Raw genomic sequence first — 115343 nt, 5'->3', positions numbered from 1 at the left:
CTTTACCGGATCATCTGCGCATTCTCGGATCGCCACCCCAAGAGAGATAGCCAAGGCTTGGATGGTCAATGCATCGTCGAACGTCACTGTGCCGTCGCTGGGCAAGCCTTCGATGATGTAGCCGAGCGTCTTGGCAGCCAAGTCCTGCTGCTCTTCGTCGCCAATCTGCGCTTGGATGGACAGATATTCAAAAATTCCGGTGACTGTGTTGGTGTCGATCAACTGAACGACTGGACGTTGATTCTCGGGCATCTCATTCTCCTTCCAAAAGCGGCGTTCGACTCAGGACTTTCCGCATGTTGACCAGACGATGTGAGGACCATGGCAATATTCTTTCACTGCGCGCCGATCCCCCTAAGAGTTGGGAGCATTATCGAACCCGGGAATTGGGGGCGGGTCATCAAGCTGTGGCAGACGAGCAACGGACAAGTTCAGGTCCAGGCGTTGAACGAAGTCGCATTCGAACTGGCTAGACGCCTGTTCGCACCAGAGAAACCGAGCAGGCTCAACTGCGTGTTCGCCGCCCGAACTTTGGCTGAGGCGCAGACTTATAGGAGCGCCCACGCGTCCACCAATCTCATCTATGAAATCGAAACCATAGATCCGAGTCCGGCAATCCATCTCGGTGACTATTCGGTCGCGATTGAGCCTCACAGTGGTCGCTATTTTGAACCGGCGATGCAGCGAGCTCAGTCGTACTGGACCGAGACCTCACCTGCCTCTCCAGAGGTTCTGATTGGTGGTGCAGTCCGGGTCTTGGCACGCCATGATTGATACGACCTGACATCTTCACTTCCTTTCCAGGTTGAGGCATTGTGCCGGCATGGCCGATATCGTCTACCGCCTTGCCTATGTTGTCATCTGCTGCGCCGGCATGGTCTGCTTCTGGCTGCTCTGCCGCTGGCTGATCTACGGCATCTCCGATGGCTTCGGCATCGGATTCGGCGCAGGGTTCGGTGTTGGCATGGTTCTCATGTACGCCATCACCCTTGTCGACAAACGAGACGCTCAACGCCGCTCCAAGAGCTGACGCGTGAGCGTGGGGGCAGCCTGAGCGCCTATCTGGGCAGCTGTACCAGCTTCTGCGCCGATCCTAGCGTTCTGGCCTTGCAGGGCCTGCAGGAAGGATAGCCTTTCCAGCTGATCGACAGCATCAGGGCCTCGCGAGGTCAGGATGTCGGCTGCCGCACCTCGGCGAGCTGCCATCGCCGCTTCGTTCTGAACCTGATTGAGCTTCCCGCCGGCCGAGGCTAGGGCGTCACCAAAGTTCATGTTGAGCACGCCACGCACAACGCCGTTCCCGTCTCCCCGCTGACCGCCCCAGCGCTGCTGCGCCGCCGTGCGGGCTGCCGTAACGCTGTTGCCCGTCACCGCGTGGCCAGTGTCAGCGAAGGTTGCTTCCCGCTCGATCGCGGACAGGAAACGGTCGGCTTCGTCGCGGCCAAGAAGGGCCTGAAGCTTGAAGCGGTTAGCGTCCTTCTGGAACATCGCCCGGGCGGCGCCACCATCGTTGCGAGCGTTCATCATGATTTCATCGAGACCGGCTCGAGCGCCGTGGAGGTAGGCATCTCGTTCTCCTGGCCCAAGCGCCCTCATCTCGGCCGCAACCTCACCTGGGTGAACACTGCGCTGAAATACCGAACGACCGTTATCCAGTGCGTCGATCACCGCTGATGGCCCCGCAAAGGCATCCAGAGCCGCGCGGTACGAGTCCGGCGCGTCATTGATGAGGTGGTTCCTCATCGTGCTCAACATCCGCACCTCGTTGTTGCGTCCGGCACGCTGAGCAACTCCTATCTGATCATCCAGCGAGCGCTTCACCAAATCGAGGCCCCGAACGTCGAGCTGATCAGGATTGATCGGCATCCGTTCATTCTCGGCTAGGCGCTGTGCGTTTCTGAGCGCCTGCCGGCCGGCTGGGGTCTGCAGGATATTTCGGATCGTCTGCGTAGGCTGAAAGGGCTCAGCGTAAGCCTGCTGGTAGAGCGGGCGGGCAGCGTCGGCTCGCTCCTGCACGTATGCTGCTCGATCGGCAATGATGTCGCCGCTCGGGCCAAGCGAAGCGTCAGCATCTGTCCGGATGCGTTGGCCTGCTCCGGCCGCGCGTTCTGCGAGAGCTGCACGGGCGACAGTCTGACCCCGTCCGGGCATTGAAGCGATAGCGCTCAAGTCGCCTTGCATATTCGGGCCTAGATCAGCCGGCATGCCTTCGGGACCGAGCTCAGCCAATCTAGCCCTGGCGGATGCTGCATCAATGCCATCGGCCGTGAGCGACGTGGCGAGGTTGCGGCCTACACTGTCGCCTCGGCTTCGAACCCAGTTGAGAACGCCGCGAGTTCCCGCACCGATGGCCGATCCGACCGCTGGACCAGCGCCACCGAAGAGCATACCCAAGCCAGCGCCCTGGGCAATCTTTGTCCAGTCTCCCTCGGAGCGAACAGCGGCATCAGTGCCACCGATAACGCCACCTGAGGCTAGGCCAGCAATAGACCTCCCAGCCAAAGTTTCTCCTGCGACGCCAAGTGCGCGAGCACCCAAGGCAGTGCTTGCAACAGGGGCCATCGCAGCGACGCCACCGGTGATGTTGCCAGCGATGCGGGCAACAGGGTGCTGCTCTTGAGCATCCGTCACGATCTGATCGGCGCGCTCAAGGTTCGAATCGTAGCTGTCGCCGTTGATCAACGAACCCAAGCCGGCGGCAGCGCGCTTGATCCCGCCCATGATGGCAGGACCGACGATCGGGAAGCCTTCAACGCCGCCAGAGGTGAAGGCACCGAATGCGCCGCTTGCACCACTCTGTTCATCTCGATCGAGAAGTCGCTGGCTTTCCTCCCAGTTGAGGTGGCGGCCCACCGGCTCCATTTCGAAGCCTGGGGGCAGCTCCGGGGTGCTGTCACCACCTGCAGGGGCATGGCCCATGAGCTCGCCGGTTTCGCCCTGTGCGGGCTTGGGAGCGGGCGCTGCGCCGGTGTCGAGCACGAAGCCGGGCGGAAGAGCGGGAAGGTTGTCGGCCATTAGCGTACGGGCTCCCATTTGCCGTTGCGGAGTTCGAGGGTTTCTCCGGTCTGAGGATTGCGAGCGCGAGGCGCGCGCGTCTGAGGCGACGGGTTGCCACGCTGCGGATTGCCATTGGCATACTGCTTGAACCGAGCGTACGGGTTCGCAAGTGCCCGGATCTGCTTTTCAGCTTCCTGCCAGGTGATACCGCCAGCATCCTTTGGCAGGTATGCCCGAGAGGCGATGTCGGCAGCCTTGATGCGGTTTTCCTGGACCCGCTGGAAGGTGTCGACGATAAGCGCGTTGCCCTCTGGCGAGTTGCCAAGGCTGGGCAAGCTCTTCAGGAACTGGCGAGCATCGAAGTCAGACGTAGCGCCTGAGCCAGCAGGCCGCATAGCAGGAGCCAAGCGGGAGACGATGGCGTCATAGGCCTGGGACTCGCCAAGACCCTCGACGGAGAAGCCCAAGGCCTCGGCATAAGGGCCGAGAGCGTTCATGACCTGCGCGCCCTTGCCGGTGCCGATCTGCCTACCGAGATTTGCCAGCGTCTGCAGATCCTCCATCATCTGTGGAGAGCCGGCGCCGGCCTCGACGATATCATTGAGGCGCTTCGCCGCGGCCTTGTCGGATTCCTCGGCAAACTTGCTGCTGTTGTCGCCCGTGTTGATTACGGTCGCGCCCGCCTTCTTGTTCTGGGTCTGCCAGTCAGCGAACGTGCCCTTGAAGCCTTGGCTTTGAGCGTAGTTGTACTCTCGGATATCGTTGGTCGGCTTCTCGCCCGAGCCCTTGTAGATCGGCTGGTGCGTTACCGGATCGAGCAGCACATCATCAGGGCCGACTTTAAGCGGATCCTGAGGCTTGCTAAAGCCGCCGAGCGACATCACTTCGCCGGTCTGCTGATTGGCGCGCGCAAGGGTGCCGTCGGGCAGCGTGATGAACTGCCAGGGCTCCGAGGCCTTCTGACCCTGAACGTTGGCCTTCCAGAGTTCTAGACCAACCTCGTTGAGCTGTGGATCGCGCAGGAGGCGCTGGATGAGGTTTACATCAACGCCACCACGCTGAACGGGCGTCACTCCCGGTGCGAGAATGGAGCCGGCGCTCGATGCCATCTGAGCAGGCCGAGGAAGCGGAGAACCTGTGTTGACCTGCGAGGCAGCAATCGGCACGTCGCCGCCGGCAGTCGCCACACTGGAAGGCGCTGCGTCAGGAGCTGCATCAAGCCGGCGGGCCGGATCATTGGCGCGCATCGGGCCAGCCCAGCCGGGCAAGGGAATGCCGATCGAAGGATCAAGGCTTGCCACCTGTGTGCCGTTGCCTTGGGTGTTGGCGTGGTTGACCGGTGAAGGCAGGTTCGCTGCAGCTTGTGCCGCCGTCTGAGCTTGAGGAGCGCCGCCCGCGTCCCTGAAATCCTGCGCGAAATAGTTTGTGGTCATCGCACGTCGGCGAGCAGCTTCGCCTCCTGGCTGATCGTAACCTGCAAACCGCCAAGCGCCTGCCATGAGATCGGCAGCCTCTTCTGGAGATTGCGCAGCATTGAGCCGGGTGATCAGGCTCGGATCTTCGCTCAAGAAGTATTCGGCCTGCGTCTGAGGCGAGCCGTTGCCCTCCTCGCCGCGGCTGCGTGCGAAATTCCGCAGGTTCTGAAGACGCTCGGCACGCCAAGAGAGGATGCCGCCAGAGGTGCCAGCCTGACCGGACTGCGAAGGATCTGCCCAGGACGAGGCAGCTTTCTGCGGGCTCCATCCGCTTTCAGCGCGGCCAGTAGCTGCGACAGCGGCCAAAGCGTAAGGGTTTTGGATCTTCGTCCGGATCGTGTCGATGAAAGGCTGATACGTGCTGCCCTGCGCGGGACCGCGATCGACAGGGCCAACGGGTGCCGTCATAGGTGCGGCCGCGGCTTGCTGTCTGTTGCCGCCCATGAGACCGGAGAGGAAAGACTGCTGCGGCTGCGGCTGACCGGCAGAGGGGCCCACTTCGTCGGCTAGGCGGGCGAGAGCCTTGTCCCGGCCCTTTTTCTGAATGACGCCACCGATTGAATCACTAAGCTTATCGAGCCATGAGAAATCAGGCTGCGGGATAGGGGCCATCGGAACGTTGAGTGAAGCAATCTGGGCCATCAGTGCACCTCCGCAAAATCGCCAGGATGGAAGACACCGGAGAATTCACGGCCGGAGGCTTTCAGCTTCTCGGCTGCGGCCTTCAGGCAGAACTCGTTGACGCTGAGACCCTCGCGGGCTGTGGCGTCGAAGAGCGCTTCACGGAAGGTCGCCGTTACCCGGCCGCCGTTGAGCATGAGGTTGACGATCGGGTCTTTTTCCCGACGTTGTCTGTTCGCGATAGTGGTCATCCGCCATCTCCTGATCTCAGTTTCGACAGGAAGAAGACCACGGACAGCGAGGCTTTGAAATTGGAAGCGTCCGGTAGTGGTTCGCGCTTTACGGCAGGAAAATATTCGTCAACGGCTCCATCAATTGCAGGAGCACCGGTCTGACCTCGGGCGGATGAAGAACGGCTTGGGCAGCGGAATAGACGCCGAGACCGAAGGCTCCGATTGATGAAATAACAATCACAGCGGTGACGAAGGAAATGAATATTGCCCAATTGTAGGTCTTGCTGGACCCGCTAGCATTCGACATCGCGAATACCGTCTGCGCGATGTAACCTCCCGCACAAGACAGCACACCCAGTCCAGTGCCAACAGCAAATGCAAGAAGCGCCGAGAGGAAGAACGGCCGATCAAACTGAGCAGTGCTTGACAACAGCGCAACAAGAGCGACCGCTGCGCCCCCATTGATGATGATGCAGGATTTTACGCATTCGCGGCCGTACTCGATCGCCTGGGCCGAATTCTGTAGCTGAAACTCTCTGTCTGACATTAGGGACTCTGCGCGGCGATCAATTGGTTGAGTGGAACCTACGGTGGCCGATCTCAAATTGGAACTCCAAGATGATCGAAATACCGTTTTACTCGGGCGTGGGTACGCTTGCCCTCGCGCAATAGTTCTAGCGCCGCAACATCACCATGAACGACCATTTCCAGCGCTGGCGCTGAAATCTCCAGAGGAGCGCCAGGCTTGGACTGCCTGCCGATCCCAAACTCCTTGCACCAACTGCGGATGGTTTTCTCATCCCGATTGGCTCGATGTACCGCCATCTTCAGGTTGATGATATCGTCACGACGCATCAGGATCGGAAACAAGCCGGGGTCAGCCTGAGGCTTTACGTCCTCAAACAGGGTCTTGGCTTGCTTGGCTGCCGATCGATGCAATATCCGGTTCCTTATTGCGGCTTCGCTTCCATGCATATCTCGACGCACAGCAGAACGCACTCGTTGCAGATAAAGACCCCGCGTCCCGCAATCAGCTTGCGAACGCTGTGCTGATCCTTCGAGCAGAAGGAGCAGTAGAGCAGGTTTTTGTCGGCAAGCGCCTTCTCCGCCGCCGACGTTCTCGCGTTAGATTGCCGGAGGGCTTCTTCCATCTCGATCAGCTGCTTCTGCATCCTCCGCGAGCCAGGCATCATGCCGCACCTCGTGGATTGTCGCCGGTCCACTCGTCCCACGCTGCCCGGGCCATTTCGGCGTGCACCGCATAGGTGAAGGTCGCAAGTGCTTCTTTAATCTGCAGCTCGGCCATCCCGTTCACCTGATATCGGGCGTAGAGCCGCCGGCACGTCATCTGCCAAAAGCGGTCTGCAGCTGATCCTGTCCGCTTCTCCAGGATCCTGGCGGTCTCGCGAATAAGACCTACCTCTCGCTCGACAGGGAAGTGGTATACGGCCGAGACTGGCGACGAGGCGCGCGCTAGCTGTTGGTCGAGGATGTCGAACATATCTGTTTGTTCTCCTTTCATGCCACCCGGTCCTTCAAGGTGTCGCCTATCCCATGGGGCTCTGCCCCTTGGAGCCCTGCCGGGGCATGATGCCCCAGACCCCCGACCATGCCCGCTGCGCGCGCCTGGCGTACTTGAATGCGTGGCGGCGTTGGCGGCAGATCTGCTTGTGAGACAAGTGTGTCGCCAGTTGTTATTAATAGGAGTGGCGACAGACCTGTCTCATTCTGCTTGCGGTACCATGTGGCACGAGATATCCCGGCAGCGGCCCAAGGCTTGAGCTTTGCTAGAGAGTGGGCCTCATAGGATTTACGATCCTTCCGCTTTTCGGCTGATCGCTTTTGTTCCTGGCGCGCTCGATCAAGCTCCCGTTTGCGCTCTCTTGCGATTTCTTTTCGCTCGCTCGCGGTCACGTCGCATGAGCCAATCGTCTTCAGACCCAAAGTCGTGCGCTCCGCCAACGTCACATTCATCAGGGCCGCCACCGCATCAGCCGACAGCATCTTTTTGCGTTTCACCGTCTCTTCGAGGATTGGCTTGCCTACCTCGAGCCACCGATCGACGGCCCAAGGGGCGAAGCGCGCGCACCAGTCTTTCAGATCTTGCTCAGGCGCTGAATGAGCGACTGCCCTGATGTAGCCAAGGCAGAGGTCCACATCGTCGGTACCATTGGGATCCGGAATGATCCCGCCATGCCGATCCTTTATCACCAACTCGATTTCGCGCAGACGCACAAGCGAGAGCGACAACTTCCAGGTCCTCGGCCGGTTGACGGTTCCTAGAATGCAGTTGCCGAGCATCGTTTGGCCGGAAGACATCGCCTTACGCCTAGATCGATGCTTTATTTCCACCTGATCACGTGAGGCCTGCTTCATCCGTGAGCCCTCCGATAGGTGCGCATCTTGCTAGCAAGCGCGCAGGCCTCGGAGGCTTGAAGAGAGGTCAGGCCGAACCGGGTCTTGATCTGGGGAATGACATCCTGCCGGGGCTCCTGGTCAGCGATCCACTGAGCTGCAGCTGTGACGGCTTCGTCTACGTGTGCGGGGTTTGGCACCATCAGAGCGCCTCCCCTGTTGTGTCCTCGATGACGTGAGGGAACGAAAGCAACCGATAATGCGCGTGGTTTCCCGGGAAAGGACCACCGTGCGGGATATGCCGCGTCTCGATCAAGAAACCGGCTTTCCGGAGCTTGAAGATGTATGCCGACAGCCGAGGAGCATGAACCATCAACGAACTGATACCGGCAGCGCCTGCATCTATCAGGCGGCGAAGGGTTTGGGCATCACGCCCGCGCACGACAACGGGGGTTCCACCCGGCTCATGCGTTGCTTTGATCTGATAAGCCATGCTGCGTCCCTTTCAGTAGGACCGATCGAACACAGCGACGTGGACAGGCGCGGGAGGAGCGACTATCTTTCGGGTGTCCTGATCTGTGGAAATGACATCGACCCGGTGAGCGCCCGCCAGCGCTGCCGGGTTTTCACTATCCGCCACTATTTTGGTGAGCCCAATCACTCGGCAGCTTCCAAAAAGAAGTTGATGAGGCGGTTGCGCTCAGCCACCCAGCGACCTCCAACCTTTTTGGCAGGAAGCTCGCCGCTGTCGAGCATGTAGAAAGTTGCGCGCTTGGAGCGCCCAATCAGCTTGGCAATTTCCTCGGCTCCCCAGACCAAGCTCAGCTTCTCATTGACTTCCGGCATCGTCGTTCCTTTCGCCAAATGGCATTAACCAGCATCAGCACCGTGCTAATGTTACAAATGTTTAGCACCGTGCTGATCTTGACGTCAATCGGGATTTAGCACAGTGCTATAGGAATATTTGGAACGAGGTTGTGATGGCTAAGACTGAACGGGGCTCGGAGCAGGCGATGATCCGCCTCCCAGAGGGAATGAGAGATAAACTCAAGGCCGCGGCGGAGGTCACCGGACGCTCCATGAATGCTGAAATAGTCGACCGCCTTGAACAGTCATTCCGATCGCCGCTTGTGCTCCCAGAGGACTTGATTGATCGGATCACCGTGTACGCAAAGCGGCACAACCGGACAGTTACGGACGAGGTTCTGCGCCTGCTAGAGCGTGAATACCCACAGCAATGGAACGTCGACGACAGAATGGAATATTTGGGCACCCTCTTGGCGGTCTTGCAGGGGGGCACATCAGACACTCGGATCAATCAGTTCATCATCGACGTGCGAGACACCGTTGAGGGAGTGATAGGTGGGCGCGTTGTTGGGGTGAGTGACAAAGCTCGCGCAGAGATCGAGACTATGTGGACCCAATACAAAGAGCATCTGGCTGAAGAAGAGTATGAGCATCAAGTCAACGACCTAGATGAGGAAGAGGACCGAATGCTCGAACTTGTCGGCACCACTGAGAAACTAGCAGAACCGCTTCCAGATCCGAGGAATGACCTCTTCAAGCTCAACGATGTGCTGCCGAGCAGGCTTCTTGCAGAACTGACAAGACGGCTGACGAACGGCGACAACAGCGGTGCCGCTGACTTGCTCGCGGGTATAGAGCCGAATGATCTGGCGAAATGGAATAAGGAAGCCAAACTCAGCTGGTTTGAGAGGGAGCGTCTCCGGGAGCTGCAAGCAGAACCGTCAGATCTGCCCTTTATTCACGGCCCGGATCTTGACGACGACTTGAAGGATTAAGCCATGTCAGTACGGAAACGGGAATGGACGACACCCAAGGGCGTCGAGAAGTCTGCCTGGGTCGTTGATTACGTGGACACCACGGGCAAGCGCCGACTGAAGACCTTCGCCAAGAAGAAGGAAGCAGACCAGTTCGCAGCAACAGCCACCGTCGAGGTGCGAGAGGGCACGCACGTGGCGGACAGTGCCACGGTCACGATTGAGGAAGCTGGAAAGTTCTGGATGAAGTCGGGCGATGCTGCAGGGCTCGAACGTACATCCATGGATCAGCGCCGGCAGCATCTTGAGCTGCATATCGTTCCCCTCGCCGGCTCCGTGAAGCTCACAAAGGTCACGGCGCCGTGGGTGCGCTCATTCCAAGATGATCTGAGAGAGAATGGCCGATCGGCCGCAATGGTCAAACGGGTGACCGTGAGCCTTGGCAGCATCCTCGCTGACGCGCAAGGACGAGGCCTTGTAGTGCGAAACGCTGTGCACGAGCTATCCAAGGCCAGATCAGGCACCAAAGCCTCTGAGCGCCGCGCCAAGGCGAAACTGCGCATCGGCGTCGATATCCCCACCAATGCCGAGGTCAAGTCGATCCTCGACGCTGCAGAGGGCAGATATCGCCCGCTGCTCGTGACGATGACTTTTACCGGGATCCGCTCGAGCGAGGCACGCGGCTTGCGCTGGGAGGATGTGGACCTGAAAAAGGGTTTGCTTCACGTTCGGCAGCGGGCCGACCGATACGGCGAGGTGGGCATGCCAAAGTCAGAGGCTGGACAGCGGACGGTCCCTTTGCCGCCGATGGTCATCAACACGCTGAAGGAATGGAAGCTAGCCTGCCCTGCCAGTGATGCCGGTCTCGTATTCCCCAACCAGGCGGGCAACATCGAGTTTCACCAGAACATGCTTCACCGCGGGCTCTGGGCTACAGAGATAGCGGCTGGGCTGTCAGTCGATACGGGGAAGACGGACAAGGACGGGGAAGCCGTTATCCAGCCCAAGTACACCGGCTTTCACGCGCTGCGCCACTGGTACGCGAGCTGGTGCATCAACAGGAAGGCAGACGGCGGGCTTGAGCTCACCGCGAAGGCAGTTCAGATGCGCATGGGACACAGCTCCATTCAGGTTACGTTTGACACCTACGGGCACCTGTTTCCGAGCGCTGATGAAGGGGCTGAAATGGCTGCAGCCGAGCGCGCCCTGTTCGCGGTTTAGCTAGCCTCGGGATTTTGGTCCGCAACATGGACGCAACACACCGCCAATAAGCTCAATGAAAACAGCGATTATTAGAACACTCTGACTCCGTTAATCTTGGTTCGAGTCCAGGTTCCCCAGCCAAATCTCTCTTAATTCTTTCATCTTCCATTCGTTACGGATATTATTGCGATATCTATTGACGACCTGCGCCGCTTGCGACGATCAACCGAACACTAGCTCCGGCACCACCGCCTCCCAGATGTCTCGCTGAAGGTGCACCCGGAACTCTTCCTGATTGTCGGCCTTGCGCCAGCGCACGATGGCGCCGACCTCGCCTCGGAGGAAACTCAGCCCTTCTGGAGGTGACCAGCTTTTGGCCATGCGTCCGAGAGCTTGCCCTTGAGCATTCAGCATCTTCCAATTGGAAGCGTCGCGGACGATATGGAGTGGATCGCCCACCTTTGCCGCCGAGATTGCGGCAAGCGAGGGATGACCCTGCCCGAGGCGCCCGGCCCATGAAAGATCCACCGTTTTGAGGTTGGGCACTTGATACAGCGCAGTCGGAACGTCGACGGCATCGGAGATAGCCGGCGCGGTCCGGCGCAGCACATGCTCTTCGCCGTGCGGTACGAACGGATGCTGTCTTTCCGCAATAATGGCAAGGCTACGTCGGGCTCTGGTCATGGCGACATAGAAGAGGCGGCGCGGCGCATCGGGATCCTCATCCTTGGAGGGCCTGTCCCAACCGCCATTCAGGATAACGACATCGTCGAACTCCAGGCCTTTCGATCGATGCGCCGTCAACAACAGCAATGCCCGCTGATCGCTGCGCGCATCATACGCCCATTCAGCGAACCACTCGACGAGATCCGGCACGGGCATTGTCTTGTTCGCAAGCTCTTTCGCCAGTGCGGCGATGCCTTCGGCAATCAGGTCCGTCCAGCGGTTTGACGGTATAGCATTGAGCACGCCCACCAGATCACGGATGCTCAGCAAACGTGCCGCATCACGACGCAGGACGTCGATGAACTGCTGCATTTCGCGCAGACGCCAGATGCTGGGCAGGCTCTCATTCGCCATTTCGACCGGAATACCAAGCGTTTCGGCATAAGCGCGCACCGGAGCCAAGCGCCGCCAGTCGCGCGCGATAACCGCCGCACGCGACCAGTTCCACTCCGGATCAAGGCGGGATAGTCGGACGAGTTCATCGACAGCGGTCATCGCCTGAGCCACATCGCCGGATGGGCAGTCCAACACTTGCACACGCCCATGTGCCACCGGATCGAGCGCCGCCATCTCTCCACCCGGCGGCCCCTTGCTGCGCTTGCGATCGATGGCAATGTCGTGACCGGCCTTCATGCGAGTCGCGGCTGGCGCAATGACTGCGTTGGCGGCTGCAATGATATGCCCCGTCGAACGATAGTTTTCGATCAGGAACACGGGTCGTGCATTGTAATCGGCCTCGAACTGGCGGATGAAGCGAATGGATGCCCCGGCGAAGGCGTAGATGTTCTGATCGTCGTCACCCACCGCAAACAGGCTGAGCCGAAGCTCCTTGTCGTCCAGCGAGCGGCCAGCGACTGCGGAGATCAACGCATATTCCTCGGGGCCGATGTCCTGATACTCGTCCACGAGGATCCAGCGATAGCCCTCAATCAGCGTATCACGTTGTGCCTCGGCTTCCGGTTTGCTCAGTCCTTCGCCGTTCAACTGGCGGACCGCTTCCATAATGATCCCGTCGAAATCGTGGGACGTCTCGCTTGCGGTTCCGGCGAAGCTCGCGCCCACCAATCGCATCGCCAGGGCGTGGCAAGTGGATATGGTCACCGCGGTCGCGTCATCGCCGATCAGGTGTCTCAGCCGGATGCGTATTTCGGCGGCAGCATGGCGGTTGTAGGTCAGCACCAGGATGCCGCGGGGGTCCTCGCGGCGGACACGGATCAGATAGGCGATGCGGTGCACCAGAACGCGCGTCTTGCCCGAACCTGGCCCAGCAAGGACGAGCACGTTTGTCTGTTCGCGGTCGTCAGCGACGATCTCTTGCTGAACTGGATTCTTCAGAGCCTCAACGATCGCCTTCCAGGATTTGCCGGTGGTGCGACGCCTGATCTCACCGCCCTTGCCTGGCATCCAGCGGCGCAGAAAGGCGTCGCGCTCCAGGACAAAGTAATCCTCGGACAGCCGAAGCGCCTGATCCATCGCAACAAGGCCTCTTTCTGCATAGGCCGCCATCACGTGGGTCTGGATCGTCTGCTCGACGTAGTGCTCCTCCAGGGGGGCAAAATCCTTCACGGTGAACTGACCGCCGGAGGGATTCAAATGCACCGTCATTGCCTGCCGGAAAATCGTCAGCCCCTTGCCGAGCGTCAGCACCTCCTGCTCGTGGAGCCACAGAAGTGCGCGCTCCATCAGTCGTGTCATGTCCTGAATACCGCTGCCGCGCAGCAACGCGTCTCCCGTCAGGGTCGAAAGGAGATCACCCATCGTCGTTTCAACCTGGATGTCCTTGCCGCGGCTGCCTTTTGGCAACCTGCCCAGCAGGTGCCGTAGCAACAACTCCGCACCCTGCTGCCGCAGGTTTGCCGTCTGCTCCAGCGCCTGCCAGGACCGCTGCAGCGTAACCAGTAGTGTGTTGCGTGAAGCCTTGCGCAGCCGAAGATTGCCCTTGCCGCCGTCCTGATCGCGCCCGTCGCGGCCCATGCTGCGGAGCAGCTTTTCCACGATGTAGGGGCGCACTGCGCTATGCCCCTGATCGCGGAGCGCCTGACAGGCCTCGGCCATGTGCAGGGGAATGCCTTCGGTATCTTCGGCATCGGGGGCCGCCTCACGCATCAGGGCGATCAGCGCCGTTTCAAGTCTAGCTGCCTGCGCCAGGCGTTGCTGCGAATGACCATCGGCTACAACATGGACAAAAATCGTGACAATGACGTCGTTGCGAGCGATCCCGAGCGCCTCGAGATCGGCCAACGCCTTGTTCAGCATCCCCCCTGTCAGTCCGCTGACCCCAGCGAGTTCGTCGGTGGATATGCCCTTATCGGGCGGCGCGTTCATCAAGTGGCGCGTTATATCCAGAAGCTGCTTGCGACGGGTGCCGGTGATCGCGGCTCTGGCCAAGATGGCCTCGACCTCCTCCAGGTTGCGGATTCTGAGGGACGAGGGAAAGACCTGAACCTTGTTCTCCTCACGACTCAGCAGCGTGGCCTCTTCCAGCCAGGACACCGCGGTCTTCACCCTGGTGTCGTCGGTGTTGATGTCGCGCTCGAACTCCTGATCGCGTTCCGCCCGCACGACTTCGCCCGAGGTGGCCACAACCGTGCCGGTCTTTTTCATACGCTCGTCAAGCCGCCGCAGAGCCTTGAGGATGGCGCCGATTTCATGCCGGGCCAGACGCGAGCGAGCCGAAAGCGAGAACTGGCGCTCGACGTCCTCCTCAGCGAAGAGCAGCACGCAATTGGCATGGGCGCGGTCGCGGCCGGCTCGCCCGGCCTCCTGCAGATAGTCCTCCAATGATCCGGGAATATCGCCGTGGACCACCAGTCGGATATCAGGCTTGTCGATCCCCATGCCGAAAGCATTGGTCGCAGCGATAATCCCGAGGTCGCCGATACGAAATCGCTCCTGAATGTCGCGCTTCTCCTCGGACGTCAGACCAGCGTGGAACCGTTCCGCCGACAGCCCCTGCTGCTTGAGGAACTGGGCCACTCGCTGTGTCTCGCTGCGTGTGGCGCAATAGATTACGGCACCGGAGGCGCCATCCTGCGGCAACTTGGTCTCGATCACATCAAGGATGTCAGCGAGCTTGGTGCCGCGCTGAGTCGACCGAACCTCGAAGCTGAGATTGGTGCGCACTGCGCCACCGTCTAGCAACAAAAGCTCGCTTCCAAGTCGTGCCTTGAAATGCTCCCGGATGTCACGCACCACTTCGGGCTTGGCGGTGGCGGTCAAGCAGAGCACCTGCGCAGGCGCTTCATCGCCCGCGGATTCCTTGATGAAACGGCTGACATAGCGGTAGTCGGGCCGGAAGTCGTGGCCCCATTTCGAAACGCAATGCGCTTCGTCCAGTACCCAGAGCCCGATCTCACGCTGTGCCAGAACCGATCGGACCGAGTTGCTGCGCAATTGCTCGGGCGAAATGAGCAGCATTGCCGCCTCTCCCATTCGCACGCGGTCCAGCGCATCCTGCCGCTCGGGCATCGAGAGCATTCCATTGACGGTCACGGCGGAGGATATCCCTGCCCGCTCCATGCCCTGAACCTGATCGCCCATCAGCGCGACCAGCGGCGAGATCGCCACCGTCAGTGCTCCAGTCTTGTCGAACTTCGACAAAGCGGGGATCTGATAGCAGACCGATTTGCCCGTGCCTGTCGGCAAAATGCCGAGGACGCTCGCCCCGCGCATCGCCTCATCGACGATCCGCTCCTGCAGGGGGCGGCCCATATCATCCACCGGCTCAGCGCGGAAGGCATCGAACCCAAACCAGCGCGACAAAGCGCGGACCGGGTCGTTCTTCTCGCTGCACCAGGCGCAATCCGGGCTATTGCAATTGGTGTCGCGCAAGTGGCGCACGATCATTGCAGCCTCGCGGAACTGCGCACGTACCCAAGGCGGCATGACGGAATCGCCGCCGGCAACCAGGATCCAAGACAACGCGTAGGCCATCGACCAACCAAGTTGCGGGTTCGAAAGGCGGTTCAGCGTCTGTTCGATCCGCCTCTCGCAAGCGCGCCCAGCCAAAAGCCGGGAGATCGCTTCTCTTGCCAAAAGGGTATCGGGCGCGGGAGCGCCGCGAACCTCCCGGAAAACAGCATCGAAGCCGTCGTGGTTCTCCATTCTCGTGGTAAGGAAATGAAAGGCCGCGACGGCATCGGGTTGATCGGCGTTCTGCTGGGTCAAAGCCGCCAGTTGATTGCGCAGCACCTGAAACACCAGTCGCGCATCCAGTTCCGGGTCGTTGACATGGCCCGCCTGCAGGCGCCCGTCATGATAGTGCTTGACGAGATGGTGGTAGGGATTGCGCGGAAATGCGAGGGGATTAAGCCATAGAGTGTCTATCGGCGACCGAAGAATACTCGCAAGTCCGGGCCGCACCGCGAACAAGTGAGGCAGGTCATGGCGAAGTATGTTGTGCCCGAGCAGGTGCACCCCTTCGGTCGCTTCTGATTCCAGGCGGCCGAGTGCGGCCCCGAGATCGCGTTTCCTTGCCAGGATCGGGGGACGAGTGTCATCGCGCACCGCGGCAAAGGCGAAGATGCTGGCAGTTACAGGATCCACTTCCAGGTCGATGGAAAGGCAACGTTGCAGAAACGGTTGGAAAGGCTCAGCCATATACAACAGGGTTTATTCACGTGATGAAGCGATTGGCGATCATGGTCGTGCATTTGGCGAAAGGTCAACGTTTAAGTTGTGTCGCACAAGAAGTTGGCCCGATGGCCGCCTATCGAACTCATGTAGCCGGTAACCAGAGCGACCCTACCGGCATCCAAACGCAAAACAGCGCCGCAATGTCTCGGCGCTGTCGCAGTTCTGATTCGCTTTAAGAGCTAAGCTTTCGGGGCGTGAATGTCTGCGGCGATGGAATCGAGGATGATGCGCGCGGCGGGTTGCTCGCAGGGCAAAAGCACCTTCAGGAACGCCTGCCGCTCGGCCTCGAGCGCCCAAGCCCGGCCCGCCTTGTATTCAAGGGCGGCTTTGCGCATCTCGTTGAAGGTCTCGACCTTGTGCGAGGCGCGTTCGGCCATGCGACCCAGGGAATTGAAAGGCGGATGATTTCCGGAATCGAAATAGATCAGCGGCTTTTCGAACAGTTGGTATTCGCTAAGGAACGAGACGCCGTCCGTCAGCATCAGATCGGACGCTTCGAAAAGCTCGCCGTAGGTTCCCTCGCTAACCGCGCAGTTGGAAAGCGCCGACCAGGTGTCGACATACTGCTGATAACCGCCATTGGCCAAGGGGCTACCTTCCGACAGGCTGAACTTGAGCGACGGGTGCGGCTTGAACACGAACTGGATATCGGTGCTGGAGCGCGCCCACTCCAGCATTTCCTTGTAAATGCGATGGAAGACTCCGAAACCCGAATTGCCGTTGGCGGCGAGCAGGTAATGCGGGGCCCAGATGACGCGGAAGGTGCGCCCTTTGGGTTCCGGGATCGGCCACACGCCATGACCTCTGGCCGACAGCAGCTTGTCGAGCTTGGGGTAGCCGCTCAACACGAATTTTTCCGGATCGGAGTGAGCGAAGGAACCGTAATAGGATATCGTCAGTTCGGTTTCGCAGAACACCTTCCAGGCAAAACGGTGGTATTGCTGATCGTAATTGTTGTCGTAGGCCTCGTCGGACTCGTCCGTCATGTCAGGATTGGCCAGCGTTCCAACGCCATAGGGCACGACGCAGATGCGCGCGAAGGAGATTTCCAGCGTGCGTAGGCCGGGCGGCACGGGAGTTTCCCATTGCTGCTGGCGGAACACCACATCGGGCATGAGATTCCTGAAAATGTCGAGCGCATCATAGGCGTCCACATTCAGACGAAGATGCGGAATCTTGAGCGCCGTCAGTCCAAGATGGACATCGTCTTCACCGGCAAATTCGGCCCTGCCGAGCTCGCTCTTATCGATGGAAACCACGATTGGATAGAACCGCTCGTCCTCGACCATCGCCTGATAGATTTCGGCAAACGAATCCCACATCGGGATCGACTGAACGATGAAGACGCAGCGGATTTTCTCGGTGGAAGGTCCAAGTCTGCGAAGCGTCATATTGCTGACCTGCTTGACGGTATGCGCGCTGATGGCCAGCTGGTTCAGTCGGAGGTCGAGACGGGTTAGGACTTCTCTCGTCAGCGGAACCTTGTTCTGCGCGCTCTCTTCAATCGCCTTCTTGACGATGTCGGCTACCTGATTGGGCAGGTCCTGTAGCTGACCATGGAACGTCTGCAGCAGCTTGGCGATCTCGAACTGGACGGCGCCCTGCACTTCGATGCGTTCACCAAGCTGTTCCACCTGCGCTTTCAGCGCTGTGAGCTCGGCCAACGTTTCGGTGGACGTGGTGGTCGTTTCAGTCTGTGGCATGCCATTCGCCTTCACGTATCGCAACGGACATTCGGGCGAACAGCCGAGGCAGGTGGGTTATTTACATGCCACAACCTACGGCTGGAAGCTTTCGCCAGACTGGCCAGAAGGGCGACAAACTATGGCACACAGGTTCCGCGGTCCTTCGTCGACGCGGCCCACGGGCGAGCGACCGCATCGGCGCATTTATAAGATTTTTATATTGGCGGCTTTTTCCGCGTCTCGAACCTTAATGCGCTTCGGCCGCATATTGATGGCCGGGCGATCGCAAGATCTTGCCCGAGACACCAGGGACAAGTGCGCGGACCAACCGGCCGGCGCCGCGTCTCCATTTCGAAAACAATTCAAGGAGTGATGGTCGATGATCGACATCGTTCTGCTCGGCATCACGATCTTATTCTTCGTGCTGTGCCTCGCCTACACCAAAGTTTGCGACAGCCTCTAGCGGGAGAAACACAGTGATATTCGATTATGTCCTCAGCGGTGCCGTGACCGTGTTCCTCACCGTCTACCTCACCTATGCCCTCATCCGCCCTGAGCGATTCTGATCTCTCATAGCGCCGGGTATTGAAAGTTAATCAAGATGACCCTCAACGGATGGCTTCAGATCCTGCTTTACTGCGGGATCGTTCTCGCGCTCGTCAAACCGCTCGGCGGCTACATGACGCGTGTCTTTTCGGGCGAGCGCACGCTTCTCTCACCCGTCCTCGTTCCGATCGAACGGGGACTTTACGCATTGTCGGGCACCAGCGAGCGCGAAGAGCAGCACTGGACGACCTATGCGGTCTCGATGCTCGCCTTCAACCTTCTGGGGGCGCTGGTGCTCTACGCCCTGCTGCGCCTGCAGGCGGTGCTGCCTTACAACCCGGCCGGCATGGCCGCGGTCGGGCCCGAGCTCTCCTTCAACACCGCCGTCAGCTTCGTCAGTAACACCAACTGGCAGAACTACGGCGGCGAAAGCACGATGTCCTATCTGACGCAGATGGCCGGGCTGACGGTGCAGAACTTCGTCTCGGCAGCGACGGGCATTGCCATCGCGCTTGCCTTCATCCGGGCGTTTTCGCGCGCATCCGGCAAGGCAGTCGGCAATTTCTGGGTCGATATGGTGAGAGCGACCTTCTACATCCTCCTGCCGCTCTCAATCGTCATGACGCTTGTCTTCGTCGCACTCGGCGTGCCGCAGACGCTCGGCGCCTATGTCGAGGCGACCACGCTCGAAGGCGCCAAGCAGACGATCGCGGTCGGGCCCGTGGCCTCGCAGCTGGCAATCAAGATGCTCGGCACCAACGGCGGCGGCTTCTTCAACGCCAATTCCGCGCACCCGTTCGAAAATCCCGACGCGATTTCCAACCTGATCCAGATGGTGGCGATCTTCGCGATCGGTGCCGCGATGACCAACGTTTTCGGTCGCATGGTCGGCAACCAGAAGCAGGGTTGGGCGATCCTCGCCAGCATGTTCGTGCTCTTCCTGATAGGCGTCGGCGTCACCTATTGGGCTGAAGCGGCCGGCAATCCGCTGATGCATGCCTTCGGCCTTGAAGGCGGCAATATGGAAGGCAAGGAAGTACGCTTCGGCATCACGCTCTCCTCGCTCTTCGCTGTCATCACCACGGCGGCGTCGTGCGGCGCGGTCAATGCCATGCATGGCTCGTTCACGGCGCTCGGCGGCCTGATCCCGCTCATCAACATGCAGCTCGGAGAAGTGATCGTCGGCGGTGTCGGCGCGGGCTTCTACGGCATCCTGCTCTTCGTCATTATCGCCATCTTCGTGGCCGGGCTGATGGTCGGGCGCACGCCTGAATATCTCGGCAAGAAGATCGAGGCGAAGGAGATGAAGATGGCCGTGCTTGCCATCCTCTGCCTGCCGCTGACGATGCTAGTCTTCACCGCGATCGCAAGCGTGCTGCCTTCGGCCGTCGCCTCGGTTGGCACGGCTGGAGCGCACGGTTTCTCGGAAATCCTCTACGCCTATTCGTCCGCCGCCGCCAACAACGGCTCGGCCTTCGGCGGGCTGACGGGGAATACGCCCTGGTACAACGTGACGCTCGGGATCGCGATGCTGGCCGGCCGTTTCCTGGTCATCATTCCGGCTCTTGCTATCGCCGGCTCGCTGGCGGCCAAGAAGACGGTTCCGGCCTCCAACGGCACCTTCCCCACAGATGGCCCGCTGTTCGTCGGACTTCTGACGGGCACCATCGTCATCGTCGGCGGCCTGACCTTCTTCCCGGCGCTGGCGCTCGGTCCCGTCATCGAGCACCTGATGATGATCTCGGGCCAGACGTTCTGAGGACATGACCATGCTGATCCGCCACTTCAGGCGCCACAAGCTCCCTGCCCGTTCCGGTCTTCCGGGGCGGGCGGCGGGGCCGACGCCAGGCCGGTCGCTCAAGGCATCGGACGCCATCCTGATCATGCTGGCGGCGCTGCTCGTGGCGGCCGCCCTCTACAAACTGATTTTCGGCTGACCGGCCAACCGGTCGCCCCATCCCCGTCTCAAACGCTGGAGTTCTCTTATGAGCCAGGCAAAATCCGTGAGCATCCTCGATGCCCGCATTCTCATTCCGGCCTTCGGCGCGGCTTTCAAGAAGCTGAACCCGAAGGCGCTTGCCAAGAACCCCGTGATGTTCGTCGTCGCCACGGTTTCTGTTCTGACCACCGTCCTCTTCATCCGCGATCTCGTGACCGGCGGCAGCAATCTCGGCTTCTCGTTCCAGATCAACCTGTGGCTCTGGTTCACGGTGTTGTTTGCCAATTTCGCCGAAGCGGTCGCGGAAGGCCGCGGCAAGGCACAGGCCGATTCCCTGCGCAAGGCGCGCACCGAAACGCAGGCCAAGTTGCTGACCGCCAACAATGGCAGCGGCTACCGCATGGTGCCGGGCACCAGCCTGAAGGTGGGCGATCTCGTGCTGGTCGAGGCTGGAGACATCATCCCCTCCGACGGCGAAGTGATCGAAGGCGTGGCCTCGGTCAACGAGGCGGCGATCACCGGTGAGTCCGCGCCCGTCATCCGCGAATCGGGCGGCGACCGTTCGGCTGTGACTGGCGGCACGCAGGTGTTGTCCGACTGGATCCGCGTGCGCATCACGGCGGCTGCCGGCTCCACCTTCATCGACCGGATGATCGCGCTCGTTGAAGGTGCCGAGCGGCAGAAGACACCGAACGAGATCGCGCTCAACATCCTGCTTGCCGGCATGACGCTGATCTTCGTGCTCGCCACCGCGACGATCCCGAGCTTTGCCACCTATGCCGGCGGCTCGATCCCGATCATCGTGCTCGTCGCGCTGTTCGTGACGCTTATCCCGACGACGATCGGCGCGCTTCTCTCGGCAATCGGCATTGCCGGCATGGACCGCCTCGTGCGCTTCAACGTGCTTGCGATGTCGGGCCGCGCGGTGGAGGCTGCCGGCGACGTCGACATTCTGCTGCTGGACAAGACCGGCACGATCACGCTCGGCAATCGCCAGGCGACCGCCTTCCGCCCCGTGCGCGGGATCAGCGAGCAGGAACTGGCCGATGCGGCACAGCTCGCCTCGCTTGCCGACGAGACACCCGAGGGACGCTCGATCGTGGTGCTCGCCAAGGAGAAATACGCGATCCGCGGCCGCGACATGACGAGCCTGAAGGCGACCTTCGTGCCCTTCACCGCGCAGACCCGCATGAGCGGCGTCGATGTAGAGGGGTCTTCGATCCGTAAGGGTGCCGTCGATGCGGTGCTCTCTTACGTCGACGGCGGTTCCGCCATCGCCTCGGGCAATACGGCGATTGCGCTGCGCTCGAACTCCGACACGGTGCGCGAGTTGCAGGCGATTGCCGACGAGATCGCCAAGGCGGGCGGCACGCCGCTTGCCGTTGCCCGTGATGGTCGCCTGCTCGGCGTCATCCAGCTGAAGGATATCGTCAAGGGCGGCATCCGCGAGCGTTTCGCGGAACTGCGCCGCATGGGCATTCGCACCGTGATGGTGACCGGCGACAACCCGATGACGGCGGCGGCAATTGCCGCGGAAGCCGGCGTCGACGATTTCCTGGCGCAGGCGACGCCCGAGAACAAGCTGGCGCTGATCCGCGAGGAGCAGGCCAAGGGCAAGCTGGTCGCAATGTGCGGCGACGGCACCAACGACGCGCCGGCGCTGGCGCAATCGGACGTCGGCGTTGCCATGAACACCGGCACGGTGGCCGCCCGCGAGGCCGGCAACATGGTCGATCTCGATAGCGACCCGACGAAGCTCATCGAGATCGTCGAGATCGGCAAGCAGCTCCTGATGACACGCGGCGCGTTGACCACTTTCTCGATTGCCAACGACGTGGCCAAGTATTTCGCGATCATCCCGGCGATGTTCCTGACCTTCTATCCGCAGCTGACGGCGCTCAACGTCATGGGCCTATCGACGCCGCAGAGCGCCATTCTCTCGGCGATCATCTTCAACGCGTTGATCATCATCGCGCTGATCCCGCTGTCGCTGCGCGGCGTGCGCTACCGGCCGATCGGCGCCGGCGCGCTGCTTTCCCGCAACCTGTTGATCTACGGCCTGGGCGGCATCGTTGTTCCGTTCGTCGCCATCAAGGCTATCGACATGGCGATCACCGCCATCGGCCTCGTCTAAGGAGTTATGCCCATGCTCAAGCAACTTCGTCCCGCGATCGTGATGATCGTCGCCACCACCGCCATCACCGGCCTCGTCTATCCGCTCGCCATGACGGGCGCCGCGCAGGCGCTGTTTCCCGCCCAGGCGAACGGCAGCCTGATCGAGAAGGACGGCAAGATCATCGGCTCGTCGCTGATCGGCCAGGCCTTTACCGGCGAGCAGTATTTCCACGGTCGCCCGTCGGCCGCCGGCGACGGCTACAACGCGGCAAGCTCCAGCGGCTCCAACCTCGGCCCCACCAGCCAAAAGCTGATCGACCGGGTGAAGGCCGACTACGAGGCCGCCAAGGCCACCAATCCGAACGCGCCGGTGCCGGCAGACCTCGTCACCGCGTCGGGCAGCGGTCTCGACCCGCACATCTCGCCAGATGCCGCCTACTTCCAGGTGCCGCGTGTGGCCAAGGCCCGCGGTTTGGACGAGGCCAAGGTGAAGGCGCTGGTGGACGGCGCCGTGGAGGGCCGGGAGCTTGGCTTTCTCGGGGAGCCTGTGGTCAATGTTCTCAAGTTGAACCAGAGGCTTGATGCTTCTATGAGTGAGTGAAACGTCTCGGGAGTGGCCCCCTCATCCGACCCTTCGGGCCACCTTCTCCCCGTGGGGGAGAAGGGAACGAGCCGCAACGTCGCTGCTCCGCCTCTCCCCTTGGGGAGAGGGTGGCCGAGCGTAGCGGAGGCCAGGTGCAACTTGTTGCACCTGGGATGAGGGGGCCGCTTGCGCCGACCGCCAAGAAAGAACAACACCGCATGCCAGACGACAACCGCGAACAGGCCGGACGGCCCTCGCCCGAGGCGCTTCTTGAAAAAGCGCGGGCGGAGACGCGTGGGCGGTTGAAGATCTTTCTGGGGGCAGCGCCCGGCGTCGGCAAGACCTATGAGATGCTGGCCTCCGGGCGCGCGAAGATCGCCGATGGCGTCGATGTGGTTGTCGGTGTCGTCGAGACGCATGGTCGCAAGGAGACGCAGGCGATGCTCGCGGGCTTCGAGATCGTGCCGCGCGTGGCGGTCGACTACCGGGGCCGGCGGCTGGAGGAGATGGATATCGATGCCATCATCGCCCGTAAGCCCGACCTCGTGCTGGTCGACGAACTCGCCCACTCCAACGCCGAGGGCAGCCGGCATCCGAAGCGCTATCTCGACGTGAAGGAACTGCTGGACCGCGGCATCGACGTCTATTCGACGCTTAATATCCAGCATGTCGAGAGCCTGAACGACGTGGTCTCGCAGATCACCCGCATCCGGGTGCGCGAGACGGTGCCGGACAAGGTGATCGACATGGCCGACGACGTCGAGATCATCGATCTCACGCCTGACGACCTAATCAAGCGCCTCCACGACGGCAAGGTCTACATGGCCAATACCGCCGAGCGGGCGCTGACCAATTACTTCACGCCGGGCAACCTGACGGCGCTGCGCGAGCTGGCACTTCGGCGCACGGCGCAGCGGGTGGACGACCAGCTTTTGAACCACATGCAGGCGCATGCGATATCAGGCCCGTGGGCCGCGAGCGAGCGCGTGCTGGTATCCGTCGATCACCATCCGGCCTCGGCGTCGCTGGTGCGCTATGCCGCGCGCATGGCCTCGCGGCTGAGGGCGCCCTGGGCCGCCGTCTATGTCGAAACCAACCGCTCGATCAACCTCAGCGAGGCCGAACGCGACACGCTGGCCGCCAATCTCAGGCTGGCCGAACAGCTGGGCGGCGAGGCGATCACCGTTCCGGGGCGCGAGACCTCGGAAGAGCTGATCCGCTACGCCGCTTCCAACAACGTCACCCACATCGTGATCGGCGCGCCGAAGCAGCCGACTTGGCGCGAGTGGTTCTCTCCCTCCACCGCCGATCTTCTGATCCGCAAGGCGGGCGACATCAGCGTTCACGTCATTTCAGGCGACGAGCCGAAGGCTGGCGCGCAACGCGGCGTCAAGGCGGCGGCGGCGCGTCCAACCTTCGATCTCAGAGCCTATCTGCTGGCAATCGTCTATGTGGCGATCGCGCTCGTGGCCGGCATCGTGCTCGACCAGGTGCTCGACGTGCGCAATCTGGCCTTGGTGTTCCTGATGGCGGTGCTGACCTCGGCGGTGCTGCACGGGCTGCGGCCGGCGCTGTTTTCCTGCCTGCTCGGCGCGTTTGCCTTCAACTTCTTCTTCCTGCCGCCGCGCTACACGCTGACGATCAGCGATCCGGAGAGCGTGCTGGCGCTGTTCTTCTTCTTAGGCGTGGCGATCGTCGCCAGCAACCTGACGGCGACGGTGCAGCGGCAGGCATCCGCGGCGCGGCAGCGGGCGCGCACCACCGAGGATCTCTATCTGTTCTCGAAGAAACTGGCCGGCACCGGCACGCTTGACGACGTGCTCTGGGCGACGGCCTTCCAGCTGGCCTCGATGCTCCGGGTGCGGGTCGTGCTGCTCTTGCCCGAGAACGGGACCATTGCGGTGAGAGCCGGTTATCCGCCTGATGATACGCTCGATGACGCCGATATCGCGGCCGCGCGCTGGGCCTGGGAGCACAACCATGCCGCCGGGCGCGGCGCCGATACGCTGCCGGGCGCCAAGCGGCTCTATGTGCCGCTGCGCACCGGACGCGCCGCCGTCGGCGTGATCGGGCTCGACAGCGACCGCCGCGACGGGCCGCTTCTGACGCCGGAGCAGCAGAGATTGCTCGACGCGCTGGCGGATCAGGCCGCCCTTGCGATCGAGCGTATTCAGCTGGTCGCCGACGTCGACCAGGCGAAGCTGGCGGCCGAGGCAGACCGACTGCGCTCGGCGCTGCTGACCTCGATCTCGCACGACCTGAAGACGCCGCTTGCCGCCGTGCTCGGCGCCTCCACCACGCTGCGCGACTATTTCGCCTCGATGAGCGAGGAGGACCGCAAGGATCTGCTGTCGACCGTGGTGGACGAATCCGAGCGACTGAACCGCTTCATCGCCAACCTGCTCGACATGACCCGGATCGAATCCGGGGCGATGGAGCCGAATTCGGCGCTGCACGATGTCGGCGATATCGTCGGCAGCGCATTGCGCCGTGCGGCCAAGATCCTGTCGCATCACGGCGTGCATGTGACCATTCCGGCGGACCTGCCGACTGTGCGGGTCGATCCCGTTCTCTTCGAGCAGGTGCTGTTCAATCTCATCGACAACGCCGCGAAATACGCGCCAGAGGGCTCGACCGTCGAGATCAAGGGATGGGCCAACAATGGCATCGTGACCGGCGACGTGATGGTGCAGGTCGCCGACAGTGGGCCGGGCATTCCCGATGACGATCTCGACCGCGTGTTCGACACCTTCTACCGGGTGCGCAAGGGCGACCAGGTGCGGGCCGGCACCGGGCTTGGCCTCTCCATCTGCCGCGGCTTCGTCGAGGCGATGGGCGGCACCATCACTGCCGCCAACCGGCCCGACCGATCGGGTGCCGTCTTCACCATCAGGCTGCCTCGCCCGCAAGAGATCACGAATGACATCACGAAGCTGGAAGATATGAAATGACCGGTTCGCCCGTGAAGATCCTCGTCATCGACGACGAGCCCCCCATCCGCAAGCTGCTGCGCGTCGGGCTGACGGCGCAAGGTTATGAGGTGCATGAGGCGCCGGATGCGGCGACCGCGCGCGCGCTTGCAGGCGAGGTCAGTCCCGATCTCATTGTGCTCGACCTCGGCCTTCCCGACACGCCGGGCCACGCGCTGCTCGGCGAATGGCGCGAACAGGGGCTGGCCACCCCGGTCGTCATCCTCTCCAGCCGCACCGATGAGGGCGGGATCGTCAAGGCGCTGGAGACGGGCGCGGACGATTATGTGACCAAGCCGTTCGGCATGAACGAGCTCGGCGCCCGCATCCGCGTGGCGCTGCGCCACCGGCTGCAGCAGCAGGGCGAAAAGGCGGTGTTTCGCACCGGCGGACTGTCGATCGACCTCGTCAAGCGGATCGTCAAGGTGGACGAGCGCGAGATCAAGCTGTCGCCGAAGGAATACGATATCCTGCGTGTGCTGGCGCAATATTCCGGCAAGGTGCTGACACATCAGTTCATGCTGAAGCAGATCTGGGGACCGGCAGCGGATGTGCAGTATCTGCGCGTCTATGTGCGCCAGCTCAGGCAGAAGATCGAGGCCACGCCCGACCAGCCGCAATACATCACTACCGAAACCGGCGTCGGCTACCGGCTGCGCGAGGCGGACCTGCCTGCAACCGAAAGTGCTTCACCGGAGGGCCGATGAGGGATAGAGCAGTGATCGGTTGATATAGAAGAATGGACCGCATCATGACCGATACCGTTACCGACCGCTTCCTGCGCTATGTCGTCATCGACACGCAATCCGACCCGCAATCGCCAAGCCAGCCCTCCACCGAGAAGCAGAAGAACCTCGGGCGCGTGCTGGTCGAGGAATTGCTGGCGATCGGCCTTTCGGACGCGCATCTGGACGAGCACGGCTATATCTACGCGACTATTCCCGCCAATACCGATAAGCAGGTGCCCGTCATCTGCTTCTGCTCGCATATGGACACGGCGCCCGATTTCAGCGGCACCAACGTCAAGCCGCAGATCCTGCGCAATTATGAGGGCGGCGATATCCGCCTGACCGGCGATCAACAGCAGGTGATCCGGGTGAGCGAGCATCCGGAGCTGAAGAACCAGATCGGCAACGACATCATCACCACCGACGGAACGACGCTGCTTGGCGCCGACGACAAGGCGGGGATCGCCGAGATCATGACGGCGGCGCAGTTCCTCGTCGCCAATCCCGATATCAAGCATGGCACGATCAAGATCCTGTTCACGCCGGACGAGGAGATCGGCCGCGGCGTCGACAAGGTGGACCTGAAGAAGCTCGGCGCCGATTTCGCCTACACGATGGATGGTTCGACGGCGGGGCATATCGAGGACGAGACGTTTTCGGCGGACGGCGTCGAGATCACCATCCAGGGCGTTGCGATCCATCCCGGTTTCGCCAAGGGGAAGATGGAAAATGCCATAAAGATAGCCGGCGCGATCATCGACCGGCTGCCGAGGGATATCGGCCCCGAGACGACATCGGGCCGGCAGGGCTTCATCCATCCGACCGGCGTGACCGGCTCGATGGAAAAGGCCGAGATCGGGCTGATCATCCGCGATTTCGACAATGCGGGACTGACGACCAAGGAAGAGATGCTGGAAGCGATCGTAAAGGACGTGATGTCGGGCTATCCGGGCTCGACCTACACGTTCGAGGTCAAGCAGCAGTATCGCAACATGAAGGAAGTGGTCGATCGGTACCCGGATATCGTCGAGAATGCCATCGAGGGCATTCGCCGCGCCGGGATGGAGCCGAAACGCGGCAGCATTCGCGGCGGCACGGATGGCTCGCGCCTCTCCTTCATGGGCCTGCCCTGCCCCAACATCTTCGCAGGCGGCCATGCGTTTCATTCGCCGCTCGAATGGGTAAGCCGTCAAGATATGGAGCGGGCGGCCAAGACGATCGTGGAGATTGCCAGGGTTTGGGAGGAGCGGGCGTAAGCGCCCGCACACCAATCTCACCGCAATAAAAAATGCCGGACGTCACCGCCCGGCATTTTATTATCCCCGCAGACCCGGCGCTTCCTGGCCGGTGCGTTCGACATATTCGGTATAGCCGCCGCCGTACTGGTGGATGCCGTCGGGCGTCAGTTCCAGCACGCGGTTGGACAGCGCCGCCAGGAAGTGGCGGTCGTGGCTGACGAAAAGCATGGTGCCCTCGTATTGAGACAGCGCCTTGATCAGCATTTCCTTGGTGTCGAGATCCAGGTGGTTGGTCGGCTCGTCGAGGACGAGCAGGTTGGGCGGGTCGAACAGCATCTTGGCCATGACCAGACGTGCCTTTTCGCCACCCGAGAGAACCCGGCACTTCTTTTCGACGTCGTCGCCGGAAAAACCGAAGCAGCCGGCAAGCGCGCGAAGCGGGGCCTGACCGGCCAGCGGGAAACTATCTTCCAGCCATTCTAGAACCGTGCGTTCACCATCGAGCAGGTCCATGGCGTGCTGGGCGAAATAGCCGAGCTTGACGCTGGCGCCGAGCGCAACCGTGCCCTGGTCCGGCTCGGTCGAGCCCGTGACCAGCTTCAGCAGCGTCGACTTGCCGGCGCCGTTGATGCCCATGATGCACCAGCGCTCCTTGCGGCGAACCATGAAGTCGAGACCCTCATAAATCGTGCGGCTGCCGTACTTCTTGTGGACGTTTTTCAGGTTGATCACGTCTTCGCCGGAGCGCGGCGCGGGAAGGAATTCGAAGGCGACCGACTGGCGGCGCTTGGGCGGCTCGACGCGGTCGATCTTTTCCAGCTTCTTGACGCGGCTCTGCACCTGCGAAGCGTGTGAGGCGCGCGCCTTGAAGCGTTCGATGAACTTGATTTCCTTGGCAAGCATCGCCTGCTGGCGCTCGAACTGCGCCTGCTGCTGCTTCTCGTTCTGGGCGCGCTGCTGCTCGTAGAAGGCATAGTCGCCGGAATAGGAGGTGAGCTGGCCGCCATCGATCTCGATGATCTTGCCGACGATGCGGTTCATGAACTCGCGGTCGTGCGATGTCATCAAAAGCGCGCCGTCATAGTTCTTCAGGAACTCTTCCAGCCAGATCAGGCTTTCGAGATCCAAGTGGTTGCTCGGCTCGTCGAGCAGCATGACATCAGGGCGCATCAAGAGGATGCGGGCGAGCGCCACGCGCATCTTCCAGCCGCCGGAGAGGCCGCCGACGTCGCCGTCCATCATTTCCTGGGTGAAGCTCAGGCCATCGAGCACCTCGCGGGCGCGGCCCTCGAGCGCGTAGCCATCCAGCTCCTCGTAGCGCGCCTGCACCTCGCCATAGCGCTCGATGATGCGGTCCATCTCGTCGAGCTTGTCGGGATCGACCATCTCGGCTTCGAGTTCGCGCAGCTCGGCGGCAACGACGCTGACGGGGCCGGCGCCTTCCATGACCTCGGCCACGGCGCTGCGGCCCGACATTTCGCCGACATCCTGGTTGAAGTAGCCAATCGTGACGCCCTTTTCACCGGCGACGTTGCCCTCATCGGGCTGCTCCTCGCCGGTGATCATGCGGAAGAGCGTCGTCTTGCCGGCGCCATTGGGGCCGACGAGGCCGATCTTCTCGCCCTTGTTGAGCGCCGCCGAGGCCTCGATGAAGAGGATGCGGTGGCTGTTCTGCTTGCTGATATTTTCGATGCGGATCATGGGAAGCGTGGTCCAAAACAGGTTTTCGGCGCCCTTATGCCACGCAACACCTGAGATGTCGCCCGTTTTCCGCAGTGCACCAAATGTTCAGGTCCGACCGTTTCCCTGTGGTGACAGCCGCGCGGGACTTCCAAACATCAGACGGCACTGATACGTTCCATATTTGTTCCCGAGTCGCGCTTTTGCCGCGACGCGTATGCTAGAGGCTGAAGAATAGATGCAGGCGGCGGCCTATCTCGAGAAACTGAACGAGCGGCAGCGTCTTGCCGTGGAGCATGGGGTCGGTCAGGGACCGGATACGACGGGCGGTCCACTTCTGATCATCGCCGGCGCCGGATCGGGCAAGACCAACACGCTGGCGCACCGGGTGGCGCATCTGATCGTCAACGGCGCCGATCCGCGCCGCATCCTCTTGATGACTTTTTCGCGCAGGGCGGCGTCCGAAATGGCGCGGCGCGTCGAGCGCATCTGCCGGCAGGTGCTGGGTGCCAATTCCGCCGTCATGACCGACGCGCTGACCTGGGCCGGCACCTTTCACGGGATCGGCGCGCGGCTGCTCCGGATCTATGCCGAGCAGATCGGCCTCAATGTCGATTTCACCATTCACGACCGGGAAGACAGCGCCGACCTGATGAACCTCATCCGGCACGAGCTCGGTTTCTCCAAGACCGAAAGCCGGTTTCCGACCAAGGGAACGTGTCTCGCGATCTATTCGCGCACGGTCAATTCGGAGACGCCGCTCGCCGAGGTGTTGAAGACCTGGTATCCGTGGGTGGCAACCTGGGAAGAGCAGCTGCGCGAGCTGTTTGCCTGTTACGTCGAGGCCAAGCAGGCGCAGAACGTGCTCGATTACGACGACCTCTTGCTCTACTGGGCGCAGATGGTCAGCGACCCGGAATTGGCAGCCGATATCGGCGGGCGTTTCGACCATGTGATGGTGGACGAGTACCAGGATACCAACCGGCTGCAATCCTCCGTGCTGATGGCGCTGAAGCCCGGCGGGCGGGGACTGACCGTCGTCGGCGACGACGCGCAGTCCATCTACTCCTTCCGGGCGGCGACGATCCGCAACATTCTCGACTTCCCGAAAACCTTCGAGCCACCGGCCGACATCATCACGCTCGACCGCAACTATCGTTCGACGACGACGATCCTTGCCGCCGCCAACGGTGTGATCGAACTGGCGCGCGAGCGCTTTACCAAGAACCTCTGGACCGACCGGCAATCCGAAGAGCGGCCGAAGCTGCTCACCGTCAAGGACGAAAACGACCAGGCGAACTACATCGTCGAGCAGGTACTCGCCAACCGCGAAGTGGGGATGACGCTGAAGCAGCAAGCCGTGCTGTTTCGCACCTCCTCGCACAGCGGCCCGCTCGAAGTGGAGCTGACGCGGCGCAACATTCCCTTCGTCAAGTTCGGCGGGCTGAAATTCCTGGATTCGGCGCATGTGAAGGACATGCTGGCGATCCTGCGCTTCGCGCAGAACCCGCGCGACCGGGTCTCCGGCTTCCGCCTGTTGAAGATGCTGCCCGGGATCGGACCGCAGACGGCGGGCAAGATCCTCGACACGATCGCCGCCGACCCCGAGCCGCTGATGGCGCTCGCCGAAATCCCGCCGCCGGCCAAGACCGGCGAAAGCTGGCCGGCGCTGGTGCAGCTGCTGGAAGGATTGCGCAAGGCGAACGGGCCATGGCCCGCCGAGATCGCGCAGGCGCGCGAATGGTACGAACCGCATCTCGACCGCATCCACGAGGACGCAGACACCCGCAAGGCCGATCTCCTGCAGCTCGAGCAGATCGCCTCGGGCTATGCCAATCGCGAACGCTTCCTCACCGAACTGACGCTCGACCCGCCCGACGCCACCAGCGACCAGGCCGGCGTGCCGCTGCTCGACGAGGATTATCTCATCCTCTCCACCATCCATTCGGCCAAGGGGCAGGAATGGCGGGCGGTGTTCATGCTCAACGTCGTCGACGGCTGCATCCCCTCCGACCTCGCCGTCGGCACGACGCAGGAGATCGAGGAGGAGCGCCGTCTGCTCTATGTCGGCATGACGCGGGCCAAGGACAGCCTGACGCTGATCACCCCACAACGCTTCTTCACCAGCGGCCAGCACGGCCAGGGCGACCGACATGTCTATGCATCGCGCACACGGTTCATTCCGGTGACGCTGCTGCAGTATTTCGAGACGGCGGCATGGCCGGTTGTGGTCGCGACGCCTTCGGAGCGGAGCACGCAGCAGATAAGGGTGGATGTGGCGGCGCGGATGCGGACGATGTGGCGGTAGGGTGTGGGACCAACGGCACTGAGTTTTGCCGGGTAGCTTTTTCTTAAGATTCAGATTTAGCGTTTTTGGGTGGGATACCCCCCTCTGCCCTGCCGGGCATCTCCCCCACAGGTGGGGAGATTGGCTGGGCGTGCCCGCTCGTTCCGCTCTCATTGCTTGGCGCAGACCTTAATCGCGAGTCGATCTCCCCCCTTGTGGGGGAGATGTCCGGCAGGACAGAGGGGGGTGCCACGCGGCACAACGCCCAACGCTGTCCCCCTCAAACCTCAAACCGCATCCTCACATCCCCCGCCAACGTCTTCATCCGCTCCAGCGACGCATGGCCGATCAGCATGAAGGCGTGGGTCTTGTCGGACCAGTAGACGACGTTCATGCCCTTGCGGCTTTCGACGTCAGGCTCCCGTACACCATCGCCGGAGCGGACGATGCAGAGGGCTAGCGGTCCCGTCTCGGGGTCGAGGTAGGCGAGCTGGGCGAGTGGCTGGTCGTCATATTGCAGGAGCAGCGCCCGTTTGAAATCGACGCCCTGAAGCGCGATCGCCTCCGGAGAGAGGTGCAGGCCGAGCCTTGCTTCGACGGCCGATAGCTGACCTTCCTGCGACGCAAGCGAGGGCACCGGACCGGCCAGCGTTTCGGGCGTGTAAAGAGCGATGTAATCGGCGACCGTGGCGCGCCATTCGCTGTCTTCATCGGTGGCGGCGAGCTGTCGGCTCAAGCCAATGAAGGCGCGGTCGGCGATGACGCCGCCTACCAAGCAGGCGGCGAGTGCGCCGAGGAAGCGACGGCGGCTGGGGGTCGGCGTTGCCGCCGGTACGGCGGAGAGGCGCGAAAGGATGGCTTCGAGCTCGGCTTTCGGCGCCTGAGCGAGAAGCGGATCGAAGGCTTGTGCGAAGGGCAGGCTGGCGCGGGACAGGAACTCGAGGCGGGCGGCCAGCTCGGCGTCCGTTTCCAGGAGTGCTTCGAGACGCGCGGCTTCAGCGGGTGGCAGTTCGCCGTCGAGATAGGCGGTCAGTTCCTCGTCGGAGGGGATCGTGGTCTTGTCGGTCATCGTCCACCCTCCTCCTTCAGATTGCCGGCCAGGGTCGCGCGGGCGGCGGCGAGCCGGCTCATGACGGTGCCGATCGGAATATCGAGCACGGCGGCCACCTCCTTGTAGGACAGGCCCTCGACATAGGCCAAGAAGACCGCGGCACGTTGCGCATCGGGCAGCGCGCCAACAAGACGAAGCACCTGAGCGGCCATGACATGCGTCTCCGTTTCGCGCGCGCCATCGACGACGAGCGCCTGCTCGGCATCGACGAAGCCCTGCCCTTCGCGGACCCGCCGCGAGCGGATTTCATTGAGCCAGATCGAATGAAGAATGGCAAACAGCCAGCGGTCGAGCCGGGTGCCCACCTGAAACTGCGTGGCGCGCTCCAGAGCGCGCACGCAGGTCTGCTGCACCAGATCGTCGGCCACGTCGCGGCGATGCGAGAGCACGAGACCATAGCGCCAGAGCCGCGACAGATTTTCCGTCAGACCGCTCCTGATATCGGATTCGCTTGCGATGGCCGCCTCCGCCACGGGGTTTGCCGAAGACCGCGCCGGACGAACCGGCGCGGTCTTGTTGGCGTGACTATAGGCAGGAAATGTCGTGTAGGCGACGACCATCGGCATGTTCCTCGTCACATTATCGGGCGTTCCCGCGCGTTAAAGCGTGTCGCGATCCTTCGGATTCGCTCGCCATGCTTTAAGTCGTTGTTTTGTCGCATGTCGGTGCCGCAAAACCGCTGCACACTTTTGCGCGACATGCTTTAGATCTTCGACGGATCGGTGATCGCTTCGTTGAGATCGCGATATTCCTCGCAAGACGTGCCGCACAGCATCTTGATGGTGCCGAGCTGCTCCTTGGCGAGATCGATGCGGCCCTTGATGACATAGGCTTCGCCGAGATATTCGCGGACCTTGGCATATTGCGGATCGAGCTGGACCGACTTCAGATAGTAGGAAATGCCTTCATCCGTGCGTCCGAGCTTACGCGTTGCGTAGCCGCGATAGTTCAGCGCCTCGGCGGTGTTCTGGTCCTTCAGCGTGTCGAGCATGGCCAGCGCCTCGTCGTAACGGCCTGCCTTGGCCAGCGAATAGGCGTATTCGGTGCGGTTGTCGTCGGTGATATTGGCGCCCGACTGCTTGACGCATTTCTGCGTCTTCTTGTCATAGACCTCACCCTTCTTGCAGGTCGGCGTGGTGGCGCCGCCGCTATCGTCGCCGCCGGCGGCGAAAGCAGGCGCGGTGAACGCGAAGGCGGCGATCGCGCCGCTGATGAGGACGGATGCAATCCGGGAGGTTGCTGAGGTCATGATGTATCTCCTTCGGGACAAGACGGGTTGGTCTGGAAGACAGGGTTGCGGCGAATGAACACCGCAGCCGGCGGGTTTATTCGGCGGGCATCCCGATTTTTCCGATCACCGTTTCGTGAGAGCCAGCGGCGAATAAAGCCCGAGCTGGCGTGTTTGCTCCGCGTGCGCCGGGGGGACGAACAGGAGCATTTTCGTGAACGAGACCGTCAAACTACTCAGCCTCGCCACCGCGGCGCCACTGCATGTCATCACGCAGGAGGAGGCCGCGGAGACGTCGGCGCGGCTGTTTTCCAGCCGGCTGAAGGACTTCGCGCATCTTGTGCCGGTCTTCACCAATGCCGGCATCCGCACGCGACACGCCGCGCGGCCACTCTCATGGTTCACCGAGCCGCATGGCTGGGAAGACCGCATGCAGGCCTATCAGGACGAGGCGCGAAGCCTGTTTCGGCGGACCGTCACGGCGGCGCTCGATCAGGCTGACCTTAAGGGAGCCGATGTCGACTGCATCGTCACGGTCTCCTCCACCGGCATCGCGACGCCGAGCCTCGATGCGCAGCTGGCCTCCGAGATCGGGTTTCGGACGGATGTCGAGCGCCTGCCGGTGTTCGGCCTCGGCTGCGCGGCCGGCGTTTCCGGCTTTGCGATCGCGGCGCGGCTCGCCAAGGCGCGGCCCGGCGCGACCGTGCTCTTCGTCTCGATCGAGCTTTGCACGCTGGCGTTCCGGCTCGACGAGTTGACGCGGGCGAATATCATAGCAACCGCGCTGTTCGGCGACGGTGCGGCGGCCTGTATCTTGCGGGGTGGGCCGGAGGGGCTTGCCGCGGTCGAATCCACCGGAGAGCACCTGTTTCCCGATACGCTCGGGATCATGGGCTGGAAGATCGACGATGCCGGCTTTGGGATCGTGCTGGCGCAATCCTTGCCGCCCTTTGCGGAGAAGGAGTTGGGACCGGCGATCGACGGCATTCTCGGCCGCAACGGGCTGAGCCGGGATGATATCGACCGCTTCATCTGCCATCCTGGCGGGGCACGCGTTCTGACGGCGCTGGAGACAGCCTTGTCGATCCCGTCCTCGGCGCTTGAGCATGAGCGGGCGGTGCTTGAGGAATACGGCAACATGTCTTCGCCGACGGTGCTGTTCGTGCTTGAGCGGGTGCTGCGTGAGGGATTGCCGAAGCGGGCGGCGATGATTGCGATGGGACCGGGCTTTTCGGCCCGCTGCGTGACGTTGACGAGGGCCTGACGATGTGGCCCTCGATCATCATCCTCGGTTTCGTGACGCTGCAACGGCTGGCGGAGCTTGTCATCGCCCGCCGCAACACGCGCGCGTTGATGGCGCGCGGCGCCCGCGAGATCGGCGCCGACCACTACCCTGTCATGGTGGCGCTGCATGCGAGCTGGCTTGCCGGGCTCTGGCTGATGGCGCCGGGCCATCCGGTGCAGCCTCTATGGCTCGTGCTCTTCGTCGTGCTGCAGCTTGGTCGGCTCTGGGTGCTTGCGACGCTCAAGGGGCGGTGGACGACGCGGATCATCGTGCTGACAGGGGCGTCGCTGGTGCGCGAGGGACCGTACCGGCTGCTGTCGCATCCGAATTACGCGGTCGTGATCGGCGAGATCGCGGTGCTGCCGCTGGCGTTCAACATGCCGCTATTCGCCGCCATTTTCTCCATCTTGAACGGGCTGATGCTGTGGCTTCGCATTTCGGTGGAGAACCGTGCGCTGAAGGCGGCAATGTTTTTGAAATGAATGCGATTTTTCATTTGCACGCGGCTTGGCGGAGGGGCATTTTCCATGCCTAGACTATCGTGGGTTTCGTGGGAAAATGACGAAGAACGTAATCGTGCTTGGAGCCGGCATCGTCGGCGTATCGACGGCCATTCATCTGCAGCGGCGCGGACGCCAGGTGACATTGATCGATCGCAAGCCGCCGGGCAATGGCACATCCTTCGGGAACGCCGGATTGATCCAGCGCGAGGGCGTGGTGCCCTACGGTTTTCCGCAGCAGCTCGGCCTTCTCGTCCGCTACGCCTTCAACAACCGTATCGACGCGCATTATCACCTGAACGCGCTGCCGAAGCAGCTGTCGTTCCTGGCGCGCTACTGGTGGCACTCGAACACCAAGCGTCACCAGATGATCTCGAAGGCCTATGCGCCGCTGATCGCGCATTCAATCTCCGAGCACAACGACCTGATCGAAGCAGCAGGCGCCGAGCATCTGATCCGCAAGAACGGTTGGATCGAGGTGTTCCGCACCGGTGAGAAGCGCGACGCTGAGTTTGCCGAGGCCGAACGGCTGCAGCGGGAATTCGGCGTCGGCTTCGACAAGCTGGATACCGGCGATCTGGCGCGGCTGGAGCCGGACCTCAACCTCGGCTTCGTCGGCGCCCTGAAGTGGCGCGATCCGTGGTCGGTCATCAATCCGCAGGCGCTGACGGCAAGCTATCTGCGCTACTTCGAAAGCATCGGCGGCCGCTTCATCAAAGGGGATGCGAACTCCTTCGGCAAGTTCGGCGCCGGCTGGAAGATCGCGACCGATGAGGGTCCCGTCGAAGCCGATGAAGCGGTGATGGCGCTCGGGCCGTGGGCTGCGGTCGCGACGAAGCGGCTCGGCTACGCTTTCCCGCTCGGGGTCAAGCGCGGCTATCACATGCATTATTCCGCGAAGGGCAACGCGGTGCTCAACAACACCGTGGCCGACACGGAGCTCGGATACCTCATGGCGCCGATGGAAAACGGCATTCGGCTGACGACGGGCGCGGAGTTCGCGGCGATCGATGCACCAAAGACACCGGTGCAGCTCGACCGCGCCGAAACGGTGGCGCGCGGTGTGTTTCCGCTCGGCGAAAGGCTCGATCCCGAACCCTGGATGGGCGCCCGACCCTGCACGCCCGACATGATGCCCATCATCGGCAAGGCGCCGCGCCACGAGGGCCTGTGGTTCGCCTTCGGCCACGCGCATCACGGGCTGACGCTCGGGCCGGTGACCGGAAGGGCGCTGGCGGAGCAGATGACGGGCGAAAAGCCCTTCGTCGACATCTCCGCCTATTCGCCGCAGCGGTTTAATCCCTGAACGATCCGGCTAGTAAACACCCAATTCCTTGAGATCGCGGAGCGCCGTCTTGGCGATCTCTTCTATCGTCCCATCGATATCGACGGTGACGACGCCGGGTTCGCCGGTCGGGACCTCCAGCGTCGCGAGCTGGTTTTCAAGCAGGGAGAGCGGCATGAAGTGGCCCTTGCGGGCGCCCATGCGTGCGGTCAAAAGCTCCCTGGAGCCGTGCAGGTAGACGAAGAACAGGTTGCCGTCGACGGCGGCGCGCAGGCGGTCGCGGTAGCTCTTCTTCAGCGCCGAGCAGGAAACGACGATGCCCTCGTTACGGTCGAGTGCTGTCTTCATGGTCCGGCCGATGATATCGAGCCAGGGCATGCGATCCTCGTCGGTGAGCGGGGTGCCCTTCGACATCTTCTCGACGTTGGACGCCGGATGCAGCGCATCGCCTTCGGCGAATTCGACGGCAAGGGCTTTCGCTACGGCCTCGCCCACGGACGACTTGCCGCAGCCGCTGACCCCCATGACGATGACGGCATGGGGGCGCGTGTTTTGTGCTGACATTCCAGAAACTCTCCTCACCTCGGCATGATCCGCCGTGTCAGGAGACCCAAGATTACGACGCGATGGCCGCATTCTTGCGGGCGAGACGTGCCCTGATGGTGTCGACATCGGCGCGCGGCGTCGCCGCGAACAATGTCTTGGTATAGCTGTGCTGCGGGTCGTTGAAAACCTGATCCCGCGATCCGTATTCGACAGCTTCGCCGTAATACATGACCATGACGTCATCGGCCATGTAGCGGACGACCGAGAGGTCGTGGCTGATGAAGACGTAGGTCAGGTTCAGCTCGTCCTGCAGGTCGGCGAGCAGGTTCAGCACCTGTGCCTGCACCGACAGATCAAGTGCCGAGACCGGCTCGTCCAGCACCAGAAGCCGCGGCTTCAGCATCAGCGCGCGAGCAATCGCGATACGCTGGCGCTGGCCGCCGGAGAACATGTGCGGATAGCGGTTGAAGTGGACGTCCTGCAGGCCGACCTTCTTCAACATCGACATCGCCAGTTCGCGGCGTTCGGCAGCGGGCGTGTTGGTGTTGATGATCAGCGGTTCCATCAGGATATCGCCGATCTTCTTGCGCGGGTTCAGCGAACCATAGGGGTTCTGGAACACGATCTGCACCTTGCGGCGCATTTCGGGCGTCAGATCGCCGGCCGCGATATCCACCTTCTTGCCGTCGATGAAGAGTTCGCCGTCGCTTGCCGGATCGATCATGGTGATGATGCGGGCGAGCGTGGACTTGCCGCAGCCGCTTTCGCCGACGATGGCGAGCGTCTTGCCCTGTTCCACCTTGAAGTTCACGCCCTTGACGGCGTGCACGGTCTTTTCCTTCTTGAACAGGCCGCCCGGCAGAAAGTAGTTGCGGACGATGTTCTTGCCTTCGAGGACTGGCGTCATTGGGCCGCTCCCTCACTCGTCTGTTTGAAGATCTCGCCGATGGTCGGCAGGCGGTCACCGGTGGCGTTGTCGGGCAGAGCCGCGAGCAGCGCGCGGGTGTAATCGCTCTTCGGTGCTTCGAACAGCGACAGCACGTCGGCCTCTTCCATCTTGCGGCCTTTATACTGCACGATCACGCGATCGGCGGTCTCGGCGACCACACCCATATTGTGGGTGATCATGATGAGGCCCATGCCGTGTTCCGTCTGCAGGCGCATCAGGAGATCGAGGATCTGCTTCTGGATCGTGACGTCGAGCGCTGTGGTCGGCTCGTCGGCGATCAGGAGCTTCGGGTTGCAGGCGATCGCAATCGCGATCATCACGCGCTGGCACTGGCCACCCGACATCTGGTGCGGGAAGTGGCCGAGACGCTCGGCGGGGTTCGGAATGCCGACGGCTTCGAAGAGCTCGATGGCGCGCTTGCGACGCTCCGCCTTGCCGAGGCCGAGGTGAATGCGCAGCACTTCCTCGATCTGGAAGCCGACCGTGAAGCACGGGTTGAGGCTGGCGATCGGCTCCTGGAAGATCATCGACATGTCCTTGCCGATGATCTTGCGGCGTTCACTGCCCGACATGCCGAGCAGGTTGCGACCGTCAAAGACCAGCTTGTCGGCCGTGACCTTGGCGGTCCAGGGCAGAAGGCCCATGGCTGCAAGCATGGAGACGGACTTGCCGGAGCCGGATTCGCCGACGATGGCGAGGACTTCGCCGGCCGAGACCTTCATCGACACGCCATCGACGGCGCGGAAGGTGCCGGTCGAGGTCTGGAACTCGACGACGAGATTTTCGATTTCGAGAAGTGCCATATCAGGACCTCTTCAGTTTGGGATCGAGCGCATCACGCAGACCGTCGCCCATCAAGTTGATGGCGAGAACGGTGATGAGGATGCACAGGCCCGGGAAAGTGACGAGCGACGGCGAGCTCTGGAAGAACTCGCGGGCGTCGGCGAGCATCGTGCCCCACTCGGATGTCGGCGGCTGGGCGCCCATGCCGAGGAAGCCGAGGGCCGCCGCGTCGAGGATCGCCGCCGAGAAGGCGAGCGTTGCCTGAACGATGAGCGGTGCAAGGCAGTTCGGCAGGATCGTCTTGAACATCAGGCGAAGCGTGCCGGCGCCGGCGACGCGGGATGCCACGACATATTCCTTCTCGCGCTCGCTGATGACGGCGGCGCGGGTCAGGCGGACGAAGTGCGGCTGGTTGACGATCGAGATCGCGATCATGGCGTTCAACAGGCCGGGGCCGAGAACGGCGACCAGGACCAGGGCCAGAAGCAGCGACGGGAAGGCCAGGATGATATCCATGACGCGCATGATGATCGTATCGGTGCGGCCGCGGAAGTAACCGGCGATGAGGCCGAGCAGCACGCCGGCGACAGCCGACAGCGAGGCGACGACGAGGCCGATGAACAGCGAGAAGCGCGTGCCGAAGATCAGTCGCGAAAGCATGTCGCGGCCGACGGCATCGGTGCCGAGCAGATAGGCGCTGTTGCCGCCTTCCGACCATGCCGGCGGCAGGCGCTGGAAGCCCGAGGGTACGTTCGGATCATGCGGGGCGACGACGGATGCGAAGATCGCCAGCAGGAGAACGAAGACGAAGACGACGAGGCCGATGACCGCGCCCTTGTTGCGGGAGAAGTAGTACCAGAACTCCGAGAGACCGGAGGGCTGGGCAGACGTGGTGTTTGTCGTGCTCATGGGCCGCTCCTAGTGTCTGATGCGTGGGTTGATGAGACCGTACATGAGATCGACGATCAGATTGACGAGCATGATGATGGCAGCGATCAGGAGCAGACCGCCCTGGACCACGGTGTAATCGCGCTTGAAGACCGCATCGACCATCCACTTGCCGATACCCGGCCAGGAGAAGATGGTTTCCGTCAGGATGGCACCGCCAAGCAGAACGCCGACCTGCAGGCCGATCGAGGTGACAACAGGGATCATGGCGTTGCGCAGCGCATGCACGCCGACGACACGCAGGGGCGCGAGGCCCTTGGAGCGGGCGGTGCGGACATAATCCTCGCCGAGAACCTCGAGCATGGCCGAACGGGTCTGGCGGGCGATGACGGCCAGCGGAATGGTGCCGAGAACGATGGTCGGCAGGATCAGCGACTGGAAGGCCGACTTGAAGGCGCCGGCCTGACCGGACAGCAGACTGTCGATCAGCATGAAGCCGGTGACCGGTTTGAAGAAGTACATCAGCGAGATACGGCCAGAAACGGGTGTCCAGTGCAACGTATTCGAGAAGAGAACGATGAGGAGCAGGCCCCACCAGAAGATCGGCATGGAATAGCCGACAAGGGCCACGCCCATGACCCCCTGGTCGAACCACGTCCCCCTCTTCACCGCGGCGAAGATGCCGGCGGGAATGCCGAGGATGATGGCGAACAGGATGGCACAGAGCGACAGCTCCAGCGTTGCCGGAAACAGCGACATGAATTCCTGCAGGACCGGGCGCTTGGTGACGATCGACGAACCGAGATCGCCCTGCACGAGATTACCGAGGTAATCGATGTACTGGACGTAGACGGGCCGGTCGAGGCCGAGGTCGTGCATGATTTCAGCATGGCGTTCCGGCGCCATGACACGCTCGCCCGACATCAGCATGACCGGGTCTCCGGGCAGCAGGCGGATGAACGCGAAGGCGATGATGGAAACACCGAGGAAGGTGGGGATCAGGACCGCTAGGCGCCCGATGAAAAAACGAAACATATCATATGTCCATATTAGTCCGGCGGTCAGGTATCAAACCTGACCGCCGGCCAAGCCCGATCTTGTCGGGCATCTTTGCATAGTTTTGGTTATTCGGCGATATCAACGCCGTCGAAGCGGTGAACACCGACCGGATCCTGCACATAGCCGGAAACCTTGGCGTTCATCGGAACGAATTCCGTCGAATGGTCGATGGTTGCCCAGGGAGCTTCCTTCTTGAAGACAACCTGTGCCTCTTCGTAGAGCTTCGTGCGCTCAGCAACGTCGGAGGTCTTCTTGGCCTTCTTCACGAGGGCGTCGAATTCCTTGTTGCACCACTGCGCGCGGTTGTTGCCGCCGACGGCTTCGCAGCCGAGCAGCGTGTCGAGGAAGTTGTCCGGATCACCGTTGTCGCCCGTCCAGCCGAGGATGGCGGCGCCATCGCGCTTAACGTCCTTGGAGAGCTTCAGGTATTCGGCCCATTCGTGGGTGACGATTTCGACCTTGACGCCAACCTTTGCGAGGTCAGCCTGCATCAGCTCGGCGGCGCGACGTGCGTTCAGCATGTACGGACGCGAAACCGGCATCGCCCAGATCTTCATCGAGAGATCCTTGACGCCAGCGGCTTCAAGCATCTTCTTGGCTTCGTCGGGGCTGTAGGCATCGTCCTTGACGGCGTCGTTGTAGGACCACATCGTCGGCGGGATCGGGTTCTTGGCAACCTGGCCAGCGCCCTGGAAGACGGCATCGACGATCGCCTGCTTGTTGATCGCCATGTTGAGCGCCTTGCGCACTTCAGGCTTGTCGAACGGCGCCTGCTGCGTGTTGTAGGCGAGGTAGGAAACGTTCAGGCCCGGCTGTTCCAGAACCTTGAGGCTGGAATCAGCCTTCAGGTCCTTGACGTCGGCAGCGTTCGGGTAAGGCATGATGTGGCATTCGCCGGCCTTGAGCTTCTGAGCGCGAACCGAGGCGTCAGGGGTGATCGCGAAAACGAGATCGTCGATCTTTTCCTTGCCCTTGAAGTAGGTTTCGTTGGCCTTGTAGCGGATGACGGCATCCGGCTGGTAGGCGACGAAGGTGAACGGACCGGTGCCGAGCGGCATCTGGTTCATCTGCTCCATCTTGCCATCGGCCTGCAGCTTGTCGGCATATTCCTTGGAAACGACCGATGCGAAGTCCATCGCGAGGTCGGCGAGGAACGGTGCTTCCGGATGGTTCAACGTGAACTTGACGGTCAGGTCATCGACCTTTTCGACCGACTTGATCAGATCGGGGAAGCCCATGCCGGCAGCGTATTCGTAGGAAACGCCGGCGACATACTTGGCCCAGGGGCTATCAGCCTTCAGCTGGCGGTCGAACGAGAAGACAACGTCGTCAGCGTTCAGGTCGCGGGTCGGCGTGAAGAACTCGGTGGTCTGGAACTTGACGCCCGGATGCAGCTTGAAGGTATAAGTCAGGCCATCATCGGAAACGGTCCAGCTGTCGGCAAGGCCCGGCTCTACTTCGGTCTTGCCATGCTTGAACTCGACCAGGCGGCTGTAAACGGTACGCGAGGAAGCGTCGAAAGTGGTGCCTGCCGTGTAGATCGCGGGATCGAAGCCTTCCGGCGATCCTTCCGAGCAATATACCAGCGTCTTGGACCAAGCGGTCGACGCCATGGCAGAAGCCAAAACAGTCGCTGCCAGAAGGACAGAGATCTTTTTCATGATTTCGTTTCCCAGGTTTGTTCTTTTATACGTTTGTCTGATCGCAGAGCACTCCCCCCGATCGTGCGCCGATGGAACGACATTTGATTGTCTAAATCAACGACCGGGCCGGAAAATTTTTCCAGCCGGACAACTTTAGTAATTTTACGCCGAAAATGGGCCGCATTTAGCAATATTCACGCTGGATAACCCTTCTTTTGGTCACATTTAATGTTGCGCATATCAACGGTAGTGCAAATACCGAGCTCTTGGGCACACGCCTGCGATGGGAATCCAGAAACGAAACAACCGCAGCCACGATCCGTGACTGCGGTTGCGAAGAATGACGCGGCTCTACCTCAGGCAGCCGGCGCGACGGCGCGGGGCTTGGGCTGATGATGATCGCCCTCAAGGCCGAGCAGGAAGTTGATCTGCGGACGGGCCTTGACCAGATCGTCGATCGAATACTGAGTCAGCACGTCGAAAAAGGCGTTCAGCGCCTTTCGCAGTGCAGAGTTCAGGCCGCAGCTATCGACCAGCGGGCAATCGACTTCGCCGTCATCCTCGAAGCACTCGGCCATTGCGAAGCTGTCTTCGGTGACGCGGACGACGTCGAAAAGGCTGATCTTGTCCGCCGGCTTGCCCAGACGCACACCGCCGTTGCGGCCACGCACGGTCTCGACGAGGCCAGCCTTGTTCAGCGGCTGCAGGATCTTGAACAGGAAAAGTTCCGAAACGCCGTATGCCTTGGCGATTTCCGGAATCCGGCTGAGACTGCCTTCATTGGCAGCGCAGTACATCAACATGCGAACAGCATAGTTGGTCTGCTTGGTCAAACGCATGCCGATCTCCAGATTCGTTCTCGTTAGGCACCGTATATAATGCCTTTGATAGTTTTGAACAATTCCAAAATAGAAAAAGATGAAAAAATGAATCACGTTATAGAGAAGAGCGACGCGTGACCTTGAACGAGAACGGGCCCCTCGCGGGGCCCGTTTCCAAAGCGCAGCATTTACAAATACTTACTTCATGACCGGCATGGAGAATTCAGCGCCATCCTTGATGCCCGAAGGCCAGCGGGCGGTGATCGTCTTTGTCTTCGTCCAGAACTTGATCGAGTCCGTGCCGTGCTGGTTGAGGTCGCCGAAGGACGATGCCTTCCAGCCGCCGAAGGAGTGATAGGCAAGCGGGGTCGGGATCGGAACGTTGATGCCGATCATGCCGATGTTGATGCGGCTTGCGAAGTCGCGGGCGGCGTCGCCGTCGCGGGTGAAGATCGCAACGCCGTTGCCGTATTCATGCTTCATCGGCAGGTCGATCGCTTCTTCGTAGTTCTTGGCGCGAACGACGGAGAGAACCGGTCCGAAGATTTCCTGCTTGTAGATATCCATGTCAGGCGTGACGTGATCGAACAGCGTGCCGCCGACGAAGTAGCCGCCCTCATAGCCCTGCAGCTTGAAGCCGCGGCCATCGACGACGAGCTTGCCGCCCTCTTCCACACCCTTGTCGATCAGGCTGCTGATGCGGGCCTGGGCTTCCTTGGTGACAACAGGGCCGAGATCGGCCTTCTCGTCGGTGTACGGACCAATGCGCAGCGCCTCGATCTTCGGCGTCAGCTTCTCGACGAGGCGGTTGGCGGTTTCCTCGCCGACCGGGACGGCAACGGAGATCGCCATGCAGCGCTCGCCGGCGGAACCATAGCCAGCGCCGATCAGGGCGTTGACGGCCTGGTCCATGTCGGCGTCGGGCATGATGATCATGTGGTTCTTGGCGCCGCCGAAGCACTGGGCGCGCTTGCCGTTCATGGCAGCGGTGCCATAGACGTAGCGAGCGATCGGGGTCGAGCCGACGAAGGAAACGGCACCGATATCCGGGTCCGTCAGGATCGCGTCGACGGCTTCCTTGTCACCGTTGACGACGTTGAGGATGCCTGCCGGAAGACCGGCTTCGATCATCAGTTCGGCGAGGCGCATCGGCACGGACGGATCGCGCTCGGAAGGCTTCAGGATGAAGGCGTTGCCGCAGGCGATGGCGGGCGCGAACATCCACATCGGGATCATGGCCGGGAAGTTGAACGGGGTGATGCCGGCGCCGATGCCGACAGCCTGGCGCATCGAGTACATGTCGATCGCGGGACCTGCGCCCTCGGTGAACTCGCCCTTCTGCAGGTGCGGAATGCCGCAGACGAATTCGCAGACTTCGAGACCGCGGATGATGTCACCCTTGGAGTCTTCGACCGTCTTGCCGTGTTCCTTGGAGAGCATGACGGCAAGCTCGTCCATGTGCTTGTTCAGGAGCTCGACGAACTTGAAGAAGACGCGGGCGCGACGCTGCGGGTTGGTGGCTGCCCACTTCGGCTGCGCGGCCTTGGCGTTTTCGACGGCGGCGCGCATCTCCTCGACGCTGGCGAGCGCTACGGTTGCCTGAACTTCGCCCGTTGCCGGGTTGTACACATTGCTCGCGCGGCCGCTCGAGCCGACGACGTGCCTGCCGCCGATGAAATGACCAATCTCATGCATGGGTGTGACTCCTCTGGGTTTCACAGTCTTTATTGAATGAGCCAGCATCGCACTTCAATTTGCACAAATCAATGAACAGGTTTAAGCAACCGTTGTGCAAAAATTAAAGCCGGAGGTCGATTTGGACTGGGATGATGTGCGTATGTTCCTGGCCGTGGCCCGGACGGGACAGATCCTCTCCGCCTCCAAACGGCTGGGCGTCAACCACGCCACGCTGAGCCGGCGAGTGACGACGCTGGAGGAGCGGCTGAAGACGCGGCTGCTCGTGCGCCGCACCAATGGCTGCGACCTGACGGCGGAGGGCGAGATGTTTCTGCATGCCGCCGAGCGCATGGAGACCGAGATGCTGAGGGCGCAGGCAAGCCTCGGCCATCTCGACAGCAGCATAGCGGGAACGGTTCGGATCGGCGCGCCCGATGGCTTCGGCGTCGCGTTTCTGGCACCTCGGCTCGGCCGGCTGATCAAGCGGCATCCGGAGCTCCGGATACAGCTGGTGCCTGTGCCCCGCTCCTTCTCGCTGTCGCAGCGCGAGGCGGATATCGCAATCACGCTCGAGCGGCCGGAACAGGGGCGGCTTGTCTCGTCGAAGCTGACCGATTACACGCTCGGGCTCTACGCCTCGAAGGATTATCTCCAGGCGAGCGGCACCCCTGACGATATCGAGGCGTTGAAGGAGCATCCCCGGATCGGCTATGTCGAGGATCTGATCTTCACCGCATCGCTGAATTTCTCATCGGCGGTGATGCGCAGCTGGGACGCCGGCTTCGAGATTTCGACCGCAACAGGCCAGACGGAAGCCGTTCGCTCCGGTGCCGGCATCGGCATCCTGCACGATTACATTGCCCGGCAATATCCCGAACTGATCCGCATCCTGCCCGATGTTTCGATCGAGCGCGCCTACTGGACGACGTATCATGAAAGCGCACGCGACCTTCTGCGCGTGCGCACCGTCGTCGATTTCCTGCAGGAACTGGTGTCGGCCGACAGGCAGATGTTCCTTTAGATTAGCTCCGCACGGCCTGATCCCAAGCATGCTTGGGTGGCTCGTCGTTTTCATCCGGGTTCGGATTGGGCAGTTCGTCCGGCAAGCTGTCGGGCTCCGGCTCGTGGATCGGAGGCTGCGGCGCCCAATCGGGTCCCGGCATCGGCGGCGTGCCGGGCAAGGGTTCGTTTGGCACGGACATGATCCCCTCCTTTCTTGGATATCTGTTTCTGAAGATGTGCCGGCTTAGCGCCGGGCGGCTTCGGCTGAACGCATCGGCATGGCATCGATGATGGTGAAAAGCTCGGCGGCCGATATTGGCTCGCCGAGGGTGAGCTTCACCGTTCCATCCTTGCCGACAAGGAAGGCCATGAATTCTCCCGGCGGCGAGGCGGCCAGATCACGGGCGAGCGCCTTGGCGTCCAGATCCTCGACGGCGCCGAAAAGCGGGCGGACGGTATCGCCGGCGACCTTCAGCACGACGACGTCGCGTTCTTCGAGGCCCGGCCTGTCCGCCATCAGCTGGTTTTCCTGCCGGGCTGTTCGGGCATTGTCCTTGTCGGGAAAGATCACAATGACGCGGCTCTCCCAGCGGAACTGCGCAAGGCTTGCGACAACCGACTTGTCGGCTTGGGTTTCCAACATACGCACCTTCCTTTTAAAGAAGGAAAACGTGTGCTGATGCCCGGAGTTCCATGATCGGCCGGAAGGATCGGGATAGCCTGGCGCCTACCCGCGCCAGGAGCGGCGCATTTGCCATAGGCTGCCGAAGAGCAGGAAGAAGAGCGGCACGCTGCCATAGGACAGATGAAATCCTGTAAGCGGAACCGAAGCGAGACCGCCCTCGTCCACGGTGACCGGAAGGTGAACCCATCCAATCAAATAGACGGCGCGGGAGACTGCAATGGCGGCCATGATCAAACCCGCGAGATCGATGAAACGCATGTGCTCGCGCACGGCCAGCGCGAAAACCCCGAAGAAGGCGGCGGCATAGGTTGCCAGCATAAGATAGGTGGCGCCGCCAAGCAGGCTGAAGTCGTGCAGCAGGATATCGTCGCTCGTATCCGGGAGGCCAGTGTCGAGGACTGGAAGTATGACTGCCAGAACCGCGCACACGAGCAACATGCCGCGCTCCAGGAGTTCGCCGCCATCGACCCATCGATCGCCGATGCGAAATGCACGTCGTTCCATGATGCTGTCCCCATGATACCGTCCGGCTACCGCTCAACACGATGTAGCGCCCGACGGAACATTCGCCCTCAGGTTGCCAATATATCCTATATGGGGAGAGGTAAAACTACCTCCGGCATTGGCCCGTCCCTGGGGTTCGGGCGATACGGTTAATGAACCGCTAAGCGAGGAGGCAAGCGGCAGGACCGGCGAAGAGCCGCCGGTCCCGCAATAACAACCGGATTATTCCAGGCCCAGCGAAGCAAGCGGCAGCTGCAAGGCAGCGGCGATACGCTTGATCTTGGCGGAATCCGTGTCTTCGCCGCGTTCGATTTCCTCGATTTCAGCGACGAGCAGACCACACGTCACGGCGAGATCGTCAACGCTATAGCCAATGGTCTCGCGTGCCGTTCTCAGAACCGCGGCTGCGTTGACCGGAGGGATTGGCTGGGCGTTGGATTTATCCAGATTGCTGAGCGAAATGGACATATAAGTCTCCTTCTAAAATCACTCTGAATTAACCCCCGGCGGGAAAATGGCATTCTCGTTCACATTTTGCAACGCAATATGACGCAGGGGGCGCGGGGCATGGCGATGATATTGATTAGCAACACCTTTTATACAAGGGTGACTCACGAAAAATACCTGTCCGGCGCGGCGACAGGCCTTTGATAGGCCATATCAGGCACAGCTTGGAGAGGCGGACGACTCGTCAAAACGCTCGATTTTGCCTGCGCGGAGCATGTTGCAGAGCGTCATTTGCAGGCGTAAAATCATGCCATCGGCGCCTGCGGTGAAGTCGCCTCCATGCGACCATTGTTCGATCCCGGCAAGCGCCCCTTTGGAGCGCGTATGGCCATGTTCACGAGGGATAGCAGAAACGCTGACCGGGATATCGAGAGCTATAGCCCGCTGTGCCGATCGCATGGCGGCGCGGAGGTTCTGGCGCTTCTGCCCGACCCGATGACCGCGCGGCTCTGCCTCGATCTTGCCGAGGATGCAGCGCATGCCATACACGGCTCAATGGCCGCCGCGCACATCGGATCGGAGCCGATGACGCTGGTCTTCTCGCCCGAGGAGATCGATTTGATACAGTTGCGCGATCACGCCGAGGGCTCGTCGCGGCAGCGTTTCGAGCAGGTGGGCCGGGCATTCGCCACCTGGCGCCGGCGCCACGCGCAGCGACGCACAGTTTTTCTCGACGATTGCCGCGGCGATGTCTCGCGCTGCGTCGCCACCGAATGCGCGGCGAGCGAACTCGTGGTGACATCGAGGCACGGCAACGCCGACGCGCGCGACGCCTTTCGCAGCGTCGTGTTCAGCCAGCATAAACTGGTCTTGATGCCGCCCGCCAGAGACTACTACCAAGGCAATCTGTTTGGCCATGTGGTGATCGGCTGGAGACAACAGGGACACGCCGAAGACACCCTTATCGCCGCCAAACGCTGGCTTGTCGCCGCGAAACGGATCACGCTCGTCTGCATCGACGACAACGACGGCAAGGCCAAGACGAGCGCTGAGGCCCTGCTTGCCCGCCTTGCGCTTCAAGGCCAAGTGGTGGCGATATCGTCGAATGGCCGTTCGATCGGCGAGGCGATCGTGGACTTTGCGAAGGCCGAGCAAGCAACCTGCCTGCTGATCGGCGCCTTCAAGCGGGGCTATCTTCTGGAACTGCTCTTCGGCCGGATCACCCGATACGTGCTTTCGCACGCGACCATGCCTGTCATGATGAAGCATTGAGGCGATGTCTTGTGGGAGACGAAGCCGGATACTTATCTTATTATAGTGGAGAGAATGGTACGGTTGGGGGGTCTCGAACCTCCGACCTCAGGTGCCACAAACCTGCGCTCTAACCAACTGAGCTACAACCGCACAAACGTCGCTTGGCGCGACGGGGGTGACATACGGGGACTTGAAATTTAATTCAAGCCCTATCTGTCCTTAATATACAAAAAGGCTGGACGAACGGTCCAGCCTTTTCGTTTGTCTGTCATAAAAATCAGGCAGCCTTGAAAGAAGCCATGACCTTTTCAGCGGCTTCCTTCGAAGGCTTGGCAACCTTTTCAGCTACCAGCTTGGAGGTTTCCTGCATGGCCTTGGCCTGTTCGATCGTCAGTTCCGCCTGCTTGCGCAGGAAAGAGGTCTGCAGTTCGAAGAATTCGGCGACGGACTTGACCGAGAGGAGCGCATCCATGTGGGTCAGCGAGTTCTCGGCATTGGTGCGCAGGGCGCCGATTGCCTGATGGCCGATTTCGGCAGCGCCGGCCTGGGCCGTCTGAACGGTGGATTCGAGCGTCTTGCTGGCTTCTTCGCCGGCTGCCTTCATCTTGGCATAGGCGTCGCGCGACTGCTGCGAACCCTTTTCGGCGAAATCGCGAAACGAGTCAGCGAACTTCGCGGGGTCAAAAGAGGAGATAGAAAATACGTCTTCCATTTTCGCCATTGGTGTTTGCTCCTTTTGTCTCGGCATCGTGAAAGCCTCGTTTGTTTGGTAAGCATCATATAGCGCATCTTATTGTGCAGTGCAACATGATTGTGCGGCGCAACCGACGTTAACCTTTTCGGCCGAAAGCCATTGGTCGCGCTGGACCGGTTTGCGCCCTGTCGTTATTAATAGACCGTTAATTTGCCAGGCCCGAAGACTAAAGGTCCGCTGATGCCCGCAGTCCAATATCCGTTCATCGACATCGCCGTGCATCCGCGTGTGCGGGAGCACTTTGCCCGCGGAGAAGCGCTGGTGCTTTTCTCGGCGGACCTTGCGCGGGCGCTCTGGGCGAACGGCGCGGGTGCGGAGCTTTTCGGCCATGCGGCCGTCTATGATCTCCTGGATCAGGGCGTCAATCGTGGCGATATTACCTATCGCCAGCTGGAGGTCACCGCCCGCCAACTTTCAAGGACCGGCGACACCAGGAATTTCATGATCCGCATCGCGCAGGGTTTCCAGCGCGTGGCCGTGCAGGCCTCGGTTGAACTGATTGACGTTTCCGGTGAAGCGGCGGTGCTGGTCTCGTTGCCGGTCGCAACGCGGGCGCTGTCGACGGAGCAGTCGGCCGCGCAGATGCTGAAGGGGCTCGACGATCCGGATACGCATATGGCCGTCATCGGCGGCGAGGGCGAGATCGTTGCCGCCTCCCCCGGCTTTTCATCCCTCGGCGTAACGCAACCGACGGCCAAGGCGCTGGCGACCATGGCCGGCGCGCATCCGCACGGGCTGATCAAGCGACCGGTCGCGACAGGCAAGGGTTATCTGCCGGCCGCCGTCGGGCGAATCAGCAGCGAGCCCGCGCTTTACCTGCTTTTCGCGGTCGAGACCGTGCTCGGACGTCTGGACCCGACGGACGCGCCGGACTTATCCACAAGCCCCGTTAACCATACTGCTGTCGCCCCGGCCGCGACATTCGCCGACGCGATCGACGCCGTTGCCGAGATCGAGGATATCGAGGACGCGCCGGACGAGAGAATTGCCGACGATACCGACATCGCAGAGGCTTCAGCGGTTGCCGCCGAGGCCTTCGAGGCGGAGACCGTGCCGGCTGGAGACGAAGCTTTCGAGGCAGGTGTGATCGAGCCTGATATGGCGCCCGTCTTGAATGACGAGACGCACGGGTTCGGCGATGTCGAGACGCTGGCGGATTCCGATCCGGAGCCCGAGGCATTGCTTGCCACGGATGATGCTGATGATGATATCGATGATGACGAAGCGCCTGCGACTGCCGAGGAGCCGGTAGCGGCTGAGGATAATGAGGCCGACGAGGCATTCCATCCGGGCGAGACGGTTGCCGATGATGACATCGCGGCTTTCGAGCCGGATGATGTGAGTGCTGAGCCGGTCGCTGCGGCCGAACTGGCCGATGGTGAGCTTGCGAGCGACGATGGCGTGGCCGATGAAGCGCCGGCACAGGCGCCCGAGACCCATATCGCCGATCTGGATGATGAGGCCGAAGTCGCGCCCGCCGTTGCCGAGATCGCGCCCGAGGCTGCGCAGGCAACGACCGAGAACGGTCGCTTTGTCTTCAAGCCGAATAGCCGGGCGACGCGTTTCGTCTGGAAGATCGACGCCGAAGGTCATTTCAGCGAGGTTTCCGGCGAATTCGCGGAAGCGGTTGGTCCGCATGCGGCAGACATCATCGGCATCGCCTTCAGCGATGTGTCGGCGCTGTTCAACCTCGATCCCGAGGGCAAGATCTCAGAGGCGCTGGCGCGCCGCGATACATGGTCGGGCAAGACCATTCACTGGCCGATCGAAGGCACAAGCCTCGCCGTGCCGGTCGACCTGGCGGCGCTGCCGACCTATACGCGCAGCCGCGAATTCGACGGCTTCCGCGGCTTCGGCGTCGTGCGTCTCTCCGATGCGGCGGAAGATCCGCTGGCGCTCGGCCTCACATTCGGCCCTGATGGCATTGCTTACGGCGACGCTGCGCTGGATCAGCAAGACGACGAGACCGTGGCGGATGAGCTCGCGGAAGAGACACTTGCCGAGGACAACATCGACGAAGCGCCCGTTTCCGCGGAAACGACGGACGCTGCCAATGCGGCGACGGACGATTTCCTGGCCGAGGAAGAGCACGCCGCTGAGGACGATACGCCCGCTCCGGCGCCAATGCAGAGCGTGGAAACACCGCGCGCCGAACCGCCGGTTTTGCGCATCGTCGAAACGCCGAACCGCCGACTGACCGACAAGATCGTGCAACTGCATGGCGTCGGCCCCGGCCTGACGAACGCCGAGCAGGCGAATTTTCGCGAGATCGCCAAGCGCCTCGAAGCGTTTGGCGTGAATACGCCGGATGAGGATGGCAGCGCGTCGGCGGAGACTAAGCCAGCGGCTGACGAGGCGCAGACGGCGACCGAGGAGGCACCTCGAACAGACCTTACAGACGACAAGGCATCGCTGGTTGATGAGGTCGTTGCCGAAGATGATGGCGCCGATGAAGACAGCGCCGAGCTCTCGGGATCGGATAAAGCTGAGCAGCCGGTATCCAGCGACACTGCAGACAGCGACGCTGTACTCAGCGATGCAGAAGCCCCGTCCGCTTCCGAGCATTCGGCGGACGAGCCGCTGGACGATACGCCTGTTGCAGCCAATGACGACAGCGACGATGTGACCGAAGGTCTCGAGGAAACGGTCAGCCAGATGGATATCCTGGCGAGCTTCATTCCGCCCCGGGTGAAGATGACCGACGGTTTTTCGGCTGGGATGATCGATCAACTGCCTGTCGCCGTGCTCATTCACGCCGGCGATCAGCTCATCCATGCCAACCCCGAGTTCATGCGCCTGACGGGCTACCGCTCGCTGCAGGATCTGGCCGATGTCGGCGGCATCGATGCGCTGCTGCAGCGCGACGACATTGCCGACGCCAGCGCGCGCCATGACGGCATGATGCTGGTCACCATGGAAGACGACCTCGTGCCGGTGTCGGCGCGGCTGCAGTCGATCCGCTGGGAAGACAGCACGGCATTGATGCTGGCCCTGATGCCTGTTGTCAGCGAGCGGCCGGCGCCTGCCCCGGAAGTCGCTCCTGCTATCGACGGACGCGCCGCCGACCGCATGGTCGAGAAGGTCGCCAAGCTGCAGGTGGAAGTCGAGGAACTGCGCTCGATCCTGGAAACCGCGACCGATGGCGTCGTGGTGATCGGCGCCGAGGGCGACATTCGGTCGATGAACCGTTCCGCCAGCGCGCTCTTCAACTATGACGAGGACGACACGCGCGGCAAACCCTTCGTGATGCTCTTCGCGCATGAGAGCCAGAAGGCGGTGCTCGACTATATCAACGGCATTTCCAGCCATGGTGTCGCCAGCGTGCTCAACGACGGGCGCGAGGTGATCGGCCGTGAAGCATCGGGCGGTTTCGTGCCGCTGTTCATGACGCTCGGACGGCTGACCTCCTCCAGCGGCTACTGCGCCGTGATCCGCGACATTACCCAGTGGAAGCGCACCGAGGACGAGTTGCGCGGCGCCAAGAGTGCCGCGGAAACGGCCAACGCCCACAAGACCGATTTCCTTGCACGCGTCAGCCACGAGATCCGCACGCCGCTCAATGCCATCATCGGCTTTTCCGACATGATGGCCGGCGAGCGCTTCGGGCCGATCGGCCATCCGCGTTACGTCGAATATGCCAACGACATCGGCCGATCGGGCCGGCATGTGCTCGATATCGTCAACGACCTGCTCGATATTTCCAAGATCGAAGCCGGCGAGATGGATCTGGATTTCGACTCGATCAATCTCAACGAAGCCATCTCGGAGGCCGTGGCGCTGCTGCAGCCGCAGGCAAACAGCCAGCGGGTGATCATCCGCACGGCGCTTTCGCATGCGGTTCCCGATGTGGTCGCCGACCTGCGCTCGATCAAGCAGATCGCGCTCAACATCCTCTCCAACGCCATCCGCTTCACGCCATCGGGCGGGCAGATCGTCGTGTCGACTTCTTACGAGACGAATGGCAGCGTCGTGCTTCGCATTCGTGACACGGGTGTGGGCATGACCCGCAGCGAGCTCGACCAGGCGATGAAGCCGTTCCGGCAGGTCTCGACGCAATCGCGCCATCGCGGTGAAGGCACGGGCCTCGGCCTGCCGCTCACCAAAGCGATGGTCGATGCCAACCGGGCGATCTTCGCGATCAGCTCGACGCCCAATGAAGGGACGCTCGTCGAGATCGCGTTTCCGTCGCAGCGGGTTCTGGCCAGCTAAGAAAAAAGGCAGCCAAGAGGCTGCCTGAGAGTTTGGGTGCTGTTCAACAAGGACTAGGCGATTAACATCATGTTGCGGGAGCAAAGGCTCCAAGCTGCCTCGTTCATATGCAGCCCCAAGTTACATTTACCTTTGACAAGGCTTTCTTAACGAAAGGTTGCCGAGGCCACGAAGCTCTGTCCGGTCATATATTGTAGTTTCGCTATCATTTTAACTATTCAGACGCGCAGCTCTTCGATTCTGGAAAATAAATCAAGGGCTTCAGGATTGGCGAGCGCTTCCTTGTTCTTCACCGGCCGTCCATGCACGATCTCGCGAACGGCGAGTTCGACGATCTTGCCCGACTTGGTGCGCGGAATATCGGCCACCGCGATGACCTTTGCGGGCACGTGACGTGGCGAGGCGCCGCTGCGGACTCGCGCTTTGATTGACTTGACCAGCTCATCGGTCAACGCAACGCCTGGCACCAAGCGAACGAAGAGAACGACCCTGACATCGTCATCCCAATCCTGACCGATGCAGAGCGCCTCGGCGACCTCTGGCATCTGCTCGACCTGATTGTAGATCTCCGCCGTGCCGATGCGCACGCCACCCGGATTGAGCGTCGCGTCCGAGCGGCCGTGAATGATGATGCCGTCATGCTCCGTCCATTCGGCGAAATCGCCGTGGCACCAGATGTTGTCGAAGCGCCCGAAATAGGCGGCGCGGTATTTGGCGCCGTCGCTGTCGTTCCAGAACATGACCGGCATGGATGGGAAGGCCTTGGTGCAGACGAGCTCGCCCTTTTCGCCGCGCACGGGATGGCCGTCGTCGTCCCAGACATCCACGGCAAGGCCGAGCCCGGGGCCCTGGATTTCGCCGCGCCAGACCGGCTGCATGGGATTACCCAGCACGAAGCAGGAGACGATGTCGGTGCCGCCGGAGATGGAGGCGAGCTGAATGTCCTCCTTGATACCCTCATAGACGAAGGTGAAGCCTTCGGGCGATAGCGGCGATCCGGTCGAGGTCATCAGGCGAAGGCTGGCGAGATAATGCGAGGTGCGCGGCATCAGGCCGCTCTTGCGGACAGCATCGATATATTTCGCCGAGGTGCCGAAGACCGCGAACTTCTCGGCTTGTGCGTAGTCGAAGAGCACATTGCCATCGGGTGCGAAGGGCGAGCCGTCGAAGAGGCAGAGCGTGGCGCCGACGGCGAGCCCCGATACCAGCCAGTTCCACATCATCCAGCCGCAGGTCGTGAAATAGAAGAGCTTTTCGCCGGCGCCGAGGCCGCAATGCAGCCGATGCTCCTTGAGGTGCTGCAGCAGCGTGCCGCCGGCCGAATGCACGATGCATTTGGGCACGCCCGTCGTGCCCGAGGAGAACAGGATGTAAAGAGGGTGCGAGAACGGCAGGCGCTGGAACTCCACCGGGCGAACCGGATGGGCGGCGATGAAGGTCTCCAGCGTTCGAGCACCGGATACGGCCCGCGCGACATCGTCGGCGTCACCCGCATAGTGCACGATGACGGTGGGAACGCCGAGTTTCGCTGCGACCGCGACCACCTTCTCCTTGATAGGCTGCAGCTTGCCGCCATACCAATAGGCATCGCAGGTGACGAAGAGCTTCGGCTCGATCTGGCCGAAGCGATCGAGCACGCCCTGTTCGCCGAAATCGGGAGAACAGGACGACCAGATCGCGCCGATCGAAGCGGCGGCGAGCATGAAGGCGACTGTTTCCGGCACGTTCGGCATCATTGCCGCCACGCGGTCTCCTGATGCGATGCCCTCGGCGCGCATGGCCTGCTGCAGTTTCGAGACCTGTTCGCGCAACCGGTCCCAGCTCCAGCGGTCCTCTGCCTTGTCCTCTCCGCGAAAGATGATCGCCTCGCCGGCCCCTTCGCCCGAGAGCAGGTTTTCGGCGAAGTTCAGCGTCGCGTCGGGAAAGAAGCGGGCGTCGAGCATGATCTCGTCATCGACAAGCACCCGTTCGCCGCACTCACCCTTGACGCCACAGAACTCCCAGACCGCCGTCCAGAATTTGGCGCGGTCGGCGACCGACCAGGCATGCAACTCGCCATAAGTGGATAGGGCGAGGTCAAAGTCCCGGTTGCACTTCTGCATGAATGCGAAGATCGGGCTCGCTTCGACCGAGGCTCGCGAAGGGATCCAGAGTGGCTTATCGTCACGCATGCAGAACTCCTCTTGTTAGCCCCTATATAACACGCCATGAAGACGGATAAAGATGGCGGCCGATCGGGTCGCCCGGCTATATATTTGCAACCGCCCGGCATTTGATATATCCGGAATTTCAGTACATTAACGGGCAGATGTCGAAAGACTGGCGAAACGCATGGGTACGTCCCGACCACCGCCGCGGCGGATAAAAATCAGGCCCGTCTCTCGTTGGCTGCCGGGTGTCGCCCGCGTCGCAACGATCTCGCTGCTGGTCTTTCTTGCCGTCTTCGTTTCGCTTCGGGTGGCTGGCCCCTATGTGATCTCGACCGGGCTCGTGCGCTCCGGCATCGAGGACAGGCTGTCGCGATGGACGGGCTACAATGCCGAGATTTCCGGCCGACCTGTCATCGAGTTCTGGCCGACGCCACGCATCACCATCAACAAGATCGCGGTGCGCCAGAAGGACGTCAACAACAAGCTGCTCGGCACGATCGAAAGCATCTCGGCCGAGTTCAGCCTGATCGATGCCTTCAGGGGCAAGGCGAGCTTCCACGAATTCCATATCCTGCGTCCCAACCTGCTTTTGACGCGCGAGCGCGATGGCACGATCGACTGGACGAATGACGGCCAGCTGGCACAGGCGATCGCCGGCGCGCAGGAACAGAACGGCGAGGAAACGCTCGACACGACGCTGGATGCCGATATAGGCACCATCACCGTCGAAGACGGCACCTTGAACGTGACCGATGTGGCCAGCGGCAAGACCTACCGCTTCGACAGCGTGAGCGCCGATATCGGCTGGCCGCGCCTGTCGAGCCCGATCAACGCGGTTCTGATCGCTCGAATGAACGATCTCGACATCAAGCTGGACTTCTCCTCGCGCAGCCCGCTGCTGACGTTCGGCGGCAAGAACGCACCGCTGAGGGCAGCAATTGCCTCCAAGCTGGTGAACGCAAAGTTCGATGGCGTCGCCAACATCGCGCACCTTTTCAGCCTGCAGGGCAGCATGTCTCTCGGCATTCCGGATCTTCCCGCGCTGCTGACATGGGCCGGGCGGGCGCTGCCGGATGCCGCGACGCTAAAGGCGTTTTCCATCGACAGCGACGTGGTCTCTGCGGCAAACGGCTTCCGTTTCGACAATGTCAGCCTTGGCATGAACGGCTCGAACGCCAACGGCGCCATGGATGTGAGCTTCGTGCCCGGCAAGCGCGCCAAGCTCGGCGGCACGCTGGCTTTCGATCAGATCAACTTCAAATCCCTGTTCGATGCCTTCGTGGTGCGCCTCGTGGCCGGCGAAGACCATGGGCCGCCAGACGGCGGAGCCTTGCAGCAGCTCGATATCGACCTGCGCCTGTCGGCCAAGCAGGCCGATCTCGCCCCGTTCAAGCTCGCCAATGTCGGCGCCAGCATTATCGTTTCCAGCAATGAGGCGCGGTTCGACGTCGGCGACAGCCAGTTCGAGGGTGGCGCGCTGACTGCTCATATCGAGACCAAGCGCGGCGACTTCGATGGCGGCGGGAAGCTGCAAATGTCGATCCGGGGCGCGGATTTCGCCAGCCTGATCGAGCGCCTCAACCTCAAGGGTCCGCTGCCGCTCGCAACCGGCTCGCTCGACCTCTCCGTCAGCACCGCGCTGCCGATCTGGAAGGCGGGGCCGGCTGATGTGACCGGCAATATTCATTTTCGCACGCAATCAGGCTCGCTGCCCGGGTTCGATTCCGAGGCGGTGCGCAGCGAAGCGGCGAAGGCGGAATTCTTTGCGCTGAGCGCCGTCTCACATCGCGCCTTCGCGTTCGATCGCCTGGATATCGCGGCCGATCTCGACGACGGGGCCGCGCAGATCAAGCGCGGCCGGATCGAAGGGCCACAAGAAACGATCACGCTGTCGGGCGTCATTCCCTACAAGTCGAGCGGGCTCGCGCTATCAGGCAAGATCATTGCCACCGATCCCGCCAACGACGCGGCTTTTCCCGTGCTGCCGTTCTTCGTCGGCGGCTCCTGGCCGGATCCGGTCCTTTCGGCGTTGCCGGGCAACCAGCAGCCGGGCAACCAGCAGCCGCCGCAGGAAGGCGCCACGAAATAATCACGGCGCGTTCGCCGCCGCCCGCTCATCCCTCTCACGCTGAAGCTCGCGCCGCTTGGTGATGACCGATGCGCAGATGACGCCGACCGCGACGATGGCAATCAGCAGCGTGCAAACCGCGTTGATCTCAGGCGTGACGCCGAGGCGCACCTGGCTGTAGATCTTCATCGGCAACGTGGTGGCGCCCGGCCCTGAGGTGAAGCTGGCGATGACGAGATCGTCCAGCGACAGGGTGAAGGCGAGGATCCAGCCAGATGCGACGGCGGGCGCGATTATCGGCAGCGTGATCTCGAAGAAGGTACGCACCGGCGGCGAGCCCAGATCGAGCGCGGCTTCCTCGATCGACCGATCGAATGTCAAGAGACGCGACTGCACGACGACGGCGACGAAGCACATGGTGAGCGTCGTATGCGCCAGCGTGATGGTCCAGAAGCCGCGGTCGAAGCCTATTGCCACGAAAAGCAGCAGCAGCGACAGGCCGGTGATGACCTCGGGCATGACCAGCGGCGCGTAGACCATGCCGGAAAAGAGCATGCGGCCGCGGAAGCGCGTGTAGCGCACCAGCGTAATGGCGGCGAGCGTGCCGAGGATGGTGGCCGCCGTGGCCGAGAGCACACCAACGCGCAGTGTCACCCAGGCGGCGTCAAGCAGCGCCTGGTTCTGGAAGAGCGACACGTACCACTTGGTCGAGAAGCCACCCCAGACGGTGACGAGCTTCGATTCGTTGAACGAGAAGACGACCAGAAGCACGATCGGCAGATAGAGGAAGGCGAAGCCGAGTGTCACGGAAGCGACGTTGAAGCGGGTCCATTTCATCATGGCCTATCTCCCCTGCTCGTCGGCTTTGGCCTGCGCATTCTGGAAGAACACAATCGGGATCACCAGGATGAGAAGCAAGATGGTGGCCACGGCCGAGGAGACCGGCCAGTCGCGATTGGCGTTGAACTCGTTCCACAGTGTCTTGCCGATCATCAGCGTCTGCGATCCACCGAGCAGATCGGGAATGACGAACTCGCCGACGGCGGGGATGAAGACCAGCATGCAGCCGGCGACGACGCCGGGAAGCGACAGCGGGAAGGTCACACGCCAGAAGGCCGTTATCGGCGGGCAGCCGAGATCCTGCGCCGCCTCGATCAGCGTGCCGTCCATCTTCTCCAGGGCGGAATAGAGCGGCAGGACCATGAAGGGCAGATAGGAATAGACGATGCCGATATAGACGGCGACGTTGGTGTTGAGGATGATCAACGGGCTGTCGATAATATGCAGCGACTGCAGCAGCTGGTTGAGAAGCCCCTCCGGTTTCAGGATGGCAATCCAGGCGTAGACGCGGATCAGGAAGCTCGTCCAGAACGGCAGGATGACCAGCATCAGCAGCGTCGGGCGGATGCTGCGCGGGGCGTTGGCCATGCCGTAGGCGATCGGATAGGCGATCAGCAGCGTCAGCAACGTGGAGATGCCGGCGATGATGACGCTGGATAGATAGGCGTTGAAATAGAGCGGATCGTCGATCAGGTAGCTGTAATTGTCGAAGGAGAAGCTCGACACCTTCTCCCAGAAATCGGCCCAGCCATCGGCCAGCGAAAACACCGGCTCGTATGGCGGCATTGCGATTGCCGTCGTCGACAGCGAGATGCGGAAGACGATGAAGAACGGCGCCAGGAAAAAGAGCAGCAGCCAAACATAGGGGACGATGATGACGAGGCGGTTGTAGACGGGTGATCCGAGCTTGCCCATGGCGTCAATCCTTCAACAGAACGCCGGCGTCCTCGGCGAAGGTGACCCAGACTTCCTGATCGTAGACGAAAGGATCATCGACCGCGCGCTGCGCGTTCAGCGACGACGCCTTGACCACCTTGCCGCTCTTGAGCTTCACGTGGAAGACCGTCATGTCGCCGAGATAGGCGATGTCCCAGAGTTCGCCCGAGGCGGCATTGACGCCGGGGTTGGCCGGCGGCGTACGCGTCACCTTCAGCTTTTCGGGACGGATGGCGAAGCCGGCGGCACTTCCGACCGGCAGCGGCTCGGCGCCCGACAGCTTGATGGTCAGGCTCTCGTCGATTGAGATCTCGACGCTGTTGGCATTGGAGGCAGTGATCTTGCCATCGAAGATGTTCACGTCGCCAATAAAGTCGGCCACGAAGCGGGAATTCGGGGCTTCGTAGATTTCGGCAGGGGTCGCCACCTGGATAACCTTGCCGTGGCTCATGACCGCGATGCGATCGGCCATGGTCATCGCCTCTTCCTGGTCGTGGGTGACGACGACGAAGGTGAGACCGAGGTTCTGCTGCAGGTCCATCAGCTCGAACTGGGTTTCCTCGCGCAGCTTCTTGTCGAGCGCGCCAAGCGGTTCGTCGAGCAAAAGCACTTTCGGGCGCTTGGCAAGCGAGCGGGCGAGCGCCACGCGCTGGCGCTGGCCGCCGGAAAGCTGGTTCGGCTTGCGGGAGGCGAATTTCTCCAGCTTTACCATCTTCAGCATCTGCAGCACGCGTTCGCCGATCTCGTCCTTGCCCATGCCGTCCTGGCGCAGGCCGAAGGCGATGTTCTTTTCGACCGTCATGTGCGGGAAGAGCGCGTAGGACTGGAACATCATGTTGACCGGGCGCTTATAGGGCGGCGTTCCGGCAAGGTCGGTACCATCCAAAATGATCTCGCCCGAGGTCGGCTGCTCGAAACCAGCAAGCATGCGCAGCAGCGTGGACTTGCCGCAGCCCGATGCGCCGAGCAGCGCGAAGAACTCGCGGTGATAGATATCGAGAGACAGATCGTCGACGGCGGTGAAATCACCAAAACGCTTGGTGACGTTCTTGAAGGATATGAAAGGCTTAGCTGCCGGATCTGTCCACGGCGCAAATGAACGGCGGGTATTGCCAAGTGACTTCATCGTGTTCCCCGAAAAATCATTCTCAAAAGCCGCCGTCCCCACGATCGGCATATAAAAAGGCCCGGTCGTTGCCGCCCGGGCCTGATGCTCTTACTGGCCGGTGACGATCTTCGTCCAGAGCCGCGTCGCCGTGCGCTGGGTTTTCGGATCCCACGGAGAGATGGTGAAGAGCTTGCCCATGATATCCTCGGTCGGATAGATCGCCGGGTCCTCCAGAACATCCTTGCTCACGAACTGCTGCGAGGCCTTGTTGCCGTTGGCGTAGAAGACGTAGTCGCTGGCCTTGGCGATGACTTCGGGCTTCATCATGTAGTTGATGAATTCGTGAGCCTCGGCGACATGCGGAGCATCGGCCGGGATCGCCATCATGTCGAACCACATCTGGGCGCCCTGCGACGGGATCGAGTAATTCACCTCGACACCATTCTTGGCTTCGACGGCACGGTCGCGCGCCTGCAGCACGTCACCCGAATAGCCGAAGGCGATGCAGATGTCGCCGTTAGCGAGCGCGTTGATGTATTCCGACGAGTGGAACTTGCGGATGAAGGGGCGAACCGAGGTCATCAGTTCCTCGACCTTCTTGAAATCCTCCGGATTCTTCGAATTCGGATCGAGACCAAGATAGTGCAGCGCGGTGGACAGCACATCCTTCGGCGTGTCGAGGACGTAGATGCCACAATCCTTGAACTTGGCGGCGACCTTCGGATCGAAGATCACTTCCAGGCCCGGCTTGACGTCGGGGCCGAGGATTTCGGCGACCTTCTTGACGTTGTAGCCGATGCCATCGGTGCCCCACATGTAGTCCACGGCATATTCGTTGCCGGGATCGTAGCTCGCGGTGCGCTGCTGGATCACGTCCCACATGTTGGTGATGTTCGGCAGCTTCGACTTGTCGAGCTTCTGGAACACGCCGGCCTGAATCTGGCGCTGCAGGAAGTCGGCCGTCGGAACGACAACGTCATAGCCGGTGCCGCCGGCCAGAAGCTTGGTTTCCACCGTCTCGTTGCTGTCGAAGGTGTCGTATACGACCTTGATGCCGGTTTCCTTGGTGAAATCTTCGAGGATGGAACTGTCGATATAATCGGACCAGTTGTAGACGTTGACGACGCGATCCGCGGCAACGGATGGCGTGATCGAAAGCCCAGTCACGAGAGCCGTGGCCGCGAGCTTTGCGAGAATTGACCTCATGCTATCTCCTGCTTTTTGTTTGGGCACCGTTTGCGCGGATGCTTCCCTCTGGTTTTGGTTGCAGACTAGAAAGGATTTATGGAGCCTACAAGCGCAAAATCCTGCACTCTCAATGATTTCGCTGTGACTGGACACCGGGACTAAAAGTCGAAGTTGCCAAGGCCCGAGACCATCTCATCGAGCCCCAACGGGCGTGTGACAGGCGGCTCGGCGCGCGAGAGACATCCGCGCCTTTCGCAGAGCCGACAGCCGGAGCCTGCCGTGATCGCCTTTTGCGCGGAAACCGCCCGGCCGTAGACCGTCCCCTCGCCCGCCGAAGCATCACAACCGACGAGAAGCGCCGTGCGGCGGACGCGCTCGCCGAACGGCGCGTTCGGCCCCTCCAGCGTCCGGGATATGGTGAGGTATCGGGCATTGTCCGGCATCTCGACCATCTCGGCCAGGATCTGCCCGGGTTGGAGCAGCGCGACATGGACGTTGAGCTTGGGACAGTCGCCACCGAAGCGCAGATGCGGGAAGCCCTGCGATCCTGACCGACGCAGCCGATGGCCGGCGCCGTCGATCTCCATGGTGAAGAAGGAGACCGCCGACGCGCCGGGGCGCTGCAGCATGGTCAGCCGGGTTGCGGCTTGCGCAAAGGATACGTTGAAGCGGACGCGCAAGATATCGATGTCGTAGGACGCAGCTTGGGCCGCGGCGAGGAAGGGCGCGTAGGGCATGGTCAGCGCCAGCGCCGCATAGCGCGCGAGTTCGAAGCGGGCGATGCGCCTCGCCTCCTCAGTGGAGAGCATCAGGCCTTCGAGCTCGGCAAGGATCGCCTCGCGCAGCGCCAGTGTGGCGACTTCGATTGCGATCTCCTGCGCCTGATCCGCCGGCGACAGGCGCTCGGAAATGAAGAGCCGCATGGAGTGACGGTCGAAACGGCGGCGGAGATCCGGCATGACGTGGATCGGGAGGACCCGTACGCCGATGCCGCGCTCGGCGCGCAGCCACTCCTTGAATGTCGAGATGATATCGCGGGGGTCAGAGAGCGCATGCAGGAACGCTTCAGCCGCCGTCTCGATGCGCGGGAAATAGGCCGAGCGGCGCTCCAGCACGTCGCGCACCTCATCGGCCGGCAGCCGCGCGCCCGACAGCGGCAACTGCCCCTCGCCGGCGCTGAGCAAAGTGAGATCGGACAGCCGCACCGCCTGCTCACGGTAGGCACGGTAGAGCTTGATGACGCCGCTTGCCGCATTGGGTGCCGCTTCCGCGACTTCGACCAGTTCCTGGTCGCCCGGCAGCTCGCCGGATAGCAGCGGATCGGCGAAGACTTCCTTCAGCTGAGTGAGACTGCCGCCGCTTTCGGAGCGCAACTCTTCCAGGTCGACCTTGTAGACCGCGGCGAGCTTCAGCAGCAGCTGCACGGTCAGCGGGCGCTGGTTGCGCTCGATCAGGTTGAGATAGGACGGCGAGATTTCCAGCGCCTCGGCCATCGCCGCCTGCGTCACACCGAGACCGTTTCGGATACGGCGGACCTTGGGACCGGCAAACATCTTGCGCTCAGCCATGTGACAATCCTTTACAGAATATCCGGGTCGCGGAATTTACAAAACTTGACAAATTTACTGCCGAAACTTGTCACGTTCTTTGCATCGCGACCCCTATTCCATCGCACTTCTCCAGTTAACTCTGGCCATTTCCTGCTGATTTGTAAATCCTGTCAATCAGCCAGATGGCCATGATGTTATGCAAGGAGGAAGACATGACAGAGTTTGACAAGCTTCACCGTAATATCCCCGCCAACCGCTTCGCCGGCATCGAGCGTCCCTATTCGGCCGATGATGTGAAAAGACTGCGCGGATCGGTCGAGCTTCGTTACTCGCTGGCCGAAATGGGCGCCAACCGGCTCTGGCAACTGCTGCATCAGGACGACTTCGTCAACGCGCTCGGCGCGCTTTCGGGCAACCAGGCCATGCAGATGGTCCGCGCCGGGCTGAAGGCGATCTATCTCTCGGGCTGGCAGGTCGCGGCCGATTCCAACACGGCATCGGCGATGTATCCCGATCAGTCGCTCTACCCCGCCAATGCCGGGCCGGAGCTTGCCAAGCGGATCAATAGAACGCTGCAGCGCGCCGACCAGATCGAGACTTCGGAAGACAAGGGGCTTTCGGTCGAGACATGGTTCGCGCCGATCGTTGCCGATGCCGAAGCCGGGTTCGGCGGGCCGCTCAACGCCTTCGAGATCATGAAGGCCTATATCGAGGCCGGTGTCGCGGGGGTTCATTTCGAGGATCAGTTGGCGTCGGAAAAGAAGTGCGGCCATCTCGGCGGCAAGGTTCTGATCCCGACCGCCGCCCATATCCGCAATCTCGACGCCGCGCGCCTTGCCGCCGACGTCATGGGGGTGTCGACACTCGTCATCGCCCGCACCGATGCGGAAGCAGCCAAGCTCCTGACCTCCGATATCGACGAGCGCGACCAGCCTTTCGTCGACTACGATGCCGGCCGCACGGTCGAGGGCTTCTATCAGGTGCGCAACGGGCTGGAGCCCTGCATCGCACGCGCCGTCGCCTACGCGCCGCATTGCGATCTGATCTGGTGCGAGACCTCGAAGCCGGATCTGGAGCAGGCGCGGCGGTTTGCCGAGGGTGTGCACAAGGTGCATCCGGGCAAGCTGCTCGCCTACAACTGCTCGCCGTCGTTCAACTGGAAAAAGAACCTCGACGACGCGACGATCGCCAAGTTCCAGCGCGAGCTTGGTGCCATGGGCTACAAGTTCCAGTTCATCACACTGGCCGGTTTCCACCAGCTGAACTTCGGCATGTACGAGCTCGCCCGCGGCTACAAGAACCGGCAGATGGCTGCCTATTCCGAGCTGCAGCAGGCGGAGTTCGCCGCTGAAGTGAATGGCTACACGGCGACCAAGCACCAGCGCGAAGTCGGCACCGGCTATTTCGACGCCGTGTCGATGGCAATCACCGGCGGGCGATCCTCGACCACGGCGATGGGAGAATCGACCGAGCACGCACAGTTCAAGCCAGCAGCCGAGTAACACGATCAGAGGAGGAGAAAGCCATGCCTACGCTCGCACGCGTCAAGGAACGCGCAGAGGAACAATCCACCAGCATGACACCGGATCAGCAGGGCATGATCCGCATGCTCGCCAATGATCTGCACCGGCTGAACCAGTCGGTCATGAAGGCGGTCGATGCAGGTGTTTCGGTCGAGATCGTCCGCTCGGCCCGCCATCACGGCGGCGATGGAAACTGGGGTGACTTGCTGATCCCCGTCATTGTTGCCGGCCGGAACTGACTAGCCCCCAATCCGCCCTGCAACGCGGCGCCTCAGCTTCGGCTGGGGCGCTTTCCCGCGAAGAGATCGCGGTAGCTCTTCAACAGCTTGGTCATGCGATCGGCGACGGTACGGATCTCCTGGCGATGCCGGTCTTCGTTGTTCATGACGATCCACTGCTGGTGGCGCAGGTCCGGTAGCTCCGGGCCAAGGCGCTGCAGGTCTGGATCAAGATCGCCGACGAAGCAGGGCAGCACCGCCTTGCCGGCGCCGGCGCGAACGAGATCGACCAGCGAGCGCGGGCGATTGACGGTGGCGACGATGGCGCCTGCGGCATTGCGGTGCGGCCAGCGCAGATAGTTGGAGATCGCATCCTCTTCCGCAACGGCGAGCCATCGCTCTTCCTGTTCACCGGCATTGCGCCTGGCATAGACGGCGTAGGCCACCTCCCCCAGCAGCCGCGCGGCGAGATTGTTTTCCTCCGGCTCGAAGGCGCGGATGCCGATGTCGATCTCGCGGTAGTTCAGGTTGGCGCGCGCCTCGCCTATCGTCATCGACACCGCGAAATGGTCGCCGGGCATGCGGATGGCGCCGAAGTTCTCGGCCATCAGCCAGGCGACCCAGGTGCCGGCTGCGATCCGCACCGTCGCTCCGACGCTGCTTGCCTGGCGCCAGGCATCCACCTTGCGGGCGGCGGCCTCCATGTCCTTCAGATGATCGAGCAGGGACTGGCCATCCGGCGTCAAGCGGTAGCCGGTCTGGCTGCGGGAAAAGAGTGTCCGGCCGATCTCCTGCTCGAGATCGAGCATCCGCCGACCGATCGTGGCTGGGCTCAGCCCGCTTGCAGCCGCCGCCCCCGTCAGCCCGCCGAGACGCGCGACCTGCAGGAAGAGCTGAAATGAATCCCATTGCGTGCTTTTCATGAGTGAAAAACATAGTGGGATTTCTTGCGTTTATGAAGCGAATTTTGGCGAATACCCTGTGTCCATCTTCAATTCAGAAAGGACACGGTCATGATCGAGCTGTTAGCCTTCATCGAGCTCGCCAAACTCAACGCTAGGAATTCCGACCCGTATCGTGCGCGGGCCGAGGAGGCCTTCTACCAGGGCTACGGACAATCGAAGCTCGAGCGCTTCGCCGCTCGCCTTCTCGCCATGCTGCCCATGAAAAAGGGCCACCCAGAGGGCAGCCCTTCGATGATCAAAGCTGATGGAGAACCGATCAGGCCGCGTTTCGCATGCGGCCCTGCTGGGGGGCAGAAGACGCATCAATGCGGAACTGCTGTATCAGCGACATGAGCGCATCGGCTTCGCTCGCCAGCTGGCGGCTCTGCTCGGTGGTCTCCTCGACCATGGCCGCGTTCTTCTGCGTCATCTGATCCATCGCGTTGACGGAGCTGTTGACTTCCTGCAGGGCTGCCGACTGGTCGGCGCTGGCGGTGGCAATGGTTTCGACGTGCTTGCTGATCGCGATGATCTCGCTGCTGATTGAGGCCAGAACCGAGCCGGTCTTCTGGACCAGTCCGGAGCCTGCCGCGACTTCGCGGGTCGAGGTTTCGATCAGGCTCTTGATCTCGCGCGCGGCATCGGCCGAGCGCTGGGCGAGCTCGCGCACTTCCATGGCAACGACCGCGAAGCCCTTGCCGGCTTCACCGGCGCGTGCCGCCTCGATACCGGCGTTCAGCGCCAAGAGGTTGGTCTGGAAGGCGATGTCGTCGATCACCTCGATGATCTGCTCGATCTGCTTGGACGCCGTTTCGATACGATCCATCGCGGCAACGGTATCGCCGACCACGACAGTCGAGCTGTCCGCCGTCTTCTTGGTGACGATGACGGCGCTGTTTGCCTCGCGGGCGCGTTCGGCAGACGAGCGGACGGTGACGGTGATTTCTTCCACGGCAGCAGCGGTTTCCTCCAGGCTCGCAGCCTGGGCTTCGGTGCGCTTGGAGAGCTCATCGGCCGAGTGCAGCATGGAGCCGGAATTGCGGTGGATCGTCGCCGCGTTGTCGCGGATGCGTGAGAGCGTATCCTGCAGGCGTTCGAGCGAGGCGTTGAAATCCACGCGCAGCTGCTCAAGCCGACCGACGAAGGGTGTGTGGATCATTTCCGACACATCGCCGCTCGACAGGCGGCCGAGACCAGCGGCGAGCTGATTGACGGCAAACTGGATCTGATCGTCGAGCGTACGCTTTTCGGCGTCGTTGCGGCTGCGCTCCGCATCGCTCAGCGCGCGCTGTTCGGCTGCCTGTGTTTCCAGCGTCAGACGAGCGCGGGCGCCGTCCTGGAACAAAGCAAGCGCCTTGCCGATCGCGCCGAACTCGTTCTCTTGCTCGGTGCAGGGGATCTTCGTGTCCAGATTACCCGAGGAGATCGTGTTGATGGCGCCCGTCAGCGTTTCGAGTGGCCGGATCGTCGCGCGGATCGCGACATAGGCGATGATGCCGACGATCAGCAGCACCGCGAGGCCGACGCCGACCACCAGGGTGAGGAGCTGCTGCAGGCTGCTGTAATAGACTTCCATCGGAATACCGATGAAGAGCACGCCAACGGTGGTGCCCGCTACACTCTTGACCGGGAAATAGCCGGTCATGAACTTCTTGCCGAAGAGATTGGCCGCGCCGTAATAGGCATCGCCCTTGGCGAGGGCCGCCTGCGCCGGATGATCGACGGCGAGCTTGGTGCCCACGGCGCGCTCACCGTTTTCCTTCTTCACGTTCGTCGACACGCGAACGAAATCGCCACCTTGACGCTCGAACACCGTGGCGTAGCCCGCGATGGAGGCCGCGGTTCGATCGACGAGGGCGTGGTCGCCGAGCGACGACGGCAGCTTCTCTTCACTGACGGCCACAAGCTTGTTGTCACGGACATCGACCTTCGCGGACGGATCGCCGGCTGCATAGAGCACCGCCATGGCACGGCTGGCATCCTTGGCATCGTTGACCGCGCTGGTCATGACGTACGCGCTAAGATTGTAGTAAGTTGCAGAAACAATCGCCACTGTACTAAAGACCAGAAGAGCAAGCGTAATCGCGACGATTTGCCGAACAATAGACGCTGAGAAAAAGCGAAGCATACAAAGACCCCTGAGGAACAATCGGGGCCGAAATTAGTGGGAAAGTTTTAAGATAAATCGCAACGAAACTGCCGAATGTCATGTTTGTGATAGCAAGAATGCATGGGTAATTTCCTGCAGACTCGTCCATTGAAGCAAATGCAAATGGCCCCGTTTCCGGAGCCATCGCATGTTCTCATCAAAATTGTCGCCACGATCAGGCGGCGCGGTAGACCCTGTCCTGGCTGCCGCTGTCGATCTTGAACTGCCTGATGAGGCTAAGGAGAGCGTCGGCTTCGTTGGCGAGTTCGCGGCTGGCTGCCGTGGTTTCCTCGACCATCGCGGCGTTCTGCTGGGTCATCTGGTCCATCTGGTTGACCGTGGTGTTGACCTCCTGCAGCGCGCCCGACTGATCGTGGCTGGCGCGGGCGATGACTTCGACGTGCTCGCTGATGGCGACGATCTGGGTGCTGATCTTTGCCAGCACCGTACCGGTCTGCTGTACGAACTGCGAACCGGAATTCACCTCGTTGGTCGACTTGTTGATAAGCCCCTTGATCTCCTGCGCGGCCGCGGCGGAGCGCTGCGCCAGTTCGCGGACTTCCATGGCGACGACGGCGAAGCCCTTGCCCGCTTCACCAGCACGCGCGGCCTCGATGCCGGCATTGAGCGCCAGAAGGTTGGTCTGGAAGGCGATCTCGTCGATGACGCCGATGATCTGCTCGATCTGCTGCGAGGCTTCCTCGATGCGGGTCATCGCGTCGATCGCATTGTTGACCACGGTGGCGGAATCATCGGCGCTGCGCTTGGCCTGACGCACGACCTGATCGGCCTCCTTGGCGCGTTCGGCGGAAGAGCGCACGGTGACGGTGATCTGGTCGACGGCGGCTGCCGTCTCTTCCAGCGAGGCGGCCTGGTTTTCGGTGCGCTTGGCGAGATCCTCGGCCGACTGGGCCATCTGGTTGCCATTGCCCTGGATCATTTCGACGTTGTCGCGGATCTGGCTCATGGTTGCCTGAAGGCGCATCATCGAGCCGTTGAAATCCTGGCGAAGCTGTTCGAGACGGCCGATGAAAGGCGTGTCGATCGTGGTCGAGATATCGCCCTGTGACATGCGTTCGAGACCCGATGCAAGCGCATTGACGGCGAACTCGATCTGGCGGTCCATCTCGCGCTTTTCGGCGTCGTTGCGCTGGCGTTCATGCTCGGAAGCGGCACGCTCCTCGTCGCTCTGCTCCTCGATGCGGATCTTGGAGATCGCGTTTTCCTTGAAGATGCCAAGCGCGCGGGCCATGTCGCCGATTTCGTCGTGGCGCTGTTCACCTGATATGCTGGTATCGAGCGCGCCATCGGCGATGCGGCGCATGGCTGACGTGATCTGGCCGATCGGCCGCTGCAGGGTCAGAACGAGCGCGATGCCGCCGACAACCGAGAGCAGGATGCCGAGACCGGTCGTGAGAACGGAGATGCCGTTGGCCTGTGTGCGTTCGACGCCGGCCGTCTGCTTCTGCAATTCGGCAAAGGCGGTGAGTTCGCCCCAGACGGCGTTCAGCTGCGTGCGGGCGGAAGCGTAGTCGGCGACGCGCTGCTCGATGGTGGCGACAAGGCTTTCGGCATCCTTGTCCATCGAGGCAAGTGCCGGCGACATGGCGGCGACGATATCCTCGGCGAAGTTCATGCCCTTGGCGCTGGCAAGCAGCGTGTTGAGGTTGGTGCCGAGGGTGGCGATTTCCTGGTGCAGGCGAACGCGGTTGTCCTTGTCCGGCTTGGCGGCGAACTCGCCGAGCACCAGCTGCAGCGAATAGATCGCGCTTTCGAGACGGCGCGTATCTTCCAGCACGGAATTGGTCTGGGCGATACGGCTGTCGAGCTCGACGAAGGTGGTCGTCGCGGCACGCATCATCTGCGTTGCCGTCAGCTGGGTGTAGGTCGACATCTGGCGGAAGCGTGACACGAGACGGCCGAGATTGGCGATCGCCTCGTCGGTGCCGGCGTCGGCGGCGGTCGCCTGCGTCTTCACGTCGCTGATCGTCTGAGCGAGCGACTGCGTCATGCTCTTCTGGTTCTGCGGAACGGAGATCTCTATCAGGCGCTGGGCTTTCAGGATGCCCGGGAGCGCGTCGGTGACCACCTTGAGCTTGTCGGCAGGCAATTGCGCCTTGCCGAAATCGGTCATTACGGTTGCCAGCGCATCGCCGCCCTTCAGGAGCCGGTCGGCGGCGCGCAGCGTCGCGGTGGCATTGCCTTCGTCGTTGCGAATGTTTTCCTGCAGCTGCTGGGCGTCATAATTGACGTTGAAACGGCTGGAGATCATCACCTTCTGGGCTTCGTCGATCGACTTGCGCAGGGCGACTTCCTGTTCGTGCAGAGTCCAGAGCTTGCCGACGGTGCCGGAGATGCCGGAGGTGCCATCGGTGGCGGCCTGCAGATTGGCGCGGCCGGCATTGTCGCCGATCTGCTTCAGCGTGGCGCTCAGCGTCGCATGCTGGGTGGAGACATCGGCGTAGAGCTTGTCGCGCGCTTCCTCATTGGTCACACGCAGGAAATCGTCCATGGAGCCGAAGAGATCCTTGAAACCGCTCAGCGACTGAAGAACGCTGTTGGAGATCTCCATTCGACCCTGAAGCAGGCCGGATGCATAAAGGCCGGTGAAGCCGACTGCTGAAATGCTTAAAACAAACGGCAAGACGAAGATGAGGACCTTGGTCTTGATCCTGAAACGGGAAAGAATCCTGTCAATAAACATGGGGGTTCCGGCCTTCCATACACCACTCCTCCCACCGGCGGCGAGATTGCGCGTCGGCTGAGTGCATCGAACATTTTGGAACAATGGGGGATCGCGAGCGCATGCTCGGACGGCAATCATTGCCTGTCACACCACGCAAAACGCGAGGCGCCCATAAGTCATACTAAAGCTTTGCCGAAGATGCGTTAATTTTTATATAAGCTTAGGTAGCCGGATATTACAGCAAACCGGGCGTTCGCGCGCTTATAGTGCAGGCGCATCGGTGCGCCGCAAAGTCTCGCTGTCTTGAAGGAGAGTGCCTTAGAGCATTCGCGGAAGGAAGAGCGCCATGATGGCGGCGGCGGCACTGGCGGCCAGGACGAAGTAGCGGATTGCGACAAGCCGTGTATCCGGCTGGGCCTTGGCAATTGCGATGGCGCGGGCGCGTCGTGTGTTCTTGTTCATCTGCAGAACCTCACTTCTCTATGTCACAACAATCCAACAAAAGACTGTGCTCGTAAAGCCTTATTTAGGAAGCCAATTTAAGCACGTCATCGGGACAGGATGGCGCACCCTGCTTAAGAACTCTTGAATCCTTCAACTGGTTTCATCTCTACGAAGAATAAGCTTTATAGACTGTCACCAGCCGCGACACCCGAAGCCCAGGCCCACTGGAAATTGTAGCCGCCGAGCCAACCGGTGACGTCGACGCACTCGCCGATGAAGTGGAGGCCGGGCACCGCCTTGGCCTGCATGCTGCGGGAATCGAGTGCTGCTGTGTCGATGCCGCCAAGCGTGACTTCGGCCGTGCGGTAGCCCTCCGAGCCCGAAGGCTTGATCGTCCAGTTCTGCGCGGCATCGACGAGGCGCGCCAGCACCTTGTCGGACATGTCGGCCATGTTGCCGGTGACGCCGGCGCGCTCGGTCAGATATTGCGCCAGGCGTTTGGGAAGCACCTCGCCGAGTGCTGTCTGCGCCGACTGCCGACCATTCGCCTGCTTTGCCGCCTTCAAATGCGCGAGAAGATCGACGTCGGGTTCGATATCGACGGTGATCTCGTCGCCCTCGCGCCAATAGGACGAGATCTGCAGGATCGCCGGGCCGCTGAGGCCGCGATGGGTGAAGAGCAGTGCTTCGCGAAAGGCGGTCTTGCCGTGGCGCAGTTCGGCGGGGGCGGCGATCCCCGAGAGCGGTGCGACGCTTTCGAGCAATTGCGGGTCGAGCGTCAGCGGCACGAGGCCGGGGCGGGTTTCGGTGAGGGGCAGGCCGAATTGTTCGGCGATGCGATAGGCAAAACCGGTCGCGCCCATTTTCGGGATAGACTTGCCGCCTGTAGCGATCACCAGCGAGGTTGCGTGATACTCGCCCTCGGAGGTGGAGACGCGAAAGCCGTCTTCGGTCTTATCGACCGCGACAATCTCGGTGCGCAGCTCGAGCCTGGCGCCCGCCGCCTGCATCTCGTCCAGCAGCATGCGGATGATGTCCTTGGCGCTGTCGTCGCAAAACAGCTGCCCGAGCGTCTTTTCGTGCCAGGCAATCTTGTGGCGATCGACCATGGCGACGAAGTCCGATGGCGTGAAGCGGGCCAGCGCCGACTTACTGAAATGCGGATTGGCCGAGAGGAAATTCTTCGGCGAGGCGTGGATATTGGTGAAGTTGCAGCGACCACCGCCGGAGATGCGGATCTTGTCGCCGGGCGCCTTGGCATGATCGAGCACGACCACCGAACGGCCGCGCTGGCCGGCGCGGATGGCGCACATCATGCCGGCGGCGCCCGCGCCTATGACGATCACATCGCTTCTTCGCTGCACGGCTGTTTCCTTTGTCGAAAGGCGTCTTCTTTTTCCATCAATAGGCGAAAGTCAACGTGCGTCCCCCCTCGCCAATTGCCAAACTCCGGTTATTATGGCTGCAAGATCAACGCAAACCGGTGTGTCATGTCCCCAAAAAAGACGACGCTGAAGCCTGCCAAGAACGTTCCCGCCTCGAAGAAATCTCCCCCGGACCCTGGATATCTTCGCGGCGTGGCCTCCTGGAAGGAAGCAGCGCAGTTCTTGCGGGCACGCGGGATCGAAGACATCGAATGCATCACGCCCGACCTCGCCGGCGTGCCGCGCGGCAAGATGATGCCGAGCTCGAAATTCACCTCCAACACATCGCTGGCGCTGCCTTCCGCGATCTATCGCCACACGATTTCGGGTGAATATCCAGAGGAAACCGAAAGCTTCCGCTACGAGCCGCGCGACAGCGATCTCAAGTTGGTGCCCGACCTTTCGACGCTTTCCGTCGTGCCGTGGGAAACGGACCCGACCGCGCAGGTGATCTGCGATATCGTCAGCGCCGATGGAGAAGAGGTCCCCTATACGCCGCGCAACGTCTTGAAGCGGATCATGAAGCTCTATCATGACCGCGGCTGGAAGCCGATCGTGGCGCCGGAGATCGAGTTCTATCTCGTCGCCAAGAACGACGACCCGGATTATCCGCTGCATCCGCCGAAGGGCCGCTCGGGCCGCGCCATTCTCGGCGGCCAGGGCTATTCGATCGCGGGGATCAACGAGTTCGACGAGTTGATCGACGACATCTACCACTTCTCCGAAAAGCAGGGGCTGGAGATCGACACGCTGATCCACGAAGAAGGCCCGGCGCAGCTCGAGATCAACCTTCGCCACGGCAACCCGATCGAGCTTGCCGACCAGGTCTTCATGTTCAAGCGGACGATCCGCGAGGCGGCGATGAAGCATGGCATCTACGCCACCTTCATGGCCAAGCCGATGCAGGGCCAGGCCGGATCGGCGATGCATATCCACCAGTCCGTCATCCACGAAGACACGGGCAAGAACGTATTTTCCAACCCCGACGGCTCGCCCTCGAAGGAGTTCTTCCACTTCATCGGCGGCATGCAGAAATACGTGCCGAGCGCGCTCTGCATGCTCGCCCCCTACGTCAACTCCTACCGCCGCCTGACACCGGACATGTCGTGCCCCGTCAACAACGCCTGGGGTTACGACAACCGCACGACGGCGTTCCGCGTGCCGGTGTCTGATCCGCAGGCGCGGCGTGTCGAGAACCGGCTGCCTAGCTCCGACGCCAACCCCTATCTGGCGCTGGCGGCATCGCTCGCCTGCGGCCTCTTGGGTATCATGAAGGAGATCGAACCAACGGCGCCGACCGAGGATTCGGCCAATGAAGGCTCGATCGACCTGCCGCGCGGGCTGCTTGAAGCCGTCGCGCTGATGGAGGACGAGCCGGCGTTCGAGGAGGTGTTCGGCCGCGAGTTCATCGGACTCTATGCCGGCGTCAAGCGCGGCGAGTTCGAGACCTTCATGCAGGTTATCAGCCCGTGGGAACGCGAATTCCTTCTGCTCAACGTGTGAGGATGGCGCCATGACATCCGAACAGACATGGCAGAGCCCGATCGCGCCCGGCATTTCGTGGTATCAGGCAACGGCGGGCGAGCGGCCCACCTATCCTGAACTCGACGGATCGAAGACATGCGACGTCGCCATTATCGGCGGCGGCTATACCGGGCTGCAGGCAGCGTACCACCTTGCCAAAATGGGCGTGTCGGTGGTCCTCATCGAGGCCTGCCGGTTCGGTGATGGCGCATCGGGCCGCAATGGCGGGCAGCTCGGCACCGGGCAGCGCTCGTGGCCGGAGGAGCTCGAGGAGGAGATCGGCTTCGAGCGCTCGAAGGCGCTGTTCGATCTCGCCGAGGACGCCAAGAAGCACTTGCTCACCTTCGCGACCGAGCACCAGATCGACATCGATTTCATGCCCGGTCAGATGAACGTGGCGCACAAGGCGAGCTACGAGAAGGACTTTCGCGCCAATGCGGAGATCGCAGCGACCCGCTACGGCTACCCGCACGCCACCTTCATGGACAGAGCGGAAACGCAGGAGCGGTTAGGATCGACGCGCTTTTTCTGCGGCGTGCGCGATACCGGCACCGGCCATATTCACCCGCTGAAACTCCTGATCGGGCTGGCGCGGGCGGCTGCGGCTTCCGGCGCTCAGGTCTTCGAAATGACGAAGGCGACGGCGATCCGCCAGGGTGGTGGAAAGGTGACGATCGACACGCCGCGCGGGCAGATCACCGCCGACAAGGCGCTGATTGCCTGTAACGGCTATATCGACAATCTCGAGCCGATTACCGCAAGCCATGTCATGCCGATCCGCTCCTTCATCGGCGCCACCGTGCCGCTCGGCGAGAAATCCACGGTCATTCCGGGTAGCGAGGCGGTTGCCGATTCGCGTTTCGTCGTGCGCTATTTCCGGAAATCCAAGGACGGGCGGCTGTTGTTTGGTGGCCGCGAGGCCTATACGGCGGACAATCCGCGCGACATATCGCAGCATATCCGCCGCCAGATCGCCGAGATCTATCCCGAACTCGATAACGTCGAGATCACCCATGCCTGGGGCGGATCGGTCGCCATTACCATGCCGAGACAACCCTTTGTGCGCGAGGTTATGCCCGGTGTGACTTCGATCGGCGGCTATTCCGGCCATGGCGTGATGCTTGCGAACTATTGCGGGCGGCTCTATGCCGAAACTGTGATCGGGAAATCCAGGGACCTCGAACTGTTCAAGGCGCTGAAAATCCCGGCCTTCCCGGGTGGCCCGGCGATGCGCGCCCCCCTGCTCTTCCTGGCGCTTTCGTGGTTTGCGCTGCGCGACAAGTTTTAGTCAGATTGCGGATTTCCTCACGAGGCTTTTCGATCTAAAACCAGTGCCGGACAAATTCGTTGCAGCGCACACTGGCTTTTTTAAATCGATTAGATTAAAGAGGCCATGAACCAGTCTGATTGAGAGATAGCCTCATGAGCAGCCAAATCATTCCCGTTGAACCTTTCGATTACGTCGTCTTTGGCGGCAGTGGCGACCTTGCCGAGCGCAAGTTGCTGCCGGCCCTCTACCATCGTCAGATCGAAGGCCAGTTCTCCGAGCCGACCCGCATCATCGGCGCTTCGAGAAGCGCGCTGACCCACGAAGAATACCGCAAGTTCGCGCAGGACGCTCTGAAGGAGCATCTGAAGAAGGGCGAGTATGACGAGGCCGAAGTCGCCAAGTTCTGCGAGCGTCTTTACTACGTACCGGTAGATGCCCGCTCCGACGCCGGCTGGGACCAGCTGAAGAAGCTGCTCGACGAGGGCAAGGACCGCGTGCGCGCCTTCTATCTGGCCGTCGCACCCGGCATCTTCGGCGACATCTCGCAGAAGATCCACGATCACAAGCTGATCACCAAGACCACCCGCATCGTCGTCGAGAAGCCGATCGGTCGCGACCTCGCTTCCGCTCTTCAGCTCAACGACACGATCGGCAAGGTCTTCAAGGAAGAGCAGATCTTCCGTATCGACCACTATCTCGGCAAGGAGACGGTGCAGAACCTGATGGCGCTGCGCTTTGCCAACGCGCTCTATGAGCCGCTGTGGAACGCCAACCATATCGACCACGTGCAGATCACCGTTGCCGAATCCGTCGGCCTCGAAGGTCGTGCCGGCTACTACGACACCGCCGGCGCCCTGCGCGACATGGTGCAGAACCACATCATGCAGCTCGTCTGCCTGGTTGCCATGGAAGTCCCGTCCTCGATGGATTCCGAAGCGGTTCGCGACGAGAAGCTGAAAGTGCTGCGCGCGCTGAAGCCGATCGACGCGTCCAATGTCGAGCAAACCACCGTTCGCGGCCAGTACCGCGCCGGCGCTTCGGCGGGCGGCCCGGTCAAGGGTTACCTCGAAGAGCTCGAAGGCGGCGTGTCCAACACCGAAACCTTCGTTGCCATCAAGGCTGAGATCAACAACTGGCGCTGGGCCGGCGTTCCTTTCTACATCCGCACCGGCAAGCGTCTTGCCGGCCGCATGTCGGAGATCGTCATCACCTTCAAGTCGATCCCGCACTCGGTCTTCGACCAGTCGGCCGGCCGCATCAACCAGAACCAGCTGATCATCCGCCTGCAGCCCGACGAAGGCGTCAAGCAGTCGCTGATGATCAAGGATCCGGGCCCAGGCGGCATGCGCCTGCGCAACGTTTCGCTCGACATGAGCTTCGCCGATTCCTTCCAGGTTCGTAACCCCGACGCCTACGAGCGCCTGCTGATGGACGTCATCCGTTCGAACCAGACGCTGTTCATGCGCCGCGACGAAGTGGAAGCGGCGTGGCAGTGGGTCGACCCGATCCTTAAGGGTTGGGAATCCACCGGCCAGAAGGTTCAGGGGTACACGGCCGGCACCTGGGGCCCGAGCCAGTCGATCGCGCTTATCGAGCGTGACGGCCGCACCTGGCACGACAACCTCTAAGGATCGAGAGAATGGCAGCGACCATGCACAATTTTGCCAACGCCGCCGAACTGGCGCGCAACCTTGCCGACAAGGTCGCTGCATCGCTTTCGACGGCCATCGCCAAGAAGGGAACGGCTGAGATCGCCGTTTCGGGCGGCTCGACGCCGAAGGCATTCTTCCAGGAACTGTCGACGCGCGATCTCGACTGGACGAAGGTGGTCATCACCCTCGTCGACGAGCGTTTCGTGCCCGCCGACAATCCGCGCTCGAACCATCTGCTCGTGATCAGCAACCTGTTGCAGAACAAGGCGAAGGCGGCAAAGTTCCAGCCGCTCTACCAGCCGGCGGCAACAGTCGAGGAAGCGGCGAAGCTCTCGACGGCGGCCACGGCTTCGATCGGCAATCCGTTCGATGTCGTCATTCTCGGCATGGGCGGCGACGGCCACACGGCTTCGTTCTTCCCTGGTGGCAGCAATCTTGCGGTTGCTCTCGACCCGAAGACGCCGCGCGGCATCATCACCATGGACGCTGACGGCGCAGGCGAACCCCGCCTGACTTTCACCTTCTCCAGCCTGCAGGATGCGGGGCTGCTCGTTCTTCACATCGAAGGCGACGGCAAGAAGGACGTTCTGGCGAAGGCCGAGGGTGCCGGCGACGAGACGGAGATGCCGATCCGGGCAATCCTTCGCCGCGCCGCGACGCCCGTCGACATTTACTGGGCTCCATAAGCCGACGGCCTTAATGGCCAACACGGCTTGAAGCCGCGAACAGACAATCGAATACCAGCAAACGACAAGGATCTCCCATGTCCGCTCATTCGCGCGTTGCCGCCATCACCAACCGTATCGTTGAACGGTCGAAACCGTCGCGAGAACTCTATCTCGAGCGCTTGCGAAACGCGGTGGGCAAGAGCGTGGTTCGCTCTTCGCTCGGCTGCGCGAACCTGGCACACGGCTTCGCGGTCTGTTCCCCCGCCGAGAAGGATGCACTGGCCGGCGACCGTGTTTCCAATCTCGGCATCATCACTTCCTACAACGACATGCTCTCGGCGCATCAGCCCTTCGAGACCTATCCCGCGATCATTCGCGAGGCTGCTGCGGAAGCCGGCGGCATCGCGCAGGTAGCGGGCGCTGTTCCGGCCATGTGCGATGGCGTGACCCAGGGCCAGCCGGGCATGGAGCTCTCGCTCTTCTCGCGCGACCTGATCGCCATGGCTGCCGGTATCGGGCTGTCGCACAACATGTTCGACGCCGCGCTCTATCTCGGCGTCTGCGACAAGATCGTACCGGGCCTGACGATTGCCGCGCTGACCTTCGGCCATCTGCCGTCGATCTTCGTGCCGGCGGGGCCGATGACCTCGGGCCTGCCGAACGACGAGAAGTCGCGCGTGCGCCAGCTTTATGCCGAGGGCAAGGTCGGCCGCGCCGAGCTGCTCGAGGCCGAGTCCAAGTCCTACCATGGGCCGGGCACCTGCACTTTCTACGGCACGGCGAACTCCAACCAGATGCTGATGGAGATCATGGGCTTCCATATGCCCGGCTCCTCCTTCATCAATCCGGGCACGCCGCTTCGCGAAGCCTTCACCCGCGAGGCGACCAAGCGGGCGCTGGCGATCACCGCGCAGGGCAACGAATTCACGCCGGCGGGCGAGATGATCGACGAGCGCTCGATCGTCAACGGCGTCGTCGGCCTGCACGCTACCGGCGGCTCGACCAACCACACGCTCCACCTCGTTGCCATGGCCCGCGCTGCCGGCATCGAGCTGACCTGGCAGGATATCGCCGAGCTCTCCGAAGTCGTTCCGCTGCTTGCCCGCGTCTACCCGAACGGGCTTGCCGACGTGAACCATTTCCACGCGGCCGGCGGCATGGGCTTCCTGATCAAGGAACTGCTGAAGCACGGCCTGGTGCACGACGACGTGCGCACCGTGTTCGGCCACGGCCTGCAGGCCTACACGATCGATCCGCGCCTTGGTGAGGATGGAAACATCGTGCGCGAGCCCTCCCCGGAAAAGAGCGTCGATCCGAAGGTACTCGCGAACATCGAGACGCCGTTCCAGGCCAATGGCGGCCTGAAGATGCTGCGCGGCAATCTCGGCAAGGGCGTGATCAAGATCTCGGCCGTAAAGGCCGACCGCCACGTCATTGAGGCGCCGGCGATCGTCTTCCACAGCCAGCAGGAGCTTCAGGACGCCTTCAAGGACGGCAAGCTCAACCGCGACTTCATCGCCGTCGTCCGCTTCCAGGGGCCGAAGGCGAACGGCATGCCGGAGCTGCACAAGCTGACGCCGCCGCTCGGCGTGCTGCAGGACCGCGGCTTCCGCGTTGCGCTTCTGACCGACGGGCGCATGTCCGGCGCGTCGGGCAAGGTTCCGGCGGCGATCCATGTGACGCCCGAGGCCGTCGACGGCGGACCGATCGCGCGCATCATGGATGGAGACATCATTCGTCTCGATGCGATCGCCGGCACGCTCGAGGTGCTTGTGGACGCAGCGACGCTCGCCGACCGCAAGCCTGTTGTGGCCGACCTCTCGGACAACGAATTCGGAATGGGCCGCGAGCTCTTCGCCCCCTTCCGCCGCGCCGTCGGCGCATCCGACAAGGGCGCCAGCGTGCTGTTCCACTGAGGCGCGGCGATGCAAGATAGAAACGACAAGGCCCGCGAGATCGTCTCGCGGGCCTTGTCGTTTCAGGCGTAGAAATCGGCGATTAGGCGCGGATGTCGAGCACGCGGTCGCGATGGGCCGGGTGGGTGCTGTAGACGAAGATCTTGTTCAGTTCCTTGTCGGTCAGCATGCGCAGGAAGCGAACTTCCACAGTGTTGTTGGGATTAACACGGGTCAGCATGCAGCCGATCTTGGTGATGCGGGCATCGGGAAGATCGAGATAGAACTGACGCGGGAGGTTGAACTGCGACAGGATCGCAAGGACCGCGCTGCTCTTGGAAATGCGGATGATGTCGCAACGGCGCGAGGCCATGTTCATGACGCCCTTCTCGGTATATTCGAGACGCGCGGCGTTCATTGTGTCCTCCATCTTGAACCGCACTTCGCGGTCGTACATGAAGGATTCTTCCTTGTTTAGAAAATGTCCTGATGACTGGGGGCTCGGTGTCGCCACTGTCGTAATCCTCTAAGTATGCAATGAGGAAAGACTACCAAGCGATCTTTAACAGAAGGTTCGAACAGCATAGCGCCGGGCCGCATTATTCACACGGCCCGGGAGTGATTTGCAACTTACTTGCGATAGGTGCGCCCCTCTGCATCGAACAGGTGCAGTTTCGAACGTTCGGCCGAGAAATGCATCTTCTGGCCGCGCTTCACATCATAGATGCCGGGCAGCTTGACGATGATCGGCTCGTTCTGGACCAGGCCCTCGATATAGAGCAGCGTCACCTCGCCGAGCGCTTCCACGATCGAGACTTCGCCCTCGAACAGATAGTCGTCGGTTGGGCCAGCGATGCGCAGGTCTTCCGGGCGAACGCCAAAGCTGGCGGTCTTGCCCTTTTCGGACGCGGCCGTCGGGATATCGAGCGTGACGGACTTGCCGCCGGTGAGCGTCACGGTGGTCGTGTTGCCGGCTTCCGTGACGGTGGCCGGGATAACGTTCATGGCGGGCGAGCCGATGAACTTGGCGACGAAGAGATTGGCCGGACGCTCATAGAGCTCCAGCGGCGCGCCGACCTGCTCGATATTGCCGGCGGACAGCACGACGATGCGATCGGCGAGCGTCATCGCCTCGACCTGGTCGTGGGTGACGTAGATCATGGTCGTGTCGGCCATCTGTTCGTTGAGACGGGCGATCTCGATGCGGGTGGCGACGCGCAGCGCCGCGTCGAGGTTCGAAAGCGGCTCGTCGAAGAGGAAGACCTTCGGGTTGCGGCAGATGGCGCGACCGATGGCGACGCGCTGGCGCTGGCCGCCTGACAGCGCCTTAGGCAGGCGATCGAGATACTTGGTGAGCTGTAGGCTTTCGGCCGCCGCGCGCACGCGGCGATCGATTTCCTGCTTGTTCTCGCCGGCGATCTTCATGCCGAAGGCCATGTTGTCGTAGACGGTCATATGCGGGTAGAGCGCATAGGACTGGAACACCATGGCGATGCCGCGCTTGGAGGGCGGGACGTCGTTGACCAGCTGGCCGTCGATATACATGTCGCCGCCGGTGATGTTCTCCAGGCCGGCGATCATGCGCAGCAGGGTGGACTTGCCGCAGCCCGACGGACCGACGAACACAACGAATTCGCCCTCCTTGATATCAAGATCGATGCCATGGAGCACGTCCACGGCACCGTAGGATTTGCGAATGTCCTTGAGTGTCAGTCCAGTCATCGAGTTCTCCTCCTCCAGAAGTCTCTAGGCGAGCCGAGCGAAATACGCGCCCCAGGCGGGTATATCGATCTTGTCGCCATAGTTATTGCTGACGAAACCATGGCCCGTCAACGCCTGCCAGTTGCCTTCAGGTAGAGCGACCAAGGCTTCGGTCGCGCTCATGTTGAAAACGCAGAGCAGCTTTTCGTTGCCGTATTCGCGCTGGAAGACCAGCATGTCGCCCTGCGGCTCCATGAACTTGATCTCGCCCTTGGCGAAGGCCGGGTGCTGCTTGCGGAAGGCGATGAAGCGGCGATAGTGCTCCAGCACCGAGGTCTCGTCGCCCTGCTGAACGCTGACGGCGCGCAGGATATGTTCGACCGGGACCGGCAGCCATGGCTTGACCGTCGAGAAGCCACCCTGGGCGACCTGGCTGTCCCAGACCATCGGCGTGCGGCAGCCATCGCGGCCCTTGAACTCCGGCCAGAACTGGATGCCGTAGGGGTCCTGCAGGTCCTCGTAGGCGAGATCCGCTTCCGTCAGGCCGAGCTCCTCACCCTGATAAAGGCAGACGGAGCCGCGCATGGTCATCAGCATCGCCGCATATTGCTTGGCGAAGGCATCGCGATCGGCAACGAGCGAGCCCCAGCGGGTCACATGGCGCACGACATCGTGGTTGGAGAGCGCCCAGCAGGCCCAGCCATCGGGGGCGGCGGCGGCGAAATCGTTCATCACGTCTTCGATGCGCTCGGGCGAAAGCGGATCCGGCGACAGGAACTCGAAGGCGTAGCACATGTGCATCTTGTCATCGCCCGACGTGTATTCGCCGACGATCTCGAGACCGCGCTGGCTATCGCCGACTTCGCCGACGGCGGCAATATCCTGGAACTCCTCGAGCACCGCGCGGAAGCGCTTCAGGAAGGCGATATTCTCCGGGCGGTTCTTGTCGTAGATGTGTTCCTGGAAGTTGTAAGGATTGACCGCAGGCGCCGTCGAGGCGTTGCGGCGCTCTGGCGCCAGCGCCGGATTGTCGCGCAATTCCTTGTCGTGGAAGTAGAAGTTGATGGTGTCGAGGCGAAAGCCGTCGACGCCGCGCTTCAGCCAGAAGCGGACGACATCCAGCAGGCGGTTCTGAACCTCGGGATTGTGCAGGTTGAGATCCGGCTGCGAGGTCAGGAAGTTGTGCATGTAATATTGCATGCGGGTCGGATCCCACGCCCAGGCAGAGCCGCCGAAGATCGACAGCCAGTTGTTGGGCGGGGTGCCATCAGGCTTCGAGTCACTCCAGACATACCAGTCGGCCTTGGCGTTGGTGCGGCTGGAACGGCTCTCGACGAACCAGGGATGCTGATCCGACGAATGCGAGATGACGAGGTCGATCATCACGCGAATGCCGAGGCGGTGGGCTTCGGCGATCAGGGAATCGAAATCGACGAGCGTGCCGAAGATCGAGTCGACGTTCTCGTAGTCGGAGACGTCGTAGCCGAAATCGCGCATGGGCGAAGTGAAGAAGGGCGAGATCCAGATGGCGTCGGCGCCAAGGGCCGCGACATGCGGCAATCTCGCGGTTATGCCCTTGAGATCACCGATGCCGTCGCCGTTGCTGTCCTGATAGGAGCGCGGGTAGATCTGGTAGATCACCGCGCCGCGCCACCAGTCCTTGTCCGCCGTCAGGTTGGATTGAGATGCCATGCTCATGTGTGGTCCTGTTGGATATTGCCTTGCGAAATGACTAGCCGCCCTTGACCGAACCCGAGAGCAGACCACGCACGAGATAGCGCTGCAGTGCGAAGAAGACGAGCAGCGGTACTATAATCGTGATGAAGGCCGAGGCCGTCAGGATTTCCCAGTTGCCGCCACGCGAGCCGAGCAGCGCGTTCAGCGCGCCCGTCAGCACGAGGTGATCCCTGTCGGTGCCGAGGAAGACCATGGCGACGAGCAGGTCGTTCCAAACCCACAGGAACTGGAAGATCGAGAAGGAGGCGAGCGCCGGGAAGGACAAGGGCAAAACGATGCGGGTGAAGATCTCGAAATCGCTGGCGCCATCGACGCGGGCGGATTCGATGATCTCCTTGGGCAGGCCCGCGATGTAGGATCGCAGGAGATAGATGGCGAGCGGCATGCCGAAGGCGGTGTGCGCCAGCCAGATGCCGGGATAGGTCTTGGACGGCGTATCGAGGAGCATGCCGACCTGATTGTAGAGCCTCAGAAGCGGGATCAGAGACATCTGCAACGGCACGACGATGAGGCCGACGACCAGCGCGATCAGCAGCGCACGGCCGGGGAATTCCATCCAGCTCAGCGCGTAGGCTGCGAAGGCGGCGATCAGGATCGGGATGATCGTGGCCGGGATCGTGACCGTCAGCGAGTTGATGAAGGACTGGCCGATCCCCTCGCCCGTCAGCACCGTGCGGTAGTTCTGAAGCGTGAACTCCGGCGGCGTGGCGACCGAGACATAGACGCGGCGGCCGCCGTCATCCGGGCCAAAAGCGGCGGTCTTGGCGTAGCGGTAGGTGCCGTCTTCGTTGACGGTGAGCGTCAGGCCATCGCCGAGATCGGCGGTCTCGCCGGCCTTGTAGGCCGAGGGCTGCGCGACGCGGGTGCCGAAGGCATTGATCGAGCGTCCCTCCTGGCCATCCAGCACGTTGCCAGAGATGACATAGGCAGGGCCATCCTGCTTCTGCTGGTCGACCTGGCCGAGGCGGGCGGCGACGGTGCGCGACGAGCCGGAGAAGGCCGTCCACCAGCCGGAGACGACGATCTGGTCCTTGTCGCGCAGCGCGCTGACGAAGATGCCGAGCGTCGGGATCAGCCAGATGATGACGATCAGAAGGACGGCAGCGTGGACAAACAGGCGGGCCGGGCCGATCTTGAAGAAATCGCGGGTCAGGGTCATCTCACTTGCCTCCCATTTCGCGATTGGCGCGGCGGACGTTCCACACCATGATCGGCGTGACAGCCAGCATGATGATCAGTGCAATGACCGCACTTCGGCCGCTGTCGCCGCCACCGCGGAACATCCAGTTGAACATGAGATTGGCGAGAACCATCGTGTCCCACTGACCGTTGGTCATTGTGAGCACGATATCGAAGACCTTGAGCACAAGGATGGTGATCGTGGTCCAGACGACGGCGATCGTGCCCCAAACCTGCGGCACCATGATGCGCCAGAAGATCTGCCAGCCATTGGCGCCATCGATGACGGCGGCCTCGATGGTCTCTTCCGGAATGCCGCGCAGCGCCGCCGACAGGATGACCATGGCAAAGCCGGTCTGGATCCAGATGAGGATGATCATCAAGAAGAAGCTGTTCCAGAAGGGCACCGAGATCCACACCTGCGGCGTGCCGCCGAAGAGCTGGACGATGGCATTCAAGAGGCCGATCTGCGTGGCGTTGCCGCCGCGATACTCGTAGATGAACTTCCAGATGACGGAGGCGCCGACGAAGGAGATCGCCATCGGCATGAAAACGATGCTTTTCGCGATATTGCCCCACCAGATGCGGTCGGTCATGACCGCGATGACGAGGCCGAAGAAGGTGCAGGCGGCGGGAACGACGGCGAGCCACAGGATGTTGTTGAAGATCGACTGGCGGAACTCGCGGTCACCAAGGGCCCACTGGTAATTGCTGAAGCCGACGAACTCAGCCCCGGAGCGATCATAAAAGGACAGGATCACGGTCGCGACCACGGGATAGACGAGATAGACGACCAGCAGGAAGAGCGCCGGAAACAGGAACAGCCACGGCCTTATGACAGAGCGGCGGTTGAGGTTCTGCGAGGCGGCGCGAATGTCGCCGTCCTTCACCGGAAGCGCCATATCAAGGAGCTTGTTCGAGAAATAGAAATAGGCCGCGCATGCGAATACGGCGACGACCACGACCCCCAAAGCGGAAACCAGCTGCGATAGCATTCATCCCTCCCCTGATGCCTACGTCTTTTTGAAATCACGCCGCCCGATGGCCTAGCACGCTTGCAGCGGACGCAAGGGGCGGCGATGGCCGGCGCTTGTGACGGCATCCGGCCAGGCATTTTCATCCATGCCGCCCGATCAGGCGGCATGGAGATCAGGCGATGTTACTTGATGCCGTCCCAGGCGCTCTGGATTTCCTTGGCGGTATCCTGAGCGGACTTGCCGCCGACGAAATCGACCATGCCGGTCCAGAAGGCGCCGGCGCCGATCTTGCCGGGCATCAGGTCGGAACCGTCGAAGCGGAACGTCGTTGCCGTGGTCAGGATTTCGCCTTCGCGCTTCATCTGCTCGTTGGCGTAGGCGGCCGTGTTGACGCCCTTGTAGGGGGTCAGGAAGCTCGACTGCGCCATCCAGACTTCATGCGCGATCGGCGTCTTCAGGAATTCCACGAAGGCGCGAGCCGGCTTGGAGTCCTTGGCGATCGTGACCAGCGTACCAGCGCCCAGAACCGGCTTGCCGAGTTCGGGATGCGAGGCGAAGGTCGGCATGTAGAAGAAGTCGGCATCCTGGCCGAGCTTCGTGCCTTCAGGGAAGAAGGACGGGATGAAGGACGCCTGGTGGTGCATGTAGCACTTCGGCGGCACGGCGAAGAGGCCCTTCGGGCTATCGCGGAAGTCGGTCGAGGCAACAGCCTTCACGCCACCATCGACATAAGCCTCGTTCTTGGCGAACTTGCCGAACTCGTCGATGACGGAGACGACTGCGGGATCATCGAACTTTAGTTCGTTGGTGGTCCACTTGTCGTAGGCTTCCGGCGGCTGCATGCGCAGCATCAGGTCTTCGATCCAGTCGGTCGCCGGCCAGCCGGTGGCGCCACCGGAACCGAGACCGATGCACCACGGAACGCCGCCGTCCTTGACGATTTGCTCGGACAGAGCCTGCAGCTCTTCCATCGTGGTCGGGACCTTGTAGCCTGCTTCCTTGAAGTTTTCAGGCACGTACCAGACCAGCGACTTCACGTCGGCCTTGTAGGGGAAAGCGAAGAAGGCGTCCTTGCCGTCCTTGCCCTTGTAGGTGCCGTAGCCGACCCAGCTGTCGCCGGCGCCGTAATTGTCCTTGACCCACTTGGAGTTTTCATCGCCGAGCGGCGCCAGGAAGCCCTTGCTGGCGAGATCAGCCAGAAGGCCCGGCTGCGGCAGGATCGCGATGTTCGGCGGCGAACCGGCCTGCGTGTCGATGACGATCTGCTGCTCGTAGTTTTCCGAGGACGAATACTTGGCGTCGATGCCGGTCGCCTCGATGAAGTAGGCGAGAATGCTGCGGAACAGCGCCTCGTCCTCGCCGCGCCACGGACCGAAGATCGTCAGTTCCTGACCCTTCAGGTCGGCATTGGCCGCCTTGAAATCATCGTAGCTCTTCCAATTGAACTTGGCGTCCTCACCCGGCGCGAATTTCAGATCGGCCGCGGACGCGCCGCCGGCCAGAAGCGCTGCCACGGCAACGCCCATCAAAAATGACTTTTTCATGTGATCAACCTCCCATCACAATCCCAATCACGCCCCGCAACCGAAATTCCAAAGCGCTTTGACAACGAACTCATTTCACTTTCGGCACAAAAGAGTCAAGGCAATTCGCAAAACCCAGCTTTGGGCCTTTGGATATCGCAATGCAGCAACGCCTATGGGGCAATATGGAGCGATTTTTCTTGAGTCAAGCCGCGCAGCTGCTACATTGCTAAAAGCGCTTTGGATGCCATTTGGGAGACATGACCTCCAAGGCGTTGGAGGAAGTTTAACACGTGAATCTGAAACAGCTATCGGAAATGCTGGGCCTGTCCCAGACGACGGTGAGCCGTGCGCTGAACGGTTACCCCGAGGTCAACGAGGCGACACGCGAGCGCGTGCTGCGTGCCGTGCAGGAAACCGGCTATCGTCCCAACAAGGCGGCCCAACGGCTCGCGACCGGCAAGGCGGGTTCGATCGGCCTCGTCATGCCCACAGCGCCCGGGCATTATTCCGACGTGCATTTCGGCGAATTCCTGACCGGACTTGGCGAGGAAGCGGTAAGGCACGACTTTCATTTCGTGATCATGCCGGCCGACCCCGATGACGAGGTGGGCGCGCTGAGGCGGCTCGCGATCAGCGGCAATGTCGACGCGCTGTTCGTCGCCTACATGCGCGGGCACGATCCCCGGCTGCCGCTCCTGAAATCGCTCTCCATGCCGTTTCTCGTGCATGGCCGCTCGTATGGGATTGAGCCGGATTACCCCTATCTCGACATCGACAACGAGGGCGCCTTCTACGATGCGACGCGGCTGCTGCTACAGCTCGGGCACACGCGCTTCTGCTTGCTGAACGGGCCGGAGCATCTCGATTTCGCGATCCGCCGCAAGAAGGGCGTGGTCTCGGCGCTGGCCGAGCGTGGGCTTGAACTGCCGGAGAACTGCACCAGCCACATGTCGATGACCGACGAGCACGGGCAATTCGCCATGGAACGCTTTCTGCAGCTACCGGAGCCGCCGACGGCCATTCTCTGTTCCAGCACGGTGCTGGCGCTTGGTGCCATCCGCGCGGTGACGCAGGCGGGGCTGAAGCTTGGCGAGGATATATCGCTGATCGCCCATGACGACGTGCTGCCGCATCTGAAGCCGGAGAATTTCTCGGTGCCGCTCACGACGACGCGCTCATCTCTGCGCGCGGCGGGTGTCCGGATCGCCGAGCGGCTGATCGGGACCGTCAAGCAGGACGGCCCCTTCCCCGAACAGGAACTGTGGAAGACGGAACTGATCGTGCGGGCGTCGACGGGCGCGGCGCCGCGCTAAAATCAGAACTTCGGCGGCGTCTGGCCGGCGGCGCGATGCGCGGCAATCACGGTGTTGGCCATCAGCATGGCAATGGTCATCGGACCGACGCCACCGGGGACCGGAGTGATGACATCCGCGACTTCGGCGGCCTCGGCGAAAGCGACATCGCCGACGAGGCGCGTCTTGCCCTCGCCCTTTTCGGGCGCTGCGATACGGTTGATGCCGACATCGATGACGGTCGCGCCGCGCTTGACCCAATCGGCCTTGACCATCTCGGGACGGCCGACGGCGGCAACCAGAATATCGGCGTTGCGGCAAACGGCAGGCAGATCCTTGGTTCTCGAATGCGCGATGGTCACCGTGGCGTTGGCGTTGAGCAGCAGCTGCGCCATCGGCTTGCCGAACAGGTTGGAGCGGCCAACCACGACGGCGTTGAGGCCGGAAAGATCCTCGCCGTGGGTGCGGCGCACGAAGACCATCGCGCCCGCGGGCGTGCAGGAGACGAGGCCGGTCTCGAGATCGCCGACCGCCAGCTTGCCGGCGTTGACGACGTGAAGGCCATCGACATCCTTCTCGGGCAGGATCGACTGGATGATCGGCTCGGAATTCAGGTGCTTGGGGAGCGGCAGCTGCACGAGGATGCCGTGGATCGTGTCGTCGGCGTTCAGCGAGGCGACGAGCGCAGCCAGTTCTTCCTGCGTCGTCTCGAGCGGCAGCGTGTGCTGCACGGACTTGAAGCCGCATTCCTTGGCCATCTTGCTCTTGGAGCCCACATAGGCGTGGCTTGCCGGATCGTCGCCGACGATGATGACCGCGAGACCGGCCTGAACGCCGCTCTGCTTGTCCAATGCCGCAGTCGCCGCCTTCACCGTGTCGATGACCGAAGCTGCAACCTGTTTGCCGTCGATTACTGTCGCCAAGACCGTCTCCCTGCCATTACCCGCCATTCTAGTCGGCGGCATCGGGCACAATTTGCCTGTCCACGCCCTATCCTGCCTGAAACGAGAAATGCAAGAACAATCATGCCGCAGGTGGGCGACGATCAGGCCGTCGCCGCGTAGGAGCGTAAGCGATCGCGCATGGCGGCGATCTCGGCGCGCAGGATTTTCACCTCGTCCGGAGTGTCCTCTACCGAGGGCTCCGGCACGGGAGCGCGCGGAATATCGACCGATGGCTCGATCGCGGCGACGGGCTCTACATGCGCGACGTCTTTGCTCGGGTCCACGCGTCCGCGGAAGCCGGCAAGGCCGAAGGCGAGGCCGGCGAGCGCGCCGAGCGCCGGGGCGAGCCACGGGCTGCGGCCCGGTTCGATGGCCGTGACCACGGGTGCCTTGATGACCTGCACATGCGCGCCGTCGGTGCCGATGGCGCCGGTGCTCAGCTGATCTTCGAGACGCTGGCGCGCGACCGCGGATTTCTCGCGCAGTTCCGTCAGCTTGGCGAGATCGACGCCGGTATCGCGGCTTTGCGCGATCAGCGCATTGCGCTGGTCGCCAAGCTGCCTGACTGCGGCGACCGTTGATTTGACTTCGTCGGCGGCGTCGCGTGACAGCCTGCCGAGCTCCTGGCCGATGCTGGCGCGCAGGCCATCGACTTCGGCCTGTTGAGCAATCAGGCGCGGGTGCCGGGGGCCGAGGCTGGCGGCTAGCTGTGCGAGCGTCGATTTGGCAACGGCGTAGCGGCCGCGCCGATCGTCCAGCGCCGGTGAGGTGATGTCTGCGGCAAGCGTACCTGTCAGCGCGTCGTCTGCTGTCGCGGTCTTCAGCAGGTCGGCGCGCGTCTTCGCCGCCACGACCTTCTGCTGTGCGTCCTTCAAGGTCTCGTTGGCCTGCACAAGCTTCTGCTGCAGTCTGGTTGCGACCTCGACATTGCCCTCGCCGTTCTGCTTGGTGAATGCCTCGAGCTCAGCGTCGGCCACCGCGCTTGCCTTCTTCACCGCGCCGTCGTTGACGCCTGCTGCCGACACCGGATGGGCGACGGTCGAGACGAGATAGGACGCGATGCGCGCGGATTTTGCCGCACTTGCTGTCGTGACGCTGAAGCCGATCGTTCCCGATTTCGGATCGGCGGATGCGCGAATGGCGGCGGCCAGAGATGCTTCGGCGCGCGAAACAGGATCGGCGGCGGCACCGCTGGCGGACAAGAGATCGACCACGACATTGAACGCGCTGCCGCTGGCGCCGGCAAACTCGGCGTCGCGGTCGAGCTGCAATTTGGCGACGGCCATGGCGATAGTTTTCTGCGAGATCAGTGTATCATGCGCGGCGCTGACCAGCGCCTGATAGTCCTTGGTCGGGCCTTCGACGCCGAGCAGGCTTTGCGCCCGAAAGCCGGATGGCTCGCTTGGGATGAGCGTTCCGCCAAGCGCGCCCAATGCGCACAGTGCGCCGGCTGCGATCAGCGAGCGGCCGCTGCGCGGGGATGCCGGCGCTTGATGCTCGACGGCTGCGTGGGTGATGGATTCGACGTGGAATTCCTGTGCGGCCAGATCGTCGATCAGGTCGTCCATCGCTGCGTCGTCCATGGCGGCAGCGTTGACGGCGGCATCATCGATGGGCGGATTTGGCGCCGTGGCGGCATCGTTGGCTGCCTCGAGCCTTTTGCCGAGGATGGTTTCGATGCGGCTGACGAGAGGCGCCGCGGCGTCTTGCGGCGCGGGTTCCTGAGGTTCCGGCAATCGCTGCGCTTGCAGAGCTCGCTCGATCACCCGCAGCAGCTCGGCTTCCGGCACGGCCATTTCGTCTTGATAATAGCCGCTGGAAAAGCCGTTCAAGCCGGATTCATCCTTCGGCTGGGATGGCCATGAATGGGTGGGACGTCTCGAATGATTTTCGCGCATCACCAAGTCTCGTGCATGGAACGATCGAACCCATCGCAGTCGCGTGTGGTTAATCGAGCCTAAACAGGCTTGGCAAACAAAAGGTTAATTTTCGCTCAATCTCGACGTGTATCGCCCATTTCCGAGCGCTTCATGATCACCTTGCGGCGGCTGAACCGGTACTTGGCGACGTGATAGAGAAAGACCGGGATGCCCAGCGCATAGCGGCGCCAGAGACGGCCGGGCTCCTGGACGAGCCTGTAGGCCCATTCCAGGCGCATCGACCGCACCAGCTTCGGCGCGCGCGGCACCGAGCCGGAGACGAAATCGAACAGGGCGCCGACGGTGAGCACCAGCCGCGCGTGATCGGCGCGAATGTGCTTGTGCGCCCATTTTTCCTGCAAGGGCGTGCCCATGCCGACGATGATGATGTCGAGATCCTGCGCCGCGATCTCGGCGACGACGGCGGACGGATCGTTCTTGTCGAAGAAGCCATCGGAGATGACGACGAATTCATGCCAGGGCGCATGCCTGCGGAAATTGGATGCCGCGCGCTCGACCACGGCACGGGTTCCGCCGATCAGGCCGATGCGGCGCGGCTGCTCCATGAAGGTCAGCAGCGCAGGCACGAAATCGGTGCCGTTCAGATTGGCAGGGAAAGGCGATCCGTGCGCGATCTGCGAAGCGATGTTGAGGCCGATGCCATCGGGCAGCACGAGGTTCTGCGAGAGAATGTCGCGATACTCTTCGTCGCGCAGCGCCAGGAGCATGTTGTGCGCGTTGACGAAGGAGATCGACGTCTGGCCGACGGGCATGGACAGGAGTTCGTTGATGAAGACGAGCGCGTCATCCCAGCCGAGATCGCAGACGGGCAGATCGAAAATGGCGCGACGCGAAGCGAGGACCGCGAAATTCGCGATCAGATTCATGCCCGCTTCCTGACGATAATGCTTCATGGCTCGGAGATCCCGGTAACACTGAGGTCTGCCTGGGATCAGGCGCCGGCTTCCAAATCTGGAATGCGGCGCGCATGTCGGCCCATCACGGGACGGTATAACAGGGCTCCCTCAAACAACCTTTAGGAAAACCGGTCGACTTTGCGTAGCGATATCAGGGATTTGTTAACCATCGTGGATGGCTGGTCGCGGTGATGAGATCACCGCGACGACAAGCGGGTGTCAACCGCCGGCGGCTGGGTCCTTGACGGGCTCTGGCGGCACGACGTTGACAGGCTTGCCGGTCTTTTTCGGCTGGCCGGAGGCGTTGGCGGCGACGTCTTCCTTGGAGAGATAGTCGAGCTGCTCCAGCAGCACCTGGTCGATATATTCGCCGCCCAGATGCGTGTTGAGGTCTTTCTTGATCATGTCGCGGAAGGCGTTCGGATCGAAAGACTTCATGTTAGCGATGTCGACCATCTTGTTGCCGACGAGCAGCGAGAAGAGTTCGTCGGTGGTCATCTCGGTGAGCGGCAGGGTCGCGCCCTTCAGCATGTCCTTCTTGACCATAAAGGACACTTTTCCAAGGAAATAGCCGCTGACAGCGCCGTCGTGGACGAGCGGAATGGTGATAGACTCGCCCTTTACAAGCTCGACAAGGCTCTGCTTCGACTGATCGGGGGCGGGCGCCGGCGCCGTTGCCAAATGCACCGACATATAGACCGCCGCCAGCGTGATCACGCAGACCCAGACGCCTGTAAGAACGAGTTTAATCATCAGTGTTCACGCGCCAGGAACTGTTCCTGGGAATAGGTGCCGTCGGCATCCGCATCCTGAACCGCGTTCTTCAGGAGATCGGCGACGGTACGCACGGCTTCGAGATGAGCCTCGACGCGACGGGCGTTGAGCGCCAGCTTTTCCTTCAGGCCATGCAGCTGCTCGAGGTGGGAGGCTGCGAGTTCCTTGGGGTCCGTATCGCTGAAGAGCATCGACAGCTCATAGAGGCAGCGGCTCTTGTGGGCATTCGACACCTTGAGATCGAACTGCGGATCGCTGCCGATACGCGTGTTCTCGTTGTCGATGATCATTTCCAGGCGTCCAAGAACCGATTTGATACGGTATTCGTTCGAGATTATTTCCATTGTTCTCCTCGATTCCCTTAGGCGTCGTTTGCGGACTTGTTGTCCGTCGATGTCACGCCAAATGTCTGGCGCTGAATTTCATTGATCATGCTGACCGCGGCATTGCGGTCATCCTGGTCGGTAGAGGCGTTGACGACCCTGCCTTCCTGTTTCTTCAAGGCATCGTGATAGAGCTGCTTGGCAACGCCGATGCCATCGCCCTTGGCGATGGTGTTGCCGAGCTGTTCGGCCATCATGCCCTTCCAGATATCGCCCGTGGCGCCCTTGCCGTAGACGTCTTCGCTTTCGTTGGGCAGCATGTTCTTGATGAAGTTCTGAAGCACCATCGCTTCGAACTTGCGATAGGTCTCGGGAATTTCTTCCGTCTTGCCGGTGCGATTCTGGACGTCGCTGAGGCCTGCCTTGTTGGAGGCGCGGTCGAGAATATCCACCGCCGAGGTGAAGCCCTTGCCCGCTTCGGCAAGGCTGTTGGCCGCGAAAGCAGCCTGGTTTGCCTTCAGTTTTTCCTGAGCGGCCTGAACCTCCATGGGGTCGGCCGCCTTGACAACATCCAGCACCAGATCACTCGGGGGTGAAATCGCCACGTCATAATCCTCTAAATTTCAGATCGAGGCGATTATGAGTTTTGAAGCTTGCTGGAGGCTGGTGTACCGTATTTTTGATCGATGATATCATAGACCGCGTTGTCATCGGCCTCGCGGCGCTCGTCTTCGAGCGCTTCACGCATGCCGTCTTCGAGACGGTCTCCCTTGGCGCGCTCCTGCTGAACGCGCATCTGGTGAACTTCCTGCATGCCGTTCAGCTGCTTGTCCTTGATGCCAAGCCGGTTGAAACGATCGGCATAACCTTGCGAGAATGCGTGATGCACCGGGTCCATCGAGCCGAGCGCATGAATGACGCTGTCCATCTCCTCGCTGACCTCGGCGCGCTGGCGCGTCGTTTCGGCGAGATCGAACTCCGCCATCTGTTCGAGATGGCGCTGGACGGCGACGAGGCGTTTGAGCTTATCCGAGCGCGTCTTTTCCGCCATCCGCCTACTGCCCCATAAACACGGCGGTGAAGGACTGGCCGAACTGGCTGATCATCGCCGCGACGGCGAAGTAGAACAGGAAGAGGCCACCGAACAGCAGGTAAGGCGTGGAGATGAAGTAGACCGGGATCTGCGGCGCCAGCTTGTTGATGAAGCCGATCGCGACGTTGAACAGCAAGCCGTAGATCAGAAAAGGGCTTGCCAGCCGCAGCATGATGAATGTCGTGGTCGACAGCGTGTCGGTGAACGAGATAAGCGTCGCCCGCATCTGCATGGCGCCGCCAAACGGCATCGATGTGTAGGAATCGATCAGGGCCCTGAAGACGATGTGGTGGAAGTCCATCATGAAGAGAATCATCATACCGGCGAAGATGATGAAGCCCGAGATGGCGCTCTCCTGGCCGTCTTCGAAGATATCGGCGGCGCTCGGCTGGGTATAGCCGATCATCATGGCGGCGATGTTGGCGGCGAACTGGAGGCCCAGCGTATAGAGGCGGGCCAGCATTCCGAACATCACGCCGATCAGCGATTCGCTGAAGATGAAGCCGATATAGGTGGCGTTCGAGGTGCGGACGGCCGGATAGACCGTGTCCCAGAGCACCGGCATGATCGCCAGAGACAGCGCGCCGGCGATGAAGACCCGCAAGACCGAAGGGATACGCGCCGAGGAAAAACCCGGCATTGTAAGCACACAGCCACCGATCCTGCAGAAGATCAGAAAGAGCGCCAACACGGTCCCTTGCGGGTCAGTTATCATGAAATAGAGCCTAGAATCTTTATCTCGATGCCCTTTGCCAGTTCCACATGCGAGAGAACCGGGAGCGTGGCGAACAGGCGTTCGATGATCATGCGCACATAGGACCGTGTTTCCGGCGAGGTGACAAGGGCGAAAGGCAGGCCGCGATCCATGAATTCACGGATAACTTTGCTCGCCTGCTCGCTGAACTCTTCGAGCATGCGCGGATCGATGTCGAATTCGACGACTTCGCCCTTGTTGTCGCGCTTCAGCGCCTGGTGGAAGGCGAGGTCCCACTTGCTGCCGAGGCGAAGCACGCGAAGCACGCCATTATCGGCAAGGTCGCCGCAGAGCTGCTGCGCCATGCGCACGCGAACATGTTCGACGATCTGCTCGGTCTTGCGGACATGCGGGGCAAGTTCGGCCACGGCTTCGAGAATGAGATGCAGGTTGCGGATCGAGACGCGCTCGGCAAGCAGCAGCTTCAGCACGGCCTGCAGACCCGAATAGGACATGTGCGAGGAGCAGATCTCGTCTGCTAGCTTCTTGTACTCGGGATCGAGACGGTCGATCAGGACCTTCAGATCCTTGTAGGAGAGAAGCGCCGGCAGGTTGTTGCGGATGACTTCGCTCATGTGCGTCAGGACGACGGAGACGTTGTCGATCGGCTGGAAGCCTTCGCGCTTCAGATCTTCGGTGAAGGCCTCGAGGACGGAGACTGCAGGCATGCCGAAGGCCGGTTCGCGGATCTCATCGCCAGGCACGCGAGGCTTGCGGCCGGAGCCGGTGACGACGAGGACTTCGCCGACACGCAGCTCGTTGGAGGCGACCGTCGTGCCGTGGATGCGGATCTGGTAGGACTTCTCGGTGATGGCGATATCGTCGGTGACCTTGATTTCCGGAACGACGAAGCCGTACTGGGTCGCGAACTTCTTGCGCATCTTGCCGACGCGGAATGCGAGTTCCTGGTGGGCGCCGAGAAGGCGCGAGGAGACCATCTTGCCAAGTGCCAGCTCGATTTCCGAGGTGCGCAGCACGGACTTGACCGAGTCCTTCTCCAGTTCCTTGTTCTCGACGACCTTCTTTTCTTCCTGCTCGCGCAGAATCTTGTTCTCCGCATCGATCTGGCGCGGGATGAACCAGGCGCCGAAGGCGAGAACGCCACCGAGGAACATGAACGGGATGAACGGCAGGCCGGGCATGAGACCAAGCACGATCATCAGCACGGCGGAGACCGACAGCGCGCGCGGATAGCCACTCAGCTGATCGACGACGGCCTTGTCGGTGGAGCCGACGGTGCCGCCGCGCGAAACGAGAAGGCCGGCGGCCAGCGAAATGATGAGGGCCGGCATCTGCGATACCAGACCGTCGCCGACGGAGAGCTTGACGAAAACGTCGGCCGCTTCGCCGATCGGCATGCCGTGGCGGAAGTAGCCGATGATGATGCCGCCGAAGACGTTGATGGCGGTGATCAGGAGGCCGGCGATGGCGTCGCCGCGCACGAACTTGGACGCACCGTCCATAGCACCGAAGAAGGAGCTTTCCTCTTCGAGTTCCTTACGGCGGCGCTGCGCCTCGCGCTCGTCGATGATACCGGCCGAGAGATCGGCGTCGATCGACATCTGCTTGCCGGGGATGGCGTCGAGGGTGAAGCGGGCGCCGACTTCCGCGATACGCGTGGCGCCCTTGGTGATGACGATGAAGTTGATGGTGATCAGGATCAGGAAGACGATCAGACCGATCACGAAGTCGCCCGACATCACAAGGCTCGCGAAGCCGGCGATGACGCCGCCCGCCGCATCGTGGCCTTCATTGCCGTGCGAGAGAATGACGCGGGTCGTCGCGATGTTCAGCGATAGGCGCGTCATCGTGGCGATCAGCAGAATAGTCGGGAAGGACGAGAATTCGAGCGGCTTCTGGATCCACAGCGCCACCATCAGGATCAGCACGGACAGCGCGATCGAGAACGCCAGGCCCATATCGATGAGGAATGGCGGGATCGGCAGGAAGAGCACGCAGATGATGACGACAATGCCAAGGGCAAAGCCAACGTCACGCAGGCTGGGGCCGGCTTTCGGAAGGGGGAGTGCGGGTGGTTGCGCCATATCGATTCCGTCTCGTCATGAGATGTACGGGCATGATGCCCAGAATTCGGATCGATAGTTAAATGGCGAAGCTTGCGCGAGGGTGGCTCAGAAGCCGGATTGGATGCGCGAGAAGACGAGATTGGTGAAGATCGAAATCTGCGAGCCGACAAAGGGAGCAGAGATGCCGATCGTCACCAGAACCGCGACGATCTTCGGGACGAAGGTGAGCGTTGCTTCCTGGACCTGGGTCAGCGCCTGGAACAGCGCGATGACGAGACCGACGATCATCGCCGCGGCCACGGCCGGCCCGGCGGAAACGAGAACCGTCCAGATCGCCGCCTGGAACAGATCGAGTGCGTCAGCTTCATTCATCCAGGCAACCTCATATCGCCTTTCGGTCCGTCCGCAACCCGGCCGGACCGTCGTTCAGTTTATTGTCGTTCAGTCTTTTTTCGATCAGCTGCCGGTCGTGGTCGAAGCCGGTGCCTTATCAGCGACAGTGATTCCCGCCTGTACAAGAATACTCTTTCCGTCGGTGGTCGTCGCGATAATTCCGTCGGAATACACTTTTACGGAATCGACGGTGCCGGCGACGGTGCCATCGGCGCTGGTCATGTACTTGCCGACATAGCTGCTGGCCTGCGTCAGGCTCGAGCTCGCCAAAAGCGTGTCCAGCTTTGTATTGGTCTGGATCGTCTGCTCGACCTGCGAAAAGCTGGCGAGCTGCGCCATCTGCTGGCTGGCATCGACAGGTTCCGTCGGATCCTGGTTCTTCATCTGGGCGATGAGGAGCTGCAGGAAGTTGTCGTAGTTGAGCGTCGCCTTCTGCTGAGCCGTAGACGTCGTCGATGAGGTGTTCTGCGTCGTTGTCGCGGAACCGGTAGCGCCTACCGCCATGGTGCGATCTCCTTGCGAATCTGCTCAACCATTGCAGGGTGCATTTCCTGGTTGTTCAGAATGTTGTCTTCGATAACATAGAGACCGCGGATGGCCTTCAGGGCGTCGAAGGCGCGGCCGGTCGAAACCAGACCGTCGATGCGCTTCAGCTCGGCCAGAACTTCCTCGTTCTTGAAGCAGGTCAGAAGCATCGTCACCGACTTGCGGAACATCGCCGTCGACTGCTCCTTGCCCTCAGGGTTGATCAGGATCATCTGCGCGATGAAGTAGAGCTGACGCAGAGGCGTGGTCGCGTCTTCCGGCTGGAGAACGTGGTTTTCGAGAAGGAAGGTGACATCATTCAGGAATTCCAACGCGACCTTACGGTCGACGCGCAAAACCGCACCGTTGATGAAGATCTTTTCCCCGGCTTTTAGCGAGATACGAAGCGTGCTTTTCATTTAAGTCCATCCCTGATGATGGTGGTAACGTCAATAATGCCCTGAAAGTTGGTCGACTGCCGTTTCCGGATTCGGTCGCTTTCTTTCAAGATCCAAATGGCGATCGAGATCAGATTGGCGCGCAACTGAACTTCGAGCTGATTGTCCGGATGCTTGAGGTCTTCGATAAAGCTCACCCAAACGCGTCGGGTGTAAAACAATGCATCGATAGCCTCACGGCCATACTTCTCTTTGTCGCGTGCAATCGCCAGTAGCTCGATGGAACGGTCGAGAACTTGACGTTCCCGCTCCTTGGCATCGGCCACCGAGTCTTGCATGACCTCGGCGTAAGAGAACTGATACATTCATGCATCCTTCTTTGTACTTGTACTTCTACCGCTGATCATCAGAGGTAGTTCACGAGGCTCAACTGCTGAATTTTTGAAACGATCGTGTATGCGGTTTCGAGCTGCGTCTGCAGGGTGTTGACCAGTGTGGACGCTTCCGACTGATCGACGCCCTGAAGGTCGACAAGCTTGTTCTGAATGATGCTGGACTGCGCATCGAGGGCGTCGTTGGCCTTCGTGACGCGCTCCTGGGACAGACCGAGCTGGCTCGCCTGCGTGACGATGCCGGTCGTGCCCTGCGCAGCGTAGCCGATTGCCTTCGACGTGGTCATGGCCAGTGCGTCGCCACTGAGGCCGGTGCCGGCCAGCGCCGAAACGGTGATCGACGCGAGCGCGAAGTAACGCATGCCTTCGGAATTCGAATTGGTCGACGAGGTGACGGTCTCGGAGTTGCTGATCCGGCTCGTCATGTTCTGGTTGGATGCGCTCGACCAGTCGGCCCATGCCGGCGGCGTCACGTAGGCGAGCGGCGGCGTGGGCGTACCGACGCCAACCGGCGGGAACGGCAGCGGCGTCGAGGTGGCGTTCAGCGTATCCTGCGAGAACATCGGCTCGACGAAGTTGGAGATGAACGTGTCCATCTCGTCGCCGGTCAGTTCGGACTTGGTCTTGCCGAGGCTGCTTGCCCAGGCATCGAGGTTGGTCTGGATCGCGGTGGTCGCGGCGTCGGTCTGGTCGGTCAGCGGCTGGATGTCGGTGTTGATGCCGGAGAAAAGGTATTCGCCGTTGAGCATCGAGTTGCCGGTGTCCATCAGCGAAGATAGCGCGTCGCCCGCTGACTGCATCGCAACTGTGATGCTGGTGTTGTCCTGGCTGCCCTGCAGCGCGGTCAGTTTCGAGACGAGCGCATCGCCCGCCGTCTTCATGCTGGTCAGACCGAGCTGAGATGCTTCGAGACGGCCCGATACAACCGAGTTGCTGCCCTTCAGCGCCTGGATGCGCGTGACCTCTGCGCTGAAATTCACGCTCTTGGCTGCACCCGAGCCTAGCGAGGCGCCGATGTCGGCGTAGACGCCGGTCGTGGCTTCAAGCGAGGATTTCACAAGCTGGGTCTGCGACTGGCGAATGGTCAGCCGCATCGCGTTTTGAATGGCCGAACTCGAAATAAATGAACTTTTCATGGGCTTACCTCGCAATGTCCAGCAGCGACTGGTACATCTCGTTGACGGCGTTCAATATCTTCGTGGCCGCCTTGTAAGACTGCTCAATATCAAGCAGCAGTGTCAGTTCCTCGTCAAGGTTGACGCCTGTCTCATTTGAGTACGCTTCGGTTGAGCGAGAGAGGGCAGCGGTTGTATTTTCCGATGCCGTCGTGGCGTCGCTTCGCAACTGTTCGAGCCAGCCAACCGAGTTCTGCGCGTAGCTGATGACGCTGACATTCGAGGAGATGCCGGCATCCGATGAGAACGTCTGCGCCGAACCCAGCGCGGTGTACAGGTCGTCGAGGTTATCGGAGAAACCGCTCGCGCCTTCCGTGTTGAGGTTGGTCAATCCTGTGATGGAGCCGTCGCGCAGCTTCATCGGATCGCCACCCTGACTGGTGATTACCGCTGTGTTTACCGTAATCGTACCTGCGATGCCGTTGATGACATCCGGGGTCGTCGGCGTATCGCCGTCGAGGCCGGTCGAGGTCTTCCAAACGAAGAGACCCGGCTCGGTCGTCGTGCCATCGGTTTCGGAGAACATCGTCACCAGCGACTTTGCAATCTCGTCGAGTTGCGACTGGAAGGTCGGAGCGACGTCGTCGCGGATCTGCAGCAGGGACTGAAGGCTGCCCTGAGCAGTGGTGGTCGACCCCTGCCCGCTTGTGAGCGCCACGCCGTCGATATAGACGCCGTTGCCTTTCGTGCCCGTCGTATAGGTGTCCTGGGAAACGAAAGTGACCGTGCGCGGAATGGTGTCGAAGACAACCGTTCCGTCATTGGTGTAGAGCGCCATGTCGCCATTGGCGCGATCGGCGGTCTTGACGCCGACGATCGAGGAAATCTGCTTCAGCAGCTTGTCACGCTCATCAAGTGCGTCGGCCGGGTTGCCGCCGCTGGCGGTCGCGCCCTTGACGGCGTCGTTGGCGGTCTTGAACTGCGCCAACAGCGTGTTCAGCGTATCGACCTGGGTCGCGATCTCCTTGTCCGCGTTCTGGCGGATAAGCTGGACCGACTTGGTCGCGTCGTTCAACGAGTTGGTGACATCCTGCGCGGCGGTGACCGCGCTCTGCGCGGCAATCGCGCTGCTCGGCGACGTGCGGAAAGCCTGAAGCTTCTGCTGGAAGGTCGAGAGATAGGTGGCCGGCGACGTTTCATAGTCGTTGCCGCCGAGCACCGACTTCAGGTCGGTGAGGCCGCTCAGCAAGGTCTGCTGAGCGCTATCGCCTGCGCTTGCCTTCAGCCACTGCCGCATCAGGGCATCTTCTTGCGCCCTGCTGATCTTCACAACCTGCGCACCATTCAGCGAAGTCGTGACCATCGCCTGACGGCGAACGTAATCGCTGTTGCTGGAGTTCGAGATATTGTTCGATACGACACTGCTCTGCGTGCCGGTATTGTTGAATATGCTCTGCGCGGTATTCAGTGCGGACGTAAGCGACATAGCTAACCCGTTACCCTACTTATCTTTTGAGGTTGACGAGGACGTCCATGATGTCGGACCCCGTCTGGAACACCTTGGAATTGGCAGTGTAGCTGCGCTGCGATTCGATCATTTCCGTCAGTTCGCCGGCGAGGTCGACGTTCGAGCTTTCGATCGCACCCGACTGGATGGAGCCGAAGCCGTTGGTCTGCGGGAAGCCGGTGACCGTAACGCCCGAGGTGCCGTTGGCGCTGTATACGTTACCGCTCATGAGCGTCATGTTGTCGGGGCTTGCCACGGTTGCCAGCGGAATGCGGTAGAGCGCCTTCGACGTGCCGTCGGCATACTTCGCCGAAACCGTGCCGTCCTTGCCGATCGATACGCTGTCGACCGGGCTCGCGGCCTGACCGTTCGGCGTGCCCTTGCCGGAGAAATCGGAAGCAAGCTGCGTGAAGCCGGAAAGATCCATCTGGATCTGGCCCGTCGTTACCGGATCGTCGATCAGAAGCGAGTTGCCGGAAACAAGGTTGCCCTCGGCGTCGAATTCCATCGTACCGCCGCCGACGGCGTCCGTCGAATAGGGGAAGGACGTCGTGCTACCGACCGTCGCGTCGGCGTGGCGGTAAACCGAGACTTCCCAGGTGCTGGCTGCGCCCGTTGCAGGCGGTGGCACGGTAGCGTCGGTCTTCGTGAAGTAGAAATCGTACTGGACGGTGTTGCCGAGCTTGTCATAGCCGACCATCGAGATCTGCTTTGTGTCCGTTGTCACCGGAGCGGTGTTGCTGCTCGGCAGGTTACCGGTCGCGATTTCGGCGCCAGAATTGAGGTTGCCGGAGAAGGTGCCGGCGGTCGAGGCGATCGCCGTCAGCCCTGACTGGGCGACGTTGACCGGGACCAGGCCGGAGAAGCCGTTAACGACGACAGCAGGCGCGCCCGAATCGTAGGAATAGCCCATCAACTTGAAGCCGGCGGAGTTGACGAGGTTGCCCTCATCGTCCTTGGTGAAATCGCCGGCGCGGGTCAGGACCGGAACGCCATCCGGGCTCTGAACGATGAAGAAGCCGTCGCCTGAGATGGCGAGGTCGTAGCCCGAGGTCGTGTAGGAGATATCGCCCTGCGCGGAGACAGACTGGCGAACCGAGGTCTGTACGCCACCAGAGTTATAGTTGCCCGAGCTCGAAGGCAGGACAAGCGACGAAAAGGCGGTCGATACCGACTTGTAGCCTGTCGTGTTTACGTTGGCGATGTTGTCGGCCACGGTGCTGAGGCGGTTCGCCTGTGCGTTCATGCCGGACACAGCCGTCTTCATGCTGCCGAAAATGCTCATCTGAAAACCTCGATTCCCTTAGTAGGCTTGAGAGTATCCGGTGGGCCTTGCGTGAAGCTGTCTGGCAATTGCGTGATCGGAGAAAGATCGAAGCCTAGACCGCCGCGCCCACCGAGGACGCCAAAAAACTATTCCCAATCAATGCAGTAGCCGAGGAAGCGCTTGGAATCGACGGGGTCGACGCCGAGCTTCTTGCGGAGCTTTTTGCGAAGCTTGGAAATGTGGCTTTCAACGACGTTCTCTTCGACTTCCTCGTCGAAAATTCCGTAGATGGCATTGAAGATCTGGGTCTTGGTGACGCGACGACCGCGGTTGGCAATCAAGTATTCGAGGATGCGGCGCTCGCGGCGCGGCAGTGCGAAGACTTCGCCGTGGATCTCGGGATCGCGACCGTCGGAGAAGACGCGGATGGCGCCGATGTCCGTGTGGGTGGAAATCGCCTTGAGGCGGCGGCGGATGGCCGCTGCGCGTGCAAGGATTTCGCGCGGGTGAACCGGCTTGCGAACAACGTCGTCAACGCCGCAATCAAAAAGTGCAAGGGTGTTTTCGAGCGAGGGCTGGTCGCTGACCGCGATGACTGGCGCCATCGACCGATCGCGAATAGCGCGCGGCAGCTCGAACGTCTGCTGGCCCTGGCCAATCAGAAACGCCTCGACCGCCGCGATATCCGAATCGGCAGCCGTCTGCACCCACTCTCCAAACTCGTTTGGATCAAAACCGGTCGAAGGAATACCTTCTCGACCAAAAAGGGAAGTGTAGCCATCCTTCACGAGCTCACGCTCATCAACCACTACGATCATTCGTCCGCCTCCGAATCACTTGTGGCACATCGATGACCTATGGGTACGAATCGCACGATTCTGGGACAAGCTGTAGGAACTCATGGGCGGAAATTAATAGTTGATTAAGAATTGCCCCCCGATTTGCTCTACATTTAGTGGGTAGGCAAAATTATGCACACAAAAGTTTCGTGGAAAAGTTAACATGTCCTAAATTGTGACTTGCCTTGCCACATTGGCCCGAATTCTTGCCATATTATGACACATTTCCGGTTTGTTCTTTTTTCGCTATCTTTGGGCGAGTTAGCCGCGGCAGAAATTGCTCGCATTGGGAGTCCATTTCCCATAGCCCGTGGCGACCAGATTGGCGATGACGCGGCAGACATATTGCTTCTGCGCGGGGTCATTATTGGGGCCGGCGTGGTAGCGGGCCACCGCCATGGTCCAGGTCTCGTGGCGATCGTGCAAGTTCTTCAGGAACCGTGCGGCGTATTCCACGTTCGTGCGGGGGTCGAACATCTCCTCCAAGGAGCGAAAATTCTCCCCGTGGTAGAACTGGTTGATCTGCATGCAGCCCACGTCGATCAGCTTCGCGCCCGACCTGTGAGCCGTATCCACCTGCCTCAGCGCATCGCGTTCCGAGGGCGGAAAGAAGGGCTTGCCCTCTATGTTCAAGGCATAGGGATAGAGCGAGCCCTTGCGGCCCGTTTCCGTCAATCCGACGGAGTAAAGGATGCCCTCGGGGATACCGTACTTCAGCGCGGCCGACTGGATCTCCTGCTCGCAGGCGCCATCGGACGCCCGCGCGTCAGAGGTATACGTCGCCAGTGCCGCCGCTGCCAGAGGAGCCAGAAGAAGCGCTCGTAGCGTCGCTCTCACCTGTAACATTGAAGCCCCCTGCACTGCGCTGCCCCGTTTGTTTCTGACGCTCACGCGCCTCGCCGCCCTGCCCCTGGGCAGAGCCCTGCTGCGAGCCGCTCTGGGCGTTCGTCTGGCTGCTGGTATCGGTGTTGGCCACGGGCGCCATGCTGACGCTCACGCCGTCAATGGCGTAGCCCTGGCTGCGCAGAGACTCCAGCATCTTCGTGTGGTCTTCTCTCAGCTGCCGGTAGGCGGCTGCTGTCTCGACCTTGAGGTCGACATTCAGCGTATCGCCCTGCAGCCGCAGCGTCGCGGTGACGAGGCCGAGATCGATGGGATTCATCTGGATCTTGAGCGTGTTGACGACCTTGCCGGTGCTGCTGAGCTCAGCAGCGTTCGACAGGGACGACGACGCCTGCATGGCATGCGCCCATTCCTTGTCGCCGGCGATCGCCGCCGTCACGGCCGCGGAGTTCGTATTCTGCGCCAGGCCGATATAGCGGCGGGAATCGAGGATCGTGACCGTCTCGACGTTCGCCTTTCCGCCAACGTCGGCCGCATCCTTCTCGATGCCGAGATGCATGTCCATGGACGTGCCACGGCTGTCTGCACGCGTCAGCCGGAAGGTCTGACCAACCGTATCACCGGCCGGGGTCGCGCCAGGCATATCCACGTCGGACGCGGCGTCGGTGGCCGAGGTCAAGGCGCTGGCAACATCAGCGACGGCGTCACCCTTGGTCTTCTGCTTGCCGGAAGACTTGTCCTTGGCGTCAGTGGGCGCGGTATCCTGCGCCTTCTGTCCGAACAATGCCGCAGCGGCGACCGATGCGCTATCGACAGGCGCGTTTCCGAGCATGCTCAGGACGTCAGAGACAGCACTGTCGTCGGCCGCTCCGGGCTTGGCCTCGGTCTTGACCGGTTTGCCTGTCTTGTCGTCCTTGGATGTCGGCGCGGCGATCTTGTCGGCAACGTCTTCGGCCGCACCATCGACCTTTGTATCGTCAATCTGCTTGCGCAGCGACTTGATATCGACCCGGCCCGTCTTTTGAACGTCCTTGCCGGCATTGGCCGCCGTCGCATCGGCTTCCGCCTGCGCCAGTGCGGCCGAGTTGCCGAGATCGATCACAGCCTTCGGGTTCTGCCGGTGCGGCGCCGAGCCAACGGCGCCATTGCCGCCATCGGCAGTGCCCGACGGCTGCTGGCCATCGGCCTTGGCGCCCTGGTTGCGATCGGAATTGGCGTTGGCTTTGTTCAGGACGTCCGAGAAACCGCCGCTGCCGTCCGTATCCGAACCCTTGCCGGCGGGCCGGCTGGCCTTGGCGCCGGCGGCGGCATCTGCGGCTCCGGCCGGAACGCTGATATCCATCATGTCAATTGCTTTCTTTGTTCAAAAGGCCGTCGATCTCATCCAGCTGAGAGCGGCTTGAGGTCACAAATGAGCTGAATGCGGGGTCGGTGTTCTGTAGATCAGCTGACTGCGATCCGGCCGCCGGTGCGGCGTCGAAAACCGCCCCCTCTCCGGCCGATCCTCCCCCGGCCGTCTGTTCAGAACTGGCTTCTTGACCATCTGGTGTATTAGCAGAGCCTTGCGTCAGGCTTGCAGCGTCTGGTTGTCGGAGCACCTGCTCAGCCACTGAGCGCGCGGCAGCCCGCAGTATCTGGTCGCGCGGCGAAAGCGCCTTGTCGGCGATCGTCGAAATATCGCGAGCGGCGGTATCGATCTTGTCCGTCGGGATCGCGGCCATGCCGCCGTAGAAATCGGCCAGTGCGCCGAAGGCGTTGTTGTTATCACCCGACAATGCCTGCGCGCGGCCGGCGGCCATGCGGGCGAGTTCGCCCTTGCCCGCGATCGCGGCGGCGCGCGCGATTCGCAGGTAGATTTCCCGCTGACGCGCGTCATCCATGAAGGACAGGATGCCGATGACGTCATCCGGCTTCACATCATGATCGTGATCGACAAGCAGCTTCACGAAGAGATCGGCGAACTGGCTGGCATAGGGCGAATGGAGGAAGCGACGGATATAGCGCTGGGAATATTCCATCCCCTGATCCACCATCCCCTTATCGACGCAGATCGCGACCGAGCGACGCAGGGCGGCTTCCTCGATGATGGTACCGGGCGCATTGAGACGCGCAAGATCGTAAAGCTTCAGCGCCTCTTCCGGGCTCTTGGCAATCGTGACATTGCCGCCGACGAGCGCTAGATAGGGGCCGATCTTCTTGTCCTTGTACTCCTGCGCCATGTCCACCAGTGTCTTGGCGACGAGGAGGCCCTTGCCGCTCAGATACTTGCGCAGGATGTCGGTCACGCGGTTGTCGAAGTAGCCATTGACATCGCGCGCCACCAGATACTCGAGCGTCTGCGGATTGCCGCCGCTCATGGCGTAGATCAATGCGGCATCGACGTTGCGATCGTCATCGAACACCGCGGGATCGACAGCGCGCAGGCGCTTGTCGATGGTGCCGAGCATGAAGCGCTGCATCTCACTGGCGGAATGGTCTCCAAGCACGACGGAATCCTGCACGAACTGCAGGGAGCGCAGCATCTTGTAGGGTACGGTGTCGCCGCCATCGTCCTGCGGCGTAACAGGCAGCGCCTCGGCCGTGGATGTTGCAGCGCCATGCGCGGCAGCAGGGGCTTCCGCTGCGGCAGGTGCAGGCGTCTCGCCATGCCCTGCCGACGTCTCGCCATGTCCGGTGGCCGGCGTCTCGGCATGGGCGGCGGGCGGCGCGGCGTCTTCCGCGCGCACGACGCCAGTCGCCGTCAGCGCAAGGCTGAAAGCGAGGGGCAGGAGATGCCTGTGCTGCCGGCGCTTCATGGATTATCCCTGATCGGCCTGGAGAAGAATTTCGATACGGCGGTTGGAGGCGTCATACGGATCTGCAGCATCCTTGAGCTTGCGATCAGCGAAGCCGGAGACCTGGGAGACGCGCTTCTCATCGAGCCCGCCGCGCACCATCATGTAATAGGCGGCCTGGGCACGATCCATCGAAAGGCGCCAGTTCTCGTTCTCGCCCTTGTACTGACGGCCGTCGGTATGTCCGCGAATGGCAACGACACCATTCTTCTCCTTCAGCACCTCGCCGATCTTCTGCATCGCAAGCACCATTTCCCGGCGCGGCACGGCGGAGCCGACGTTGAACATGGAATCGTCGCTCTGGTCGGAAATGCTGACCAATAGGCCACCTTCGGCAGGCGTCACCGTCAGGCCTTCGGCCAGCTTGCCGGCGATACCGCCGATCTGCTGGGCGATCTGCTGCTGGAGATCCTTGGCTTCCTGCTGCTGCTCGACAGCCTTTTGCTCAGCGGTCTGCGTGTCAGGCGCGATGCCATCCTTGTCCGCGGTCTTGTCCTTCGTCTTGTCGGTGGCCTTGTCCGCCGCTTCCGGCTTCTCGGCGTCAGCCGGCTTGGCCTCGGCCTGCTCAGCCTTCGCGTCTTCGGCCTTGGCGAGCTCGATCGCCTGCTTGGCGGGATCGTCCGGCTGCGTCTTGTCGGCGCGCGTCACCTCGATCTGCTTCGTCCAGAAATCGGGATCGAAAGGATCGCGATAGGCTTCACCGCCATCGGCGCCGGTCGCGGGGCCGGAATCAGCGGCACCGCCCTCGCCCTTGGCGCTGACGTTTGCCTGCTGGCCTACTTCCTGGGCGATTTCAGCCAGAACCGAATAGGGGTTCTCGAAGAAGTCCGCTTCGGAATAGTTCTTCTGGTCGCCTGAAGTCGAGGTTTCATCCTCGCCGCTGGCAGCGGACGCGCCCTGGTTCGGCTGGTCCTCTTTTTCCTTCGACTTGTCGGCCTTCTCCTGCCCATCCGCCTGATCGACCGGCTTCTTCAAGCCCTTCTCGGTTGGCTTTTCGTCCGAGAGCTTGATCGGGTTGAAATAGGTGGCGACGGAGGCCTTGGTCTCCTCGTTGGCGGCATTGACCAGCCACATGACGAGGAAGAACGCCATCAGCGCAGTCATGAAGTCGGCATAGGCGATTTTCCAGGCGCCACCATGGGCGCCATCGTGATCGCCACCACCATGTCGCTTGATGATGATGACCTCGTTCTTGCCGTGATGGTGATTTTCGCTGTCGCTCATTCCAGGACTTTCTTGACGCTCGCCGCCCAGGCAGACATGCGGGTTACGAGTACCGAGTCATCAAACTCGGCGATCAGGTCGATATCGTCGTTCTCGTGGTGGCGCAGCAGATCTGCCTTCTCGCCAAGTTCGTTCTTCAAGATGTTGAAAAGCGCTTCCGGACCCTTGACCGTGATCGTGCCGGTCTCGCCCTCAAGAACCGCATCGCGAAGCTGCGCGGCCAGTTCGACGGCGGCCTTTTCGGCCAGCGCTTCGGTTAGGACGGGCGCCAGCGTGCGGGCGACCGTTGCGCTGACGAGATCCGCGACCTCGGTGGAGATCGCCTTGATCCGCGAAGCGACAAGCTCGGCGATCTCGGTCTCGTACTTGTTGCGAAGCTCTTCAATCTCGCGCTGGTGAACGAGGGCCACGGTCTGCGCCTCGGCCTCGAATTTCTCGGTGAGTTCGGCGGTCGCCTTGGCCTCGCCCATGGCGTTTGCGTCGCGGCGTTCCGCCTCGATATCCACCACGGGCTCGGGTGCGATGTCGTCGAAACCGCCGAAATCGTCGGCAAACGGCGTATCAACCGCGGCGGGGGGAGCGACGACGGCGGGTTCGCCGAAGTCCTTCAGACGAGACAGCAGCGCGCTCACTCAACCCACCTCGTATCAGCAGAAGCCTGCGACATGCCGCGCCTCACATTGCACCAAACAAATCTTTCGCGCGGTTTTTCACCACGCCCGTTGTCCCTCACCCTAGGAGGCCAAACTTGTGCGAAGATGAAGGGCGCCGCCACGCAGCGCTCGACAGCGGCCCGCGATTACTGCAGCAGAACGAGGACCTTGCTGGCAACCGTATTAAGGATGGAGACGGCCTGCACGCCCATCTTCTGCTGGGTCTCCAGCGCCTTCTGGCGCACGGAGGCTTCATCCATATCCGTATCGACGAGCGCACCGACATTCTTCTCGATGATATCGGCCATGTTGGCGGTGTAGTCGATGCGGTCGTTGATGCGGGCGCTCATGGTGCCGAGGCCGGCCGCGGTCGTGGTCAAAGTCGAGAGAAGATTATCGACAACAGCCATCATGTCATTGACCTGCTCTGTCGTGGTGTTGCTGCCGAGCTTGATCTCGTCGCCATCGGCGCCGGTGACCGATCCAGCACTCAGAAGATAGTAGTTGCGCGGGGCGGTCGAACCGGTGTTGTTCAAGCTGCTGGCATCGACGGTCTTGGTCAGCAGGCCACGATTGGCGTTGTTGGTGTCGATCATGACGGTCTGGTCGGCCGGGAAGGTGATGTTCTGCGGCTGGTACTCGCCGCTCGGTGCGCGCGTAAAGCCGCCGATCACCGAACGCGAGGTGGTCAGGGTCGGATCCTGGTTGAGCAGCCAGTTTTCGCCGGCGATGCTCGTCGACTGAACCGTCGTCTGCATCTGTACCTTGAGCTGCTCCAGCGTGGTGTTAAGCTTCTCCTTGTCGACACCATCTTCCTTGGCGCTGACAAGCGTCGAGCGGATGCTGCTCAGCTGATCAATAAGACTGTCCATCGCGGTATAGGCGGTATCGACCTTCGAGGCGCCGACGCCGAGCGCATCGTGAATGTTGCTCATGGAGCTGCCGTCGGAGCGCAGGACGCTGGCAAAGGACCAATAGGTCGCGTCATCCGCTGCCGTTTCCACGCGCATACCCGATGATACCTGCTGCTGGGTCGTCGCTGCTTCCTTGTTGATGATGCGCAATGCGGCGAGAGCGTTTACCTGTGCGGAGCTGGTGATTCGATAGGTCATTTTGGGAGCTCTATGGTAGAGGAGAGGATAGACCGGACCGCCGGCAGCGACAGACGTGGCATCATGCCGCCAACCGGTTTTTTTTTCGATCGGCTCGTCGCTAAACAAATCAATTCTGAAGAGAAGTTAACCAAGGCCTACAGCCAGCGCAAGTAGCCGACAAACGGTCTCGCAAGCCTCGCGCAACCTTGATTCTCTTTTCAAAAACAAAGAGAAAGCCGTGTCTGGCGAGACGGCTTTCATAGCTTTGGCGATTGTCCTCGCGGCGTTCGCGACGCCGGTGAACCAGCTTAGTTCTGGAACAGGGTGAGGACGTTCTGGGCGCTGGAATTGGCGATCGACAGCGACTGGATCGCCAGCTGCTGCTGGGTCTGAAGCGCGGTCAACCTGCTCGATTCCTCTTCCATATCGGCATCGACGAGACGGCCGACACCTGAATCGATCGAGTCGCTGAGATTGGAGACGAAGCTATCTTGGAGATCGATGCGGGTCGATATCGAGCCCAGCTGCGACGCGGCCTTTGTCAGAGCACTGAGCCCGGTTTCGACGTTGCTAAGCGTCGCATTCAGATCTTCCACGCTCAGATTGGAGATGTTCATGTTGAAGATCGAGCCGTAAGTGCCGTATTCCGAGCCAATGACGCCGGTCGTGGTGTCGATTTCGCCGGTCGCCTGCATTCCGAACAGGACGTTTCCGCTGGCGCTGTCGTCCAGATTATAATCAGTCGTCTGAACAGAAACCTCGCCGTTCGCGCCGCGAACAAAGGACGAAACAACGCTCTTCGTGCCGTTGCCGGCCACCCAGTTCTCGCCGGAGAAGGATGCGGACTGCGCTACGCTCAACAGCTGCTGCTGGAGTTGCCCGATCTCGTCCTGGATCTTGGTCTTATCGACACCGTTCTCGGTTGCCGCGACGACCTTGGCCTTGATTTCGCTGACGATGTTGATGGCGTTGTCCATGGCGGCATAGGCGGTGTCGACCTTCGCGGCACCCAGGCCGAGCGCGTCGGAGACGGCTGAAAGAGCCTTGTTGTCCGAACGCATCGTGGTCGCGATCGACCAGTAGGCAGCGTTGTCCTTGGCTTCGGCGACGCGATATCCGGAAGACACATTGCCCTGTGTCGTCTCGAGATTTGTGTTGATGCCACGGAGTGTCTGAAGTGCGGACATCGCCGCGACGTTGGTCAAAATGCTTGACATGAAAAGAGCGCCCCTTGTTGGCAAACTTTGAAAGAAGGGACATCCCGGTCTGCCGCCGGGAACGGTTCATCAGCCTCATGCCTGCTAACCGCTTCTTAAGCTTGGTTAACATACCGTTTAATGATGGCCACAAGACATGAGTTTGGTTAACAAAAAGTTAACGCCAATAAAAAAGCCGCGCTCCGGAGAGCGCGACTTTCGAAAACCACCCGCCGAAGCGGCGGTGTATTCCAATGCTGGCGCCTGGCGCCGGCGATCTTAGCGGAACAGCGAAAGGATGTTCTGCGAAGAGGAGTTGGCGATCGACAGCGACTGAACAGCGAGCTGCTGCTGAGTCTGGAGTGCCGAAAGCTTGCTGGACTCTTCTTCCATGTCGGCGTCGACGAGGCGGCCAACGCCGGAGTCGATCGAGTCCGAGAGCTTGGAGACGAAGTCCGTCTGGAGATCGATACCCTTCTGCAGCGAGCCGAGCTTGGAACCGAGCGACGTCATGTCCTTCAGCGCGCCTTCAGCGTCGGTGATCAGCTTGTCGATGGCGCCCTTGGTCATCGTGCTGTCGATGTTGAAGTTCGAGATGGATTCACCAGCGTCGTTCGAGCCGGGCTTGTCGAGGATGCCTGCATCATCGTCCGTGAACAGGAGATCGGCAGCCGTCGAGACATAGCCGGAAGTGCTGACGCTGACGCCGTTCGTCGCACGAATGAAGGACGAGACAACAGACATGGTGTTGGTAACGGTCGCTGCCGATACCCAGTTTTCGCCGTTAAACGAAGCCGATGCCGAAATGCTTTCCAACTGCTTCTGCAGCTGCTTGATTTCGTCATTGATCTTAGCTTTGTCGACGCCGTCTTCAGTCGCAGCAACGAGCTTGGCCTTGATCTCGGATACGACGTCGATCGAGCTCTGAACGGCGGTGTAGGCCGTATCGACCTTGGCGGCGCCCATGCCGAGAGCGTCGGAAACGGCGGAGAGAGCGCCGTTGTCGGACTTCATGGTCGTTGCGATCGACCAATAGGCGGCATTGTCAGCAGCCTTGCCGACGCGAAGACCAGACGACACAGCGCTCTGAGTGTCCGAGAGGTTGCTGTTGACGCTACGGAGCGTCTGCAGCGCTGCCATTGCGGAATTGTTCGTGAGAATGCTGGTCATTTTAAAAAGCCCCTTTTTCGGCAATTTTCATACGAAGGGACATTCCGGATTCTTACCGGAAACGGCGGACAGCGTCATGCCTGTTGACCGCGCTTCTTGCTGATCAACTCACCGTTTCGATGAGCCCATAAGACCGCAACATGGTTAAGAAAGACTAAACCCGTCGGGAAGAAATTTAAGAAATAACGGACACTTAGCGCGACGCGTCGTGTAGCCATAAAAAATGCGGTCGGGGAATGCCCGACCGCACCGGATTTCGATATCTTGCGTTTGCCGCTATTAGCGGAAGAGCGACAGGATGTTCTGCGAAGAGGAGTTCGCGATCGACAGCGACTGGATCGCCAGCTGCTGCTGGGTCTGGAGCGCCGAAAGCTTGCTGGACTCTTCTTCCATGTCGGCATCGACAAGGCGACCAACGCCAGAGTCGATCGAGTCCGAAAGCTTGGACACGAAGTCCGACTGAAGGTCGATGCCCTTCTGCAGCGAACCGAGCTTGGAGCCGAGCGAGGTCATGTCCTTAAGCGCGGATTCGGTGTCCGTGATCAGCTTGTCGATGTCACCCTTGGACGTGGTGCTGCCGATGGTGAAGGTGGAGATCGCCTTGCCGGAAGTGCCGGTCGTGCGGTCGAGAATGCCATCTGCGGCAGTGCCGGTGAACAACATATCCGTCGCCGTCGACGTGTAGCCCGAAGTGCTGACGCTGACGCCACCGCTTGAATCGCGGATGAAGGAGGAGACAACCGACATGGTCTTGCCAGAGCCCGAGGTGGAAGAAACCCAGTTTTCACCGTTGAAGGAAGCCGACGAGGCAATGCTCGTCAGCTGCTTCTGCAGCTGCGTGATTTCGTCGTTGATCTTGCCCTTGTCGACACCGTCTTCAGTCGCAGCAACGAGCTTGGCCTTGATTTCGGATACAACGTCGATCGAGCTCTGAACGGCAGTGTAAGCCGTGTCGACCTTGGCGGCGCCCATGCCGAGTGCGTCCGAAACGGCAGAGAGAGCGCTGTTGTCGGACTTCATGGTCGTTGCGATCGACCAGTAGGCGGCGTTGTCGGAAGCCTTGCCAACGCGGAGACCGGACGACACAGCGCTCTGCGTGGACGAAAGGTTGCTGTTGACGTTACGCAGCGTCTGAAGAGCTGCCATTGCGGAGTTGTTGGTGTTAATGCTTGTCATGGATCCGTCCCCGAAATTCAATACCAATGGAGGACATTACCGGACTTATGTACCGGCAATGACGGTTCGGCTTCATGCCACTTGGTCATTCTGCATTGGGACCAAACCCGTCATGTCGAGGATGAATTTCGCAGCAAAACCTTGAGGACTAATTAATGGCACTACGCCATTTCCCAAACAAATACAGATGGTTAACCAGTCGTTAAAGTGTAACTTAAACAGCTTAACGTCATCTTCGGACTCAGCTGCGACGCTCGGTGCTTCCTGCCTCAGGCAAGGTTCGTATGTCATTCTCGATCATAATGGCCTCATTGGGTCCGTGGCCAACCGGCCAGCGGAATCCGATGTTTGCCGCGTAAAGAACTGAACGAGGTTTGAACGTGAATCGTGTGGTTTCGTTTTCCGCAGCATCAAAAGACTATCAGAGTGGGCGCTATACCAAGTCGCTGGAGACGCTGAACGCGTTGCTCGAAACACAGCAGGATGCGAAGACATACGCGTTGTTGGCGCGCACGCTCCTGCAGCTCGGAATGAAAGCCGACGCGGCCATGGCCTTTGCGGTTGCCGGCGACAAGGCGGGACAAGGCGGATCGGAGTTTTCCCGAAAGGCAGCCTTGCTGTATTTCGAGGTCGGCAACCACGACGAGGCCATCAGGCTAGGCCTCCGATACATGCTAAACCAAAGCCTGGACGCAGAACTGGCCTTCGCACTGGCCTCCATCTACAAGGAGCGCGGGCAAGAGGAGCTGCTTAGCCCGTTTGCCAAGGTTCTCGCTGAAAGTAGCAACAGCGACCATACATTGCTTGCGATCAGGCTTCTCAAGAGCGATCCTAACGACGAAGCTCAGGCGCTGCTGATCCGCAACCTTTTCAAACGATTCCCAAAGCTGG

General features: G+C 61.4%; 101 protein-coding genes, 1 tRNA gene and 3 pseudogenes (2 of these 105 only partly in view). 29 read left to right on the top strand and 76 right to left on the bottom strand.

The annotated features are described in order from the left end of the window. Positions 1-252, bottom strand: partial view of a hypothetical protein gene (locus J5286_RS04060; protein ID WP_209189238.1) — the 5' portion only. It extends 132 nt beyond the left edge of the window; the window shows 252 of its 384 coding nt (coding positions 1-252); its start codon is at positions 250-252; the stop codon falls past the left edge of the window. 69 nt (positions 253-321) lie between these two features. On the opposite strand from J5286_RS04060, the gene J5286_RS04055 reads away from it, so the two are divergent. Both J5286_RS04055 and J5286_RS04050 read left to right on the top strand, forming a co-directional pair. Further along, positions 322-774, top strand: coding sequence for a DUF2441 domain-containing protein (locus J5286_RS04055; RefSeq protein ID WP_209189237.1), 453 nt, complete (start codon positions 322-324; stop codon positions 772-774). Between the two features lie 49 nt (positions 775-823). Next, complete coding sequence (locus tag J5286_RS04050) at positions 824-1030, top strand: hypothetical protein (RefSeq protein ID WP_209189236.1); 207 nt, start codon at positions 824-826, stop codon at positions 1028-1030. On the opposite strand, the gene J5286_RS04045 is transcribed toward J5286_RS04050, so the two are convergent. From J5286_RS04045 to J5286_RS04000, 10 genes and pseudogenes are all read right to left on the bottom strand, one after another. Further along, positions 1009-3015 carry a hypothetical protein gene (locus J5286_RS04045; protein ID WP_209189235.1) on the bottom strand — a complete coding sequence of 669 codons (2007 nt, stop codon included), beginning with the start codon at positions 3013-3015 and terminating at the stop codon, positions 1009-1011. The genes J5286_RS04050 and J5286_RS04045 overlap by 22 nt on opposite strands. After that, positions 3015-5114, bottom strand: a complete 2100-nt coding sequence (locus J5286_RS04040; protein ID WP_209189234.1) for a phage tail tip lysozyme — start codon at positions 5112-5114, stop codon at positions 3015-3017. Before J5286_RS04040 ends, J5286_RS04045 begins: the two co-directional genes overlap by 1 nt. Continuing rightward, on the bottom strand, positions 5114-5344 hold the full coding sequence (locus tag J5286_RS04035) for a hypothetical protein (protein ID WP_209189233.1): 231 nt from the start codon (positions 5342-5344) through the stop codon (positions 5114-5116). Before J5286_RS04035 ends, J5286_RS04040 begins: the two co-directional genes overlap by 1 nt. Before the next feature lie 88 nt (positions 5345-5432). Then, the gene (locus tag J5286_RS04030; protein ID WP_209189232.1) at positions 5433-5873 is read right to left on the bottom strand and encodes a hypothetical protein; all 441 of its coding nucleotides are present in this window, start codon (positions 5871-5873) and stop codon (positions 5433-5435) included. 53 nt (positions 5874-5926) lie between these two features. Further along, positions 5927-6265, bottom strand: a complete 339-nt coding sequence (locus J5286_RS04025; protein ID WP_245205335.1) for a hypothetical protein — start codon at positions 6263-6265, stop codon at positions 5927-5929. Positions 6266-6291: 26 nt separating this feature from the next. Further along, positions 6292-6477: pseudogene (locus tag J5286_RS04020) on the bottom strand (ClpX C4-type zinc finger protein); the annotation flags it as partial. Positions 6478-6515: 38 nt separating this feature from the next. Further along, positions 6516-6827: a DUF6074 family protein gene (locus tag J5286_RS04015; protein WP_209189231.1), complete on the bottom strand. Its 312-nt coding sequence runs from the start codon at positions 6825-6827 to the stop codon at positions 6516-6518. 17 nt (positions 6828-6844) lie between these two features. Beyond that, a complete protein-coding gene (locus J5286_RS04010) occupies positions 6845-7702 on the bottom strand; it encodes a thyroid transcription factor 1-associated protein 26 (protein WP_209189230.1) in 858 nt (285 codons plus the stop codon). Positions 7703-7883: 181 nt separating this feature from the next. Further along, positions 7884-8174: a winged helix domain-containing protein gene (locus J5286_RS04005; protein ID WP_209189229.1), complete on the bottom strand. Its 291-nt coding sequence runs from the start codon at positions 8172-8174 to the stop codon at positions 7884-7886. 164 nt (positions 8175-8338) lie between these two features. Next, a complete protein-coding gene (locus tag J5286_RS04000; protein ID WP_209189228.1) occupies positions 8339-8527 on the bottom strand; it encodes a MerR family transcriptional regulator in 189 nt (62 codons plus the stop codon). Between the two features lie 134 nt (positions 8528-8661). Between J5286_RS04000 and J5286_RS03995 the strand changes: the two genes are divergently transcribed. Together J5286_RS03995 and J5286_RS03990 are read left to right on the top strand one after the other, a co-directional pair. Beyond that, on the top strand, positions 8662-9483 hold the full coding sequence (locus tag J5286_RS03995) for an Arc family DNA-binding protein (RefSeq protein WP_209189227.1): 822 nt from the start codon (positions 8662-8664) through the stop codon (positions 9481-9483). Positions 9484-9486: 3 nt separating this feature from the next. Continuing rightward, the gene (locus J5286_RS03990) at positions 9487-10683 is read left to right on the top strand and encodes a tyrosine-type recombinase/integrase (RefSeq protein ID WP_209189226.1); all 1197 of its coding nucleotides are present in this window, start codon (positions 9487-9489) and stop codon (positions 10681-10683) included. Positions 10684-10887: 204 nt separating this feature from the next. Here the strand turns inward: J5286_RS03990 and J5286_RS03985 are convergent, their stop codons facing one another. After that, complete coding sequence (locus tag J5286_RS03985) at positions 10888-15990, bottom strand: RecQ family ATP-dependent DNA helicase (protein ID WP_209189606.1); 5103 nt, start codon at positions 15988-15990, stop codon at positions 10888-10890. Between the two features lie 215 nt (positions 15991-16205). Continuing rightward, positions 16206-17729, bottom strand: coding sequence for a CDP-glycerol glycerophosphotransferase family protein (locus J5286_RS03980; protein WP_209189225.1), 1524 nt, complete (start codon positions 17727-17729; stop codon positions 16206-16208). 458 nt (positions 17730-18187) lie between these two features. Here J5286_RS03980 and J5286_RS03975 point away from each other — a divergent pair, with 458 nt between their 5' ends. From J5286_RS03975 to pepT, 8 genes are all read left to right on the top strand, one after another. Then, entirely contained in the window at positions 18188-18277 is a 90-nt protein-coding gene (locus J5286_RS03975; protein WP_111561755.1) for a K(+)-transporting ATPase subunit F, read from the top strand. Between the two features lie 35 nt (positions 18278-18312). Beyond that, positions 18313-20016 (top strand): potassium-transporting ATPase subunit KdpA, encoded by a 1704-nt coding sequence (gene kdpA / locus J5286_RS03970; RefSeq protein WP_209189224.1) that lies wholly within the window; start codon positions 18313-18315, stop codon positions 20014-20016. 10 nt (positions 20017-20026) lie between these two features. Then, positions 20027-20194 (top strand): hypothetical protein, encoded by a 168-nt coding sequence (locus J5286_RS03965; RefSeq protein ID WP_209189223.1) that lies wholly within the window; start codon positions 20027-20029, stop codon positions 20192-20194. Between the two features lie 48 nt (positions 20195-20242). After that, complete coding sequence (kdpB, locus tag J5286_RS03960) at positions 20243-22330, top strand: potassium-transporting ATPase subunit KdpB (protein WP_209189222.1); 2088 nt, start codon at positions 20243-20245, stop codon at positions 22328-22330. A gap of 12 nt (positions 22331-22342) precedes the next feature. After that, positions 22343-22912 (top strand): potassium-transporting ATPase subunit KdpC, encoded by a 570-nt coding sequence (gene kdpC / locus J5286_RS03955; protein ID WP_209189221.1) that lies wholly within the window; start codon positions 22343-22345, stop codon positions 22910-22912. A 200-nt stretch (positions 22913-23112) separates the two neighbouring features. Beyond that, complete coding sequence (locus tag J5286_RS03950) at positions 23113-25845, top strand: sensor histidine kinase (protein WP_209189220.1); 2733 nt, start codon at positions 23113-23115, stop codon at positions 25843-25845. Then, positions 25842-26570, top strand: a complete 729-nt coding sequence (locus J5286_RS03945) for a response regulator transcription factor (protein ID WP_209189219.1) — start codon at positions 25842-25844, stop codon at positions 26568-26570. The genes J5286_RS03950 and J5286_RS03945 overlap by 4 nt, the downstream gene beginning before the upstream one ends. Positions 26571-26614: 44 nt before the next feature. Beyond that, positions 26615-27847, top strand: a complete 1233-nt coding sequence (gene pepT, locus J5286_RS03940) for a peptidase T (protein WP_209189218.1) — start codon at positions 26615-26617, stop codon at positions 27845-27847. A 60-nt stretch (positions 27848-27907) separates the two neighbouring features. On the opposite strand, the gene J5286_RS03935 is transcribed toward pepT, so the two are convergent. Continuing rightward, positions 27908-29530 (bottom strand): ABC-F family ATP-binding cassette domain-containing protein, encoded by a 1623-nt coding sequence (locus tag J5286_RS03935; RefSeq protein ID WP_018898513.1) that lies wholly within the window; start codon positions 29528-29530, stop codon positions 27908-27910. Positions 29531-29747: 217 nt separating this feature from the next. Here J5286_RS03935 and J5286_RS03930 point away from each other — a divergent pair, with 217 nt between their 5' ends. Continuing rightward, positions 29748-31817, top strand: coding sequence for an ATP-dependent helicase (locus tag J5286_RS03930; RefSeq protein WP_209189217.1), 2070 nt, complete (start codon positions 29748-29750; stop codon positions 31815-31817). A gap of 259 nt (positions 31818-32076) precedes the next feature. Here the strand turns inward: J5286_RS03930 and J5286_RS03925 are convergent, their stop codons facing one another. The 3 genes from J5286_RS03925 to J5286_RS03915 form a co-directional block, all read right to left on the bottom strand. Then, positions 32077-32865, bottom strand: coding sequence for an anti-sigma factor family protein (locus tag J5286_RS03925; RefSeq protein WP_209189216.1), 789 nt, complete (start codon positions 32863-32865; stop codon positions 32077-32079). Next, positions 32862-33467, bottom strand: a complete 606-nt coding sequence (locus J5286_RS03920; protein ID WP_018898510.1) for an RNA polymerase sigma factor — start codon at positions 33465-33467, stop codon at positions 32862-32864. Before J5286_RS03920 ends, J5286_RS03925 begins: the two co-directional genes overlap by 4 nt. Positions 33468-33610: 143 nt before the next feature. Continuing rightward, entirely contained in the window at positions 33611-34156 is a 546-nt protein-coding gene (locus tag J5286_RS03915; protein ID WP_209189215.1) for a tetratricopeptide repeat protein, read from the bottom strand. A gap of 193 nt (positions 34157-34349) precedes the next feature. Between J5286_RS03915 and J5286_RS03910 the strand changes: the two genes are divergently transcribed. The 3 genes from J5286_RS03910 to J5286_RS03900 all read left to right on the top strand — a co-directional run bounded on the left by J5286_RS03910 (position 34350) and on the right by J5286_RS03900 (position 37226). Beyond that, a complete protein-coding gene (locus J5286_RS03910) occupies positions 34350-35399 on the top strand; it encodes a type III polyketide synthase (RefSeq protein ID WP_209215326.1) in 1050 nt (349 codons plus the stop codon). 2 nt (positions 35400-35401) lie between these two features. After that, positions 35402-35902: an isoprenylcysteine carboxyl methyltransferase family protein gene (locus J5286_RS03905; protein WP_209189213.1), complete on the top strand. Its 501-nt coding sequence runs from the start codon at positions 35402-35404 to the stop codon at positions 35900-35902. 76 nt (positions 35903-35978) lie between these two features. Further along, complete coding sequence (locus J5286_RS03900) at positions 35979-37226, top strand: NAD(P)/FAD-dependent oxidoreductase (protein ID WP_209189212.1); 1248 nt, start codon at positions 35979-35981, stop codon at positions 37224-37226. Positions 37227-37235: 9 nt separating this feature from the next. Here the strand turns inward: J5286_RS03900 and J5286_RS03895 are convergent, their stop codons facing one another. The 8 genes from J5286_RS03895 to J5286_RS03860 form a co-directional block, all read right to left on the bottom strand. Next, complete coding sequence (locus tag J5286_RS03895) at positions 37236-37769, bottom strand: gluconokinase (protein ID WP_209189211.1); 534 nt, start codon at positions 37767-37769, stop codon at positions 37236-37238. A gap of 52 nt (positions 37770-37821) precedes the next feature. Next, a complete protein-coding gene (locus J5286_RS03890; RefSeq protein WP_018898504.1) occupies positions 37822-38658 on the bottom strand; it encodes a dipeptide ABC transporter ATP-binding protein in 837 nt (278 codons plus the stop codon). Next, positions 38655-39503 carry an ABC transporter ATP-binding protein gene (locus J5286_RS03885; protein WP_081931800.1) on the bottom strand — a complete coding sequence of 283 codons (849 nt, stop codon included), beginning with the start codon at positions 39501-39503 and terminating at the stop codon, positions 38655-38657. Before J5286_RS03885 ends, J5286_RS03890 begins: the two co-directional genes overlap by 4 nt. Position 39504: 1 nt before the next feature. Further along, positions 39505-40392, bottom strand: a complete 888-nt coding sequence (locus J5286_RS03880) for an ABC transporter permease subunit (RefSeq protein WP_018898502.1) — start codon at positions 40390-40392, stop codon at positions 39505-39507. 9 nt (positions 40393-40401) lie between these two features. Continuing rightward, positions 40402-41406 (bottom strand): ABC transporter permease subunit, encoded by a 1005-nt coding sequence (locus tag J5286_RS03875; RefSeq protein WP_018898501.1) that lies wholly within the window; start codon positions 41404-41406, stop codon positions 40402-40404. An 89-nt stretch (positions 41407-41495) separates the two neighbouring features. Further along, on the bottom strand, positions 41496-43091 hold the full coding sequence (locus J5286_RS03870; RefSeq protein WP_047508290.1) for an ABC transporter substrate-binding protein: 1596 nt from the start codon (positions 43089-43091) through the stop codon (positions 41496-41498). A gap of 338 nt (positions 43092-43429) precedes the next feature. After that, positions 43430-43912 carry an iron-responsive transcriptional regulator RirA gene (gene rirA, locus J5286_RS03865; protein WP_209189210.1) on the bottom strand — a complete coding sequence of 161 codons (483 nt, stop codon included), beginning with the start codon at positions 43910-43912 and terminating at the stop codon, positions 43430-43432. Between the two features lie 180 nt (positions 43913-44092). Further along, entirely contained in the window at positions 44093-45589 is a 1497-nt protein-coding gene (locus J5286_RS03860) for a CoA-acylating methylmalonate-semialdehyde dehydrogenase (RefSeq protein ID WP_209189209.1), read from the bottom strand. Positions 45590-45710: 121 nt separating this feature from the next. Between J5286_RS03860 and J5286_RS03855 the strand changes: the two genes are divergently transcribed. Further along, positions 45711-46592 carry a LysR family transcriptional regulator gene (locus tag J5286_RS03855; RefSeq protein WP_209189208.1) on the top strand — a complete coding sequence of 294 codons (882 nt, stop codon included), beginning with the start codon at positions 45711-45713 and terminating at the stop codon, positions 46590-46592. A gap of 1 nt (position 46593) precedes the next feature. Here the strand turns inward: J5286_RS03855 and J5286_RS03850 are convergent, their stop codons facing one another. From J5286_RS03850 to J5286_RS31115, 5 genes are all read right to left on the bottom strand, one after another. Continuing rightward, complete coding sequence (locus J5286_RS03850; RefSeq protein ID WP_112942730.1) at positions 46594-46773, bottom strand: hypothetical protein; 180 nt, start codon at positions 46771-46773, stop codon at positions 46594-46596. A 44-nt stretch (positions 46774-46817) separates the two neighbouring features. Continuing rightward, positions 46818-47216, bottom strand: a complete 399-nt coding sequence (locus tag J5286_RS03845) for a DUF4174 domain-containing protein (protein WP_209189207.1) — start codon at positions 47214-47216, stop codon at positions 46818-46820. A gap of 84 nt (positions 47217-47300) precedes the next feature. Next, a complete protein-coding gene (locus J5286_RS03840) occupies positions 47301-47762 on the bottom strand; it encodes a hypothetical protein (protein WP_209189206.1) in 462 nt (153 codons plus the stop codon). Between the two features lie 222 nt (positions 47763-47984). Then, entirely contained in the window at positions 47985-48230 is a 246-nt protein-coding gene (locus tag J5286_RS03835) for a helix-turn-helix domain-containing protein (protein ID WP_112942733.1), read from the bottom strand. 192 nt (positions 48231-48422) lie between these two features. Further along, entirely contained in the window at positions 48423-48749 is a 327-nt protein-coding gene (locus tag J5286_RS31115) for a hypothetical protein (RefSeq protein WP_245205333.1), read from the bottom strand. 45 nt (positions 48750-48794) lie between these two features. On the opposite strand from J5286_RS31115, the gene J5286_RS03830 reads away from it, so the two are divergent. Further along, entirely contained in the window at positions 48795-49481 is a 687-nt protein-coding gene (locus tag J5286_RS03830; protein WP_245205332.1) for a universal stress protein, read from the top strand. Positions 49482-49536: 55 nt separating this feature from the next. On the opposite strand, the gene J5286_RS03825 is transcribed toward J5286_RS03830, so the two are convergent. Together J5286_RS03825 and J5286_RS03820 are read right to left on the bottom strand one after the other, a co-directional pair. Continuing rightward, positions 49537-49613 (bottom strand) — tRNA-His (locus tag J5286_RS03825). Positions 49614-49740: 127 nt separating this feature from the next. Continuing rightward, positions 49741-50184, bottom strand: a complete 444-nt coding sequence (locus J5286_RS03820) for a phasin (RefSeq protein ID WP_018898489.1) — start codon at positions 50182-50184, stop codon at positions 49741-49743. 213 nt (positions 50185-50397) lie between these two features. Between J5286_RS03820 and J5286_RS03815 the strand changes: the two genes are divergently transcribed. Further along, positions 50398-54426: a sensor histidine kinase gene (locus J5286_RS03815; RefSeq protein WP_209215325.1), complete on the top strand. Its 4029-nt coding sequence runs from the start codon at positions 50398-50400 to the stop codon at positions 54424-54426. Between the two features lie 218 nt (positions 54427-54644). On the opposite strand, the gene J5286_RS03810 is transcribed toward J5286_RS03815, so the two are convergent. Continuing rightward, positions 54645-56597 (bottom strand): acetoacetate--CoA ligase, encoded by a 1953-nt coding sequence (locus J5286_RS03810; RefSeq protein ID WP_209189203.1) that lies wholly within the window; start codon positions 56595-56597, stop codon positions 54645-54647. Positions 56598-56757: 160 nt separating this feature from the next. Between J5286_RS03810 and J5286_RS03805 the strand changes: the two genes are divergently transcribed. Then, entirely contained in the window at positions 56758-58665 is a 1908-nt protein-coding gene (locus J5286_RS03805) for an AsmA family protein (RefSeq protein ID WP_209189202.1), read from the top strand. On the opposite strand, the gene J5286_RS03800 is transcribed toward J5286_RS03805, so the two are convergent. The 5 genes from J5286_RS03800 to J5286_RS03780 form a co-directional block, all read right to left on the bottom strand. Then, on the bottom strand, positions 58666-59484 hold the full coding sequence (locus tag J5286_RS03800) for an ABC transporter permease (protein WP_113009952.1): 819 nt from the start codon (positions 59482-59484) through the stop codon (positions 58666-58668). It lies immediately after the preceding gene. 3 nt (positions 59485-59487) lie between these two features. Continuing rightward, positions 59488-60399 carry an ABC transporter permease subunit gene (locus J5286_RS03795; RefSeq protein WP_209189201.1) on the bottom strand — a complete coding sequence of 304 codons (912 nt, stop codon included), beginning with the start codon at positions 60397-60399 and terminating at the stop codon, positions 59488-59490. A 4-nt stretch (positions 60400-60403) separates the two neighbouring features. After that, a complete protein-coding gene (locus J5286_RS03790) occupies positions 60404-61546 on the bottom strand; it encodes an ABC transporter ATP-binding protein (protein WP_209189200.1) in 1143 nt (380 codons plus the stop codon). A gap of 90 nt (positions 61547-61636) precedes the next feature. After that, complete coding sequence (locus J5286_RS03785) at positions 61637-62734, bottom strand: polyamine ABC transporter substrate-binding protein (protein ID WP_113009949.1); 1098 nt, start codon at positions 62732-62734, stop codon at positions 61637-61639. A gap of 140 nt (positions 62735-62874) precedes the next feature. Next, entirely contained in the window at positions 62875-64284 is a 1410-nt protein-coding gene (locus J5286_RS03780) for a helix-turn-helix domain-containing protein (RefSeq protein ID WP_209189199.1), read from the bottom strand. Positions 64285-64478: 194 nt separating this feature from the next. Here J5286_RS03780 and aceA point away from each other — a divergent pair, with 194 nt between their 5' ends. Together aceA and J5286_RS03770 are read left to right on the top strand one after the other, a co-directional pair. Further along, positions 64479-65768, top strand: a complete 1290-nt coding sequence (gene aceA / locus J5286_RS03775; protein ID WP_209189198.1) for an isocitrate lyase — start codon at positions 64479-64481, stop codon at positions 65766-65768. 23 nt (positions 65769-65791) lie between these two features. Beyond that, positions 65792-66028 carry an SMc00767 family acetate metabolism repressor gene (locus tag J5286_RS03770; protein WP_111561727.1) on the top strand — a complete coding sequence of 79 codons (237 nt, stop codon included), beginning with the start codon at positions 65792-65794 and terminating at the stop codon, positions 66026-66028. 32 nt (positions 66029-66060) lie between these two features. Here the strand turns inward: J5286_RS03770 and J5286_RS03765 are convergent, their stop codons facing one another. The 5 genes from J5286_RS03765 to J5286_RS03745 all read right to left on the bottom strand — a co-directional run bounded on the left by J5286_RS03765 (position 66061) and on the right by J5286_RS03745 (position 73594). Next, complete coding sequence (locus tag J5286_RS03765; protein ID WP_209189197.1) at positions 66061-66930, bottom strand: LysR family transcriptional regulator; 870 nt, start codon at positions 66928-66930, stop codon at positions 66061-66063. Between the two features lie 298 nt (positions 66931-67228). Further along, entirely contained in the window at positions 67229-69079 is a 1851-nt protein-coding gene (locus J5286_RS03760) for a methyl-accepting chemotaxis protein (protein ID WP_209189196.1), read from the bottom strand. A gap of 196 nt (positions 69080-69275) precedes the next feature. Next, a complete protein-coding gene (locus J5286_RS03755) occupies positions 69276-71804 on the bottom strand; it encodes a methyl-accepting chemotaxis protein (RefSeq protein WP_209189195.1) in 2529 nt (842 codons plus the stop codon). Between the two features lie 300 nt (positions 71805-72104). Then, on the bottom strand, positions 72105-72248 hold the full coding sequence (locus J5286_RS03750) for a hypothetical protein (RefSeq protein WP_197067322.1): 144 nt from the start codon (positions 72246-72248) through the stop codon (positions 72105-72107). A gap of 164 nt (positions 72249-72412) precedes the next feature. Beyond that, a complete protein-coding gene (locus J5286_RS03745) occupies positions 72413-73594 on the bottom strand; it encodes a BaiN/RdsA family NAD(P)/FAD-dependent oxidoreductase (RefSeq protein WP_209189194.1) in 1182 nt (393 codons plus the stop codon). A gap of 126 nt (positions 73595-73720) precedes the next feature. Here J5286_RS03745 and J5286_RS03740 point away from each other — a divergent pair, with 126 nt between their 5' ends. The 5 genes from J5286_RS03740 to edd all read left to right on the top strand — a co-directional run bounded on the left by J5286_RS03740 (position 73721) and on the right by edd (position 80684). After that, positions 73721-75157, top strand: coding sequence for a glutamine synthetase family protein (locus J5286_RS03740; protein ID WP_018898473.1), 1437 nt, complete (start codon positions 73721-73723; stop codon positions 75155-75157). Positions 75158-75167: 10 nt separating this feature from the next. Continuing rightward, positions 75168-76466 carry an NAD(P)/FAD-dependent oxidoreductase gene (locus J5286_RS03735; protein ID WP_209189193.1) on the top strand — a complete coding sequence of 433 codons (1299 nt, stop codon included), beginning with the start codon at positions 75168-75170 and terminating at the stop codon, positions 76464-76466. Positions 76467-76600: 134 nt separating this feature from the next. After that, entirely contained in the window at positions 76601-78076 is a 1476-nt protein-coding gene (zwf, locus tag J5286_RS03730; protein WP_209189192.1) for a glucose-6-phosphate dehydrogenase, read from the top strand. A gap of 11 nt (positions 78077-78087) precedes the next feature. Next, the gene (gene pgl, locus J5286_RS03725) at positions 78088-78786 is read left to right on the top strand and encodes a 6-phosphogluconolactonase (RefSeq protein ID WP_209189191.1); all 699 of its coding nucleotides are present in this window, start codon (positions 78088-78090) and stop codon (positions 78784-78786) included. A gap of 77 nt (positions 78787-78863) precedes the next feature. Beyond that, on the top strand, positions 78864-80684 hold the full coding sequence (gene edd, locus J5286_RS03720; RefSeq protein WP_111561720.1) for a phosphogluconate dehydratase: 1821 nt from the start codon (positions 78864-78866) through the stop codon (positions 80682-80684). 82 nt (positions 80685-80766) lie between these two features. On the opposite strand, the gene J5286_RS03715 is transcribed toward edd, so the two are convergent. From J5286_RS03715 to J5286_RS03690, 6 genes are all read right to left on the bottom strand, one after another. Further along, positions 80767-81120 carry a hypothetical protein gene (locus tag J5286_RS03715; protein WP_209215324.1) on the bottom strand — a complete coding sequence of 118 codons (354 nt, stop codon included), beginning with the start codon at positions 81118-81120 and terminating at the stop codon, positions 80767-80769. Between the two features lie 173 nt (positions 81121-81293). Continuing rightward, on the bottom strand, positions 81294-82385 hold the full coding sequence (locus J5286_RS03710; RefSeq protein ID WP_047508342.1) for an ABC transporter ATP-binding protein: 1092 nt from the start codon (positions 82383-82385) through the stop codon (positions 81294-81296). Between the two features lie 24 nt (positions 82386-82409). Then, positions 82410-84062: a beta-galactosidase BglA gene (bglA, locus tag J5286_RS03705; protein ID WP_112942751.1), complete on the bottom strand. Its 1653-nt coding sequence runs from the start codon at positions 84060-84062 to the stop codon at positions 82410-82412. A 34-nt stretch (positions 84063-84096) separates the two neighbouring features. Further along, complete coding sequence (locus J5286_RS03700; RefSeq protein ID WP_209189190.1) at positions 84097-85260, bottom strand: carbohydrate ABC transporter permease; 1164 nt, start codon at positions 85258-85260, stop codon at positions 84097-84099. A gap of 1 nt (position 85261) precedes the next feature. Next, positions 85262-86275 (bottom strand): carbohydrate ABC transporter permease, encoded by a 1014-nt coding sequence (locus J5286_RS03695; protein ID WP_112979870.1) that lies wholly within the window; start codon positions 86273-86275, stop codon positions 85262-85264. Positions 86276-86439: 164 nt separating this feature from the next. After that, on the bottom strand, positions 86440-87801 hold the full coding sequence (locus J5286_RS03690) for an ABC transporter substrate-binding protein (protein WP_209189189.1): 1362 nt from the start codon (positions 87799-87801) through the stop codon (positions 86440-86442). A gap of 272 nt (positions 87802-88073) precedes the next feature. Between J5286_RS03690 and J5286_RS03685 the strand changes: the two genes are divergently transcribed. Beyond that, a complete protein-coding gene (locus tag J5286_RS03685) occupies positions 88074-89096 on the top strand; it encodes a LacI family DNA-binding transcriptional regulator (protein ID WP_209189188.1) in 1023 nt (340 codons plus the stop codon). Between the two features lie 2 nt (positions 89097-89098). Here J5286_RS03685 and folD read toward each other — a convergent pair whose 3' ends face one another. The 27 genes and pseudogenes from folD to J5286_RS03555 all read right to left on the bottom strand — a co-directional run bounded on the left by folD (position 89099) and on the right by J5286_RS03555 (position 114452). After that, the gene (gene folD / locus J5286_RS03680; protein WP_209189187.1) at positions 89099-89998 is read right to left on the bottom strand and encodes a bifunctional methylenetetrahydrofolate dehydrogenase/methenyltetrahydrofolate cyclohydrolase FolD; all 900 of its coding nucleotides are present in this window, start codon (positions 89996-89998) and stop codon (positions 89099-89101) included. A 122-nt stretch (positions 89999-90120) separates the two neighbouring features. Beyond that, the gene (locus J5286_RS03675; protein WP_209189186.1) at positions 90121-91851 is read right to left on the bottom strand and encodes a GumC domain-containing protein; all 1731 of its coding nucleotides are present in this window, start codon (positions 91849-91851) and stop codon (positions 90121-90123) included. Positions 91852-92012: 161 nt separating this feature from the next. Then, positions 92013-92825: a WecB/TagA/CpsF family glycosyltransferase gene (locus tag J5286_RS03670; protein ID WP_209189185.1), complete on the bottom strand. Its 813-nt coding sequence runs from the start codon at positions 92823-92825 to the stop codon at positions 92013-92015. A gap of 249 nt (positions 92826-93074) precedes the next feature. After that, entirely contained in the window at positions 93075-93608 is a 534-nt protein-coding gene (locus J5286_RS03665) for a hypothetical protein (RefSeq protein WP_209189184.1), read from the bottom strand. Further along, entirely contained in the window at positions 93608-93973 is a 366-nt protein-coding gene (locus tag J5286_RS03660) for a hypothetical protein (RefSeq protein ID WP_018898457.1), read from the bottom strand. Before J5286_RS03660 ends, J5286_RS03665 begins: the two co-directional genes overlap by 1 nt. A gap of 17 nt (positions 93974-93990) precedes the next feature. Continuing rightward, a complete protein-coding gene (locus J5286_RS03655) occupies positions 93991-94557 on the bottom strand; it encodes a rod-binding protein (RefSeq protein ID WP_209189183.1) in 567 nt (188 codons plus the stop codon). 32 nt (positions 94558-94589) lie between these two features. Beyond that, the gene (locus tag J5286_RS03650) at positions 94590-95003 is read right to left on the bottom strand and encodes a hypothetical protein (protein ID WP_047507454.1); all 414 of its coding nucleotides are present in this window, start codon (positions 95001-95003) and stop codon (positions 94590-94592) included. Positions 95004-95007: 4 nt separating this feature from the next. After that, positions 95008-95760: a flagellar biosynthetic protein FliR gene (gene fliR, locus J5286_RS03645; protein ID WP_209189182.1), complete on the bottom strand. Its 753-nt coding sequence runs from the start codon at positions 95758-95760 to the stop codon at positions 95008-95010. Further along, entirely contained in the window at positions 95757-97844 is a 2088-nt protein-coding gene (gene flhA / locus J5286_RS03640; RefSeq protein WP_047507451.1) for a flagellar biosynthesis protein FlhA, read from the bottom strand. The genes fliR and flhA overlap by 4 nt, the downstream gene beginning before the upstream one ends. Positions 97845-97931: 87 nt before the next feature. Further along, complete coding sequence (gene fliQ, locus J5286_RS03635) at positions 97932-98198, bottom strand: flagellar biosynthesis protein FliQ (protein WP_018898452.1); 267 nt, start codon at positions 98196-98198, stop codon at positions 97932-97934. Positions 98199-98282: 84 nt separating this feature from the next. Beyond that, the gene (flgD, locus tag J5286_RS03630) at positions 98283-98723 is read right to left on the bottom strand and encodes a flagellar hook assembly protein FlgD (RefSeq protein WP_209189181.1); all 441 of its coding nucleotides are present in this window, start codon (positions 98721-98723) and stop codon (positions 98283-98285) included. Further along, complete coding sequence (gene flbT / locus J5286_RS03625) at positions 98714-99163, bottom strand: flagellar biosynthesis repressor FlbT (RefSeq protein WP_209189180.1); 450 nt, start codon at positions 99161-99163, stop codon at positions 98714-98716. The genes flgD and flbT overlap by 10 nt, the downstream gene beginning before the upstream one ends. After that, the gene (gene flaF, locus J5286_RS03620; protein WP_112429030.1) at positions 99160-99507 is read right to left on the bottom strand and encodes a flagellar biosynthesis regulator FlaF; all 348 of its coding nucleotides are present in this window, start codon (positions 99505-99507) and stop codon (positions 99160-99162) included. Before flaF ends, flbT begins: the two co-directional genes overlap by 4 nt. A gap of 41 nt (positions 99508-99548) precedes the next feature. Next, positions 99549-100670, bottom strand: coding sequence for a flagellar hook-associated family protein (locus J5286_RS03615; protein ID WP_209189179.1), 1122 nt, complete (start codon positions 100668-100670; stop codon positions 99549-99551). A gap of 4 nt (positions 100671-100674) precedes the next feature. After that, positions 100675-102135: a flagellar hook-associated protein FlgK gene (flgK, locus tag J5286_RS03610; RefSeq protein WP_209189178.1), complete on the bottom strand. Its 1461-nt coding sequence runs from the start codon at positions 102133-102135 to the stop codon at positions 100675-100677. 19 nt (positions 102136-102154) lie between these two features. Then, positions 102155-103441 (bottom strand): flagellar hook protein FlgE, encoded by a 1287-nt coding sequence (locus J5286_RS03605; protein WP_209189177.1) that lies wholly within the window; start codon positions 103439-103441, stop codon positions 102155-102157. A 128-nt stretch (positions 103442-103569) separates the two neighbouring features. Further along, positions 103570-104241 carry a transcriptional activator Rem gene (gene rem, locus J5286_RS03600; protein WP_018898445.1) on the bottom strand — a complete coding sequence of 224 codons (672 nt, stop codon included), beginning with the start codon at positions 104239-104241 and terminating at the stop codon, positions 103570-103572. A gap of 282 nt (positions 104242-104523) precedes the next feature. Continuing rightward, positions 104524-105108: a lytic transglycosylase domain-containing protein gene (locus J5286_RS03595; protein WP_047507442.1), complete on the bottom strand. Its 585-nt coding sequence runs from the start codon at positions 105106-105108 to the stop codon at positions 104524-104526. Beyond that, positions 105029-106450, bottom strand: coding sequence for a flagellar hook-length control protein FliK (gene fliK / locus J5286_RS03590; protein ID WP_209189176.1), 1422 nt, complete (start codon positions 106448-106450; stop codon positions 105029-105031). Before fliK ends, J5286_RS03595 begins: the two co-directional genes overlap by 80 nt. 1 nt (position 106451) lies before the next feature. Further along, on the bottom strand, positions 106452-107900 hold the full coding sequence (gene motC / locus J5286_RS03585) for a chemotaxis protein MotC (protein WP_209189175.1): 1449 nt from the start codon (positions 107898-107900) through the stop codon (positions 106452-106454). Between the two features lie 3 nt (positions 107901-107903). Beyond that, positions 107904-109163 (bottom strand): MotB family protein, encoded by a 1260-nt coding sequence (locus J5286_RS03580; RefSeq protein WP_209189174.1) that lies wholly within the window; start codon positions 109161-109163, stop codon positions 107904-107906. Beyond that, positions 109160-109795, bottom strand: coding sequence for a hypothetical protein (locus J5286_RS03575; protein WP_209189173.1), 636 nt, complete (start codon positions 109793-109795; stop codon positions 109160-109162). Before J5286_RS03575 ends, J5286_RS03580 begins: the two co-directional genes overlap by 4 nt. Before the next feature lie 167 nt (positions 109796-109962). Next, positions 109963-110928, bottom strand: coding sequence for a flagellin N-terminal helical domain-containing protein (locus tag J5286_RS03570; protein WP_209189172.1), 966 nt, complete (start codon positions 110926-110928; stop codon positions 109963-109965). 290 nt (positions 110929-111218) lie between these two features. Next, positions 111219-112127 carry a flagellin N-terminal helical domain-containing protein gene (locus J5286_RS03565; RefSeq protein ID WP_209189171.1) on the bottom strand — a complete coding sequence of 303 codons (909 nt, stop codon included), beginning with the start codon at positions 112125-112127 and terminating at the stop codon, positions 111219-111221. A gap of 258 nt (positions 112128-112385) precedes the next feature. Then, positions 112386-112640 (bottom strand): annotated as a pseudogene (locus tag J5286_RS31700) (flagellin); the annotation flags it as partial. Between the two features lie 155 nt (positions 112641-112795). Then, a pseudogene (locus J5286_RS31695) lies at positions 112796-113276 on the bottom strand (flagellin N-terminal helical domain-containing protein); the annotation flags it as partial. 279 nt (positions 113277-113555) lie between these two features. Beyond that, positions 113556-114452, bottom strand: coding sequence for a flagellin N-terminal helical domain-containing protein (locus J5286_RS03555; RefSeq protein WP_209189169.1), 897 nt, complete (start codon positions 114450-114452; stop codon positions 113556-113558). A gap of 380 nt (positions 114453-114832) precedes the next feature. Here J5286_RS03555 and J5286_RS03550 point away from each other — a divergent pair, with 380 nt between their 5' ends. Beyond that, positions 114833-115343: the 5' end (the start) of an O-linked N-acetylglucosamine transferase, SPINDLY family protein gene (locus J5286_RS03550; protein ID WP_209189168.1), read on the top strand. 1397 nt of this gene lie beyond the right edge of the window; 511 of the gene's 1908 nt are visible here — the first part of the coding sequence; it begins with the start codon at positions 114833-114835; its stop codon lies beyond the right edge, outside the window.

It is taken from the genome of Rhizobium sp. 16-488-2b, from assembly GCF_017741815.1.
In the GTDB taxonomy this organism is placed as follows: domain Bacteria; phylum Pseudomonadota; class Alphaproteobacteria; order Rhizobiales; family Rhizobiaceae; genus Rhizobium.
Note: the sequence above shows the minus strand (reverse complement) of the source record. Positions and strands in the feature narration are given on the sequence as shown.

Bases quoted from the DNA above. Each gene is read 5' to 3' on its own strand.
- J5286_RS04055 (WP_209189237.1), top strand. From the start codon at position 322: ATGGCAATATTCTTTCACTGCGCGCCGATCCCCCTAAGAGTTGGGAGC.
- J5286_RS04050 (WP_209189236.1), top strand. From the start codon at position 824: ATGGCCGATATCGTCTACCGCCTTGCCTATGTTGTCATCTGCTGCGCC.
- J5286_RS04045 (WP_209189235.1), bottom strand. From the start codon at position 3,015: ATGGCCGACAACCTTCCCGCTCTTCCGCCCGGCTTCGTGCTCGACACC.
- J5286_RS04040 (WP_209189234.1), bottom strand. From the start codon at position 5,114: ATGGCCCAGATTGCTTCACTCAACGTTCCGATGGCCCCTATCCCGCAG.
- J5286_RS04035 (WP_209189233.1), bottom strand. From the start codon at position 5,344: ATGACCACTATCGCGAACAGACAACGTCGGGAAAAAGACCCGATCGTC.
- J5286_RS04030 (WP_209189232.1), bottom strand. From the start codon at position 5,873: ATGTCAGACAGAGAGTTTCAGCTACAGAATTCGGCCCAGGCGATCGAG.
- J5286_RS04015 (WP_209189231.1), bottom strand. From the start codon at position 6,827: ATGTTCGACATCCTCGACCAACAGCTAGCGCGCGCCTCGTCGCCAGTC.
- J5286_RS04010 (WP_209189230.1), bottom strand. From the start codon at position 7,702: ATGAAGCAGGCCTCACGTGATCAGGTGGAAATAAAGCATCGATCTAGG.
- J5286_RS04005 (WP_209189229.1), bottom strand. From the start codon at position 8,174: ATGGCTTATCAGATCAAAGCAACGCATGAGCCGGGTGGAACCCCCGTT.
- J5286_RS04000 (WP_209189228.1), bottom strand. From the start codon at position 8,527: ATGCCGGAAGTCAATGAGAAGCTGAGCTTGGTCTGGGGAGCCGAGGAA.
- J5286_RS03995 (WP_209189227.1), top strand. From the start codon at position 8,662: ATGGCTAAGACTGAACGGGGCTCGGAGCAGGCGATGATCCGCCTCCCA.
- J5286_RS03990 (WP_209189226.1), top strand. From the start codon at position 9,487: ATGTCAGTACGGAAACGGGAATGGACGACACCCAAGGGCGTCGAGAAG.
- J5286_RS03985 (WP_209189606.1), bottom strand. From the start codon at position 15,990: ATGGCTGAGCCTTTCCAACCGTTTCTGCAACGTTGCCTTTCCATCGAC.
- J5286_RS03980 (WP_209189225.1), bottom strand. From the start codon at position 17,729: ATGCCACAGACTGAAACGACCACCACGTCCACCGAAACGTTGGCCGAG.
- kdpA (WP_209189224.1), top strand. From the start codon at position 18,313: ATGACCCTCAACGGATGGCTTCAGATCCTGCTTTACTGCGGGATCGTT.
- J5286_RS03965 (WP_209189223.1), top strand. From the start codon at position 20,027: ATGCTGATCCGCCACTTCAGGCGCCACAAGCTCCCTGCCCGTTCCGGT.
- kdpB (WP_209189222.1), top strand. From the start codon at position 20,243: ATGAGCCAGGCAAAATCCGTGAGCATCCTCGATGCCCGCATTCTCATT.
- kdpC (WP_209189221.1), top strand. From the start codon at position 22,343: ATGCTCAAGCAACTTCGTCCCGCGATCGTGATGATCGTCGCCACCACC.
- J5286_RS03950 (WP_209189220.1), top strand. From the start codon at position 23,113: ATGCCAGACGACAACCGCGAACAGGCCGGACGGCCCTCGCCCGAGGCG.
- J5286_RS03945 (WP_209189219.1), top strand. From the start codon at position 25,842: ATGACCGGTTCGCCCGTGAAGATCCTCGTCATCGACGACGAGCCCCCC.
- pepT (WP_209189218.1), top strand. From the start codon at position 26,615: ATGACCGATACCGTTACCGACCGCTTCCTGCGCTATGTCGTCATCGAC.
- J5286_RS03935 (WP_018898513.1), bottom strand. From the start codon at position 29,530: ATGATCCGCATCGAAAATATCAGCAAGCAGAACAGCCACCGCATCCTC.
- J5286_RS03930 (WP_209189217.1), top strand. From the start codon at position 29,748: ATGCAGGCGGCGGCCTATCTCGAGAAACTGAACGAGCGGCAGCGTCTT.
- J5286_RS03925 (WP_209189216.1), bottom strand. From the start codon at position 32,865: ATGACCGACAAGACCACGATCCCCTCCGACGAGGAACTGACCGCCTAT.
- J5286_RS03920 (WP_018898510.1), bottom strand. From the start codon at position 33,467: ATGGTCGTCGCCTACACGACATTTCCTGCCTATAGTCACGCCAACAAG.
- J5286_RS03915 (WP_209189215.1), bottom strand. From the start codon at position 34,156: ATGACCTCAGCAACCTCCCGGATTGCATCCGTCCTCATCAGCGGCGCG.
- J5286_RS03905 (WP_209189213.1), top strand. From the start codon at position 35,402: ATGTGGCCCTCGATCATCATCCTCGGTTTCGTGACGCTGCAACGGCTG.
- J5286_RS03900 (WP_209189212.1), top strand. From the start codon at position 35,979: ATGACGAAGAACGTAATCGTGCTTGGAGCCGGCATCGTCGGCGTATCG.
- J5286_RS03895 (WP_209189211.1), bottom strand. From the start codon at position 37,769: ATGTCAGCACAAAACACGCGCCCCCATGCCGTCATCGTCATGGGGGTC.
- J5286_RS03890 (WP_018898504.1), bottom strand. From the start codon at position 38,658: ATGACGCCAGTCCTCGAAGGCAAGAACATCGTCCGCAACTACTTTCTG.
- J5286_RS03885 (WP_081931800.1), bottom strand. From the start codon at position 39,503: ATGGCACTTCTCGAAATCGAAAATCTCGTCGTCGAGTTCCAGACCTCG.
- J5286_RS03880 (WP_018898502.1), bottom strand. From the start codon at position 40,392: ATGAGCACGACAAACACCACGTCTGCCCAGCCCTCCGGTCTCTCGGAG.
- J5286_RS03875 (WP_018898501.1), bottom strand. From the start codon at position 41,406: ATGTTTCGTTTTTTCATCGGGCGCCTAGCGGTCCTGATCCCCACCTTC.
- J5286_RS03870 (WP_047508290.1), bottom strand. From the start codon at position 43,091: ATGAAAAAGATCTCTGTCCTTCTGGCAGCGACTGTTTTGGCTTCTGCC.
- rirA (WP_209189210.1), bottom strand. From the start codon at position 43,912: ATGCGTTTGACCAAGCAGACCAACTATGCTGTTCGCATGTTGATGTAC.
- J5286_RS03860 (WP_209189209.1), bottom strand. From the start codon at position 45,589: ATGCATGAGATTGGTCATTTCATCGGCGGCAGGCACGTCGTCGGCTCG.
- J5286_RS03850 (WP_112942730.1), bottom strand. From the start codon at position 46,773: ATGTCCGTGCCAAACGAACCCTTGCCCGGCACGCCGCCGATGCCGGGA.
- J5286_RS03845 (WP_209189207.1), bottom strand. From the start codon at position 47,216: ATGTTGGAAACCCAAGCCGACAAGTCGGTTGTCGCAAGCCTTGCGCAG.
- J5286_RS03840 (WP_209189206.1), bottom strand. From the start codon at position 47,762: ATGGAACGACGTGCATTTCGCATCGGCGATCGATGGGTCGATGGCGGC.
- J5286_RS03835 (WP_112942733.1), bottom strand. From the start codon at position 48,230: ATGTCCATTTCGCTCAGCAATCTGGATAAATCCAACGCCCAGCCAATC.
- J5286_RS31115 (WP_245205333.1), bottom strand. From the start codon at position 48,749: ATGCGCTGCATCCTCGGCAAGATCGAGGCAGAGCCGCGCGGTCATCGG.
- J5286_RS03830 (WP_245205332.1), top strand. From the start codon at position 48,795: ATGACGCTGGTCTTCTCGCCCGAGGAGATCGATTTGATACAGTTGCGC.
- J5286_RS03820 (WP_018898489.1), bottom strand. From the start codon at position 50,184: ATGGCGAAAATGGAAGACGTATTTTCTATCTCCTCTTTTGACCCCGCG.
- J5286_RS03815 (WP_209215325.1), top strand. From the start codon at position 50,398: ATGCCCGCAGTCCAATATCCGTTCATCGACATCGCCGTGCATCCGCGT.
- J5286_RS03810 (WP_209189203.1), bottom strand. From the start codon at position 56,597: ATGCGTGACGATAAGCCACTCTGGATCCCTTCGCGAGCCTCGGTCGAA.
- J5286_RS03805 (WP_209189202.1), top strand. From the start codon at position 56,758: ATGGGTACGTCCCGACCACCGCCGCGGCGGATAAAAATCAGGCCCGTC.
- J5286_RS03800 (WP_113009952.1), bottom strand. From the start codon at position 59,484: ATGATGAAATGGACCCGCTTCAACGTCGCTTCCGTGACACTCGGCTTC.
- J5286_RS03795 (WP_209189201.1), bottom strand. From the start codon at position 60,399: ATGGGCAAGCTCGGATCACCCGTCTACAACCGCCTCGTCATCATCGTC.
- J5286_RS03790 (WP_209189200.1), bottom strand. From the start codon at position 61,546: ATGAAGTCACTTGGCAATACCCGCCGTTCATTTGCGCCGTGGACAGAT.
- J5286_RS03785 (WP_113009949.1), bottom strand. From the start codon at position 62,734: ATGAGGTCAATTCTCGCAAAGCTCGCGGCCACGGCTCTCGTGACTGGG.
- J5286_RS03780 (WP_209189199.1), bottom strand. From the start codon at position 64,284: ATGGCTGAGCGCAAGATGTTTGCCGGTCCCAAGGTCCGCCGTATCCGA.
- aceA (WP_209189198.1), top strand. From the start codon at position 64,479: ATGACAGAGTTTGACAAGCTTCACCGTAATATCCCCGCCAACCGCTTC.
- J5286_RS03770 (WP_111561727.1), top strand. From the start codon at position 65,792: ATGCCTACGCTCGCACGCGTCAAGGAACGCGCAGAGGAACAATCCACC.
- J5286_RS03765 (WP_209189197.1), bottom strand. From the start codon at position 66,930: ATGAAAAGCACGCAATGGGATTCATTTCAGCTCTTCCTGCAGGTCGCG.
- J5286_RS03760 (WP_209189196.1), bottom strand. From the start codon at position 69,079: ATGCTTCGCTTTTTCTCAGCGTCTATTGTTCGGCAAATCGTCGCGATT.
- J5286_RS03755 (WP_209189195.1), bottom strand. From the start codon at position 71,804: ATGTTTATTGACAGGATTCTTTCCCGTTTCAGGATCAAGACCAAGGTC.
- J5286_RS03750 (WP_197067322.1), bottom strand. From the start codon at position 72,248: ATGAACAAGAACACACGACGCGCCCGCGCCATCGCAATTGCCAAGGCC.
- J5286_RS03740 (WP_018898473.1), top strand. From the start codon at position 73,721: ATGTCCCCAAAAAAGACGACGCTGAAGCCTGCCAAGAACGTTCCCGCC.
- J5286_RS03735 (WP_209189193.1), top strand. From the start codon at position 75,168: ATGACATCCGAACAGACATGGCAGAGCCCGATCGCGCCCGGCATTTCG.
- zwf (WP_209189192.1), top strand. From the start codon at position 76,601: ATGAGCAGCCAAATCATTCCCGTTGAACCTTTCGATTACGTCGTCTTT.
- pgl (WP_209189191.1), top strand. From the start codon at position 78,088: ATGGCAGCGACCATGCACAATTTTGCCAACGCCGCCGAACTGGCGCGC.
- edd (WP_111561720.1), top strand. From the start codon at position 78,864: ATGTCCGCTCATTCGCGCGTTGCCGCCATCACCAACCGTATCGTTGAA.
- J5286_RS03715 (WP_209215324.1), bottom strand. From the start codon at position 81,120: ATGTACGACCGCGAAGTGCGGTTCAAGATGGAGGACACAATGAACGCC.
- J5286_RS03710 (WP_047508342.1), bottom strand. From the start codon at position 82,385: ATGACTGGACTGACACTCAAGGACATTCGCAAATCCTACGGTGCCGTG.
- bglA (WP_112942751.1), bottom strand. From the start codon at position 84,062: ATGAGCATGGCATCTCAATCCAACCTGACGGCGGACAAGGACTGGTGG.
- J5286_RS03700 (WP_209189190.1), bottom strand. From the start codon at position 85,260: ATGACCCTGACCCGCGATTTCTTCAAGATCGGCCCGGCCCGCCTGTTT.
- J5286_RS03695 (WP_112979870.1), bottom strand. From the start codon at position 86,275: ATGCTATCGCAGCTGGTTTCCGCTTTGGGGGTCGTGGTCGTCGCCGTA.
- J5286_RS03690 (WP_209189189.1), bottom strand. From the start codon at position 87,801: ATGAAAAAGTCATTTTTGATGGGCGTTGCCGTGGCAGCGCTTCTGGCC.
- J5286_RS03670 (WP_209189185.1), bottom strand. From the start codon at position 92,825: ATGAATCTGATCGCGAATTTCGCGGTCCTCGCTTCGCGTCGCGCCATT.
- J5286_RS03665 (WP_209189184.1), bottom strand. From the start codon at position 93,608: ATGATTAAACTCGTTCTTACAGGCGTCTGGGTCTGCGTGATCACGCTG.
- J5286_RS03660 (WP_018898457.1), bottom strand. From the start codon at position 93,973: ATGGAAATAATCTCGAACGAATACCGTATCAAATCGGTTCTTGGACGC.
- J5286_RS03650 (WP_047507454.1), bottom strand. From the start codon at position 95,003: ATGGCGGAAAAGACGCGCTCGGATAAGCTCAAACGCCTCGTCGCCGTC.
- fliR (WP_209189182.1), bottom strand. From the start codon at position 95,760: ATGATAACTGACCCGCAAGGGACCGTGTTGGCGCTCTTTCTGATCTTC.
- flhA (WP_047507451.1), bottom strand. From the start codon at position 97,844: ATGGCGCAACCACCCGCACTCCCCCTTCCGAAAGCCGGCCCCAGCCTG.
- fliQ (WP_018898452.1), bottom strand. From the start codon at position 98,198: ATGAATGAAGCTGACGCACTCGATCTGTTCCAGGCGGCGATCTGGACG.
- flgD (WP_209189181.1), bottom strand. From the start codon at position 98,723: ATGGCGGTAGGCGCTACCGGTTCCGCGACAACGACGCAGAACACCTCA.
- flbT (WP_209189180.1), bottom strand. From the start codon at position 99,163: ATGAAAAGCACGCTTCGTATCTCGCTAAAAGCCGGGGAAAAGATCTTC.
- flaF (WP_112429030.1), bottom strand. From the start codon at position 99,507: ATGTATCAGTTCTCTTACGCCGAGGTCATGCAAGACTCGGTGGCCGAT.
- J5286_RS03615 (WP_209189179.1), bottom strand. From the start codon at position 100,670: ATGAAAAGTTCATTTATTTCGAGTTCGGCCATTCAAAACGCGATGCGG.
- flgK (WP_209189178.1), bottom strand. From the start codon at position 102,135: ATGTCGCTTACGTCCGCACTGAATACCGCGCAGAGCATATTCAACAAT.
- J5286_RS03605 (WP_209189177.1), bottom strand. From the start codon at position 103,441: ATGAGCATTTTCGGCAGCATGAAGACGGCTGTGTCCGGCATGAACGCA.
- rem (WP_018898445.1), bottom strand. From the start codon at position 104,241: ATGATCGTAGTGGTTGATGAGCGTGAGCTCGTGAAGGATGGCTACACT.
- J5286_RS03595 (WP_047507442.1), bottom strand. From the start codon at position 105,108: ATGTTACAGGTGAGAGCGACGCTACGAGCGCTTCTTCTGGCTCCTCTG.
- fliK (WP_209189176.1), bottom strand. From the start codon at position 106,450: ATGATGGATATCAGCGTTCCGGCCGGAGCCGCAGATGCCGCCGCCGGC.
- motC (WP_209189175.1), bottom strand. From the start codon at position 107,900: ATGAAGCGCCGGCAGCACAGGCATCTCCTGCCCCTCGCTTTCAGCCTT.
- J5286_RS03580 (WP_209189174.1), bottom strand. From the start codon at position 109,163: ATGAGCGACAGCGAAAATCACCATCACGGCAAGAACGAGGTCATCATC.
- J5286_RS03570 (WP_209189172.1), bottom strand. From the start codon at position 110,928: ATGACCTATCGAATCACCAGCTCCGCACAGGTAAACGCTCTCGCCGCA.
- J5286_RS03565 (WP_209189171.1), bottom strand. From the start codon at position 112,127: ATGTCAAGCATTTTGACCAACGTCGCGGCGATGTCCGCACTTCAGACA.
- J5286_RS03555 (WP_209189169.1), bottom strand. From the start codon at position 114,452: ATGACAAGCATTAACACCAACAACTCCGCAATGGCAGCTCTTCAGACG.